The following is a 115,343-nucleotide window of genomic DNA, read 5'->3' as shown; positions in this document are numbered from 1 at the left end:
CCACATCGCCGAGGCGGTATTCGTCAACCAAATATTCGTGAGCGAGAATCGTCGTGTTGTAGCCGATGACGCAGTTGCGGCCGATGCGGATTTTTTCAGGGAAGAGAATATCTGGCATGACCATAAAGGCGAGCGCCGTTTGTTCGCCGATTTTCATGCCGAGAAACGTGCGGTACAGCCAGTTTTTCAGCGGCAAAAACGGCGTGTAGCGCCCGATTTGAATGATGATGACGTTTTTCAGCACTTTCCAAAACGATACGGTGCGGTACAATTGCCAGAGCGAGTTCGCTCCTTGGACAGGGTATTTTGTCGTTCGTCTCACTGGGAGGACGTTTCCTCCTTCCGTTCGTTGATGCCGACAATGGCCAGCAAATCGCTCATTTTTTCCAGCATATAGTCCGGTTCATATTGTTCCAAATAGCCGCGGCCTTTAATCGCCCAAGCGACGCCGGCCGTTTTGACGCCGGCGTTTTTGCCGGCCAAAATGTCGTGGTAGTTGTCGCCGACCATCAGCGCTTCGTCCGATTTCGACTGAAGCGCCTCAAGCGCCTTATGAATCGGTTCGGGATCCGGTTTGGGGCGGCTGACGTCATCAAGGCCGATGACGCACGAGAAAAACGGTTCCAACCGCGTTTTTCTTAACCCCATCAGGGCGGTGTCGTGCATTTTCGTCGTCACGACGCCGAGGCGGAAGCCATGGCGGTGCAGCGTTTCGATCGTCTCATACACGGTGTCAAACTCGCGGATCAGTTCGTCATGGCGGGCATGGTTGAAGGTGCGATACGTCTTCACCATCTCCTCGGCCCGTTCCGGATCGAGCGAGCTGAACGTCTCATACAGCGACGGGCCGATGAACGGCAAGACGTCCTCACGCCCGTAGCGGCCCGGATAATACTTCTCCAGCGTATGCAAAAACGACTGGATGATCAGCTCATTCGTATCAATCAACGTTCCGTCAAGGTCAAATAAAATCGTGCGAATCGTCATGATGCGGCTTCCTTTCTCATCGGGTGTTCAAAACGGCGCCAAAGGAACGCCACCGCCATCGTCAACAGCACAGCCGTAACGAGGCGAATGACCAACAACGGCCAGACCGGGATGCCGAGCGGAACGAAAATGAGCGTGTCTTCGACAACCGCATGGCAAGAAACGAGAAAAATAAACGCCAACGTCAAATCGCGCTTCGAGACGCCGTCTTCTTTCGCCGCCTGAATCATCACCCCCGCCCCATAAGCGAGGCCGAACACAAAACCGGCGGCAAGGGTGAGCGATGTGTTCGCGCTCATGCCGAGCATCTTGGTCGCTGGCGCCATCCAGCGCGAAAACGTCTCAATCCAGTGGCGTTCTTTCAACACTTGAATGATCGTCATCAATGGAATGACAATCGCAACCAGCTGGACGATGCCGGTCGCCGCTTTTTTCAGCGCCGCCAAGATGATCTCTCCCCAGCCGGACGGCGAGGCGGCTTCAGGCGAGACAAACCCATATTGAGCGAGTTCCTGCCCCCCATCCCATAGATGGGCGATCAACAAACCGGAGACAACGGCCAAGCCAATGCGCACGGCGAGCATGAGCCAAACGCTCATACCCGTCCGCGAAGCGACGGAAGACTCGACGATCAAGTTGTGAGAAAAGGAAAGCATGACAGCGAGAATGAGCACTTCTTTCACTGTAAACTCGATCGTCAGCATCGCCCCGATCGCGGCGTACAGCCCGAGCAAATTGCCGAGCACCAGCGGCACGGCCGCGTCGCCGGATAAGCCGAACCACTTCATCAGGGGAGTGACAAGGTCGATCAACCATGAAAATAAAGGGGTCGGCTGCAACAGCGCTAAAATGAGCGTCACTGGAAAAATGATTTTGCCGAGCGCCCATGACGTCTTCAGTCCGGCGATGACGCCGCGCTGCAATGTTCCTACCATATCTCCTCTCTCCTTCGCTTGTCTTCATGCCGCCGTGTGACCTTTTCACCACACGCCGCCTCTCTTTTTCCCTAGTCATCCGTCAACGGATAAGGACGGCTATTCGTCTTGATACCTTGCTTTTGCCCATCCTTTCGCCCGGCGCACGATCCACAGCGCGATCGACAACACGATCAGCGTCACGGATACGACTTGGGCCGCGCGCAGACTGCCGGCCAGCATCAAGCTGTCGGTGCGCATCCCTTCAATCCAGAAACGGCCAACCGAATACCAAATCAAATAGGACAAAAACAGCTCGCCGCGCCGCAAATTGACGCGCCGCAGCCAAAGAAGCAAGAAAAAGCCGACGAGGTTCCAAAGGGACTCATATAAAAAAGTCGGATGCCAATAACGGCCGTCAATGTACATTTGATTGATGATCCAATCCGGCAAATGCAAATTTTCAAGAAACTGGCGCGACACAGGGCCGCCGTGCGCCTCTTGGTTCATAAAATTGCCCCAGCGCCCGATCGCCTGGCCTAAAATGATGCTTGGTGCGGCAATATCGGCGAGCTTCCAAAACGACAGCCCGCGCGCGCGGGCGAACACCGCGCCCGTCGCCACCGCCCCGATCAAACCGCCGTGAATGGCGAGGCCGCCTTGCCAAACTTTTGGAATCTCGGACAAATGCTTTGAATAATAGTGCCATTCAAACAGCACGTAGTACGCCCGCGCGCAGACAATGGCGATCGGCACGGCAAATAACACCAAATCGACAAACGTCTCTTTCGGCAAGCCGCGCCGCACTGCTTCGCGCGTCGCGAGCCATAGCCCAATCAACACACCGGTGCCGATAATGACCCCATACCAATAAATCGTAATGGGGCCAAGGTGCAAAAACACGCGGTCGAGCGGCTGAATCGTCGATTCCATCGTTTCCACCTCCTATGCTCCATGCCCAAACGAGATCCATTCCTTTGACGCAAGAAACATCAGTCGTAATCGTGCGCGCCGTCTTCGATGGCGTCGCTCAATCGCGCCGAAAACTCCTCAGCCGCGTTGACCCCGAGCCGCTTCAGCCGGAAGTTCATCGCCGCCACTTCGACGATGACCGCCAAGTTGCGCCCTGGGCGGACCGGAATCGTTAATTTCGGCAATTCGGTATCCAAAATTTTCACTTTCTCTTCTTCCAACCCGAGCCGATCGTACTGCTTCTCCGGATCCCAAAGCTCCAAGTCGACGACGAGCGAAATGCGCTTATGCGTCCGCACCGCCCCTGCGCCGAACAGCGTCATCATATTAATAATGCCGAGGCCGCGAATTTCAAGCAGATGCTCGATCAGCTCCGGCGCGCTGCCGACGAGCGTATCTTCATCTTCTTGGCGGATTTCCACACAGTCGTCGGCGACCAACCGATGGCCGCGTTTGACGAGCTCCAGCGCCGTTTCGCTTTTGCCGACGCCGCTTTTGCCCGTGATCAACACCCCGACGCCGTACACATCGACAAGCACCCCGTGCACCGCGGTGGTGGGGGCGAGCTTGCTTTCCAAATAGTTTGTCAATCGGCTTGACAGGCGGGTCGTTTTCATCGTCGAGCGCATGACCGGCACCGACTGGCGCTCAGACGCTTCGATCAGCTCCGGCGGCACTTCCAATCCACGCGAGACGATGATCCCTGGCGTAATGTCGGTGCAAAGCCGTTCCATCCGCGACTTTTTTTCTTCCGGCGTCAACGTTTCATAAAACGACAGCTCCGTCCGTCCGAGCAGCTGCAGACGCTCCGCCGGGTAATAGGCGAAATAGCCGGCCATTTCAATCCCCGGCCGCGACAAATCGCTTGTCGTAATCGGGCGGTAAATGCCCTCCGCGCCGCTGACGAGCTCGAGCTGGAACTGTTCAATGATGTCTTTCGTCCGCACTTTTGGCATACGTCGCCTTTCTCCCCTTTCTTCATCTTTTTCCATTGTAACACGTTTCGTTCCGCCATTGAATGGAAAACATCGGGGAAAACAAAACAGGGACGGCTCCCCCCGTCCCGATCAAGCCAAACACATCAAACCGAAACGATCTTCACCGCATCGTTTCTCCCATTGCAACCCCTTGCCGCATTTGCCATCTTTTCACACGATCACGGAAAACCATGGCGCCACCGGCCTTCCAATGGATCACGCCCCCGTTACGACCGGTTGCGCAGCGGCTCGATAATCGCTTTTTGCACGAGCAGGTGGAAAAACGACAAGACGATCGATGCGAGCAGCGCCGTGCCAAAGCCGCCGATTTGAAACGCATCGCCCATCAGCCCTGCAGTCATCATGAGCGTGATGGCGTTAATGACAAACAAAAACAAACCGAGCGTCAACACTGTCACCGGCAGCGTCAACAAGATGAGCACAGGGCGAACGACGGCGTTGAGCACCGCCAAAATCACGCTCGCCAAAAACGCCGCGCCGATGCCGCTGAAGTGAATATCGTCAAAATAGCCGTCAATCGCCATCAGCAGCACCGTATTGATAAACACACCGATCAGCCAATTGAGCATCCCATCACCATCTTTATTCGAGTCTCGCGCCCGCCGGCCACACCTTGTTACAGTCCCAAAGAAACGGGGCCACGGCATTCGCCGGCAAACGGGCGCTTTCTCTTATTTTAACACTTGAATCCCTTTTATGACATTCCAAACGATGACAACGAGATTTACCGCCCCAGCAACGAGGAACCCAAGCCAGACGAGCCCGCCGCCAAAAAGAAGCGATTCCTCGCCCCAATGGCCGAACAGCACCGGCGACGCGGCCAACGCAATGAACAAGAGGATCGTAACGGCCGGAATCAAATGCGACACGAGCGACCGCTTCGCATGGCGTTTGACTTCAAGATCTTCGACAACAAAATAGACGACAATCGGCAAAATGAACGGCGCAAAAAAGACGCTGAAATAACAAAGCGCGGACAACACTTTGTTCGTCGACAATCGGCAATCCCCTTTCCAAGTTTCCTTTACCTGTATATACGACGGCCGCTAGGAAAAGTTTCCTGCCGACGGCAAAAAAAGGCGGCGGACGCCGGTGCCCCAAGCGGCGGACAAAGCCGCAAAGGCCTTTACGCCTTCACCGCTTCATATTGCGCCTGCATGCGCGCCCGGTCGCGCTCGAGAATCGGTTTTAAGTAGCGGCCGGTGTGCGACTCCTCCACCTCGGCCACCTCTTCCGGCGTGCCGACAGCGACGATTTGTCCGCCTCGGTCGCCGCCTTCCGGACCTAAGTCAATGATATAGTCCGCGGTTTTGATGACGTCCAAGTTATGTTCAATGACAAGCACGGTATCGCCGTTGTCGACGAGCCGGTGGAGCACATCAAGCAGCCGGGCGATGTCATCGACATGAAGCCCGGTCGTCGGCTCGTCCAAAATGTAGAGCGTCCGGCCGTTGGAGCGGCGGTGAAGCTCAGCGGCGAGCTTGACGCGCTGCGCCTCGCCGCCCGAGAGCGTCGTCGCCGGCTGGCCGAGCTTCATATAACCGAGCCCGACGTCATAGAGCGTCTCGAGCTTGCGTTTGATTTTCGGGATCGAGGCGAAAAAGTCGAGCGCATCTTCGACCGTCATGTCGAGCACCTCGGCGATGTTTTTTCCTTTATACGTCACCTCGAGCGTCTCGCGGTTGTACCGTTTGCCGTGGCACACTTCGCACGGGACGTACACGTCCGGCAAAAAGTGCATCTCAATTTTGATGATGCCATCGCCATGGCACGCCTCGCAGCGCCCGCCTTTGACATTGAAGCTGAACCGCCCTTTTTTGTAGCCGCGCACTTTCGCTTCGTTCGTCGAGGCAAACACGTCGCGGATGTCGTCAAACACCCCGGTGTACGTCGCCGGGTTCGAGCGTGGCGTGCGGCCGATCGGCGACTGGTCGATGTCAATGACTTTATCGAGATGCTCCAGCCCGCGGATGCCGCGATGTTCGCCCGGTTTCGCCTTCGCCCGGTGCAGCTTTTGCGCCAGCGCCTTATACAACACTTCGTTCACGAGCGTGCTTTTGCCCGAGCCCGACACCCCGGTGACAGCGACAAACGTGCCGAGCGGGATTTTCACCGATACGTTTTTCAAGTTATGCTCGCGCGCGCCGACGACCTCAAGCCAACGTCCGTCCGGACGGCGACGCTCGGCCGGAATCGGGATGAATTTTTTCCCCGATAAATACTGGCCGGTGAGCGAGTTCGGGTCGTTCATCACTTCTTCCGGCGTGCCGGCGGCGACGACCTCGCCGCCGTGGATGCCCGCCCCCGGACCAATGTCAATCAAATAGTCCGCGGCCAGCATGGTATCCTCGTCGTGCTCCACCACAATGAGCGTATTGCCGAGGTCGCGCATGCTTTTCAACGTCGCGATCAGCCGGTCGTTGTCGCGCTGATGAAGCCCGATCGACGGCTCGTCGAGCACGTACAGCACCCCCGTCAGCCGCGAGCCGATCTGCGTCGCCAAGCGGATGCGCTGCGCCTCGCCGCCGGAGAGCGTTCCTGCCGAGCGGCTGAGCGTCAAATAGTCGAGGCCGACGTTTTGCAAAAAGCCGAGCCGGTCGCGAATTTCACGCAAAATAAGGCGGGCGATTTGCGCTTCTTTTTCGGTCAGCTCGAGCCCGTCAAAAAAGGCGAGCGCCTCGGTCACCGACATGGCGGTGACCTCGCCGATATGCTTGCCGCCGACAAGGACGGCCAGGCTTTCTTTTTTCAGCCGGTAGCCTTGGCATGTCGGACATGGTTGTTCCGCCATATACTTTTCCATCTGCTCGCGGATGTAGTCCGAGCTCGTCTCGCGATAGCGGCGTTCGACGTTCGGAATGACGCCTTCAAATGCGATGTATTGTTCGCGCACTTGCCCGAAATCATTCGTATAGCGGAAGTAAATCGGCTCCCCGCCGCTGCCGTACAAAATTTTATCGAGCTGCTCTTTTGGCAAATCTCTGACCGGCACGTCCATCGGGATGCCGTAATGGCGGCACACGGCTTCGAGCAGCTGCGGGTAATATTGCGAGCTTTGCGGCTCCCACGGAGCGATGGCGTGTTCTTTTAACGTCAGCTCATCGTTCGGGATGACCAAATCGAGATCCACTTCGAGCTTCGCCCCGAGCCCGTCGCAGTCCGGGCAGGCGCCGAATGGACTGTTGAACGAAAACAGACGCGGTTCAAGCTCCCCGATCGAAAAGCCGCAGTACGGACAAGCGTGCTTTTCGCTGAACAAGAGCTCCCCCTCGCCGATCACGTCAACGACCACTTTGCCGTCGGCGAGCTTCAGCGCCGTCTCAAGCGAATCGGCAAGCCTGGCGGCGATGCCGTCTTTGATGATGATGCGGTCGACGACGACATCAATCGAATGTTTTTTGTTTTTTTCCAGCTCAATGTCCTCCGTCAACTCGCGCATCTCGCCGTCAATGCGGACGCGCACATACCCTTGTTTGCGAATATCCTCCAATGTCTTGGCGTGCGTCCCTTTTTTTCCCGAGACGATCGGCGCCAAAATTTGCATTTTCGTCCGCTCCGGGTAAGCGAGCAGCCGGTCGACCATTTGCTCGATCGTCTGCGATTGGATTTCAATGCCGTGCGTCGGGCAAATGGGGCGGCCGATGCGGGCGAACAGCAGCCGTAAATAATCGTAAATTTCCGTCACCGTGCCGACGGTTGAGCGCGGGTTGCGGCTCGTCGTTTTTTGATCGATCGAAATGGCCGGCGACAACCCTTCAATCGCATCGACGTCCGGTTTTTCCATCTGCCCTAAAAACTGGCGGGCATACGCCGACAGCGATTCGACGTAGCGGCGCTGGCCTTCCGCGTAAATCGTATCAAACGCCAGCGACGACTTCCCCGACCCGGACAGCCCGGTCAAGACGACGAGCTTGCCGCGCGGGATTTCGACGTCAATGTTTTTCAAGTTGTGGGCGCGCGCCCCTTTGACGACAATTTTATCCATTCCGTTCATCCGGCCATCACCCTTCCGCTTTCAATTCGAAAATGATATCGCGCAGCTGGGCGGCCCGCTCGAAGTCGAGCGCTTTGGCCGCCTCTTTCATTTCCGCTTCGAGCGTTCGAATCAGCTCTTCCCGCTCTTGTTTCGTCATCGCTGCCGCCGGCTTTGCCTCGTACATCTCCGTCTCTTCCGCCGCATACGTCGCGCGGATGACGTCGCGAATCTCCTTTTTCACCGTGCGCGGCACGATGCCGTGCTTTCGGTTGTACTCTTCTTGAATCGCGCGGCGCCGCTTCGTCTCTTGAATGGCGACTTCCATCGATTTCGTGATCGTATCGGCGTACATGATCACATGGCCGTTCGCGTTGCGCGCCGCCCGGCCGATCGTCTGGATGAGCGAGCGCTCCGAGCGCAAAAACCCTTCTTTGTCGGCATCCAAAATGGCGACAAGCGACACTTCCGGAATGTCGAGCCCTTCGCGAAGCAAGTTGATGCCGACCAGTACATCGTATTTGCCGAGCCGCAAATCGCGGATGATTTCAATGCGCTCGAGCGTCTTAATTTCCGAATGCAAATACGCCACCTTGATCCCCGCTTCTTTCAAATAATCGGTCAAATCTTCCGCCATCTTTTTCGTCAGCGTCGTCACCAACGTCCGCTCGTTCCGCTCGACGCGCTCGCGAATTTCGCCGATCAAATCGTCGATTTGCCCTTTCGTCGGGCGGACGTCGATCGTTGGGTCGAGAAGCCCGGTCGGGCGGATGATTTGTTCGACAACGCCCGGGCTGTGTTCAAGCTCATACGGCCCCGGCGTCGCTGAGACGTAAATAATTTGATTGATTTTTTGCTCGAACTCTTCAAACGTGAGCGGCCGGTTGTCAAGCGCCGACGGCAGACGGAAGCCGTGGTCGACAAGCACTTGCTTGCGCGCCCGGTCGCCGTTGTACATGCCGCGCAGCTGCGGCAAGGTGACGTGCGACTCATCAACGATGATCAAAAAATCGTCCGGAAAATAGTCAAGCAATGTATACGGCGTTGAGCCCGGCGGCCGCAGCGCCAAATGGCGCGAGTAGTTTTCGATGCCGGAACAAAAGCCCATCTCGCGCATCATTTCAAGGTCATAGCGCGTCCGCTGCTCAAGCCGCTGCGCCTCTAAGAGCTTCCCTTGCGCGCGCAGTTCGGCAAGCCGCTCCTCAAGCTCTTGTTCGATGTTTTGAATGGCGAGCCGCATTTTCTCCTCGCGCGTCACGAAGTGCGACGCCGGGAAAATGGCGACATGCTCGCGCTCGCCGAGCACCTCGCCGGTTAAGGCGTCCACCTCGCGGATGCGCTCGATTTCATCGCCGAAAAATTCGACGCGGATGCAATGTTCATCGCGCGACGCGGGGAAAATTTCGACAACATCGCCGCGGACGCGGAACGTGCCGCGGCGAAAATCGATGTCATTGCGGTCGTATTGGATGTCGACAAGCCGCCGAAGCAACGCGTTGCGCTCGATCTCCATCCCAACGCGCAGCGATACGACCAGTTCGCGGTACTCTTCCGGCGACCCTAAACCGTAAATGCACGACACGCTCGCAACGATAATCACGTCCCGGCGCTCAAACAAGGCTGATGTCGCCGAGTGCCGCAATTTGTCGATTTCATCGTTGATTTTCGCGTCTTTTTCAATGTACGTATCCGTCTGCGGCACATACGCTTCCGGCTGATAGTAATCGTAATAGCTGACAAAATATTCGACGGCGTTGTGCGGGAAAAACTCTTTCAGCTCGCTGTACAATTGGCCAGCGAGCGTTTTGTTGTGGGCGATGACAAGCGTCGGTTTGTTGACTTGGGCGATCACGTTCGAGATCGTAAACGTTTTGCCCGTCCCCGTCGCCCCAAGCAGCGTTTGATGCTTCACCCCGCGGCGCAGGCCGTCAACGAGCTTGGCGATCGCCTGCGGCTGATCGCCTTGCGGTTCGTATGGCGCCACTAATTGAAAACGGCCCTCCACCGTTTCGCCTCCTCCTTCGTACCATCTTTCCCCATTGTATCACATCGTGATGATCCATGCATCAAAAATGCGAACTCATATTCGTACCAACCCACTCAGCGTTTTCCATCGCTTCGCACCGAAAAACGCGAAAAAGCGGACCCATTTATGCCCAAGGTCCGCGTCTTCGCTCCGTTCCGTTTCGACAATCCGAGGTTCAGCCGACGATGCCTTTTTCCAAAAACAGACGGTTGAACCGACAACGCCGCTTCATTTTTGCTTCAGATAGTCGAGCATGCGGCCGGCCCAAAGAAAGCCGGCGATCGTCGATGCAATGTCAGCGACGATTTCATGCAGCTCGTCCGTATAGCCTTTCAAGTAGGAAGCGACAAGCAGCGCCGTCGTCAACAGCACAGCGATGTACCGATTGTACGTCACCCGCGCAAACAACAGCACCAATAGGCACGGAATGATGAGTGCCGCCAAAAACCACATGATCCATTCTCCTTTACGAAACAGCTTCAGACGCTGATGCGTTCCGATCACGGACGAACAGCAGCCCGAGTTCATGATGCTCATCCTCATAGAGCGCCCCTTGGACGAAACGGACTTCGCCGTTATGTCCGACGACATCCAACTTGCAGAACGCGCGGTTGCGTTGGAGCGCCTCGTAAAACTCGGTTTCACTCCGCACCGGGGCGCCGTTTGTTTTGATGATGACTTCTCCGATCGAAAGCCCCATTTTTTCCGCTTTCGAGCCGGGAAGCACGCCGACAATCACCAAGCCGTGCGGATGGCGGGCAAAGCGGGGCGGGCGGGCGCGGTCGGCGCGATGCCCGGAAAACGCAATCCATTCGCGGCCGATGATGGCCATAGCCCCCGCCGCCACCGCGAGCGGTGGATACCATATACCGGAAGCGGCCAACAGGGCGACAACGAACGCCAGCCGAACAACAAGCCGCCCCTCCGCGCGCGCCGCTTCCGCCGGCAGCATGTGCTGGCGGCGCTGGGAAAAGCCGAGAAGAAACGGCACGAGCCAAAATGAATAGCTGTCTCCCGTCGAAACGAGCGGCCACCAGGAAGCCGGAGGCAGCGCGCCGCCTGATACGGGCAGCACAACCGGCACAAACCAAAGACGCTGCGTCCATTGCAGGCCGACCGTCATCCCTCGCTTGCTTTTCGCAAGCTGCGGCGAGGCCGCCTCGTTTCGCGTGCGAATGATGAGCCATCCTTCCGAAAGCAAAAGCAACGCAAGCCACACCGCCAAAGCGGGCGCGGCCGCCATGCCATCGGGAAGCCATCGGGACAACGCGCTGCTTCGCTCCGCCAAACCGAGCACGAGAAGCGCGCCGCCAACCGTATAAGCAGGCGACAGCAACCGCGCTTCCATCGTCAAACTAAAGAGCACCGTCAGCACCGTCACCGTCCAAACCGCTTCCTGCGGCACCGCGATCCCGATGCCGACGGCCGCCGCCGACAACATCGCTCCAGCCATCCATCCCTTCGTCCAAAGCCCGCGCCACTCTTGCCATAGGCTGTAGACGCGCACATGAAAATCGCGGCGCTCCCGCTTCACCCGCCGCCAACCGACGGCCAAAGCGAGCGCGGCGCCATAATAAAGAAGCGGCTGCCGCCAAACCGACGCGACGCCCTCAAGCCATTCCAGCCACCATGTTGCCATCCGCTTCACCCCTTGCGTCGTTCATCATTCTTTATCTTCTATTCTACCAAATGGCATGGCCAATTCCCATGCCCACAGCCATCTTTTTTCGCCAATGGCGAATCTTCGCTGTTTTCCACTTTCTTTGCCGAATCAACACTAGTTTTGTCGGCTGGGAAGGATTTTCAAAGATGCAGAGGAAAAAGGATAAACAAGACGAAACAAGGAGGAGTGAAACGATGGAATTGAAAACGTCCGACGTCGCTATTCGCCTTGGTGTATCGCCGAAAACGATCCAGCGCTGGGTGCGCAAATACAACATTCCGTTGCGGAGAAACGAGGCCGGCCACTACTTGTTTGATGAAAAAACAGTCGCCTTGCTCGAACGGGTCAAATTTGAACAAGGCGCCGCCATGGAAGCGCCGCCGACCCCGAAACGCCCTCCGACGCCGCTGCGGAACAACATTCCTATTGACGCCTTACATGAATCGATCGAACCCGAAATCGCCCGCGTCTCCTCGCGCTTGGACCAGCTTGAACGGCAACTGGAGCAAAAAGCAGATGACGTCGTCTCCATTCAACTGTTGCATCACCGCCAAGAAATGGAAGAAATCGTCGCCCGCCTCACTGCGTTGGAGCAGCTTGTCGCCCGCCTTGAACAGCAGCTGAACAATCGACCGCCTTCCTCCCATGAAACATCGGACGAACCAAAGCAGAAACGGCGCGGCCTTGGGCGGGTGATGGGGTTGTTTGCCTAATGGTTCCATCCACCCTGCTTGACGCAGGGTGTTTTTTTGGTTGCTTCTTTCCCCTTTTTCTCCCCCTTCACTACTTCTTTACAATTTTTTTATGCTTTTTTAATCGCAGCGGTTTATAATGGATCATGTTGTGCAATCTGCCCGTATGGGAAAGGAGGGCGCGCGAGATGGAACAAAGAGAACGAAAAGCGGTCGCCATCGCGTTCATCGTATTGGCTCTCTACCTTTCTCCGCTGTACATGTTAGGCGAACACGCCCATATTCGCGTGCACGACAATATGGATTCGAACATCGCCTGGTATCGCGTGCTCGTTCGCAGCGGCCAACTATTTGGCCCAATCGATGCCGTCATCCCGCAAGTGATCAACGGGTTGCCGCGCAACGCCTTCGGCACAGAATTCAGCGGCATCGTGTGGCTGCATGCTTTGTTTCCCTCCATGGCGGCGTACGCGCTCAGCCAGACGATCACGAGGGTATTCGCCTTTTTGGGTATGTATTGGCTGCTCAGGCGCCACTTTTTGCCTTCACCGGAATCATGGCTCATTCGCGTCGGGGCGGCGCTTGCTTTTGCGCTGACACCGTTTTGGCCGTCCGGCATGTTAAGCACGCTCGGCATGCCGCTGGCGCTTTGGGCGTTTCTGTCGATCCGCAACGGAGAAGCGACATGGAAAGAATGGCTTGCGATCATCTTGCTTCCGTTTTACGCCAGCTTTGTGCTCGGATTTTTCTTTTTCCTCGCCGCGATGGCGGCGGTGTGGCTGTTTGACGGCGTTGTCCGCAAGCAGTGGAACAAGCGGTTTTTCGCCGCGATCGCCCTGATGACAAGCTTGTTTTTGGCCATCGAGTACCGCCTCGTGTACTCGCTTGTCTTCAGCGGCGAACCGACGAGCCGGAACGAGTTCCTCTCCTCGCGGCTCAGCTTCGTCCACTGCCTTCGTTTAACGTTGAAAAACTATGTGCTCGGCCATACGCATGTGATGACCGTCCATGGGCCGATCATCTTGCCGGTGCTTTGGGCGGCGTTTCTTCTCGTTTTGCGCCGCCGTCAGCGCGGGTCATTGGAGCGGCGCTTCCTTTTGCTGTTTTGGTTGAACATCGCCTTATCGGCTTGGTATGCGTTTTGGTTTTACAAAGGGTGGCAGCCGCTGAAAGAACGGATTTCACTTTTGAATACGTTCAATTTCGCCCGCTTCCATTTTTTGCGGCCGATGGTCATTTACGTCGATTTTGCCTTGGCCTTGCAAATCTTAGCCAAGGAACGGACCGCATGGCGGCGCCTCGTGCCGATCGCCTTGGCGCTGCAGCTGCTTTTGCTTGGCGGGTTTAACGAGGAAATCCGCTATCGCCTCGCTGGCACGCCGTCGTTCGAGCAGTTTTATTCCGAACATTTATTTACCAAAATCAAGCAATACATCGGCAAGCCGGTATCGTCCTACCGCGTTGCCAGCGTTGGGCTTCACCCGGCCATCGCTCAATACAACGGGTTTTATACGCTCGATACGTACAACAATTTTTACCCGTTGTCGTATAAGCGGAAGTTTCGCCGCATCATTGCCAAAGAATTGGACAAAAGCCCAGTGCTGAAAGACTATTTCGACCATTGGGGCAACCGCGTCTATTTGTTTTCGGCAGAGCTCGGGAAACATTACATGTTCACGAAACGCTCGCATAAAGTCATTCGTCATTTCGAGATCGACACAAAGGCGTTCAAACAGCTTGGCGGCAAGTACATTTTTTCCTCCGTCCCGATCATGAACGCCCGCGACATCCATCTCCGCTTCTTGCGGGCGTTCACCGATCGACAGTCAGTCTGGAAAATTTATGTATACGAAGTGGAGTGAAAGGGAGGCAAGAAACATGGTGGACAAACCATTGTTAGCCATCGTCGTCCCATGCTACAACGAAGAAGAAGTGTTGCCGGAAACGGCCCGGCGGCTGACCGCTTTGCTTGAGCAGCTGCTCGAAGAAGGAGCGGTCGCCATCGGCAGCCATATCGTTTTTGTCGACGACGGCAGCCGCGACCGGACATGGGCGCTCATTGAAGAAGAAAGCGAGCGCAACCCGTTTGTCTCCGGTGTGAAACTCGCTCGCAACGTCGGCCATCAGCGGGCGCTGCTCGCTGGGCTCGAAACCGTTCGCGCGTACGCCGATTGTGCCGTGTCCATTGACGCCGATTTGCAAGACGATGTGGAGGCGATCCGCGAATTTGTGCAAAAATACCGCGAAGGGTATGACATCGTGTATGGCGTGCGGCGGAGCCGAAAGACAGACACGTGGTTCAAGCGTACGACCGCCCAGGCCTTTTATCGGTTCATGCAGGCGCTCGGAATCGAGCTGATTTACAACCACGCCGATTTCCGTCTGATGAGCAAGCGAGCGCTCGATGAACTGAGCCGCTATACGGAAGTCAATCTCTTTTTGCGCGGATTGGTGCCGCTTGTTGGGTTCCGCTCGACGTGCGTCTTTTACGACCGACATGAGCGTTGGGCCGGACAATCGAAATACCCGCTCAAAAAGATGCTCGCCTTCGCCTTTGACGGCATCACCTCCTTAAGCGTCGCACCGATTCGCGCCATTACGCTCATCGGGTTTTTGGCCTTTCTCATCAGCGGTGCGGCTGGGCTGTACGCCCTCATCAGCAAACTTCTCGGGCACGCCGAATCAGGCTGGACGTCGCTCATGATTTCCGTTTGGTTCATCGGCGGGCTGATGCTGATGAGCCTCGGCCTCATCGGGGAATATATAGGAAAAATTTATCAAGAAGTGAAACGGCGGCCGCGGTTTGCGATCGAAACGACCGTGCAGCTGCCGCTTCCGTCAGAAAGGGAGAAAACGCCGGCCCGCCTGTAGGAAGGCATAGGTGATCCAAAACCGAAAAGGTCGGACGGATCAATCGGATCCGCTTGAACATCTCCTGCTTTCACTTGCGGCCTGGCAGCAGCCTCCTTCGATTCGATATAGATGCAACGAAAAAGTTTAACATATCCTTGATGGAAAAGTCGCTTGTCCATTTTTCGACTGTCGAAGGCAAGCCTGTGGCTTGCCTTCGTCACGCCAAGGCGTGACGGAAGACCCGAACAACCACCCGCTTCACAGACCCATACATGGGTCTGAAAGCGGCGTTGTTCGGTCGCCCGACAGTCGATCAAATGCTCGGTAAAAGCTACAAATGTTAAAGCTTCAAATTGCATCTATATAGATACAACGAAGAAGTTTAATATATCCTTGACGGAAAAGTGGTTTGTCCATTTTCGACTGTCGAAGGCAAGCCTGTGGCTTGGAAGACCGAACAACGACTCGCTTCACAGACCCATTCATGGGTCTGGAAGCGGCGTTGTTCGGTCACTCGACAGTCGGATGCAATCACTGGTAAAAACGAAAAATGGTAAAGCTTTAAATTGCATCTATAGAGATGATAAAAAGAAAGGGTGTCCCAGAAGGATCGGGACACCCTTTCTGATTACCATATATAGCATCAATCGCCCTCGGCTCGCTTACGACGGAAACAACACGCCAAGCGCTTTTTTCAGCTGCACATCATGGTTCGGATCGCGGACGGCTTCCATGATTTTCGTTTGCAGCGCATCCGCCGTCGCCTCATCGATTCGTCCCGTAACCGGCAGCTGATTCGCTTTTTGGAACGCTTGGACGGCCTGTTCGGTTTCTTTGCTGAAGTAGCCGTCCGTGCGGCCCGGGTTGAAGCCAAGCCCTTTGAGCATTTTTTGCGCATTGGCGATTTGCTCGTCGTTCATGTCATACCGAAGCGGTTTTTCCACATGAAGCGGAGCGACGTGGAAGTAATCCGGCTGTACCACCGCGACATCGGGCTTAATGCCTTTTTTATGGATCCAATGCCCGTCCGGCGTCAGCCATTTGTACAGCGTCAATTTGATGTTGCTGCCGTCGCCCATCGGAATCGCCTGCTGCACCGTCCCCTTGCCAAACGTCGTCTCGCCGACCAGCTTGTAGCCGCCCGCTTCCTTCATCGCACCTGCCAAAATTTCCGACGCCGAGGCGCTTCCTTTGTCGATGAGCACAACGATCGGGTATGGCTTTTTCGCCGTTAAATCGGAATAAAACTTTTGCCGATCGCCATCGCGTTCTTCAATTTGTACATATGGTTTGCCTTTCGGGATGAGCTGCTTCAAAATTTCCTCAACGCTTTGCAAATAGCCGCCCGGATTGCCGCGCACATCGATGATCAAGCCATCAATATGTTCGGCCTCAAGCTTCGCCAACTTCTTTTTAAAGTCGGCGGCCGTGTTTTCCGAAAACGACGTAATTTGCAAATAGCCCGCCTTTTTGCCGTTGTATGTTTTGATCGAGTCATACACCGTCTGAATCGGAATTTCGTCGCGGACGACCTTGACTTTCATCACGTTTTTGACGCCGGGGCGCAAAATGTCAAGCTCCACCGTTGTTCCTTTCTTGCCGCGGATTTTCAATACCGCTTCATATAAATCAAGCCCTTCCAGGCTTTCTCCGTTGACGCGCAAAATTTGGTCATTCGGCTTCAGCCCCGCTTTTTCCGCCGGCGAGTTTTTGATCGGAGCCACGATCGTCACCTTGCCGTCGATCATGCTCACTTCGGCGCCGATCCCCTCAAACGATGAGTCGAGCGACTCGTTGAACTGCTCCGTCGTTTCCGCATCCATGTAGACGGAATACGGGTCATGGAGCGTGTTGATCATCCCTTGAATGGCGCCTTCCGTCAGTTTTTCTTCATCCACTTTCTCCACGTACCGATTCTTAATGAGCTCATAAGCTTGCCGGATTTTTTTCATCTCTTCGCTGTCGTTCGTCGACTTGGACGGCTCATTCGAAACAATCGTCGAAAGCGAGCCTTCCATCGGGCGGTCCGCCAACTGAAGGCCAGCGTACGTCCCTCCCGCCCCAATGAGCATCGATATGGCCATCAATGCGGCCGTCGTCGATTTTTTCACGTTGCTTCCTCCTCACCCTAAACCTGCCCTTTCCATTGCCTGCAACAGAAGGGAAAGGGGGTCTCTTCTCGTTCTCCTTCGGTGAAGCAAGCGGACGCCTCTGCCGCCTAGACGGCGGCGGCTTCCGCCAATGAGAAAAGGAAAAGCACCGCCTCACGCCGTGCCATGCCTTTATCTCCATCATATGTTAGGCTTGTACCGAGTATGCTCATTCGTTGTCTATCCTTTACTAGTTTACACGCTCCTTGTTGATTTCTCAACTCATACAGAACGGAAAAAAGAGGCACCCCTCGCCCTTGGCGGCGAACGATGCCTCTTCTTGATTCGTCTTCTTGGCACGATCTAGGAGGGCGGTGAAAAACGGCTGATTCCCTTACTCAATGGGGGGAATGGGCGAAAAGCAGGATCGATGCAACAAGGTTTTTCTAATTGAGAAATGACATGGTAAAGCCGTATTCACGATTAAATCACCAGCCTCCTAGAATGGAAGCCAAACCAATGAACCGCACAAAAACGAAACGCTTTCACCCCTCTTTTGGCAAGTCGATGAGCATCAACCGCGATCCTTTGTTCGTTGCGAGGCCAAGAACCGGCGTTTCCGTGATGCGGGCCGCATCGCGCCGTTCGAGATGGGCCTCGCCGTTTAACGTCAAATCTCCCTCAATGACAAAGACAAAGATGTTCCGCCCTTCTGGCTGAGTAAACGTCAGCTCATGCCCGGCTTCCAAATCGGAAAGATAAATCGTCAAATCTTGATGAATGTGAGCAATCCCCGGGGAAGACGGGTGTTTCGTGACAATCGGCAACAAGGCGTTTTTCATCTTGTCGACCGGAAACTCGGTTCGCTCGTATGACGGCGGCAATCCGTATTGCTCCGGCAAAAACCAAAGTTGCAAAAAATTCACTTCTTCTGTCGCCGACGGATTCACTTCCGAATGGACGATGCCGGTGCCGGCCGACATCCGCTGCACGCCGCCAAACGTCGTCACCGCTTTATGCCCCGTGCTGTCTTCATGTTGCAAGTACCCCTTTAACACGATTGACACAATTTCCATCTCCCGGTGTGGGTGAGCGCCAAAACCAGCAAGCGGCGCAACGAAATCGTCGTTTAACACCCTTAGCGGGCCAAACTGGATGTTGTTCGGATCATAATACTCGCCAAATGAGAAGCTATGGTATGTTTTCAGCCAGCCGTAATCGGCATGATATCGGGACGACGCCCGGTCGATGCGGATCATTCCTTCTTCACTCCTTAAATAGATGGTCGTTTTTTTAAAAATCTCGAATTCGAGATAATTATACAAAAAGAAGAAGAGACCTGTCAATGACTGGAACAAACAGGCCTCGATCCTTCCCCATCGTCGAATGCTTTTCATCGGTCATCTGTCCCTTTCAGCAACAGGTCAATCATCGAAACGACAGCCCCCGTTCGAAGGCTTTACCCCGCACAGCACGACAGTTTCGAGACATCTTGGTCAAACGTCAGCGCCGCCAGCTTCAGCCCTTCCGCCATCGTTAAATACGGGGCCAACGTTCGGCGAAGGTCGTCGATCGTTAATCCGAATTGAATCGCCAACGCTGCGGCGTAAATGACCTCGCCGGCATGGTCAGCGACGATGTGGGCGCCCAGCAGCTTGCCCGTACGGGCCTCAGCGACAAGTTTAAACACCCCCGTCGTTTCCCGGTTGACGATGGCGCGCGGCACCGCCTCAAGCGGCAGGACGGACGTTTTCACGTCATACCCGTTTTCTTTCGCCCGCTGTTCGGTCAAACCGACAGTGGCGATGGCCGGATGGGTGAACGTCACCGCCGGAACGACGGCCGTATCCCAGCGCTTGTTCAGCCCGCCGACGGCATTGGCCGCGGCAACGGCTCCCTGATAGGCCGCGACATAGACGAACTGCGGGCCGAGCGTGACATCGCCTGCCGCATAAATCGACGGGTTCGTCGTCCGTGTGTATTCGTCGATCAAAATTTCCCCGCGCGCCCCGACTTCCACACCGGCTGCCGGCAAGTTCAACGCCGCCGTATTCGGCGTTCTCCCGGCAGCCACGAGCAATTCGTCCGCTTCGATGACCCGGGTGCGTCCGTCCACGTTCACATACACTTTTTTCGTATTCCCATCTTGTTCGACCCGTTCAAATGAAGCACCGGTGATGACGCGGATGCCTTGTTCTGTGAGCGCCCGCGTCATCGCTTCGGAAATTTCCGGGTCATACTCTTTCAGCAGGCGCGAGCTTCGCTGCATCAACGTCACCTCCGAGCCGAGATGGTGGAACAGCTGTCCCAACTCCATCCCGATGTAGCCGGCGCCGATGACGGCGAGCCGCTTCGGCACTTTTTCCAGTTCAAGCAAGGTCGTGCTGGTCAAGTAGTCGACATCATGAAGTCCCGGAATATCCGGCACGGCCGGGGAAGCGCCTGTCGCGATCAAAAACCGTTTCGCCGACAGCGTTTGGCCGTTGACTTCAATCGTTTGACCATCGACAAATCGTGCTTCCCCTCGGATGAAATCGAACCCGTACTCTCTGATCAAGTCTGCATATTTCGCTTGGCGAAGCTGCTCGACCAGTTCATTTTTTTGCTTCACTAACAGCGCCAAGTCCACCGGACCGGCCGATGTATGGAGTCCAAGAAATGGATGATTCTGTGCCAACGCCTGGATTTCACCGGCCCGAAGCAATGTCTTGGATGGTACGCAGCCGATATTGACGCATGTCCCCCCGACTGTGCCGCGTTCGACCATGGCGACTTTCGCTCCATATTTCACGGCTTCAATCGCTGAAGAAAACGCGGCCGCGCCGGAACCAATGATGATGTAGTCATACTCTCTTTCGCCAGCAGTGGCAGGGCTGGCTGGTGCGGCGACCTCCTCGATATCCCCCGGCTCGTAATGAGCGTTTTTGACCGCTTGTCTCGCCATGTCAACGTCGGCGTCCTCGGGCAGCGCGAATACTGCTTCACCGCGCCGGAAGCTGACATCCATCAGCTTAGCCCCAACCGCGCTCAGCGCTCTGGCGACATGTTGTTCACAACCGGTGCATGTCATGCCTTGGACGGTCATTCGATATGTTTTCATGGTAAAAAACACTCCTTATCAACAAATGTCTAACAGCGGGTCATGCGAATCAATAGGCAATGGTAAGTAGCCGTGATCTCCCCGTGCACCAAAAAGCGCTGTTCGTATTCGCGCATCATGGCTTTGAAGACAGACGGACGTTGGCAATAGCGGCCAACCATGCTATTTGTGGCACCGATATGGCGCAGCGATAGAAAAAAGTCACGGACAGATGGAAATCGCTCCGTTTCCATCCATTCAAACCCATCAATGTGGGCAGCAGGGGCAGCTTGCTGGCAGCGGTCGATCCATTCCGCCAGGGTTGGAAAAGCCGGGCCGATGCGAAACGGTTCATGGATGTTCTCCGCTTTCAGCGCCAACGAAAAGGAAGTATGCAATTCGTGGAACGTACGGGCGCCGAAAGTGGAAAACACAAGACACCCTCCCTCACTTAACGCTCGGTAGAGGCGGGCGATCGTGTTGACGGGGTCATTCAGCCATTGAAACGTTGCATTGGAAATGATTAAATCATACGGCTCATTCCATGTCATATCCTCGATATCCGCGCATATCCATGTCACATCTTCGCCGCAAACCCGTTCCTGCGCAACGGTGATCATGCCTGGCGCAATGTCGACTGCGGTCATGCGCGCGTGCGGGAACATACGGCACAGTTTTTCAGTGAGATAGCCTGTGCCGCAGCCAACTTCTAAAATGTTGTGGGGGCGTATGCCAATGCAGTCAGCCAAGAGATCGGCCATTGTTTTTTGGACATTAGCAAACTGGTCATACGTTTTCGCACGCTCGCTAAACCGCTTTCGCATGAGCTGCTTGTCAATCATCGGTCTCACCAACCCATGTTTGAATAAGATGAACACATGTCTCGGTTTGGGTCCAAAATGGAACGTGCCCTGTATCGGGCAACAACGCCATGGTGGCGTTGGGAGCGCGTTCAACGATATAGCGCGCAGCAGCAGGTGGACAAATCGCATCTTGCTCACCGTGAACGATCAGCATTGGAGCGGAGATGTCCGCCAAAAACGGGCGCGCATCGGCCTCAATCAAATAATCAAGCCCGATCAGCAGTTCCTCAACCCGATCGCGGTAAAAGAACTCAGAAATATCCCCCTTTTCGCTCTTGGACCATAATGAAGCAAGGAAAGCAGCTATCGTGTCAGCCGGCCGTACTTGCAGCTTTGTTTTCATCCGCTTGACGATCCGTGGATGCCATCCAGCTTCATAACCGTCATCGGCAATAAAACGGCTCGTGCCGCCGATCAAAATAAGACGAGAGACCCGCTCGGGATAAGCATGGGCCAACTCTAGCGCCACAAGCGAACCGAGCGACCAGCCGATGACTGCTGCGCGTTCCTGAAGCGCCTGTTCCGCTCGTTTTCGAAAGCAATGGATCGTTTCAATTCCCTTCCATTCGACGGCTGTCACGTTTCCGCTTAGTGATAACGAATCGAGCAGCGGGGCAAAAATCCCCGCTTTCATTCCCCATCCCGGAATGCAGACGATATTCATCGGATCCCCCCTCACTTTGCGCCGTCATGTACAAAATCAGCCCAGAGCGTTGGTTGGTTTTCCCCGAGCTTCGGTCCTTGCGCCTTTATCTCCTCATCCCGTAAATCGGATCTTTCCCCCTTTCACCACCATTTGTAAACCAAAAATAAATAAATGTTTCCATTTATCGTATCACAGGCAACCGATGGCCACAATCTTTTTTCATTCCCAACGAGTTGGAGAGGGTCTCCCGCATCCATCACCGCCAAAAACGGATTGAAACAGAATCAAAGCGGAATGGGCATAGAATTTGCCTGCCGATGATGTCAAATCAATCAAAAAAATACGCAACTTGTCCTGCCAAAAGACAGACAAGTTGCGCAATGCCACCTACCGTTCGAAATTAGAAAGGAATATAGTCAAGCGGATTGACCGCATTCGTTTTCGCCTCGTTCCAGCCGCCGCGGTGCAGTTCAAAATGAAGATGCGGACCGGTCGAATGACCGGTATTGCCCATGTAGCCAATCACTTGCCCTTTGCGGACGTGCTGCCCTTCGCCAACAAGACGCGCTTCCAAATGGGCGTACACGGTCGTATAGGTTTGCCCATTAATCACATGACTGATGAAAATGACGTTGCCATAGCTGCTAGAATAATAGGACCGGAACACGATGCCATCTGCGGCCGCCACAACGGGAACGACAGCAGCCCGCTTGCCGATGTCGACTCCCGGATGGAAGTCCGTGCCGCCAAACCGGTAGCCAAAGCCCGAGGTGATCGGCCCGTTGGCCGGCCGGGTAAACGCTCCGCTCGATACAGGCGGCGTGCTGCCGCCGGATGGCGTTTCCCCTGACGATGCTTCACCACTGTCAGACCAAGTGTACGTACGCGCCCGTTGTTTCGCTGCTTCTTCCGCCCGTTTTTGCCGTTCGAGTTCGGCAAGCTGCTCTTTCACCGCCGCTTCTTGCTTGGCGATCAGCTCTTTTTCCTCTTCGAGCGCCATCTTATGATCATGCTCTTCTTCCTCTCTTTGCTTCAAATCGGCCATCAGGCGATTTTTTTGCTCCAGCTGGCCCGCGAGTTTCGATTGCAGCTGCTTCAATTCTTGCAAATCCGCTTGCAGCTTGTTCCGCTTCTCCGTCAATTCGGCTTCCTTTTTCTCTTTTAACGTTTTATCAGCTTCCTGCTCGCGGATGATTTGTTGGTCCGCTTCCATGATCGTCGTCACGGCGCTCATCCGGTCAATGAAGTCGCTGAAGCTTTGCGCGCCAAGCAATACTTGCAAGTAGCTGATCGCTCCGCCGCTTTCCTGCAAGGAACGAAGCCGCTCCTTCAAAATTTCATTCCGCTTTTCAATCCGTTCTTGAATTTCGGCAATTTCTTGTTTCAATTGGTCAATGGCTTGCTCCGTTTGGTCAATATCTGCGCTGACGTTGCGGATTTTGCCGCTCGTTTCCTCAATGGCAATGTTCAGCTTTTCAATATCGTTGGCGACTTGTTTTTGCTGCGACTGAAGGGCTTCGATGTTTTTTTGCGCCTCGCTGATTTGTTCCTGCACCTCTGACCGCTTCGAACGAAGCGCGTCGATCTCCCCTCGCTTTTGTTCGATATCACGAGTGCTGACGGCATCCGCCGCCGGCGGCAGAACGCCAAGGCCGAGCGCCGCGGCGACGGCGAGCGCCATCATATTTTTCTTCTTCATCGCTTTCCCCTCTCCCTATGTATGATTCTTTTTTACACTTTCAAAAACTTGCGCACGGACATGACGCTTCCCCAAATGCCGATGCCCGCGCCAATCGCCAGCAGCAGTGCGCTCAACTGCCACATAAACGGCGAAAACGGAAGAAGTTCAAAAAACGGCAAGGAAACCCGCTGTTCATACACTTGATACACGTTGTAGTACACGATCGAAAGCGCCGCGATCGGGAAGAGAGCGCCGAGCATTCCAAGCCATAACCCTTCCAAAAAGAACGGCCAGCGGATAAATCCGTTCGTCGCACCCACGAGCCGCATAATTTCGATTTCGCGACGGCGGGCGAAAATCGTAATTTTGATCGTGTTGGAGATGAGAAACATTGCCGTAAACAACAATCCGAGAATGAGCACGAGCCCGACGTTGCGCGCCACTTTCAGTGCGTCAAACAGCTTCTCGACCGTCCCTTGGCCATAATTGACTTTATGGACGAACGGCAATGTTTCGATTTGTTTGGCGATTTTCACTGTATCTTGCGGATGGGCCGCTTTCACGACGTATACATCGCTTAGTGGGTTGTCCTGTTCAAATAAGCGGAACGACGAGCCTTCATCCCCCATGCTTTTGATCAGCCGCTTCAGCTCTTCGTCCTTCGATGAATAGCGCACTTCCTTGACGTTTGGAATGGCTTCAATTTGCCGGCGCAAAGCGTTTTTTTGCTGGTTGTCGGCCGTCAGCTCGATATGGACGCGAATTTCGACATCGTTTTCGACTTTTTGGGCAAAATGGTTGATGTTGAACATGACGACAAAAAAGACGCCGACAAGCAACAGCGTCACCGTGACGGCGCTCGCGGAGGCAAACGTCATCCAACCGTTGCGGCCAAGGCTTTTGATGCTTTCCCGGACGTGGCGCTTAAACGTATGAAGCGTCATAGCCGTATTCCCCCTTCGCCTCGTCGCGGACGATTTTCCCGTTTTCGATGGCGATGACGCGCCGCCGGGTCGCGTTGACGATCTCTTTGTTGTGGGTCGCCATCACAATCGTCGTTCCCCGGTCGTTGATTTTTTCAAACAGCTCCACAATGCCCCATGAGGTTTCCGGGTCCAAGTTTCCTGTTGGTTCGTCGGCAATCACGATCTTCGGGGAGTTGACGATTGAGCGGGCGATGGAGACGCGCTGCTGTTCGCCCCCGGACAGTTCGTTCGGATAAGAGCGGATTTTATGCTTGAGGCCGACTAAGTCGAGTACTTCCATCACTTTTTTGCGGATCACTTTCGGCGATTCTTCAATGACTTCCAAGGCAAAGGCAACGTTTTCGTAAACGTTGAGCTTCGGAAGCAACTTGAAATCTTGGAACACAACACCGATATGGCGGCGCAAAAGAGGGACTTTGCTGTCTTTGAGTTTGGCAAGGTTGACGCCGTTGACCATAATGGTCCCGCTCGTCGGCTTTTCCTCGCGGTACATCATCTTAATAAACGTCGACTTCCCAGCTCCGCTGGGTCCAACGACATAGACGAATTCTCCTTGCTTGATGCGGACGTTGATGCCGTTTAACGCCACAACGCCGTTTGGATACGTTTTGTATACATCTTGCATTTCAATCATCATCATCACCTATTTTCGACTTCCCTGTTGCCATTTCTCGAGCTGTTTCGAATGAATCTTGCAAAATTCCGCAAGGATTATTATAACACGATTTTCTATTGTCGAATTTTACATTTATATTTCAAATGGGGAACAATGGAGAAACTAGGACAAAAGATGCAAAAACAGAAAACACCGCCCCGTTCTTAAGCGAACAAGGCGGTGCACCTTCCTTGAATGAAGCGATCTTTTCCTTTCAAAGAGTCAGAAACATCCGTCCATTATTTTTTCGCAGCCAGCCATTCCGCCACTTTGTCGGCGTCTTCCCCTTTAATGATTCCTGCCGGCATCGCGCCGCGGCCGTTGGCGATAATGTTTTTAATTTCATCTTTGGAATACTTGCTTCCAACCTTTTGCAAGTTCGGGCCGACCCCGCCCGACAGGTCTTGTCCATGACAGGACGCACAGTTTTGTTTAAAAATTTGCTCGGCAGCCGCTGCTGTATCCCCTCCGCCGTTGCTGCCGCCGTTTTTCTCCCCGGCATTGTCCCCGCCACCGCCGCACGCGGCAAGCGCGAGCGAAACGCCAAGGAACATCGCAGCCAATTTCCATTTCATGGCGAACTCCCCCCAGAAAACAAAAATTTCATTCTCCTTTATTATAACCGATTTCTTCCGCTTTACGTACGTTGAAATCCTTCGCCGAGCACCTCAGCGGCGTTCGCAACGATGACAAACGCTGTCGGATCAATGGTTCGGACCAATTGTTTCAATTTCGTGAACTCCGATTGCGCGACGACGCACATCAACACCGGCCGCTCATGTTCCGTGTAACCGCCATACGCGGGCAAGCGTGTCACTCCGCGGTCGATTTCGTGCAAAATGGCGCGGCGCACTTTTTCTTCTTCATTCGTAATAATAAGAGCGATTTTCGAATACCCAAGCCCGACTTGGACGAGGTCGATCGTTTTGCTCGTCACATACAACGCGATCAACGCATAGAGCGCCCGTTCAATATCAAACACAAACGCCGCGGTCAACACGATCAAGCCATCGATCAAAATGACGCACATGCCAAGCGACAGCCCGGTATATTTATGGATGATTTGCGCGGCCAAATCGGTGCCGCCGGTCGACGCCCGTCCGCGGAAGACGACGCCGAGGCCAAGCCCCACGCCGATGCCGCCAAAGATCGCGCCAAGAAGCGGATTCGTCGTCGCCGGCTCCATCTCTTTCGTCAAATAGACGACAAGCGGCAAAAACACCGTCCCGACAAACGTTTTCACGCCAAACTGCCGGCCCAAAAGCACAACGCCAGCGATAAAGAGCGGAATGTTGAGCGCCCATTGGACGTAGGCAGGCTCAATGCCAAACAACGAGTGCATAATCGTGCTGATGCCGCTAACTCCGCCCGAAGCGATCCGGTTCGGCAGCAAAAACACGTTAAACGCCACAGCGACGATCGCCGCGCCGATCAGAACATACGCATACTCCAAAGCCGCCTCCACCGCCGGAGGCATGGTCTTCTCTCTTCGCTTCCGCATGCTTCCCCACCTTCCTCTGTGAGTATAGCATGCCCGTTTTGGCAAGTAAATGACAGCCGATTAACGCGATAATGGTCTGCTATGCTAAAGGAAAAAAGGACGATCCGATGATCGCCCTAGCCAAAAAATACAAGCCTCAATACACATCCCCGCGGTTGCCGATCGCCTCAATATAGATGATTCGTTCTTCATGATCGATGCGAAACAAAACACGATATGTTCCGACCCGCAGCCGATATAATCCATCCTGCCCCTTCAACTTTTTAATATCCCCCTGCGGCGGGATCGCAAGCAGACCTTGCAGCCCGAAAGCGAATCGTTCTTGAACATCTTTGTCTTGACGAGCGATGAATTTGACTGCAGCCTTACGGTAAATCAACTTGTAGCCCGAATTCACGCTTGGCTTCTCCCCCGGTGATATATCCTTCATCGCTTTGCAGCTGCTGGCGCTCTTCTTCCGTCAACGCTTCTTCTTCATCTGTTTCGTCAATCCGCTCCCATACCATTCGTTCCTTTCTGGACCGATCAAGCAAGTACATCAAAAAATCGTACACTGTTTGATGATCCGTTTCATCCAACCGGTCAATCAGTTCGTAAAGCAATTGTTTGCGCACAGCCAAAGCCATCGCCCTCCTTTTGCCTTTCGTTACCTTCAGCATACCACCGGGATGCAGATGCGTCAAAATCAGAAAAATGATTTTTGAAACAAAAAAGGACGATCCGATGATCGCCCTTTACTTCAACTTCGCACGCAAATACGCGTCGATGAACACATCAATTTCCCCATCCATCACCGCTTGCACATTGCCGACCTCGACGTTCGTCCGATGGTCTTTGACAAGCGAATACGGATGGAAGACGTACGAACGAATTTGGTTGCCCCAGCCGATTTCTTTTTGCTCGCCGCGCAGCTCAGCGAGTTCGGCTTGTTGCTCCTCGAGTTTCTTTTGGTACAATTTCGCCTTCAACATATTCATCGCTTTTTCGCGGTTTTTGATTTGCGACCGCTCCGATTGGCACGTGACGACAATCCCGGTCGGCAAGTGGGTGATGCGCACGGCCGAGTCGGTCGTGTTGACGTGCTGCCCGCCCGCGCCGCTTGAGCGGTACGTGTCGATTTTCAGCTCTTCCGGCCGGATCTCAATTTCAATGTTATCATCCATCTCCGGCACAACCTCGCACGACACGAACGACGTATGGCGGCGGCCTGAGGCGTCAAACGGCGAGATGCGAACCAGCCGATGCACCCCTTTTTCCGCTTTTAAGTAGCCGTAGGCGTTGTGCCCTTTAATGAGCAGCGTGACGCTTTTAATCCCGGCTTCCTCGCCCGGGAGGTAATCGAGCGTCTCGACTTTAAACCCTTTTTTCTCCGCCCAGCGCGTGTACATGCGCAACAGCATCGACGCCCAGTCTTGCGACTCCGTGCCGCCCGCACCCGGGTGGAGCTCCAAAATAGCGTTGTTTTGATCGTACGGCTCATTGAGCAGCAGCTGCAACTCAAACTCGCTGAAGTCTTTTGTCAGCTTTTTCGCTTCCTCGACCAGCTCAGCTTGGAGCTCGTCATCCGGCTCCTCCTTGAGCAATTCGTACGTCACTTCCAAGTTGTCAAACCGTTCTTCCAGTGAAGAAAATTCCTCGACGAGATCTTTAAGCGCATTCGCTTCCGAAATAACCGCCTGCGCCGCCTTTTGATCATCCCAAAAGTTGGGCGCGGCCATTTGCTCCTCTAATTCGCGAATGCGCGCCTGCTTCGCTTCGAGGTCAAAGAGACCCCCTAATTTCCGCTAATCGCTTAGCCATTTTCTCAAGCTCTTGCTTAATTTCCACCAAATCGATCATGTTGTCCTCACCTCATCATGAATATAGTATGTCAATGGTTCATATCTGCCATTCAAAAGGGAGGCAGCGCCCCCCTATTATTTATAAACCGTTACACCGTTCTTCCGCAACAATGTTTATATTTCTTCCCGCTCCCGCACGGGCACGGTTCGTTGCGGCCGACGCGCACCGCCTTGCGGACCGGTTTTCGCTTCGGCTCTTCGCCGTCTTCTTTCGGATGCACGGCCTCGCCTTTCGCCACTTCTTGGCGTTCGAGGTTTTGATGGATTTCCGCTTTCATGATATACGTCGCGACTTCCTCTTCGATCGCGGCAATCATGTTTTCAAACATCGCATAGCCTTCCATTTGGTATTCGCGCAGCGGGTCAACTTGTCCGTAGGCGCGCAAATGGATGCCTTGGCGGAGCTGCTCCATCGCGTCGATATGGTTCATCCATTTCATATCGACGGCGCGCAAGACGACGACGCGTTCAAACTCGCGCATTTGTTCCGGCGGGATTTGCGCTTCCTTCTCATCATAGCGCACTTTTACTTTTTCCCAAATCAGCTCGATCATCTCTTCGGGCTCTTTGCCGCGCAAATCGCCCTCCGTCACATCGCCGTCTGGCAACAGATGGGCATTTACATAATCGACGAGCCCTTTCAAATTCCACTCTTCCGGCAAGTCCTCTTTCGGCGTATGAGCATGAACGGCGCGCTCAATGACCGAGCGGATCATGTTTTCAATGATGCCGCGCAGGTTGTCGGAATCGAGCACTTCATAGCGCTGGCGGTAAATGATTTCCCGCTGCTCGCGCAGGACATCGTCATATTGAAGCAGCTGTTTGCGGGCGTCGAAGTTGTTGCCTTCGACCCGCTTTTGCGCCGACTCGACCGCTCTCGTCACCATTTTGCTTTGGATCGGCTGCGAGTCGTCCATTCCAAGGCGGTCCATCATCGCCATTAAGCTTTCCGAGCCGAAACGGCGCATCAATTCGTCTTCAAGCGACAAGTAAAACTGCGACACCCCAGGATCGCCTTGACGCCCGGAACGGCCGCGCAGCTGGTTGTCGATCCGCCGGCTTTCGTGACGCTCCGTGCCGATGACCGCAAGCCCGCCAAGCTCCTTTACCCCTTCGCCAAGCTTAATGTCCGTCCCGCGCCCGGCCATGTTCGTCGCAATCGTCACCGCACCTTTTTGTCCTGCTTGGGCGATGATTTCCGCCTCTTTCGCATGGTTTTTCGCGTTTAAGACGTTGTGCGGGATGCCGCGTTTTTTCAGCATCTCCGACAACATCTCGGACGTTTCGATCGCCACCGTGCCGACAAGCACGGGCTGCCCTTTCGCATGGCGGGCGGCGATGTCCTCAACCACGGCGCGGAACTTCCCTTCCATCGTCCGATAAATCAAATCCGGACGGTCTTCGCGGATGACCGGGCGGTTCGTCGGAATGACGACGACGCGCATGTTGTAAATGTTGCGGAACTCTTCCTCTTCCGTCTTCGCCGTCCCCGTCATCCCCGCCAATTTTTCGTACATGCGGAAATAGTTTTGGAACGTGATCGTGGCTAAGGTCATCGACTCGTTTTGAATCTCGAGCCCCTCTTTCGCCTCAATGGCTTGATGAAGCCCATCGCTGTAGCGGCGGCCGTGCATCAAGCGCCCGGTGAACGGGTCGACGATGATCACTTTTCCGTCTTGCACGACATAGTCGACATCGCGCTGCATCGTCACGTGCGCCCTTAGCGCCAGCTGAATATGGTGGTTGAGCGTGACGTGTTTCAAATCGAACAAGTTGTCGATGCCAAACGCGCGCTCCGCTTTGTTGATTCCTTCTTCCGTCAGCTGGACGCTTTTCGTTTTTTCATCGTATGTGTAATCGACATCTTTGCGCAACGTGCGGACAAACGCATTCGCCTGCACATACAGCTTAGTCGACTTCTGCGCCGTGCCGGAAATGATGAGCGGCGTCCGCGCTTCATCGATCAAAATCGAGTCGACCTCGTCGATGATCGCATAATAGAGCGGCCGCTGCACAATGTGCTCTTTATAGAGCACCATGTTGTCGCGCAAATAGTCAAAGCCAAACTCGTTGTTCGTCCCGTACGTAATGTCGGCGTTGTACGCCGCCTGCTTCTCCTCGCGCGACATGCCGCTTAAGTTCAAGCCGACGGTCATGCCTAAAAACTCATACAGTTTGCCCATTTCCGTCGCATCGCGCGTCGCCAAGTATTCGTTGACCGTCACGACATGCACGCCGCGCCCCGTCAAGGCGTTCAAATAGACGGGCATCGTCGCCGTCAACGTTTTCCCTTCCCCGGTTTTCATCTCGGCGATGTCGCCCTCATGCAAGACGACGCCGCCCATAATTTGCACTTTATATGGGTACAAGCCAAGGACGCGCTTCGCCCCTTCGCGCACAACGGCAAACGCCTCAACAAGCAAATCATCGAGCGATTCGCCTTGTTGGTAGCGGGCTTTGAATTCCTCGGTTTTTTGCCGCAGCTGTTCATCGGACAGTCGGGCCATCTCCGGACCGAGCGCATCCACTTGATCCGCAATTTTCTCGAGCCTTGCCAACTGACGCTTGTTCGGGTCAAATACTTTTTTTAAGACTCCAAGCATAGGAAACGCTCCTTATTTTTCATGGACTCACTTATTCATCATATCATTTACAGGGATAGGTGACAACTGTTGCACAGGCTTAGAGAGGGGCATGTCCAAAAGAGGGAATCACGCCTTGGACTGAAGCTGCTCAATCGCCGCTTCCGCATGGTGAAGCCGCCGGTTCAGCGCATAAATTTCAAAACTTTTCTCCTCAACTTTTTCATGAATTTTGCGAAGCAATATTTGCACATCATCCACAAGCTGCGTTTCGACCCGATGAAGCGTCTCTTTCACTTCCCTCAATTCGTTTTCCACACCATCCAACCGGGTCTCTACGCCATTCAACCGCGTTTCCACGCCGTCCAACCGGGTCTCTACACCATTCAACCGGGCCTCTACGCCGTCCAATCGGGCCTCTACACCTTTCAACCGCGTTTCCACACGGTCTAACCGCTCTTTCACCGCGCCCATTTCCCGTTCGAGGCCGACGAGGCGTCCGTTCATCTCTGTCAAACGGCCATCCATCTGCTCAAACCGTTGGCGAGTTTCTTCTTGGAACACCAAAAACCCTTTTTCCATGTTGTCCAACTTGGACAAAATTTGACGCAACAATTCCTCCATTGCTCTCCCCCATTTTGCTTTTTCTCATGCATATTATAACATCCCCTGCCAAAAAAAGCAGGGGATGCGCATAGGGAGGCTGTTCAATTCGCCTCGATCAATCCGTATTTTCCGTCTTTGCGGCGGTAGACGATGTTCGTCCGGTTTGTTTCCGCGTTGGTGAAAATGAAGAAGTTGTGCCCCAACAAATTCATTTGCAAAATCGCTTCTTCGCTGTCCATCGGCTTCAAGCTGAAATGTTTCGTGCGCACGATTTCAAACTCCTCTTCATTCTCCGCCGCGGAAGCGCCGATCGAGACAGGGGCAGCCAGCTTTGCTTCTTTCTCGCGGTCGCGCAGCTTCCGATTGACTTTCGTTTTATGTTTGCGGATTTGCCGCTCCAGTTTATCCGTCACTAAATCGATCGCCGCATACATATCTTCATGGCGCTCTTCAGCGCGCAACAACAAATGCGGCATCGGAATGGTCACTTCGATTTTCCCTTGTCCATCGTTGTATACTTTTAAATTGACGTGCACATGCACGTCTTCGGTGCCATCAAAGTAGCGTTCCAGTTTCCCGATTTTTTTCTCCACGTACTCGCGCAACGCTGGAGTTACTTCGAGGTTTTCCCCGCGAACGTTATACATCATCGCTGACCACTCCTTATCTTATAAAACTGTAAATCCCTACACTTTTTATTACCCATCCAATCCATGTTTCAATCAAAAATATTTTTGAAGATTTTGTGAAAAACATAGGAAAATATGGTAAGATAGGCATAGGTGTTTTTTCTTATGATGTGGAAGGTACGGAGTGTGTGAACGATGCGAAAGGTCCATATTTCCCATGCGAAAAGCGGTGACGTGCTCGCTGTCGACTTGTTCGCCGCCAACGGCAGCGTCCTTTTGTCGCGCGGCGTGCGGCTGACAAGCGGCTACATCCGTTCTTTAGCACAAAAAGGGGTTCAATACATTTATATTGACGACAAACAAACATATGACATCCGCCCGCGCCCGCTCATCAGCCCGACCGTGCGCCAGCAGGCAGTGAAAAAAGTGTACGAGACGATGACGGCCTTGATTGAGCAAAAAAAACTGCTCAGCCGTGTGTCCTCCCTCGATTTAGGAAAAGAGTACGAAAAAGTGTTCAAAGACATTTTGGATTATTTGCTAAAACAAGAAGATTTGCTCATCAACTTGTCGGATTTGGTCATTTCCAATGGATACTTTTTCCACCATTCAGTCAACGTCGCCACCATTGCGGGTGTCATCGGCATCGCCAAAGGCTACCGCCCCCAGCAGCTGCTCGACCTTGGCATCGGCGCGCTGTTGTTTGACATCGGCATGACGCAGCTTCCTGATGGGCTCTGGCGGAAAAAAGGATTCTTGACGGAAGAGGAAAAGGAAATCGTCCGCCGCCATACGTATCTCGGCTTCGAGCTGTTGCGGCGCCAGCGCAACATTTCGCTCTTTTCCGCCCACTGCGCCTTGCAACACCATGAGCGGTGCGACGGCAGCGGCTACCCGCGCGCCTTATCGGGCGATGAAATTCACGAATACGCCCGCATCGTCGCCATCGCCGACGTTTTTGACGCCTTGACATCGGCGCGCTACCACCGAAGACAATACTCGCCGCACGAGGCAGCCGAATACCTATCCGCCGCCGGCGGCATTTTAGACTATGATCTGATCAAGCTGTTTCTCTCTCACATCGCCATCTACCCGGTCGCCACGACCGTCTTGCTCAACACCGGGCACGTCGGCGTCGTCTCGCAAGTGTTTCCGGGCTTCCCGCTCCGCCCCATCGTCCGCGTCATCAAAAACCCAGCAGGCGAGGAGCTGAAAAGCCCGTATGAGATTGACTTGCGGAAAGAGATGAACATCACGATCGTGAAAGCCGTCTGAAGCGAAAAGGACAGCGCGTGCTGTCCTTTTCTTTATCGCCGTTTGTCGTAAAACATCCCATCAAACGAAAGCGGCTGCTCATACGGGTGAACGTAGCGGACGTTCGCCTGCCGCTTCGCCCCTGTCATCCGCAAGTCGCGGCGAATTTCTTCGCACACCCGAAGCAGCCGTGCCTCAATCTCTTGATTCCAAACGATGATCTCACGGCCAAGCTCTTGTTCTTCCTCGCTGTATGGCGGCCGCAGCTTCCGAAGCAGCTCCTCGCGCTCCCGAAGCAATCGATCAACCGTCCGAAGCCGCTCTTCCCGCTCCTCGGACGGCCACGGCAGCGCCGTCGCCTCCAGCAGCTCCTTCGTCACCCGCCATACATCATGCACCACGCCCATTACGCCTGCCCGCCTTCCGCGTATTGGCGCTGCCGGTTCAGCTGAATCACTTGCTTCCACGTATCGCGAAACTCGACGACATACCCTTCCACCTCGTCCAAAATCGCCGCATCGCTTTTCACATTCGCTTCAACCAGGCGGCGGTAGATGTAGTCGTACATCGTCATCATCGACTTCGCAACCTCATACTCCATCTTCAACGTCTTCATCAGTTCCAAAATGATGTTTTGCGCCTTAATCAAATTCTCATTGCGCGCCGCAATGTCCCCCTTCTCGATCGCCTGGCGTGCGAGCTTGATAAACTTCAAGCAGCCGTTATACAGCATCAATGTCAACTCCCCAGGCGACGCCGTCTGCACGGCGTTCGCTTGGTAGTGTTGATACGGATTGTTTGTCGCCATCTTCCGTCACTCCTTTTCTATGATTCTATGATGTCCACCCCATCGCCAAGCCATCATCTGATTCAGCACAACGGGCCGCGCCGAACGCCCTTCATCTGTTGCCATCCGTGAGCGTGGTCGCTTCTTCCCCCACTGTCACCGCGACAGCGCCTCAGCCTTCAAACCGCTTACCCCTGCATGCCGCCGCCAAAGGCGTTCATCAAGTACATGCTTTGCTGATTGGCGCGCTGAATCGCCTCTTCCATCGCCGTGAATTGGCGATAGTAGCGGTCTTCAATTTGTTTCAAACGGTCTTCGAAGCGGTCAATTTGGTCATTGATTTCGATTAAATCGCGCCCGATCGCAAACTGCTGGTTCGTCCAAATCGTCTTCCCCGCTTTTTGCTCAATCTTCCCGATCGTCGCTTTGATCGTATCGCGCAGGCGGCGGGCGATCCCTTTTTCCGCATCCGTCGCCCCGTCTTGGTTAAACAACTGATAGACGGCATCCGGGTTTTCCTTGATTTTCTCCCGCAGCTTCGTCTCGTCAATGATCAACTTCCCACCGTCAAGGTAATTCGACGACGTCGTAATCCCGATTTGCGCGAGCTGCGAGAACCCGCTTGGAATGTTCGCTCCTTCGACTTTCGTGTACACATTCATCCGCATTTGGCTTAAGGCGCTCGACAAAATCGAATCGCCGCGAAGCATCCCGCTCCGCGCCTTTTCTTCCCACAGCTCGATTTGCTTTTCCGTCATCGCTTCTTTTTGCTCATCGGTGAGCGGCGGATAGTCGCGATAGCGCTCTTCTTTCAGCTTGGCGTTGATTTTGTCGATCGTGTCGTTGTATTTGTCGACAAACCCTTTAATGGCGTTAAACATCGCGTCCACATCCGTCTCCACCGACACCGTCGCCGTGCCCGTCCCTTTCACCGTATACGTCACACCGTTGATCGTAAATGTGTTCGACGAGCGGGTCGTTCGCAAGCCGTTGATGGTGATGTCGGCGTCTTTCCCTGCCGTTTTCCCCGTGAGCTCTTGCCCCGCTGCAGTATTCGTAAACCCTAATTGCGCAAAAAAGTCCACCGTCGCCTGGTCGGCGAGCACTAGACTCGCCCGCCCCCCCGTCTCTTTTTTCATGATCGAAACCCGCCCGGTTTGCTCGTCGTAAAACGCGCTGACGCCAAGATCCGCATTGTTGTTGAGCTGGGCGATCAACCCGTCCAGCGTCGTTCCTTGTTTTACCGTGATCGTCGCCTGCTTCGTGCTCCCATCCCCGTTCGTCACGTTGATCGTCAGCGTGACATCGGCGTCTACCGAGAAACTCGCTTTATCCACCCTTTTCGTAGCATCGGACAGCCAGACGGCCGATGTGGCCACTTGATTGACTTGAATCGCCGCCGCCACGTTCGCCGCACTCGAGCCCGCCGTCGCTGTGACGACCGATTCGTTCGAACTCGAGACGTTTTTTTTGAACATGCTGCTTTGGAGTGTAATGTTGGAAAACAAGTAGTCATCAAGCCCCTGAAGCAGCGTGTTCATCGACCGGTAATCATCGCGCTGCCACTCGAGCAGCTGCTTTTTCTGCTTCAATTTATCAAGCGGCATCCGCTCCGCTTTCATCAAATCGCTCACGATTTTGTCAATGTCCATCCCGCTTGCAAGGCCGCTGATGCGCAATGTATTCGCCATGTCGATTCACCACCGTTAAATTTTTTTATCCACCAAAAGCCCGACAAACTCCATCATCGCCGCGTACATATCCAACAGCTTTTTCGGCGGGATTTCGCGGATCACCTCATGCGTCTTTTCATCGATTACTTGCACGTAATACTCGTTCAACTCTTTGTGCAGCTCAAACCGAACCGACGTATGGCTCGGCTGCACGAGCTCATTCAAGCCGTTGACCACTTTCTCCACAGCTTCTTCCGAAAGCGGTTGAAAAAGGGAAGAAGCAGAACCCCCCGCTTCTTGAGGCTGCACTGCCGCGCGTTCAACGGTTGGATGCACCTGTTCGCTTCGCATCGGCTCATATGAAAGGAAAGAAGAAGACACCCGTTCAATCGTCATCCGGATCCGCTCCTTTGGTTTGGACGCTTTCTATTGTTTATATCGGATGAAACATGGGAAGTGTGAAGAGGGGAAGGAGAGAAATGCGGTGGGCAACGAAGAAAGAGTCCTTCTTGGAAAAATTGATGTATAATACAAGGTATCGAAAAGCAAAGGAGATGAGTACGTTGGGGGTGGAACATTTAGAGCAGTTTTTGAAACAGAAGAAAGAAGAGAGGGAGCGAAAGCAAATCAGCTGAGGCATTCAAGAAGACCAATTCCCTCGAAGACAAAGACGACATCGAATACGCATGGAAAATCGTCACTCCCCCGCCAAACATCCGGTTTATTGATCTAAATGAAGATTCTTTTTCCGACGCTTTATTAGAGGTTCTTGCGCGTCGAGACGGACGGTTTTGTCGGGGGAAGGAAAATTTTGTTTTCACCAGTCTTGTAGATCTATGCGCGATAAACAACTGCACAATGCAATGCCAGCTTTCTCGCTTTAGCGGTTGATAACATCGTTTTACTAGGGGAATCATGAATTTCGGCATGATATGGATTTCGTCGCGACGGACAATAAACAAGATGAGCGCCGATATCCATACAAAAACCGGCTTCAACATAGACGACAGCCTTTACTTTTTCCACACCAAAACGGTCTTGAAACCTAGAAACGACCTCTTCCTCCGTGCGTCCACCGTCTCGGTCAACAGAAACCCCTCTCTTATCTTTGAACAAAGCAGATGATGGACGATTGTGCTCCTCATCCCATACAATGCTCGGAAAAACAGCTCTAAACAGCCTTTCTTCCCGTTCGATCTTTGGGTTCATAAAAGTCAACAATGATTCGATTAATCTCCCGCACATCGTATGGGATCGATGTTTCCATTTCACACCCATCTGCATATGACACAAAAACATCAATTTTGTTTTCAAAAAGTTCAAACTCCAAGTAATCGCCATTTTCTTTTTCAAATTCAAGCTGAATGCTATCTCGTGCTGTGGGGAACAGCTTCGGCTGCTTAATGATCGTGTGAATTACATTGAAGACCTTCTCAATCAATTTACCGGAAAATGAATCGGCGCCATTTCCATTCCAATCGCTTCCCAGTTCTCTGATGGCTTGCAGTTTGGCTATGTTTTCTGCCTTTCGCACTTGGTCATAAATAAAGGGAGTCACCCGTCCAAAAGAATGCTCATTTCGCCATATCACCGTTTTCATTGGTGTTGCTGTTTCCTCAACATGGGGCAACCAAACATGTTCCTCTCCCACTGTTTCCCGAATCAATGGTTCCGAAACGGGGAAACGGGCACGGACAGCTTGGGTTTTCGGCAAACGAAAATACTCGTCGATTCCAGTAGATGAAGACTTCTCTGCGGGTAAAATCATCGCTGTGTCCCCTCGTTCCGAATTTGTTCCAACATCATAATATGCTCACCCAGCCACTCGTGAAAAAGTTTCGCGGTCTCCAAATTCATCACAACCCCAGTTGACACATAGCGGATCACATTTTCCTCATGGTCAGGGGGCTGTACATCCGTCTTTCTTGCTGGCTGTCCCGTTCCTTCAAACACGTATGTTTCCTCGTAAGGCAAGGGACGGCGTTCAAAATAAAAGTTCACAACAATCTCCCCCTGCGGAGAAATTCCGCCGTGCGCCCCATTGACGTAGACAGGATTATAGTCATCAGCAAACAAGTATTTAAAATGAACGACCTTTTCTTTGCCAGACATGATACAACCTCCATGCCACAGTCTTTATTTTCATTATGAACATACGTTTTGAAATAAACAAGATGTAACCTTGCCCTTAATACCTAAGGTCCAAATTGTTAACGATACCTAAATCATGAAACCGTATTTTTCCTTTCTCCATTCCCATCGCCATTTCCTGCCGCGATCACCAATAAAAACTCAGAAAGCTGCTTCCATCACATAAAAACCAGGCGGCAAACCTCGTTATTTTCGATAAAAGGAGAGCACTTTGTTTACCCCTTCTATAACCGTTCGAATATCATATTCGCTCATTTTCGGAAAAATGGGAATCGTTAACGCTCCTTCATACCACTTTTCCGCAATCGGACAAATGCCTTTCTTATATCCTAGTTGTTGATAATAAGGGTGGAAATAAACCGGAATGTAATGAACGTGCACACCGATATTTTCTGCTCGCAGTGCTTCAAAGATCTCTTTGCGCCCAACCCGGAAATGCTCCAATTGCAACTGAAGTACATATAAATGCCAGCTAGAATCAACATATGGAAGTTGATAAGGAATGCATACACCAGGAACGTTAGAAAACGCCTCATTATAGATCGCAGCAATTTCTCGCCGTTTCTGCACAAATGCATCAAGCTTTGTCAACTGGCTGAGCCCAAGCGCTGCTTGCAAATCCGTCATTCGGTAATTGTAGCCGAGATCCACCATCTCATAATACCAAGGCCCTTCATCATTGTTTACATTTTCTGTTATAATCCCATGCGTACGAAAGCGTTTTAATTTATGATAATACTCCTCATCGTCAGTGACAATAATCCCTCCCTCACCAGTCGTAATATGCTTGACAGGATGAAAGCTGAACATCGTCATATCGGCCAACGAGCCTACTTTCTTTCCTTTATAACACGAACCTAGAGAATGAGCAGCATCTTCGATGAAGACGAGACCATATTTTCTGGCGATTTCCCGAATTGGATCTAAATCGGCAGGCTGGCCTGTAAAATCAACGGCAATAATCGCCTTCGTGCGCGAAGTGATGGCCTTCTCAATCCGGCTTGGATCGATATTGTACGTTTTTTCGTCAATATCCACAAACACAGGTGTTCCGCCAACATACAGAACACAGTTGGCGCTGGCTGCGAAGGTAATCGGGGTCGTAATCACCTCATCTCCCCGAGAGATGCCAGCGGCAAAGCAAGCGCCATGTAAAGCGGCTGTTCCATTGGCAAATGCCACCGCATATTTCGCCCCGACATAGCGGGCCACCGCTTCTTCAAACTGCTGAATTCTCGGTCCTTGTGTAATCAACGGGCTTCGCAATGTTTCGACCACCGCTTGAATATCCTCTTCATCAATCCATTGCTGTCCGTAAGACAAAAAGGATTCACGCACAGGGGTTCCACCATGGATCGCTAGCTTCACGCCTCATTCCCTCCTTGGATACACTGAAGAAAAGCCGCCCCGACTACATGAGGCGGCTCGTTTTGATCCATTCTTCCGTCTTTTGAATCCCTTCTTCAAGAGACACTTGCGGCTCCCAACCAAGCAACCGCTTGGCTTTCTCATAATTGCATAACAACTTCTGAATCTCGCTCTGTGGGTGAATATGGGGAACATGCTCAATCCGCTTTTCATCGCCCACGATGAGCTTGGCCAAATCATTGATCGAAATGTCCCGGCCTAATCCAGCGTTCACGATTTCCCCGTTCACCTTGTCTGAATAGCCTGCCTGAACAACAAATCGTGCACAATCGTCCACATACAATAAATCACGTGTTTGCGTGCCATCGCCGTAAATGTGCAACGGCTCCCCCATCAATTTTTTCCGAATAAAGATGGCGACAACCCCGCCTTCGCCGCTCGTTTTTTGATAAGGACCATATGTATTAAACGGACGCACAACGACAACGGGCAGGTGATAAGCATAGAAATAAGACAACACCATATTTTCCGCCGCAATTTTCGCTCCAGCATACGGCGAAGCCGGCTTTGTCGGGTGAGTTTCGGCAATCCCTGTTTCATGATAGCAACGGTCATACACCATGCATGTGCTCATAAAAACCAATTTAGTTCGATGCTTCCGACATTGTTCAAGAAGATAAAACGTTCCAACCGTATCGTTGAAAAACGTCGTTCTAGGATCATCAATGGAATCCTGTACGTTAATCGATGCCGCTAAATGGTAGCAAAGATCATATTCATGTTCACGAAAAAGCTGGGCAAGCAAACGTTCATCTTTGATATCCCCGACGATGAATTGCTTCAAATTCGGATGATGGCGAAACTCGGAAATATTTTCTTCCCGCCCATTCGAAAGGTCATCCACAATCCAGACATCATGTCCATCGTCAAGCAGCCGTTTCGCCACGGCGCGCCCAATAAACCCCGCACCGCCTGTCAACAATATTCTCATACGGATCACTCCTTACCATAATAAATCCCATGTCACCGGCGTTCCTTTTTTTACGTCGCGTTTCACGGTTTTTCCAAGCAGCTGATCGAAATATTTCGGCGGCAATCCATTGCCAGGACGAATCGCGCGCACATTTTCCTTCGTCAACGTCTCGCCTGCCTTCATATCTCGCACAATGTATAACGACCGGCGATGTTTCAATGATGCTTTCTCCGCGTCCGTAGGGCCATATTGAACATGGCCGATGCTTTGCCAAGCCCGTTCCGTTTCCGTCACCAAGGCAGCCATTTCATGCGGTTCCATGGAAAAAGCGGCATCCACTCCTCCTTCTGCGCGGGAAAGGGTAAAATGTTTTTCAATGACAGTGGCGCCGAGCGCAACAGCGGCGACACTGACTCCAATGCCCATCGTATGGTCGGACAGTCCGACTTGACATTGAAACAGCTCTCTCATATGCGGAATCGTCGCCAAATGGGAGTTCTCCGGCGTCGCAGGATAGGTGCTTGTACATTTTAACAAAATCAGATCCTGGCATCCCGCTTCCCTCGCCGCTCTAACCGTTTCGTCCAACTCCGCCGCTGTTGCCATTCCTGTTGAAATAATCAATGGTTTCCCCGTCTCGGCAACCTTGCGGATCAAAGGCAAATCCGTATTTTCAAACGAGGCGATTTTATAGGCAGGCACATTCAGTTCCTCTAAAAACTCAACGGCCGTTTCATCAAAAGGAGTGCTGAACGCGATAAGCCCTAATTCGTTACAGCGTCGAAAAATCGGTTCATGCCATTCCCAAGGCGTGTACGCTTCCTGATAGAGCTTATAAAGCGAATTCCCCCGCCAAAGGTTCTCGGGGTTATCAATAAAAAAATCTCCTTCGTCCATATCGAGCGTCATCGTATCCGCCGTATACGTCTGCAATTTCACCGCATCGACGCCTGCTTGCGCTGCCGCCTCCACGATGGCCAACGCTCTTTCCAACGATTGATTATGGTTACCGGACATTTCCGCAATAATAAACGGTTTATGATTTGGCCCAATAAGACGGTGGCCGATTTGAATGTCTTGGATCAATGAATCATCCCTCCAATAGCGCCTTCACGACCGGATGTACAATATACTCTTTTGTACTCCCCACCAATTCGAGCGCTTTGCGGCTCATGTGCTTCAGCTCTTCCCGTGAAGCCATCGCTCTATCTATGATATCGGCATAATCAGCCGATTTTACATCTGCATGCCAACCTATATTCCAAACGGCTCCGTACGCGGCAGCGTCTTCCGTCGATCGCCTTTGGTTCTCCGCCACGATCGTCACCGCGGAGGGCAGGCCGAGAAAGCATCGTTCCCACATCGACACGCCGCCGGCCCCCAGCGAAAAATCCGCCTTTGCCATCAACTCAGCAAGGTAATCAATTTGGCAATGGTAATGAAAGCCCATTTCACGACAGAATTGTTCCACGCGAAAACGATTCGAATTGGCTTTCCCTACCACAACGTCAACTTCCACATCAAGAACATCCAACTCCTTGAAAGCATGCAGCGCTTTCTCCGTTTCATTCGTCGGATCGCTGCCGCCGAAAAACAGAAGGATCCGCTTCACTTGACCGTTGCGAAGATTGGAGAATTTTTTCGCTTCATAAAATTCCGGCCGCAACAACATATATTGTGGACCTAACAATAGACGGCAGCCTGGCGGCACAAGTCCATGATACCGCTGTTGAGAATGCTGGTAATAGTTTTGATCCAACAAAATATCGCATTCATGAGAACGGTTCGCTAAATCATCGATCACCATCATACGGCCGACATAGGCTTTCACGTTTTCTTCCCAGCAGCGATCAAGCTCATAATGGTCGACAATGCACCAATCGAGCGATGGAAGCTGCTGCCTAATCACCTCAATCGTCCGCTTCGCATCGATTTTTTGTACAACAGGTCCTTCGTACACAAGGCGAAGCACAGGAAACCCTTTATGTTCAACCTCATCGCACAAATCCCCTGGGCCTGCCCTCATCGCAAAATAAACGGCACAACCAGCTTCTTTCAGCATCTCCGCCAACGCCAAACAGCGCATCACATGGCCGGTTCCGATCGCAAACGATGAGTCGACACGGAATAAAATATTCATGATCCTATTCGCCTCTATCCATTCAAGCCATAAAATGTTTGTGATACATCACCGTTTCAACGATTTTTTCCGCTCTTGCCAACCAAGTATGCTTTTCCATCACTTTCTTTCTTCCATTCTCAGCAATCTTCTGCAACGTTACTTTATCATCCAAAAATGACTGTATCCTAGCATGAGGATATGGAGCAAAAGAGTACAAAAGAAGATCTTCTCCGTCCTTAAATTCACTTTCCAAAAATAGATTATTGTCTGTCAAACTAACGGATCCATTTAGCATAGTCGTAAAAATTCTCTCATGACCACCGTGAACGAAATTGGGCAAAACATTCAGAACAAGTTTGGAGTCCCTCATCTTCTCATATACATCTCCAAAACCAATAGCCCGATTCAACTTTATGGAATGATGATTAGTGAATAAAGTTTCCCATCCATTCCCATATACTTCAAATCTAGCATCCAACTTGGCCGTTTCCAAAACCGCTTCCATTCTTCTCCTGTTTCGTATATACAAATCTACATTCACAAGATGACTCCAAAAGTTAACGTGATGCATATATTCCTGATCAATTCCATAGTCGACAAATACACTCTCAGCTATATCAATTAACGTTTGATTATGAGTATATAAATATTTTTCCATAATTGCATCAAACAATTTACCGATATACTTATCACAGTCTGTCCACTGTTTTCGGAAGTGATCTGGATTTGTAAACGTCCCCACAAATAAAATATCGATCTTTCTCTCTTCTATTGTCTTACTTGAAACAGAAACCTCATGATACGAAGAACCATGAGGAATAAAAACTTTGGAATATACTCCATTCAAAAAGGTTCTTAGAAATGAAAGATGGGCTTGATCCACAGTCGAAACAATGAGATTTTTTACTCCTTGGTTTAATCGATTTATATGATACATAGGATGGTCAACTAAAAAGGCGAATAATGGAATATTTAAATGATCATATAACGACTTATCTCCAACCTTTATGTCAATTCCCATGGCATTCATGGATAAGAAGAAAAATACCTCTTTTTCTCTTAAAACTCTTTCTAGTTCTGCTATCCATGAAGATGCTAGAAGATCTATAATTTTCACTTCAAAACCAAGTCGTTGAAAACTTGCAGCGAGATCTTGAATAAAATATCGAAGCACACCATACTGACTTTGCCCATTATAAAGGACAATCGTTTTATTTTGATCACTCATCGCTTTGCCTCCGCGTACACATGTTACACCACCGGTTTTTGCTGAACGTGGGCGTTGAGCTTGGCCACATCGGGATGAGCCAGTAAAAACTGAACGACCTCGCTCGAACGAACAAGCCGATTCCCTTTGAAATGGTTCGCAACGGCCGCGCACAATTGATAGTCTTCTTCGGTATCCAATGTGATGCGCAACTGCGGTTGACAAATGTCTTTCGGCGCTTGAACATAGGTGCGGCGGAATTCACTCGGAAATTCATAGGCATAGTACGTCACATGCTCACGATGACGCGGCTCTTTCCCATGATGATAAATGTATTCGAGCGCGGAAAACGACATCATTTCCACAACTAGACCACGCGGCAGCTCTCCTTCCACTATGACAATATCAGATGGCTCAGCCTTCATGGCCGCAACAATTTGATTGGCTAGTTCAAAATCAACAAACGGACAATCCGCCGTCACACGAATCACATAGTCAGGCTGATAAGGTTTTGCACATTCATAATAGCGCGCAAGCACGTCGCCCTCTGAGCCGCGGAAACAAGATACATAGCGTTTCTGGCACCAATTTTCAATCGCATCATCTTGCATCAGAGTGGACGTCGCCACCACCACTTCATCAATTTCTTCTACTTGTTGGCATCGTGAAACAACATAGTCCAACACAACCGTATCCCCAAGCGGCATGAGCACTTTTCCCGGCAGCCGAGACGACCCCATGCGCGCTTGAATGATGATGATCGTTTTCAAGTCGATCCTCCTTCACCAATCGATCACAAAATCGGCTGGATGTCGAATTTGCCTCTTCTCTTTCGGTGAACGATGAAATGGATAATCGTCCAAATTCCTCCCCTGCGCCTCAAGAAAGAACCAATAAAAACTGTCCAACCCCACTTCGATGCTTAACGTCGAAGCCCCACCAAAGCGGGGGTTGCACTCGATGAGATGAAACTGCCCCTCACGATCAATGATCGCCTGCATCACCGCATGCCCGTATAACCCTAAATAGGAGGCGACAGCGGTACACATGCCCTCTAATTTTTCATTTCTGATCGTGGTGGTGATGTGCGACTCCCCATTGACCACGTAATCTCTTTTTCGCGCTACTGCTCCTTTCGCTCGCCCCATCCGCGTCATGTAGAGATCGATGCTGATCTCTGTCCCAGCGATAAAAGGTTGAAAAACAGGGGCCTCCAGCTCCTTGGCATGCCAATTTGCTTCTTCTTTTGTTAAACAAAGCCCTATGTTTCTCGCCCCCGCTCCGTAACGCTCCTTCACAACATAATCACCATGGTTCAGCTCTTCCAGCGAAAGTGCTGTCGGAATGACAGGAAACCCTTGAGCAGAGAGCCGCTCATAAAACCGCAGCTTGTCGAGACAAGTCTCAATCGCGTTCCGTTCAGACACCATAACAACTATACCATTCTCTTCGAATACTTGACGATAGGAAGAAAAGAATGGAAGCTCGCCATCTCTTGTCGGTATAATAAAGCGGATGCACTTTTGACGGCAAATCGAAATGAATTCTTCAACAGTGAACTGTTCAAGTGAAGGCATGTGCCAAAATTCGTCGACAAAATATTGGCCAATGCAGCTACTGTTTCGATCAGCCCCGATCAAAATCCCTGGCATTCCGATTTTCTGCATGGCGCGTCGAACCGCTTGAAGCAACGGAATCTTTTTGGAAATGCTGGTCACCAATACGTGTATACGAACCACCTCTTTCACCAAACGCGGAAAAAGCCTCCCACCTACAAACGCCTGTCAATCAATTCGGTCAACGAATGAATCGTCATGTCCGCTTCGTATTCGTCCCCCAACATCGTTCGCATATGATCGCCGACATCTCGAATGATCCGCACCGTGCCCATCCCAAGCCTTTTCGCGGCAATAAAGTCTTTATTTGGGTTATCGCCGATGTATACGCAATCGCGAAAATCCACCCCCAACTCCTCCACCATCTTGCGATACGGCGTTTCGCTCGGCTTCCAATGTTCCCTTCCCAAATCGCCGGTGACGATGATGGCATCTACGACATGCTCGAGTTCAAGCGCTTTGATTTTCGACCATTGCATCGTCGAATCCCCATCCGTGATGATGCCAAGCTTTTTTCCTGTCTGTCGCAAATGAGCCAGGACTTCCTTCGCATCATCATATAGCGAAATATCGGGCCGATGACTGCGGTAAAGACGGACGAGGCGGGCAATATCGGCGTCAATCCCTAGCCGCGTGCATACGTCATCAAACACCCGCCCGCGCCCATTTCGCCGCCATTCATCGATCAGCATTTGATGAATGCCGTCTATCCCTATGTCTGGACGCTGCTTCGCCAGCTCATTCGCCACCGTCCAAAATCCCGATCTGACGTAATCGTACTCGCAATATAGTGTGTCGTCGAGGTCGAAAAGATAGACGTAAAAATCATTCATTTTCCTTGTTCACCGTAAAATGTAATTTTTAAATACCGTAAGCGCCCTTGCGATAACCGCATCCATATCATAATAGCGATATTCAGCCAACCGTCCTACAAAGAAAACATGAGGGAACTGCCGCGCCCACTCTTTATATTTGGCATACAACTCTAAGTTTTCTTTTTTTGGAATAGGATAATAAGGAATATCCTTCCCTTTTACATTTCGTTCATAACCTTGAGGATATTCTTTGACAATTGTTGTTGATGAATGCTCTTGGCCAGTTAAATGTTTAAATTCCGTAATTCTCGTAAATTGATATTCATTCGGATAATTGATGGTACCAACAGGCTGCACAAACTCCTTTTGAATGTTTTCAAATTCAAAGCGAAGAGAACGATAAGGAAGCTCACCAAATTCATAGTTAAAAAATTCATCGATTTTCCCTGTATAAACCAATATTCCTTTAAATTCCTGCCCAAACAAACTGATCTTTCCATTCTTAACGTCAATGTCTATTACTTCTTTATAATCCGTATTTAACATAAGCTTAATATTAGAATGGGATAATAACTTTTCGAAAATTTTCGTATAACCTTCTTTTGGCATTCCCTGATAAGCATCTTGAAAATAGCGGTTATCCCTAGAAATATATACCGGCACTCTTCCAGTAACCGTCGGGTCTAGCTCTTCCGGTTTCATTCCCCATTGTTTTGTCGTATAGTTCAGAAACACTTTTTCATAAACAAAATCCGCCAAAAACTTTAAGTCCTTATCATCCGTTTCACGCAACTTCAAAATGGGAACTTTTACGTTATAACCGAATTTGCTCACTAACTTCTCTTCCAAAGGTCTGGCAAACGATTCAGGTAACAGCTCATGTAATGTATTTAAATTAAACGGAATCGGAACCTTTTTCCCATCAATCGAACCGAGAACATGATGATGATATAAATGCCAATCCGTAAATTGCGACAAATAGTCCCATACTTCTCTGGAACGAGTATGGAAAATGTGCGGCCCATACTTATGGACTAAAATTCCGTTTTCATCATAATAGTCATACGCGTTGCCACCAATATGATTTCTCTTCTCAATGACTAATACCTTTTCATTTAATTGAGTAGCGATTCGTTCTGCAATGACTGCTCCAGCAAATCCCGCACCAACAACGACATAGTCAAACATGTTGCTATTCTCCTTTTTTTTCAAGCCTTTTTAACACGAATGGCAAGAACAGAACAACCCATAACCCGGCGATAATTGATCCAGTCATAGATACAATTGACATCATGATATGCTTCATTCTCATCCAGCGAATTTGTCCTGGGGTAATGTCCCATAAATCAGAAATCAGATTGCAAATTACTCGCCTTTTCGACTTTAATGACAATGAAAATTGAAAAACATTAAAAAAGCCAGCTCCGGTCAAATTGGAAACGGGGATGATCACAACATCATAAATTTCGTTTTTTAATTCGGGCACCGGTCTTTTGATCGAAAAGGATTGCTTATAAGGATATACAATGATTTTTTTGATGACATCATATTTTTCTACAAGTTTGACACTGTGTTCATGTGTCAACATATGATACTCGTAATCAGGAAATGTATTGATAATCGCCTTTAGGTTGTTATCTAACTGCTGCATACTTGCAGATCGAACGATTAATAGTTTTTTCATCCGACTATGTACTCCTTAATAACCATGCATAGATGCTTCAATTCCTTTTTCACCCAAAAGAGGCCGGTGGGATGAAGCGGCTGATGCCCATTATGGATCTATCGAAAAAACTTTGTCATATTCATATCCTTTTCCCAATCAAAGCCGCTGAGTTGGATGCAAAACCTGTTTGCCACCGGCCTCCTAAGTGTTACCGATAGAATGTAAACGAAAGATTGAATGGGACACGCAGCTTCTGTGCGATAGCCGGATCCACTGCCTTTCGCTTTCCTTTTAATTTGTATGCTTCACGAAAAGCTGACCACATAGCCCTTAAGTAAACCATGGTTTTCTGTTCCATGGAATAATAAAGGCAATCATATATTAATATAAGAGTCGTTTTTAACGCCATATCCATAGGATAATGCTTCCAAACGAGCCAAAACGCATTTCTTGTGTAGTAGAACGGCGCTCTCCAAGAAGCGCGATTTTTAGGCGAATACTTGTGATAAGAAACAATGTTAGAATAAAATTCAATGCGATACCCTGCATTCCAAATTTTAAAGGCGCAATCCATTTCATTATAATAAAGAAAAAATTCTTCAGGATAATATCCAATTTTTTTGAATAAATCTTTCCGAATCCCTACGCCCGCACCATTAAAAGACATCAAGTAGTCGCTGGCTACGGCCTTCACTTCTTCTGTTTCATCTGTATCCTCTAATTCGTTTTTAATCTCATCGTAATGATCATAATTGCGCACATCAAAAGCCACTGCACCCAGCCGTTCATCTTTTTCAAACACTTGAACCATTCGCCGAATCGCATGTCTGGCGGGGAAAGAATCATCGTCAATGATCACAATATACTTTCCCTTCGCCTGCTCGAATCCAACATTATACGCAGCGATGCCTATATTTTTTTTCATCTTGATCAAATGTACATCAGGAAACTCGGCTTCTACCATTTGTGCTGTCCCGTCGTCGGAAGCATTATCCACAACGATGATTTCCAACGGCTCATAGTCGATCTTCTGAATATGACGCAAACTCTCCCGTACGTCATCTTTTCGATTCCAAGCCAACATGACAATACTAACTAATGGGGATCTTTGCATCATCTTTATTCCCTTCTTCTTGCACGCTTAATACATGTCGCAAATGCAAAAGTCTAGCATAAATCAACGGGGCCATCCCTTCAAACAATTGTTGTCGCAAATTCCTTACTGCTCGAATAGCATCTCTTCCCTTTCTTAAATCCATAACATTAAAAAACTGATCGACCACAATGACATGTGACACGTTATCGGGTATATCCAAAACATGCTTACAAAAATATAGAACAACTGTATCATTCCTGATGTCTTGTGCTCCCATCCATTGTGATCCAACTCCATTGTCACCCACGGATCTTACAACATATTCAATCCCTTTTCGAGCCATATAATTCATCAGAATAGTAGGATTGGCATCAGACTCTGCTATGACTATAACTTTAGAGGTTGATCTCAATACCGGCTCCAAAAGGTCAACCTTTACAGTTTCCATTTCAAAAATTCGATGTTCTTTGGCTCTTCCTGTTACATTATTTAGTGCATCCTCGTAGGCCATATAAATAGTCTGCGCGACTGTACGTTTGCCTTTCAATCCTCCAAAATAGAGCGCTTTAAACCATTCATCAACGATCATTTTAGCTAAATTCATTAAATTATCTTGTTTTGCATATTTAGCAAAAAAACGGATTTTATTTCTGGTTAAATAATAATGAGGAAAGGTGCTTGTGTGCAAGACGGCTCCCGTTTTATGCCAAACTTTGGCCCGTGAACATGCAACAACGCGATACCCTCTCTGTTTAAAACGATAGCACCATTCTATATCATCCCAATGAATAAACCATTTTTCATCCATCAACCCGATCTGACGAACCGCATCTGCACGAATTAAAGCGCAACATGCTGGAACGTAATCACTTTCCACTATGTACGGCAAATGCTTTGGCTGCAAGACATCTTGATAGAAAGGCACCACTTTGAACTCATCCCAATCAATGGCGGCTCCCACTTCCTGCAACTGATCAGGAGCGTCCATCTTATAAATCGCCGAACCAACAATACCAATGGAAGGATCCTCTTCCAATACATCTATTAAATGTTTTATAGTTTCCTTGTCAATGACCACATCGTTGTCAAGCAATAAAATATATCGATGCCCAGCTCGAAGTGCCTCTCTCATTCCCCTATTAAATCCACCTGTCCCGCCTTTATTTTCATCATTCATAATAAGCGTTAGTTTCCCACCAAATAATTCTCGCACAAGTTCGGCTGATCCATCTGTGGAGGCATTATCCACCACATATAATGAAAAATTTTGATACGACGAATCTAAAACTGATTCTATACAACGGATTAAATATTCCTTTTTATTAAAATTGCAAATCACTATTCCCACTAAAGGTGCCATGTTGTCAACTCCTTTCGTTCTTCTTTCCGTCAGCGAATCATAAAAAGCTCCCTATGTTTTTCTAAAAATGCTTTCATACTTTCTTCCTGTAAGAAAAAGGAGAAATGCCCACAGAACACATTATGCACTACACACATGACACGTGAAAGTTCTACACATTTTTGACATAGATCCTCTTCGTCTCCCCCTAGCATGCCTTCCTTCGTTCCAATTTTGAATCCCCCGATTTGTTCCCAATATTCCCTGTTAAATAGAATCGCTCCTATACTGAAGCGATGAGGCACAGTTGAGTAGTCGAAAGGCTTGCTAGCAATTTTTTGAGCTACCTCCTCTAAGGGAAGACTATGTCGCCATATCCAACGAGCAACCTCTGGGTCATAATGACACTTAATTCCATTGGCCGCATATCTCAACTCTCCAAACACCTGCTTATATTCCTGATCCAACTCCAACGCTTTGAGGAATTTCACGTAAGTGTATCCATTCAGATTAATTATCGGCGCAACAAATCCAGGATGGAACAACCCCTCTTCAATAATACGGTCATACCCGGAACGCAATTGTTGAAAATATCGTTCAGTCACAAAAATATCTTCATCCAGCTTAAAAATCCATTCTGCATCTTGATGTTCCGCAATCGCCAAGTTTTGCGCCAGCGAAACGTCATTGATCTTTGTATATAAATATGACCATTGATGACGCTCAGCCCAGCGCGCCAACTCCTCGGAGTAGAGGCCGGAAGATACGATACAAACATCGACATTTGAAGGGACATACTTCGCCAACCTTCCAAGAGTAAAAGGCCAAAGATATGGTTTATACCCCGCTAGTACGACAGCAAGTTGACAGTGTCCTTTTCGTCTATCAATGAAGTCATAGCATTTAGATTCGCGAGCTATCATTTGTATGTGTGTAATAATACTTTTCTTTCCTTTGCTCATGGCCTCTTGTGAGTATAATCGGATGATTTCCACTTCCTGTTGCCTGACAGTCTGAAGCCGCTCATAAATTTCCTCTTCAAAGGTAGAAGAAATGATAATCGCTTTAATTCCAGCCGCCATTGCCTCTTCCACCGTGCAAATAGGCAAACCGAATTTTCCTTCTCCTTCCACGTTTTCATCACGATCAAGTAAGCAGGCAATTTTCGTGACAAGCTGGCCGATTTCGCCCAATAACCACTCTGTATGCTTCCCTGTGCCGTAAATGGCCACTTCCTGCTCATTGTATCGCTCCAATGCTTCCCTAACAATCTCAACACGCCAATCTCTTTGCTGAAGATTATGAAACAGCTTAAGCATCTTCCTATCTCCTTGTCACCGCTTTTAACTTACATTTCTTCTTCACAACATCCACTTCCCTGAAACTCTTCTTTGCTTCTCCTTCATCTATGGTTATAGCAAGGAAAAGGCAGCCGATTTCATGACGTCCTACTTCTTCCCTTGATTTTTACCGCTACTTGTTCATGATAACGACAATAGGCTATGTACTCGAATTCGATTTGATTATTCGTAACAAATTCTTGAAACGCTTTAAACTCTCCGTTCTTCCACCCTGGGTAGTTAAAAAATTCGTCAAATACTATAATGGTTCCCTCTACAATTCTCTCGTCTAATGCATGGAAAATATCCCGTGTCGAGGAATATAAATCGCAATCGATATGAATAAACGAACAATGATCATGGTTTATTTGCAAAAACTTAGGCAAACTTTCGTGAAACAACCCTTGAATTAGTTGGACATTATCGTTTACCCTCGGCAATTGATCGATTCGAAAGGCTCCTCGAGGAAATCCATCTCGCCAATCCTCAGGCAATCCCGCAAACGAATCGAATCCATAAACGGTATGAGGAACTCTCGATGAAATAAAATTAATGCTATCTCCTTGAAAAACACCAAACTCCAAGAAGAGCCCCCCTGTTTCCGCTAAACTCAACGCATATTCCAACAGCGAGTAGCGATCTGGAAAAGAAGGGACCCTCATGAGATGCTGTTCAACAAAATCAACAGTTTCTTGAAGAGCTCTCCTTTGCAACTCCTGTTCAATATTTTTAACTCCCGTATCCACATATTGTTCCAGTCTAACCACACAATGACGAAAACGTTTCCTTTCCTCTACAATTTGAAGACCATTATAAAAATGGATTCCTTCAATCAACTGAAATGACTCCAACTGTTTTTTAATCTCTTCATAAAAAATAGAGGCTACAAAAACTTTCAATCCCTTCAACGGTTGCTCAGCGATCACTTCTGGAGAATACACAGGATATCCAAAAAACATAGTCCCCCATTTTTCCGAATCGTTGTCAACAAAGAAATCGATTTGGAGATCAATGAGTTCCCTAAGAATTTTTTCCCCTCCACTGCTTGCGCCGAAAATAATCACCATTTCCCTTTTCACTCTCCTGTTCCTTGCACAGATGAATCTTTCAAATTACTTTTTTATTTTTTACCAACAGTTACACTTGATGGATCTTCACCGCAACATGTGCTTGACAAGCAATACAGTTTCCTGCGCAAAGATGTGCAAAAAGCGCTGATTTGTTGATTTTCCCTCACAAGCGTAAATAGGGTATGTTCAGAAAAAATCAAGTACAACTTTTGGTGAAGAGCCCACTTGATATTTTTCTGAACATCCATATTCATAAATATTAGAAAAATCGGTAAATTTATAATTTCTGCGTATATAGGAAACTTTACGGCTTGTCAAGTATAAGGTTGTGGTGATGACCTTTTTCTTATTCATTCCTGCCATTCGACCCCTTGAAAAAGAAACCAACCATCACCTTGCAACCCAATTTCCACCACATGTTCTCCAACATTCAAATTATGCTTTTCGAATAATAACTGGTTAAAACTAGGTGGAAAGGGGGGATGTACGCGTTTTTCTCTGCCCGAAAATTTTTCAATATGACCGTCAATTGCGATCCGAATCTCATCCGAACACTCCGCGTGCCTCGCCCCAATCACCCGAAGCGCCGTCCCTTTAAACGTAAACTTAATCGTGGCATTCGGTTCGTTCGTTTCGTAATATGCGCTGATCACCTCCGCTTCCCCGGACGATTGTTTTTCAATTCTGATCTCCTTTTTCCGCCATTGGCCGATGTATTGAAATTCACTAGATGTGCATTCGCGTCTCTTCCAGCCATCGTCCTTCTGTTTCAGGGCGGGGTGCAAGTATGTTTGCACCAACGGCGCCATGTCGTTGTAGACTTGTTGGCATAGATGCAAATAACTGCGGAACGCCCGAACCACCTTGCCCGCTTTCACCACGGGGTCTTGCTCTTTGCGGATGTGGTGCGCTTCCTTTTGCAACATTTCCGTATAGACACGAACGACAGGCCGGACGTATACGTCAAAAAAGTCGTTTTTGGTCAAGCGGCGGAACTGCTCATCGAAGCGGGCGAACAATTTGCGCAATTTGTCTTCTTTTTTTCGAATAGCGGCTTGCTCCAACTCATGAAACATGGCTTCAAGTTCATTGTATCTCTTGATGAAATCGGTCATCGCACGCTTCATGCTCCCGATTTTGTCTTCCACCCCTTGCATCCCGTTGCTTTCTTGGCCGCCATGCCAGTTTTCATTCACGGCTTTCTGCGTCAACCGAGTTTGAATGACGGCCTCCAGCGGAACGAATGGGGCACCAGCAATATCCGCACCACCTTTTGTCGTGTTGATGACCTCGATCTGAGCATACTTCTGGATATAGTGCTCCATCAGCAGCCGCATTTGGTTGAGCGATTCATTCGTCGTGACAAGATGTCCATATACGTCCTTCACTTGCATGAGGCCGCGCCGCTCATGTTCGAGCACTTCAGCGGTCTGCTTTTCTCCCCGTTTGATTTCTTTCGCATAATAGTAATTGTCGCGGAAGGCGAAATTTTGCCCGACAAGAATGACCGGATTCGCCTCCAGCTTCGCCAAGATTTGCAATGTAATGATGGCGATCGAAAACGCATCATCAATGACTTCGCTGCGGTCAAGGCTGTCCAAGTAGTACGGCGTGACCGTATCTTGGGATGTCACGGCATAAAACTTTGGCCCTTTGTATTTTTGAATCGTTTCGTATCCGACGCTTGTCCCGTAAATCATCGGCACGTGGGCGTCAATGCCTTTGTCAATCATGTCCCAAAACACAGCGAAATTATGAGCCTGTGGATCATACGTGCAAACAGCGTCAGGAAGGATGCCGTTCGCCACTAACGCTCGATTCGCCGATCCGACGGCAAAGATATAGGCCAGCCCTTTTTCCTTTATATAGCGAAGGTTGTCATATTCCTCCTGCAGAGACGGCCCAGCGGCCACGAGCAAGACCGGCTTGGAACGAAAATGCTCTTTCCGGCTGAAAATGCTCGGCGATCGCAACGTTGTCGGCAAGTTCATAACGCTGTTTAGGGTCCAACGTTTGCTAAAGGCAAATTCTGTCGCCAAATTGATGCGCTTCGACTGGAGAATATCTCGAAACTGTTGGACAAATTGTCGATATTGGTCGACGAAAATGCGCTCATAGCTTGGCAGCGCCACAAGCCCCACATTCGTCTCGAGCGCGTTGGCAAACTCGGCAAAAAACTGCCTGCGCGATTCCTCGTCCGTTTCGACATACAAATAGCGAAGCCGATGAAGCGGCCATTCGGTCACCCGTTTGCACGACAGAAAGCGGAAAAAGACCCACGGATTCGGTTCATAAATGGTGAACGACTTATCAGGAAACATGGATAACAGTTTTTCAACATGATACCCAAGCCCGATGCCGTAAAAAAATAAATGGTCGCATTGCTCCACTTGGTCTTTGAACTGCTGGGCGAGGCGCTCGGCTTCCTGTTCGGGATTGTATTTGCTGTGCAAATACAGAGGGCGTTCATCTACATGAACTTGAATCGTCGGCGGCCCAGCATGGGACCGGACGATTTCATATTGCGACCAAATCGGAGCATGCTCAATTTTCTTCCATAGCTGCCAAATGGATGGATAGTGGTTTTGCAAAAAGCGCTCATTTTCTGCCAACAACATGATGCTCATCTCTTAATCACTCACCGTTCCTCCTATATTAAGCCCTCTGCCAAAATCCAACGGCGCAATGTTTCTTTCTCAATCATCTCGCCTTGAAACGGGTTTTGGCACGGGCGGATGCTCCATTCCTTTGGATAGGCATGCGGCTTCCAGCCAAAGGGAGGGCCGATCACATACATGTCGTCCGTTTCCCACGCCGTATGCGCTTCATCTTCTGTCATCAGCTCTTCATACATTTTTTCCCCCGGGCGCAAGCCGATCTCTTTGATGCGAATGGGCTCGTTGATGCGATATTTCTTGGTGACTTCTTCAATCATCACCTCAACTAAATCTTTCAGCGCCACCACGGGCATTTTCAGCACGAACACTTCTCCGCCCACGGCCAGTTCGTTCGCTTTTAGAATGAGAGAAATGGCCTGCGACGGCGTCATCATGTAGCGAAGCATGTCCATATGGGTGACGGTCACTTCCCGATCCTCTAAAATCTGCTTTTTAAACAACGGAATGACCGAACCGCGCGACCCCATGACATTGCCGAACCGCACCGCCGAGAAAATCGTTTTCTTCGGTCCTTTTTGATACTCGGTCGCCGCGATCAACCGTTCCGCCGTCAGCTTTGTCGCGCCGTACGTGTTCGTGGGCGAAATGGCCTTATCCGTGCTGGTGAATAACACCTTTTTCACTCCGGCGCTCAAAGCGGCTTGAATGACATTTTGCGTGCCGATGATGTTCGTTTTCACCGCTTCAAACGGATTGTATTCACAAGCGGGCACATGCTTCATGGCGGCGAGATGAAAGACGTAGTCAATATCCTCCATCGCCCGCAGCACCCGCGCTTCGTCGCGGACATCTCCGATTAAATAGCGAAGCACTTTGGCATGTTGTTTGAATTGTTGCGCCAGTTCAAACTGTTTATGCTCATCGCGGCTGAAAATGCGAATGACGCTCGGGTCATGCTGCAAGAGCGCTTTGGTGAGATGCTGCCCGATCGTCCCCGTGCCGCCGATAATTAAGATTTTTTTTCCTGTGTAAATGCTCAATTCGGTTCACTGCCTTTGCTGTCTCTGTTTAGTTGACCACGTTTGTTTGGACATGCTCGGTCATTTTCTTCCATAGCGGCTTGATCTCATACTGGATCAAGTCGGCGATCAAAATCGCGTCGCCTGCTTCTACAGCTTCGAGCAATTGCCGCAATTGTTCCGCCAGCGTTTCCCGGATGCGAGCGAGCGCTTGGCGATCAAGCGAATGTTTCGGGTGTTCGGTGAGCCAATAAAGAGCTTGGTCGATCCATTGGATTCCTTCCAGCATTTGCTCGAATCGCATCCACGCATCTTCCGAAGGCGTTTGGTAAAACTCATCAATGATGCGCTCAATCTCTGGCAAGGCGCGCAGCAAATACGAATGCATCGTCTGGAGTACATCTTGTATGTATTCTTCGATCGTCACCGCTACCACGTCAATCGTGCGGATGAAATCGATTCGTTCCTCCACATAGGTTTCAAAATCGTCATATACTTCGACGCCATCGATGACGAGATGACTCAATTGCCGATCCGCCTCGTCAATCATGGAGAAGATTTTTTGGAACATCGCTTCAAGCTCTGATCGATCATTGCGATATTCAAACGTCTGTCCGAAAATGTTGAGTTGCATGTCCTGCACTCTCCTACACGAGATTTGTCGACTACTCTCTGACACCTTCTATCATTATTATCGGATCATTTTTGTCAGTGTGAAGCGAATGAGATTCGGAAAATTATTCCGAACAAAATAAAAGAGAACGGCCTCTCCCCGAGGTCGAGAAGAGGCCTGATTGTTCTTTTCGATTATCGCAGCAGCTGAAGCACGCTCTGCGGTTGTTGGTTCGCTTGCGCCAACATCGATTGGGCCGCTTGGGTGAGAATGTTTTGTTTCGTAAATTCCATCATTTCCTTCGCCATATCGACGTCGCGGATGCGCGATTCCGCCGCCGTCAAGTTTTCCGCCGACGTATCCAAGTTGTTGATCGTATGCTCTAAGCGGTTTTGATAAGAACCGAGACGGGCGCGCTCTGTCGAAACGGTGTTGATCGCGATGTCGATTTTCGAAATCGCCGCCGTTGCGCCGCTGAAAGACATGATATTTAAAGCATATTCAGGCGTGCTGGCGTTGCTAACGTCTGTCAATTGGTTCGTTGCACCACTTGTAAATGTAGCGCTAGAAATGCCTACCTTAAGTTCATTCGATACGCTCGTACCGTTTGAAGTAGTAGCAGCACCTAAGCCACTAGCTTTGCTACCGGCCGCTGTCCCTGCCAAGCCAAGCGCTTGGGCGCGCATATCGAAAATTTTAATTTCAAACGACTGATTGGTGTTCGCCCCGATTTGCAGTTTAATCGGGCTCGCGCCGCTCACATTGCCGTTCAACAATTTTTGCGTGTTGAATTCCGTCGTATTACCGATCCGGTTGATTTCGGACGTCAATTGGTTGAACTCTTTTTGCAGCTGCTCGCGGTCTGCTTGCGTATTCGTGCTGTTGGCCGCCTGCGTTGCCAGCTCGCGCATCCGCTGCAGGATGGAGTGCACTTCATTCAGCGCACCTTCCGCCGTTTGAATGAGCGAGATACCGTCTTGAGCATTGCGGCTCGCTTGCTCCAACCCGCGAATTTGGCCGCGCATTTTTTCCGAGATCGCAAGACCTGCTGCATCGTCGCCCGCGCGGTTGATGCGGAGGCCAGACGAAAGTTTTTCAATGGATTTCGAAGCGTTGGTCGTATTGGTCGTCAACTGCCGATACGTGTTCAACGCCGCGATGTTGTGGTTGATTCTCATGTTCTCTTCCTCCTTGAAATGATGTTTTCCACGTCCTTGTGGAACGGCGGGGCTAGGGCGAAAGTCGGCCGCCTTTCGCCGCAAGCCGCGCTCACTTTTTATATCGGCGCGTTTTTTGGAAGTTTAATAGGGAAATTTAATTTTTTTGTCGATGGAGCGAAAAAAGCGCCGTTTGGGCGCTTCAGCGTTATGGTTGTTTCCATTGTTTCAGCTTGGCGGTCAGTTCGGCGAGCGAGGCTTCGGACGCTTCGGCGGCGGCGTTGTTTTCCGCCTGAATGGCGAGGTACACTTCTTTGCGGTGAATGTCGATGTGTTTGGGCGCGTTGATGCCGAGTTTCACTTGGTCGCCTTGGATGGCGAGGACGGTGATTTCGATGTCATCGCCGATTTGGATCGCTTCTTTGAGTTTGCGCGTTAGAACAAGCATCAGGCCGCCTCCTTTACGTCGCCGCTTTTTCCGGGAAGAGGCGATGTTTCGTTTTGTACGGGGTGTTCGTTAAGATCACTTGCTTGCCGATTCGTTTTCGGGCGTTGATGACCACGGGCGCCTGCAAGTTCGCCGTCGTGTTGTCGAACGGGTCAGCAACCGTCAAGATGACGTACACCGCGACGTCGCGTTCGCTTTCGATGTCAAGCTGTTCGACCATCGCTTCATCCAGTTCAAATTCGTACGCCGGAAAGTACGAAAACGGCTCAATCAAGATAAACCCGAGCGCAGGGGTCTTGACCGACTGCAAGATGACAAACGGCGTGTCGGCGAGCGGCAAAAGGACGAACCGCTTCTCGTCCGCAAATCCAGGGAGACCGTGGGGGAAGCGGATGATGTCTTCTTCCTTCACCGCCACTGTTCCGTGGTATTTCGTGTCGATGTTCAATGCTTGCTCCTCCTCATGTTCCTCAAATGATGACGTCAATGTGAAGCGACGGGCGCTGGGCGAGATCGATCTTGACCGCCCCTTGCTGGCAGCGGATGATCGGCGCATGCGCCTTCACATTAATGCGCGGCGTGTAGGTGTTCCAGTCGATCGTGAGTCTGCCCGGTTCATAGTCGACCTTGACGCTAAACGGCGGCGGGACGAGGGCGATCTCCAACTCAAGCGGCGGGCCTTCGCTGTTGGCCTCCGCCTGCTCCACGAGAGGATCGCCGCCGTGTTCAATGCGCATCAGTTCATCGCCTTGAATGGCGGCGCGCTCGATGAAGTCGAGCACCGCTTGCCGTCCGTCAGCGGCCGCGTCTTCGATCAGCCGAAACACGTGCTTGTTGTTGACCGCCGCCCACGCCTCGGTCTGGTCGATCGTCAGGCGGGCGGGAATGGAGGCGATGCGCATGTCAGCGGGCGGTTGCTCGATCGTCATCTCCGCGGGCGGCTGGGTGATGTCAAGCCGCGCCCGTTCGCTTGAGATCGCCAGCTTGGCGTACGTCGCTTCCATCTTAAGCTGCGGAATGCGCATGGCCATCGCTCCTTTCGGCGGGCGTTACGCTAGTTTAACGCAAAAAGTCAACGAGCGTCGGCTGAATGACGCGCGCGCCGACGGCCAACGCCGCGCGGTGGACGCTTTCTTGCGTTTTCAAATCGGTGATGACTTTTTCCAGGTCAACGTCTTCGTTGTCCGACAACATTTTTTCCGCGATCACCTGCTGGCTGTCGATGCGGTCTTCCATCAGCTCGATCCGGTTCATGCGCGCGCCGAGTTCGGCGCGGACGCCGAGCAAATTCGTCAAGTGGCTGTCCAGTTTGTCTAAATAGTCGGTTATATCATCGCCGGTCGTGCTCGGATTTTCGAGGGCAGCGGCCAAGTTTTGCAAGTCCGAAAACAATCCGCTGCCCGCCCCGAACGCTGTGCTCGGCGGAATGTTGACCGGAATGTAAATGCCTTTGGCGAGCTCAATGTTCAGCTGTTGGCTGTTCGTCGACACGGAAATCGTGCCGTCCGGGTTCACCGTCACAGGCGGCTCCGTCGTTTTCGCCCCGTTGAAGATGTATTTGTCGCCGACTTTTGTATTGGCGATCGTGACCAAATGTTCGGTCAACTGGCGCACTTCTTTGGCGATCGCTTGGCGCTGCGTTTCTTCGTATGTGTCGTTGCTCGCCTGCACGGTGAGCTCGCGGATGCGCTGCAGCGCCTGCGTCGCCTTGTCAAGCGCCGAATCGGAGTTTTCCACCCAGTTGTACGCTTCCGAAAAGTTGCGTTTGAACTGCTCGACTTCGGCTAAATTCGAACGGTAGGCGATTCCTTTCATCGCCACAACAGGATCGTCCGACGGGCGGGTGATTTTTTTCCCCGTCGAAAGCTGGGTTTGATATTTGTCCAAATTGGCGTAGCTTCGGGCAATCTGCTTAAGCGTATTGTTCGCCAACATGCTTTGCGTAATGCGCATCACCGTTCACCTACCTTCCGACGACGCCCATGCCGTTGATGAGTTTATCGAGCATTTCGTCAATCACCGTGATTTGCCTTGCCGCGGCGTTGTAGGCGTGCTGGAATTTGATCATGTTCATCATCTCTTCATCGAGCGACACGGAGCTCACTGACTGCCGCTTTTCCTCCACCGACTGGCGCAGCGTTTCGCTGTTCGTTTTCATCCGGTTCGCCTGCTCGCCGTCGACGCCAAGCTGGCCGATCCAGCCTTGGTAGTTCGTTTCGACCGTGCCTGAGGAAAGCGGCAAATTCAGGGAGGCCAAGTTGACGGAGATGCCGTCTTGCAGCGAAGCGGTCGCATTGGACAAAAGCAGGCTGCGGACGTTGGCGAGGTTGATGGCGTTGTTGCCGTTCCCTGTTTCCCCGCTTTTGGTGGACGCCGCGATGTTCGCCAAATCGTCGATGTCGGCAGCGAGCTTGATCGTGTTCGCCGCGCCGCTCACGGCACTGATCCCGTCAAAAAACGGGTGATTCGTGCTTCCATTTAACCCGTAGCCCTGTTGATGAACGGCGTTGAACACCGTGCCGAACGTATAGGCGAGCTTGTCCAAGTTGGCGAGCATGTCTGGATACAGCCCTTTGACGATCGGCTGGCCGCTGGCGTCCGTTCCCGCCTGATAGCCGTATCCTTCGATCAACCCGCGCAGCTTGCCGTTGGAAAGAGCCGTGAAGGAAATGGTCGTCCCGCTGATATCAAGCGCATTGACGCCTGAAGCAGGGGGCATTTCCTTCACCCCGTCGCCGTCGACATCGCTGCCGTCGGGAAACGATACGGCAGACGCCGTGCGCCCTTGAACGAGATACACTTTCGCACTCCCGTTCATGACGTAAACGTCGTACGTTCCTTCGGCCATGGGCAAAGCGTTTCCGCCGGTTGGATGCTTTTCCACGCCGATCTCCATATACTGCGACAGCTGGTCGATCAACCGGTCGCGCTCGTCGTACAAGTCGTTCGGCAAATAGCCGTTCGGTTCGATTTCGGCGATCCGTTCGTTTAAGGCTCGGATTTGGTTGAGAAGGGAGTTGATTTCCGTCACCGTCGTGCCGATTTGCGTGCCGATGTCCGTGCGGATTTGCGTCAGTGAATTCGATAAATAGTGGAACGTCTCGACAACCGCCAACCCGCGCTGGCGGACGACGGAGCGCGCCCCTTCGTTCTCCGGCTGGGTGCTCAAATCTTGCAGCGCCTGCCAAAACTGGTCCATCGTTTTCGCCAACCCGCTGTCGGACGGCTCGTTCATGATATCTTCCATCTTCGCCACCGCATCCGCGCGCGCTTCCCAGTACCCGAGCTTGCTGTTTTCGCCGCGGTATTGGATGTCGAGGAAATATTCGCGCACCCGTTCAACCGACGACGCTTCCACTCCTGTCCCCATCTGTCCCGGGATGTTCGGGCGGTTGAGTCCGGGCGTCGGGAACGGCGGCGTCGGCTGCAGTTGAACGCGCTGCCGTGTATACCCTTCCGTATTGGCGTTGGCGATGTTATGGCTTGTCGTGTACAAGGCGGCTTGTTGGGCCATCATGCCGCGTCGGGCGGCTTCAAGGCCATGGAATGTCGAGAGCATCGTTCTTCCTCCTTACGCTTTCGATTCAAACAGCGGTCGCTCGGGCGAAGGGGCATATTGTTGCGTGCGGCTGTAGGTGGACAGCGTCGGGGCGAACGTCTCGATCATCGCGGTGACAAACTGGAGCGACTGTCCAATGAGCTGGCGGTTTAATTCATTCGCCTCGGCCACCGCGTTCACAGCGGTCTGAAGCCGCGCTTGGCATTCCCTCAGCTCCTCGCGCTCCTTGCCTTTTGCCAGATCCATGCATCGGGAGAGGGTCGCCGCCTCATCGCCGAGCGTCTCCTTCAGCCATCGCTGCCGCCGTTCCTCGAGCTGGCGGATGGCCAAAATATGCTTCTGTTCATCCGCAAGCAAAGCCGACAGCGCCTCGATGTCGTTTTTCTTCAACGCTTCCGTCTTCCTCCTCGACAGCGCCAGCAAGCTTTCATAAAGCTCACTGTGCGCCCGCAATAGATGAATGAGTGGGGCAAATGCCATCACGATCCGCTTCCTTTATCGGTGATTTCGGTAATAGTCGATCATCCGTTTGGCGACCGCCCGCGGGTCGACTTGGTAGGCGCCGGTCTCAATTTGTTGGCGCAGCTCCTCCAGCTTCGCCTGCCGCGCCCGTTCCCAGCTTGTCGCTTCTTGCAACTCTTTCGCTTCTTTGGAAATTTCCACTTGATCGCCCTTCGTCTTCCCCGCCGCTAGACGCTCCGTTTTGGCGAACTGACGTTGATATGGGTTGACGTTCATCGAACCGATATGGTGGATTTTCATCGCGTTCACCTCGCTTGAGAGACACAGTTCACATCGCGCTACTGTTTATATCGGAACGTTAAGGGAAAATGTTTAGCGTTCTTGATCGTCCTGAATGTAATAAGTGGCGCGGCGGGAACGAGCTTCTTTTTCCTTCCCCCCCTCCGCCCGCCGCAAGTCAGCCTGCAGTTGGCCGAGGCACTTGGCGCACAACCGCCCTTCACGGATCAGCGCGCCGCACGAGTCGCACGGATAGCCGAGATTCGGGAAATGGACAAGCTGCAGCCGCCCCGCGCGAATCCATTTGATGATCAACTTCTCCTCAACGCCTGTCGCCTCCACCACTTGCGCCATCGTCGCCGTGCGGTTTTCCCGTCTGCGCAAAAACGCGTAAACGCGTTCAAATTGCCGTTCTTCTTCTTGATAGCACGACTCGCATACGTCGCGGACAGAGTGTTTGACAAACAACCGCCCGCACTTCGCGCAATTGGCCAACTCCGCCATCGTCTTCCCCTCCCGATTGTCGACATCAAACGGCTTGGTCTGATCATATAAGCTCTCCTGCTTTTTCATGCAGCCGCACAGTAGCATGTTGGACTCACTATGGCCAATGGAGGCGTTTCAGCCTGCCGATGGGTCATGTATAGATGTTGATGATCAGTCCTTGAATCTCACCAACGAGCCGCAAAATCTCGAGTCCACGCTGTTCTTTTTGCAGCACTTCATTCGTCAGTTCAACGAGCTTTTGATCGACTTCCTTCACGAGCTTATAAATGCGCGCGCGCCCGCCGCGGCTGAATCCGCGTTGTTCCTCGAGCTGCAGGCCGTTTTTCACCGCGTCGTCCAAAAACGACTTGACGAGCTGTTTGTATTTGCGCAAATCCTCAACCGTCCGCGACTCGGCAAGCTTCTTCCCTTGCTCCTCGATTTGGCGGACTTGTTCGTTGATTCGCTCCCATACAACATCGCGGCGTGTTTTCGCCATCACTTCGGTGAAGGACACTGATTCCGTGGGAACGTCATTTTTACGGCCCACATTCGCCAGCCCTGTGCGCGTCACTTTTTGCACTTCCATTGCCATCACCTCTCGCTACCCCCATTATCGCACAACCATAGCAAAAGGGCGAGGCGTTTATGCCCCGCCCGATGCGGTCCGATTAGCTTTTCAAAAGCTGCAAAATCCCTTGCGGCAGCTGGTTCGACTGCGCGAGCATCGCCTGCGCCGCCTGCGTCAAGATGTTGTTTTTCGTAAACTCCGCCATCTCCATCGCCATATCCGTATCGCGGATGCGGGATTCGGCGGAAGTTAAGTTTTCATTCGCGGTTGTCAAGTTGTTAATGGTATGCTCTAGGCGGTTTTGGTAAGCGCCCATCTTAGAACGGGATTTGGATACGGAGATGATGGCATTATCCAATGTTGTGATCGCATTCTGGGCATCAGTAATCGTTTTAATATTTAAATTGCTAATGTCTGTAGCGTCCTCGCCAAGAGAGTTTTTCAATTGCTGTTTCCAAGATAATGTCAACGTTTGCCCATTGTTGGCTCCAAGTTGGATATCGATATTTTGATCAGCAGCAAGAATATTCATTTTGTTAAATTGCGTATCTTGTCCAATACGATCAATTTCTTCAATCAACTGCTGAAACTCGCTGTCAAGCGCTTCTCGATCCGTATCTTGGTTCGTTCCATTCGCCGCCTGCACAGCCAGCTCGCGCATCCGCTGCAGGATGCTGTGGACTTCGTTTAACGCCCCTTCCGCCGTTTGAATGAGCGAAATCGCATCGAGCGCGTTCCGTTCTGCCATTTGCAGGCCGCGAATTTGCGAGCGCATTTTTTCCGAAATGGCAAGCCCCGCCGCGTCATCAGCGGCGCGGTTGATGCGCAAGCCGGAGGAGAGGCGCTCTAAGTTTTTCGAGATGCTTGACTGGTTGGCTGCCAAATTGCGGTAGGCGTTGAGCGCTTGAATGTTATGGTTGATTCGCATCAAAACCGACTCCTTTGCTTAAGATTGCTCATAGGCGATGAACTGCTCATACGCCGCTGTTTTAGGATTTCGCGCCGTTTGCGCAGAAGAGGCGCCGCTTTTGAGCGCCTCGTTCCAAGCGGTGGCGATCGTAGTCGTTAATTGCCACACTTCCTGAACAATCTTCACGTCTTTTTTCATATTCGCCTCGATCAGACGCTCAGCCATATAATTGTAGAGCGCGTCCAACTGATGGGCGATGATGCCTGCGTCATAGCGCAATCCCACGCCGAGGCGGCGAAGGATGTCGTTTCCTTTTTGCAGCTGCTTGTTCGCTTTCCAATAGTCTTTTTGTTCAAGGGCCGCGATGGCCTCTTCCAAACATTCCATCAATCCTTCATATAGCAATGCCGTCAGTTGCTGCGAGTTTTTTTGGTAAATCCATTCCTCGGTTAAAAAGTCCAACGCCGTGCCCCCCATTTGCCCTCTGTTTTTTATATCGGCGATGAGTCGACAATGTTTAAGCATTTTTTTCAATTTCTTCAATCAAAATCAAAATTTCGGCAATGACCCCATACAATTGCGGCGGAATGCGGTCGCCAAGATCAAGCTGAAGCAAGTTTTGCACGAGCAATGGATCCTCTTGAATCGGGATGTGATGCTGTTTCGCCAGTTCAATGATTTTCTGCGCCACATGTCCGCTCCCTTGAGCAACGACAGTCGGCGACTGGCCTGACGATTCGTCATAGCGGATGACAGCCGCCGTTGGGCCGTTCATATATCTCTGCTTTTTTTGGTTGAAATATTTCGTCATCATATCGTGAAATCGTACCCTCTTTCCGTAAACGGTCCGTACAGGCGAACGGATGGAACCCGTTTTTCTTCTTCCTGCCGCTTCGTTTCATTCGTCAGCTTTGTGATGTTGACCATTTTGACGTGGTAGCCGATCTCCTCCAATCGCTTTTTCGCCATATCGATGAACGGCGCGGCTTTTTCGGCAAAATCATCGCGGTCGTTGCGAAGGGTGACGGACAAGCTTCGCTCATTGGCTTGAAGCAAAATGCCGAGGTCTCCTAGCTTTTTCGTTTCCAGCAAGAAATAGAGCTGACAGTTTTCCCAATCGATTCGCTCGCCATCTTGGCGGGCGTTGACATAGACGTTGACGTTCCGCACTTCATTTTGCCATCGCAACGGCAAGGAGAAGAACAGGCTTTGCATGCCCACTCCTGCGTCCCATCGGTTTAGCAGCTGTTGACCCGTCAAATTCGTTAACGCCTGTTCCGCCTGTCGGGCGATGGGCTCATTTCCGCTTTGCGCGAGCTGCAGAAGCATTGCCTTCATGTTCTGTGGCGTCCCTTCCCCGTTGGCATCTTTCTGCACGAGCGACTCAGCCGCCTCATAATCGTGTGTAAAGCCAAAGCGGCGAAGTGCTTCAAACAATTGCCGTGCGGATGGCCCGTCAACGAACGGCTGCGCCGCTTCGTTCATTTGCCGGAAAAATGTTTCTGACAAATCCGTCTGCGGTTCGCCCAAACCGACCACAAAATGCTTCACTTTTGCTTCGGAAAGTTTCAGTTCCATATTCGCAAGGGTCTCTTTTACCCCATTGACCAATTTTCGAGCGCCTTGCTCATCCCCTTGACGAAGCCGCTTTTTCGCTTCGGCCAGCTGGGAGCTCGCCTTCATCAGCTGCTTTTCCGTCGCCATGTCCGTAAACAGCATCAAATCACTTTTTAAAATGACGTTATCCAACTGCTTAATGGCGCTTTCCAAGTACTGTTTTGTCTGCAAGCGGGCGGCTTGTCCTCCTTGTTCCATCCAGTGCAGCACCGTCTCCAAATGGCGCATCACATGGCGCTTCACAATCTGAAAGTCACGGGACGTCTGTGCCATTTTGGCTGTGACCGTTTGCACGAGAAAGTCCTTCGTTTGCATCGGCACACTCGCTTGCATCCATGTTCCATTAAGCGGAACATGGTCCGATGATCCCGAAGAAAGGGCTTGTTCCATGTCACTCAACATATCGAACAACGCTTTCCGGGCAGCAAGCTCTCTTCCGCTTTCCATCGACTGGCGCGCTTCTGTCAATGCTTCGTTGAACGCCTGCCTCCAGGCAGGATGAATCTGAACTCCTTCTCCAATCTCCTTTTGAATCAAGTCAAGCGCTTGTTCAAGATGCGGCTCTTTTTTCAGTTGCTCGATGGCATGAAGAACCTTGTCGCGCAATAAATTGATCGCTTGCATCATCTCTGTGCCATTTGCCTTTTGATGCGGTTCGGACAAAAGAGCTGTTAATCGTTGCAGCAATTGTTGAACGAATTCTTGTGGAGAACCAACACGGGACATAGAAGTTGACGCACTGTCGTCCAATTTTCCTTCCATGGAAACGCGGAACTTCTTTTGTTCATTCACCTTAAGCTCCTCTACCATATCTACGAGCCTCTCTCCGAGCGGCTTCCCATGCAGCGCCTCATGGACGGCCGCAAGATGAACGCCCGTCAGTTCTAAATGCTTATTGATGACCGCGCGGACGGTATCGAGTTTTTGCTCTGCGGTGCCTGGGGCTTCGGTGAAAAAGGTACGCAAGGTGGAAACGATCTCTTTTGTGAGCGATTGTCCATGTTTTTGCAGCCAAGCCCCGACCTGTCTCAGCTCAGGCGATAACGGTTCAGAAGCAGAAAAATGAACCGCTTGTTTGTCCGTCTCTTGGGGGGGACGGGGAACGATTCGCGCCACTGGAACTCCGTCTTGTTCCCCGACGATCTTGATGGCCACACGCCCTTCCTGCGGCCATTCCCCTTCCGTTCGCACCTGCACTTCGATCCCTTTGATCACGACAACGGCGGCGCCGCCTTGGCTTTCTTTGATGACGGCATCGTATGTTTCCCCTTTTTGCACCACCAGCGTTTGATTTGGCGACGTTATCGATTGCCTAGTCAAAACGTTGCGAATTTCCATCCCCGTTCACCTTCCGCTCCATTCGGTTGCTACTGTTTATATCGGCATCCTGCAGGCAAATGTTTAGCCTGCTCACGCCCGCACCAACGTCAACGCCCCCACCTCGGCCGCCCCCGCTTCAAGCAAAACAAGGGCGGCGTGGCGGATGGTGATGCCCGTTGTGTAAATGTCGTCGATCAGCACGATTCGTTTTCCGTCAAGCGGGGGATGATCGGCAAGGAAAAATGGGTTGTCGGTCTCGAGCCGCTCGCGGCGCGATTTTTTCGATTGCTTTTCGGAATGTTTACGGGCCAGCCAAGGGAAATACAGGGATGGAAGCAGGCGGGCAAGCGCTTCCGCTTGGTTGAAGCCGCGCTCATCGAGGCGATCGCGGCTCAGCGGGATCGGAACGATGCACCAATCGCGGCCGAAATGTCGGCGAAACGCTTGGGAAAACGGTCGGCGGAACGCCTCGACGACGATATAGTCGCCGCGGAACTTCCATAAGGCGACGACGTCTTTCATCCAGTCGTTGTATACATAGACGGATCGGTTTTTCACGAGCGCCCTCCCCCATTGTTCATCATCCTGCCACCTTAGACAGTCGGCGCACAGCGATGGCTTGGCTTCCTCAAGCGGACGGCCGCACATCTCGCAAAGGCGGCCGCGAATGACGGCGAACGACCCGCGGCAGCGCGGGCAAAGGACGTCAAGGTCTTCGAGGAAAAGAAGCTGGCGCCAGCTGTTAATCGGGTTATATGGAGAATGGCAAAGAAGGCAGTTCATCGATGCAGCAACCCCCTTTTCTTTGCTGTCTCATTCATGCGGACAATGTGGCGGCGCGCCCGCACCATCTCGTTCGTTTTTCCGTGATGGAAAAAGCGGACGTCGCCATCCGGAAACGCCGCGTGGCGGCCGACGCGGCCGGCGATTTGCACGAGAGCGCTTTCCGTAAAGATGCGGTCTTCGGCGCCAAGGACGGCGACATCGATGTTCGGTACCGTCACGCCGCGCTCAAGAATCGTCGTCGTCACAAGCAGCGGAACGCGCCCGTCGCGAAACGCCTGCACATGATCGGCGCGATCCGGGGCTTCGGCGTGGACGCCGACGATGCGGGGATCGACCCGTTGCAACAGGCCGGCGACCGCCTCAAGCTCATCGATGTGTGGGACGAACAAAAACGCTTGCTTTCCTTGTTCAAGGCGCTGGAGAACCCATGAGAAGACGTTTTCAGGCAAGCGGCCGCGCTCGAGCCGCTTGCGCCAATTGCCGCACCATTCAAGCACGGGGACGGGGAGCGGATGGCCGTGATAGCGGGCGGGGATGACGACGGCGTTCCGTTTGCCACGCGCAATGTCACGCTGCCAAGCACGCGATGGGGTGGCGGTTAAATAAATGAGGCTCGACTGTTCTTTCCGCGCTTGACTGACGGCGTATTCAAGCATCGGTTCAACCGAATACGGGAAGGCGTCGACTTCATCGACGATCATAACGTCAAATGCGCGGTAGGCTCGCAGCAACTGGTGGGTGGTGGAGAGGACCAAGGAAGCGATCCGCCCGCGCTCTTCGCTTCCGCCGTGCCAAACAGCGAGCGGAACGCGCGGGAACGCTTGGCGAAAGCGGGGAGCAAGCTCGCGGACAACATCGGTCCGTGGCGTGGCGAGGCCAACGCGCCAGCCCTTCTCGAGCGCGGCGGCGATGGCGGGAAACAAAATCTCGGTTTTCCCTGCACCGCATACGGCCCAAACGAGCAGTTCGCTTCGGTCCAGCACCGCCTGGCGGACTGCCTGGGCAGCCTCCGCCTGAGCGGCGGACAGTTCCCCGTCCCAGGAAAGCGGCGCCTCGTGCGGCTCGGACGGAAGCGGCATCGTCACGTGCACAAGGCGGGTGCAGGAGCTGATGCGCCCCATCACGAGACACTTGCGGCAATACGCGCAATCTGTCCCGCAGCGGGCGCACGGAAACGAGGCGAACAGACGACGATCGTCGTTTCCGCAACGGACGCAGCGCCAGCCGCGCGCTGTGTTGATGAGCCCGGGCTGTTCGCATAGCGAACCGGTCTGGATGGCGGCAGCGACTTCTCCATCGGGAAACGGCAGCTGCTCTCGGGGTAGGCGCTGGCCATTGAGCCAGACGACAAGCGGCGAAGCAGCGGTTGATGGGGGGATGTACAATGAGCATCACTCCTTTTGTCATTCAGGAAAAGCATGTCTCTGAGATCCTAACAGAGCGGGTGACGCGGCAAAAACGCCTTGGAAAACACCCTCTCCCCAAGTTGAGAGGCTTGAAACGCATAAAGGGACAGAAAGAGCGATCTCACGGCATTCTTTAGAAGGCTGGTAATAAAAAACAGACGCCATGCACAAAACGGCAACATTCGATCAAAAAAGAAAGTGGAGGTGAAAAGGCCTTTCCAAATGGAACAAGGATGTGGTTTGACCGTCTTTTTCACGACATATCGGTCTTCAAAAGAAATGGATGCAGCAAAACTTGACGCCAGCGAAGATTCACAGAAGAGTCACGGAGTCGATCGACAACGTGTTTCGACAACATTCCCGGGGAAATAGCGACAAATTTTTCAGGAAAGGAAAACGGTTCGACAAGTTCGGCCAGTACCGCATCTCCGGTCCGTTTCATAAGGAGGTGAGAAAACGAATGTAAAACAAATTCGCCGCCGCACAGGGCGGAGCACACCGTTCCGCCTTGTGCTCGGCTGCAGCGCCTCGAGGCGGCGCTTTGCGGCCTCGGCTTATGGCTGATACCACGTCAGCCCGAGCGCGCCTTCGCCGACGTGCGTGGCGATGACGGGGCCAAAATAGCTGATCGAAAATTCGACGTGCGGATAGCGGGCGGACAGCTCATCGCGCCAGCGGTGCGCTTCATCGGGCTGGTTGGCGTGGATGATGGCGGCTTTGAGCGGCACACCCTTTTCCGCATCTTCGGCGAACAGCTCTTCGATGCGGTGGATCGCTTTTTTGCGCGTGCGGATTTTTTCAAACGGCACGATCACTTTGTTTTCAAAGCGAAGAAGCGGCTTGATTTGCAAGAGGCCGCCGATGAACGCCTGCGCGCCAGTCAGCCGTCCGCCGCGCTGCAGGTGGGACAAGTCGTCGACCATAAAGTAGGCGCGCAACGTCCGCTTCATCTCATCAAGACGGGCGAGAATCTCCTCCGGCATTTTCCCCGCCTTCGCCATCTCGGCGGCTTCGATGGCGTAAAACCCTTGCGCCATGCAGCTGATTTCCGAATCGTAGGCGTAAACGCGCAGGCCATCCACCATCGTCCCTGCCGTGACCGCGCCTTGATACGTGCCGCTGATGCCGCTTGAAAGGTGGATGCTGATGACAGCGTCGTACCCTTCCTCACGAATGGCAGTGAACAAGTCGACAAATTCGCCGACTGAGGGCTGCGATGTCGTCGGCAGCTTAGGATTCTGCTTGATTTTGACAAAAAATTCATCCGCCGTCATATCGATCTCTTCGCGATATGTTTCGTCCCCAAAAATGACGCTGAGCGGAATCATCCGGATGCCGAGCCGCTCGCGCACGTCTTTCGGCAAATAAGCCGTGCTATCGGTGACAATCGCAATTTTCACAGGCGCCATTCCTTCCTGATTCAGCATTTTCTGCCATTATACCAAAAAGACTCGTTGTCCACCACCGCTCGATGCATGAGGAGGCAAAGAACGCGGGCAGGCCGTGAAGCGGAACATCGTTGATCCTCATGCAACGCTTTGCCCAAGCCGCTCCTTCGCCGCCAAACGGCGCATCGATGCCACAGGAAGCCGCTTCGATCGTCAACGCACCGCTGCAAAGACTGGCGAGAGCCCCCGTTCCGTTCAGCGCACCTCCACCCAGCCGTTTTTGATCGCGACCACAACGGCTTGCGTCCGGTCGTTGACGTTTAATTTTTGCAAGATGCTGCTAACGTGGTTTTTCACCGTTTTTTCGCTAATGTACAGCGCTTCGCCGATGGCGCGGTTGCTTTTGCCGTCAGCCAACAGCTGCAGCACTTCGCACTCGCGCCGCGTCAATAAATGCAGCGGACGGCGCACTTCTTGTTTGACCGCCACGCCGCCTTTTTCCGACGTCAAGCGGCGGTATTCGCGAATCAAGTTGTGCGTCACTTTCGGATGCAAATACGATCCGCCTTCTGCGACGATTCTCACCGCCTCAATGAGCGTATCGGCATCCATCTCCTTCAGCAAATACCCGGTCGCTCCCGTCTGCAAGGCGCGCATGACATAGTGTTCATCGTCATGAATCGACAGCACGACGACTTTCGTATCAGGGTAAGCTTCAATCAGCTGTTTCGTCGCCTCAACGCCGTTGATGTCCGGCATATTGATGTCCATTAGCACCAAATCGGGGCGGTATGTTTCGACGATCGAAAGCACTTCGCTTCCGTCGCTTCCTTCCGCCACGACTTCAAAATCGCCCTCAAATTCCAAAATGCGCTTGATGCCCTCGCGAAACAGCTGGTGATCGTCGATAATCGCGATGCGTGTTTTCATCGTTTCCTCTCCTCCTTGTTCGTTTCGTCAGTCGAACGGTCGAGCGGAACGCGAATGAACACGGTCGTTCCGCTGCCAATCTTTGAGCGGATGTCGAGCGTGCCGCCGAGCAGCTCCACCCGCTCCCGCATGCCAATCAAGCCGAACGCATTTTCTTTTTTGACCGATGGATCAAATCCTTTGCCATCGTCCTTGACGCTAACAAGCAGATGGCGGCACGTCACTTCCATTTTGACGTCGATGTGGCGCGCTTCGGCGTGCTTTAAGGCATTTTGCACCGACTCTTGGACAAGGCGAAACACGGCCGCTTCCATCCGCGACGGCAGCCGAATTTCTTCGCCGATATGTACAAAGGAAATATGGACTCCGTTATTATATTCTTCGGTCGTTTGCAAGTATTTTTTTAGCGTCGGAACCAGTCCTAAATCATCAAGCGCCATCGGCCGCAAGTCGTAAATGATGCGGCGCACTTCGGACAAAGCCGAACGCACCATTTTGCGAAAATCACGAATCTCGGCGATCGCCGCCTCTGTCCCTCGCTCTTTGATCACCTTTTCGACGAGATCCGATCGAAGCAGGACATGCGCAAGCAGCTGCGCCGGGCCGTCATGGATTTCCCGCGACAGCCGCCGCCGCTCTTCTTCCTGGGCTTCGATGATTTTCAGCCCGAATTCTTGCTTTTGCTTCGCTCCTTCAACGAGCTCGCTGACCTGGCGGAAATCGCTGTTTAAGTAGTGGAGCACGACCGTAATTTGCCCGACTAAATGGTCGGCACGTTCGATAATTTGCGCAAGGCTCGCCAATCTCCGCTCGAGTTCATCGCGGCGCAGCCGCAGCTGTTTCTCCCGCTCGCGCACCATCGTCAGCTTTATATGCAGCTCGTGCGCCGCTTCATACGCCTCGCGAATATCTTGCTCCGAGTGGGTCGAAAAGTTTTGGCTCACTTCCGACAGGCGGCGGCGCGCCCGGCGCGCCTTCATTTCCAGCTGATCCGCTTCTTCGATCGCCTGCACGGTCAGCCGCTTCACCTCCTCAAGTTCGCGAAGCAAATGGTCGTGCTCTTGACGCGACTGCTCCCCGATGCGAAAAATTTCATCTTTGCTATGTTGAACGGTGTCGATCATTTTTTCGACAATCCGATCTAACTGCTTTACGTCCCACTGTTTTGCCTTAGCCATTTGCCAACCTCCAACAGCGCTGCCAAGCGGTGCGCATGGGCGCCAGCAAAATTTGTTTGAAGGAAAAAAGTTGTCGATTTATAATAATAAAAGCATGCCCTATCTATTGCTCTTTTATTTTTAGTTTACCATAATGAGAGTAGAGCGCTAGCCGTTCTTGCAAAAAAATGAACAAATAAACCGTTTGCACAATGTTGATCGTTGAGGTGTTTCGTTTTGTTGCAAAAATATTACACGGTTAAAGGATACGGTGAACACGAAATCGTAATTGAAAAATCACGGTTTATCTGCTATGTCAACCGCGCGGAAACGGAAGAAGAGGCTATCGCCTTTATTCAACAGATCAAGAAGAAGCATTGGGACGCCACCCACAACTGCTCCGCCTATTTGATTGGGGAGCATGACCAAATCCAAAAAGCGAACGATGACGGTGAGCCGAGCGGCACCGCAGGGGTGCCGATGCTTGAGGTGCTGAAGAAAAAAGGATTGAAAGACACCGTCGCCGTCGTCACCCGCTACTTCGGCGGCATCAAGCTCGGCGCGGGCGGGTTGGTGCGTGCATACAGCCGCGCCGTCTCAGAAGGCCTGAACGCCGCAGGCATCGTCGAACGCCGGCTCATGCGCGTCATGCAGGTGACGATTGACTATTCGTGGCTTGGGAAGGTGGAAAATGAGCTGCGCTCTTCCGTATATACTATTAAAAATATCCAATATGCCGACCGCGTCACGTTTGATGTTCTCGTTCCCGAGGACGGCCAGTCTTCGTTCGGCGAGTGGATGACCGAACTGACAAACGGAAGGGCGGACATTCAGGCGGGAGCGATGGAGTATGCCGAACGGTTGCTTCCGTCTTCCTAAAACGACACCGTAAAGGAAAGAAGGGTTAAACGATGAATCATACAAGAAAAACGGTGAAAAAGCGAAAGAAAAAAAAGCGGCTCCGCCGATTATTTTTGCTCGTGTTTCTTCTTTTGCTCGGGGGTGTCGGCGCCTTTGGCTACAATATTTACTCCGAGACGAAACAGGCGTCAAGCAAAATGTATCAAGCGCTTGATCCATCAGGCAAGTCGGCAAGAAACATTGAGATGCGCAAAGACCCATTTACCGTTCTGTTAGTCGGAGTGGAAAACCAGTACCACGACGAGGAGGGGCGGTCTGATGTCGTCATGCTGTTGACCGTCAATCCGAAGACGAACAAAGTGTATTTGTTGAGCATTCCCCGCGACACGCGCGTTTACATCCCGAGCGAAGGGCGGAAAGACAAAATCACCCATTCCTACAGCTACGGCGGCATTCAATCAACCATTGAAGCCGTCAATGAGCTGATCGATGTACCGATTGACTATTACGTGACAACCGATTTTGACGGGTTCCAGAAAATTGTCGATTCCTTAGGCGGCGTCACGGTGGATGTTCCGTTCACATTCAAAGCCCAACTGACCGGCTCCCTCAAATGGCATACGTTCCATAAAGGCAAACAAGAGTTGAATGGCAATGAAGCGCTCGCCTATGTGCGCATGAGAAAATCGGACCCTCGCGGCGATCTTGGGCGGAATGAACGGCAGAAACAAGTCATTCGTGCCATTATTGACAAAAGCACATCCATCACCTCGCTGCCGAAGCTGGATGACATCATCGCCGATTTAGGGGATCACGTGCGGACGAACATCCCTCCGGCCGATTTGTTGTCGTTCATCTATGTCTATCAAAAAATGAAAAACGCGGATGTAGAAAATTTGCATTTGAAAGGATACGACGAAACGATCAACGGCGTGTACTACTACATCCCCGACGAGCAATCGGTCAACTCAATCAATGAAACGCTGCGGCAAGCGCTCGAGACGTCCAACGCCTCCCTCACGCGCAGCGATTCACCATCCACACAAAACCAAAATTAACGATCACAAAGAAGGTGCTCCCAAACGCAATGGGGCGCCTTTTTCCATTTACAGCGTATATCATGCCGCAATGATGATGAAAGAACACAACTTTTCATGTCCTCTGTTTTTTTTCTCTTTTTCAACAAAACTTTTCATTTTTTCTCATAATAGGACTGAATTCGGGTTGGATAAAACGGCAAAATTCGCTATGATAGTATAGAAAACACAAACTTGAGAAAAAGGGGGGATCGAATCCTTGAAAAAAACACTTCTTTCCGTCTTGTTGGCGACTTGCCCGCTGTGGCCGTCGGCCGCCTTGGCCGCCGATGGAAGTCCGTCCTCATCCTCACCGACACTCATGGTCGCGGAGCATAACGCTTTGCTGAGGAGAGGAGCGACGGATTCCTATCAAATCGTCGAATCCATTTCCGCTGGCCAACAAGTAAAGGTCATCGACAAGTTCCAAAACGCTGCTGGCGAAACGTGGTATCGCATCGAATATAAGGGCATCACAGGCTGGGCGCGGGCAGACGACTTTTCTGAAGCGCATGTCTCTTCCGCCTTCCCTAACGTGATGTTCGCCAAGCAAGACTCGTTGCTGAAAAGAGGGGCAACCGATTCATATCGGGCCGTTGGTTCGATTCCCGCTGGCCAACAAGTGAACGTCATAGACGAGTTTCAAAACGCCTATGGTGAAACGTGGTACCGCATCGAGTACGGAGGCGTCACCGGCTGGGCGCGTGCGGACAGCTTTTCCAACCAACCACCTTCCATGCTCGTCGGAAAGCGTGCGGTCATCGCCGCCAACGACATCGCGATGCGCAAGGGGGCATCCCCTTACTATCCGGTCGTCAAAACACTGTCTAACGGCGATGTCGTCTCCATCATGGCCGAGTTCACCAATTCGCTCGGGGAACAGTATGTGCGTGTGGAGTGGGCGGGAGTCAAAGGATGGGTGAAAACGGAACAGATCTACATACCCAAACAGCTTCCGACACTTTTGCCGACATTCATGAACCTTGTGCAGTCCTCCCCGGTTCGCCGCGGGGCGAGCGTCCATTACCGCGCCGTCGCCACAGTGTCACGCGGTCAATCTGTCAAAGTGATCGATTTGTTCGTCACAAATGGTCAGGAACTTTGGTACCGCGTTGATCTCGGACATGTCCGGGGATGGGTGTCGGAAAAAGTGTTGACGATGTCATCAACCATTTCGGTTCCAAGCGGTGTCTCGGATACGTCCAGCATCTCAGGCCAGCCGCTGACGGTCAGCGTGTCGGTCGCCAATGTGCGGCAAGCTCCATCTTTAAAAGCAAAAGTCGTCACCCAACTGAAAAAAGGAATCAAACTGAACAGCCTGTCAAGCGCCAAAGATGCGTCGGGAGCGCTTTGGTACAAAGTGTCCCTCAATGGAAAAACGCTCGGCTGGGTGCACGAGACGGTCGTAACCAAATCCTACCTTTCCCCACCAGCCAGCCAGGGGAAGCAAAAGCAGGTGACAACCGCTAATGCGGCGCTGTTTGCCGAACCTTCGTCGAGCGCCGCCGTCATCGAGCGGATTGCGAAAAACCGAACGGTCACGGTTTTGAAGACGACAGAAGCATCTCCGTTCGACTGGGTGCAAGTCACCTCTGCATCGGGGAAAACGGGATGGATGCCGGCGTTTGAAGTCAACGCCCCATCCTACGTATACGTCAAACGGGCGGGCACTCCGCTGCGCCGAGGCGCCTCTTCAAACTATCAATCGTTGAAGACGCTGGCAGCGAATGAGCGGCTTGCTGTCCTTTACGAATATCATGGATGGCTGAATGTCGAAACATCCAATGGCGTCCGCGGATGGGTGGAAGAATCGAGCACCTCTACCGTCGCCTTAAATAGTCTCGTGGAACCGACGTTTTCGACCATCAACGACAATGCCTATTTGACGTGGAAAAAAACGTCTAATTTCCGCGTCTCCTATTCGTTGTTGCCTGGCAATCGCCTGAAAATCACCGGCTCGTTTTCCTACGCTGAAGTCCCGTCGACCGATATTCCAGGCATCCAAACCGTGGAATGGACCGGCAGCAGCCTGCTCATCACCTTTGAACCGGGGTACACGTTCACCCTTCGCCATTACAGCGACCGATTGGCGCTGAAAATTCTCGAGACCGGACTCAAGGGCAAAAAAATCATCATTGACGCAGGGCATGGGGCGCACGACACCGGGGCGATCGGCCCTGGCGGCACGCGGGAAAAAGATATTACTCTCGACACCGCCTTATTGCTAAAAGAAGAATTGGAGCGGGCCGGAGCGATCGTGAAATTGACGCGAAGCACCGACATCTTTTTGGAGCTGTCGGAACGGACATGGATCGCCAACAGTTCCGACTACGACGCCTTTATCAGCATTCACGCCGACTCGTACTCGCGGACATCTCGCGGAACGACAACGTACTACAACGTATCGAGCAACTTCAATGGGCCAAAAAGCGAGCAGTTGGCCGCCATCGTGCAAAAACATCTTGTCCAACAGCTCGGAACATATGACCGCGGCCATAAAACGCAAGACTTTTACGTCAACCGGAAAAACGAGCTGCCGAGCATTCTCGTTGAGCTCGCCTTCATCTCCAATCCAAATGAAGAGGCGCAGCTCAAAACGAAAGCGTTCCGCCAAAAAGCGGCCGTCGGCATTCGCGAAGGATTGGAAGAGTATTTCAGTCAATTCTAGTTTGTTCGTATTCGGAGAATAATAGCATGAGAAGGCCGATGATGCAACGGATATAAAGCTTTGGCAACGGTGTTTCTCAAGCTGGAGAAACATGGCAACATCGCGTTTTCATTCCTTGCGATTCCTCATGAACCGAGCGAATCCGTTGTGTTTCACCGGCCTTTTAGGAAAGCTATTATTCTCCTTTCTTTCCATATCCAAAAACGGGGGAGATGAACATGATGAAACGAAAAGCCAAATGGGCCGTTGCTGCCAGCCTGGCGGTCGGAATGACGGCAGGCGCCCTCTTGTTTACGCCATCGGCGATGAAAGCATCGGAAGAAGTCGTGTTAGCGAGCGTCGACTGGGTGACGTCCCAGCTCAACCCGATGAAAAACGACATTGCCAACCTGAAAGCACAACTGGCCGCCCAGCAACAACAAATTCAACAGCTTCAACAACAACTTGCCAGCAAACCCGCTTCGCCTTCTTTGCCTTCTGCCGTCTATGTAGCGAAAAACAATGCGGCCGTCCGCAGCGGAGCGTCAACGAGCTACCGCGTCATCACTTATAAACAGGCAGGGGCTTCACTGCAAGTCGTCGGGGCGCACCTTACTTCCCAAGGACTTTGGTACAACGTCGTCCTATCTTCATCGCTGAAAGGATGGATCCATTCAGGCGATGTCTCGACATCCGCTGTCAGCAGCGACAGCACCAAGCACGTCATCGCCACGGCCGCGGTCAATATTCGAAAAGGAGCGACGACTTCTTATCCGATTATTGCGACCGTTCCAAAAGGGACAGAGATGGTCTATATTCAGCCGTTTACCAACAGCAAAGGGGAGAAATGGTACAACGTGCAACTGTCTGATGGGCGTCGGGGTTGGATGGCCGCTGAATTTGGTGAGGTGAAGTAGACGGTGAAAAAACTAGCGTGGTTGGCCGTCGGCCTGTTTTTGCTCATCGTCTCTCCTTCCGCGTCGAACGCCGCTGGGGTGAAAACGTACAACAATCCCGTGCAAGTCCTTTTATATAAAGGGGCATCGGTGACAGCCGCCGTCGAAGGAAACTATCAAATCGTCAATAAAGAGACGTTGACGATCACCCCGTTGCCAAGCGGGACAAATCTGACATTTCGGTCTTCCTCTTCGACCGTGTTTGTCACGTACAATGGAAAGACGGATTTTTCAAGCACCGGATTTACTATTCAAGAAACAATCGGCGCGGCGCCGTTGTCCCTTGTCAAGGTGAACCAAACGCGGTATCGGGGAAGCGTCGACATTCGCCTGCAAAACAGCGCCTTGTATGCTGTCAATATTTTAGATATGGAAGATTATTTAAAAGGAGTCGTGCCGAGCGAGATGCCCGCCTCTTGGCCGCTTGAGGCGCTGAAGGCGCAAGCCATTGCAGCCCGAAACTATGCCTATAAACATAAAACAAGTTTGACGACCAATCCAAACACACAGACGTATAAAGGATATGATGGAGAATCTCCCCGATCGAACGAGGCAGTGGATGCGACAAGAGGATGGTATCTTAAATATAATGGCAGTGTCATTGAAACGTATTACCACTCGACAAGCGGCGGCAGAACCGCCAACGTAAGCGACGTCTGGAACTCGTCGCAAACCGCCTACCCATATTTGGCGAGCGTCGATGACCCGTATGAATCATCGCCGTACAGCCGTTGGTCGTTCACCTTCTCCCCGTCTGTGCTGCTGCGTTCGTTCGGGCTCACCGATCCATCGGTTGTTTTATACGACGTCTCGATCACCAAAACCGGCGCGAACGGGGAAGTGGGGGCCGTCACGATTGAAACCTCGGCAGGCGAAAAAACAGTGAAAGGCAATGAAACGACCATCCGCAAACTGTTCCCGCTAGACGGCAATCAATTTTACGGCATCTTGCCGTCCAACTGGTTCGACATTCAAGTGCAAAAAAGCGGTCCATCCGTGTCGATTCAAACGGCCAGCGGCAGCATCGCCGCCTCTTCCTTGTCATCTTATTCTGTCCAAACAGAGAACGGAACGGTTTCGCTCGCCGGCGTCGAAGGAATCAAAGTACAAACAACGGATGGCATCATGCCGCTTTCCGCCTCGCCGTCAGGGGTCAGCTCGATCACCGTCACGGGAAAAGGCTGGGGGCACCGGGTCGGCATGAGCCAATACGGAGCAAAAGCATTCGCCGAGCGCGGATGGACGGCGGAGCAAATTTTAGAACACTACTTCCCCGGTGCTGAAGTCTCGTTCTAGCGACAGAGTCCATGATGTCATACGGGATTTTGCTCTCCACCTCGGCATCACGCGAGAACAAAAAAGGGCGTCCTTCTTTGTGAGCGGAACGCCCTTTCTTCTTTTTCTATTTTTCTGTCCATCTGACGGATTCACGTTTTGTTTCATCGCCAAGGGCGTGAAGCAAATCGTCGACAATGCGAATCCATGAGTATTGCTCCACCGCCAACTTGCGCCCATTTTCCGCCATCTTTTCGTATTCCTCTCTCGGAAGGCAAAGCAGCTCGAGAACCGCGGCAGCGATCTGTTCGGGATTTTCTGGAGGAGCGATTTTTCCGCAATGGTATGTTTCTAAAATCTCTGCGCTCTCCCCTTCGCCGCAATACAGCACCGGGGTTCCGGTGGCGATCGCCGGGAAAATTTTCGACGGCCTTGCTCCTTTAAACAAGTCGATGTTGCGCAGCGAAACGATGCTGTAATCGGTGATGGAGAAAATCTCCGGCATCTTCTCAACCGGAACGGATCCGTAAAACGTCACATTGTCAAGGCCAAGCTCTTCTTTTAACGCCATCAGCTTTTCCCGCTCTTGGCCGTCGCCGACAAACAGGAAATGCGCCCGTTCATCTTTCGCTTTGACGATGGCCGCCGCCCGCAGCACCGAATCGAGCCCTTGGGCGTATCCCATCGTTCCGGCGTACGTAAACACCACTTTTCCTTCGAGCCCTAATTCCGCGAGCAGCTTCTTGTTTTTCGGCAACGGGCGAAACACATCCGTGTTGACGCCGTTCGGCAATAAAAAGACATCTTCGGGCGCTTTCCCTTGCTCAATCATATAATCGCGAATGCCTTCCGTCGCGGCGGCGATTTTCCACGCCTTCCGGTATAAAAACAGCTCGAGCCATCTCGCCATTCGAATGAACAGCCGATTTTTCAAAATGCCGAGCTCAACGGCCGATTCCGGCCAAATGTCGGCGACGTTGAAAACAAACTTCGCCCGTTTCAACTTCGCACCCACGTACCCGGTGATCCCTAAAAACAACGGCGGGGAATTGCAAATGATCACATCCGTCGGCTTCGCTTTCACAAGCAGCGAATAAAACGAGCTGAACGTAAACGAAAAATACGAAGCGAGCCGTTTCCAAAAGCTCCCCTTTGGCGACGGATAAATCCATGTCCGATGAACGGGAATGCCGTCCCATTGTTCGAACAAATAAAACAGGCCGCGGTATGGCTTGGGGATGACGCCGTGCGGATGATGCGGGAACGCCGTGAGCACTTCCACTTGATGCCCCCGTTTGATCAGCTCTTTGCTCACCTCATACACACGAATTTGCGGTGCGCCTGTTTCCGGCGGGAAGTGTTGGCATAGGTACATGATCCTCATGGCCCGCTCCACACCACTTTCCCAAAAAATCGCAAACGAACGTTCCATTTCGAGCGCCAAGAGGCGAGCGCAAACGAGGCGTGGAAAAGGGGAAACGCCCCCCTGGCATCGTCCCGCTGTCCTTGGATGGATAATCGTTGCCGCGAACCGACGGTCATCATGAGCTTGCCAACGGAAAGCCGCCGGCTTCGCGACTTAGCCTCCGCTTTCGGCAACAAACGAGCACCAACCGCGGCGGCTGACATGACGGCTTTGTTCCTCATCAACTCCCTCCACCGCCTTTCAACGTTTGTTCATACAATCGGATCATGCGCATCGCATTTTCCGTCCAATCGTAATGTTCATGGACATGGTTGACGCCGTTTTCCCCCATTCGTTGCCGCAGCCTCTCATCAAGCAGCAGCCGTTCGAACGCCTCCGCCAGCTTTTCCGGACTGTTTTTCGGCACGATCAACCCCGTTGTTCCCTCACGAACGACTTCCGGCAACCCGCCGACGTTGGAGACGACAACGGGAACGCCGCACGCCATCGCCTCGACGGCGGCAACGCCAAAACTTTCGCTGTCTTCCGTCGAAGGCACGGCGAAAATATCCATTTGATTGATATACAGCGGCACTTGTTCGTTCGGAACTTTGCCGGCAAACGTCGTCACGGATTGGATGCCGAGGCGGGCGCACAGCTCCTCGTATTCGCTCCGCTGCGGCCCGTCGCCGACGATCAACAGCTCCGTTTGCGGATGCCGCTCGTGCACAATGGCAAACGCCCGAATCAAATCGGCGATCCCGTACTTGTCGGAAAGAGCTTTCACCGTGCCGATCGTCACGGTCCGTTTCGGCTGTTTCGGCAACGGTTTGAAGCGGGCGACATCAACACCAAACGGCGTCACTTCGATCGGTTTGTCCGTATACTTTCTGGTTTCTTTCGCCATCACATGGCTTGTCGAACAAATGACATCCGCACGCTGGAATGTATATTCAAGCATCCATCGGTTCCAACGATTGGCATTCGGAAACTGATACACGTCGCGCCCCCAGACGGAGACGTAAAACGGATGATACGAAGCAAGCGCCCCGATCAACCCGTAGCTGGAGGCATAATGGGCGTGCAAAATATCTGGTTGAAACGAAGCGAGCAGCCGCTTTAATGAAAAGACAGTGGAAAAATACGACAACTTCCCCGGCAGCCATTTCGGCAGCACGACTGTCTCGACTTCTTTCGCTTGCTCCGGCCCGTAATGGTCTTTAAACGTCACGACTTTCACATCAATGCCTTGCGTTTGGTAAAAGCGGGCCCACTTATGCGTATGGATCGATTTGCTTGGAGCCAATAAGGCGACTTTCATCGGAGGCCCCCCACCAACGTTTCTTTCACCTTTTCCACTCTCGCTTCCCACGAATGTTTCGCCATAAACGTCTGCGCAATGCGCAAGCGGCACTCCTCGAGCATGTCGGCCATCTTGGCGATCGCTTCTGCCATCGACGACGGGTTGTCGTCGCAAATGACGCCGTACCCATCCGCTTCAATCAACCGCTTTTGCGCTGAGCAAGCGGTGGCGACAATCGGCAGGCCGCTCGACAGATAGTCAACCAGCTTGACGGGAACGGAAAAATCATTATACTCGCTCCGCCGCCGCGGGATGAAGGCGAAATCCATCTCCGCATACAAACGGTCGAGCGCTTCGCCGCTGACGTGCTCGACGCGCACTTGCAAGGCGGCAAGCTCTTCTTTCACCGCAAGCGGCTGCCGCTCGTACTCGTCTTTTCGGCAGACGACGGTGAGCGAAACAAGCGGCTTGCGGCGGTTGGCCAAGCGAATCGCCTCAAGCAGGAGCAAAAGCCCATAGTCGGCATTGTTGATGCCGCCAACATAAATGGCATTCAGCGGCTGTTTCGCCGTCCCGAACCGCTGAAACGGCTTTTGCTTCCCACCCGGCGGTAAATCGACCATCGGGCGGCGGATCGCGACGTATGTTCCCATTTCGAGGCTCGGCAAAAAGATGACATCGCAGTACCGCTCGTAAAACCGTTCTTCCCAACGGTACATCATTTGCATGGCCGTTTTTTTCCAACCGCGGAGCGGATACAAATCAGGAAACTTCCAATAGACGTCGCGGTAAAAGACGCCGATCGGAACATTGTGGGCTTTCAAGTAGCGGAGAACGTCTCGGTCGACGAACGGACGTTGCGGCCGGTGTCCTGGGTCCGTGAGCCAAAGCGGAATCGTCTGGTTTTCCATATAGCAAAACCAGACATCATCGAGCTTGCCTTGGCTGCGGAGCTCTTGAAATTGCTTCTCCCGCTCGGCTGACGTGCCGGCGATCAGAAGAACGTCCACTCCCTCTTTCGCTCCCCAGCGCAAAAACGCTTGATGCATTTCATACGGCCGCAGCTTTGACCCGCTGTTTCGTTCCGCGGCGAGTGAAAACGGGTAATAAATCAATACGGTTTTCATCATTCATCCCTCATCGGTCATTCGCCTTTTCGTTGCAAACCATGCCCGTAAATCCCCCTGCACCCGCAGCCACAACGCCATTCCGCCAAACAATGCCACGAGCAACACCCAGGTCGGATTGAACAAAAAATCGGTGAACCCACCGACGAGCGTGCGGGGGATGTTAATGGAAAAATAAACGAACAAACTTAAAAACAAAGGATTTTTTGGCAGCCGTAGAAACCCAATATACAACAGCTGCGTCACGACACCGACATACAGCGTGCCGATGACGATCCCCACATAACCGAAATTGGCATACGCCTCAGCGACAAAAAGGGTGTTCAACACTCCCCCTGTCCCGTCTTCAATCCGCTCTGGGAACACGTGCGCCATCACGAGGCGGGCGGAGCGGACATTCTCGACGTCAAACAACCCTGTTAAAATCGAGGGCAAGCTTTTTCCATAAAGAAATGGCAGCGCTTCGCCGAACAAATTCAAATGAAGAAACGTCGGCGCGATTTGCGCCAAAATCATGCGGCCGATCGGGCCTTTGTTGTAAGACAAAAAGGTCGCAACATCTTGCACCCCTTGAATGACGATGTACATGCCGACGAGCACCGCCACCCCCACTCCCCCATACAACGCCAATTTCGCCGCCGACAGCCTTGTTTTTCCAATGTAGATGCGAATCAGCAAAAACATCATCACGTAAAAGAAAATCGGCGATTTGGCCAAATCATACACATTGACGAACACCGCCCCGACAAACAGACAGATAAACAGCAGCTTCCACCGCCACTCGTGCGTCAGCTCGGCAAACAAATAAGCGATAAACGACAAAAGCGGCGTGAGCGTAATGGCAAAAATATTGCGAACGAGCACGTTTCCGGCAAAATGGCGCGACGCCTCAATGCGCAACGCAGCCAAGCTCTCATCCGTCCCTGTCAAGAGCGCAAACACCGGAATCGTCGGCGTTTTCCAAATCATATACGCAATGGCGGCAAAACTGAGCAGCGACAGCGCCAAAAACGCATAAAACACTTGGCTGCCCGTCGCTCCAGCCAACGGAGAAAGCGGCTTTTGCAAATAGGCGCGAAACTCCTGCCTCGCTTCAAATCCGCACAGCCTTGAAACGACCACCATCGACAGCGGGAACACAATCATGACAAAGCATACGACAGCAAATCCAATCTGCCGGTATTCCTCAGGCCGAAACAGCTTGCGAATCATGTAGTAATCGTCCATCCCCAAGGCGATCAGCAGCGCGCCGATGAAGCTTGACAGAAGGAACGAGTAATAGTACACAATCGACACGAGATTCGGCGCCGTCCATGAAAGCGTCCCCGCTGCATAGCGAAACATCAAGGTGGAGGCGACAAGAACAATCAACCCAATCAACACGTCCAACATGCCGACGCACCCTTATCGCTGTCCGATCGCCGCCACGATTTTCTCCGCCGCATGCCCATCGCCAAAGACGTCCGCATAAACAGGGGCGACTTCCTTGTGGACCGCCGCGACGATCTTCTCGCGGTCCGTACCGGTTAAGATGTTCGCCCCGCCTTCGAGCGTTTCCACCCATTCGGTTTGTTCGCGCACCGTCACGCAAGGCACACGAAGGAAATACGCTTCCTTTTGTACGCCTCCTGAATCGGTGATGATTTTTTTCGCGCCGCTCTCTAACCGAAGCATGTCCAAATAACCGACCGGATCGATCAGCCGAAGCCCTGGAATCGCCGAAGCGTCCAAGCCGTACTCTTCAAGCTTATGCCGCGTCCGGGGATGAATCGGCCACACTTTCGTTCCGTCAATATCCCGAAAAGCAGCCAAAATGGCTTTCAATTTGTCGGGGTCATCGGTATTTTCCGCTCGGTGAATGGTGATCAAGTAGTAGGATTGTTCCGCCAGCGACAAATCAGCCAAAATCGTCGATTGGCGCTGTGCGAGCTCCTTGTTGTACAAAATGGCGTCATACATGACGTCGCCGACATTCCAGACGTTTCGCGTAATATTTTCTTTTCGTAAATTTTCCACGGCCGTCTCCGTTGGACAAAATAAGAGCTCGGAGACATGATCGGTCATGATGCGGTTGATTTCTTCCGGCATCTGCTTGTTGAAGCTGCGCAGTCCGGCTTCGACGTGGATGACGGGAATATGGAGCTTCGCTGCGACAAGAGCGCCCGCGAGCGTCGAGTTCGTATCGCCATAGACGAGCACATAATCCGGTTTTTCCTGCATGACAATTTCTTCAATTTTCATCAGCATTTCGCCCGTTTGCTTTCCATGGCTGCCTGAACCCACCCCAAGATAGTAGTCAGGCGTCGGAATGTTCAACTCCTCAAAAAAAATGGCCGACATATTCGGGTCATAGTGCTGCCCGGTATGGATCAGCACTTCGGTATATTGTTTTCGCAAGACGCGCGAGACGGGGGCAGCCTTGATAAACTGCGGTCTGGCGCCTAACACGGTGGCGATTTTCATCCGAAACACCTCCTAGATCAGATGAGCGGTTATCAAGTATTTTGCGCATTTTCATCCTCGATCGTGCGCACCGGACGGCGCAAATCACGATCAACCCGGCTGGCAAAGAGTGTGGCGGCAAACAGGCCCCAACCAGCGAGCACCCAGCCGTCAGCAAGCGGCGCCTGCTGAACGTAGACGATGACGATGAGGGCGAGCAATGTGCCGACCAAAACCAAAGCCATCTTTTTCCATGATACTGGCACAGGATACACTTGCTGGCTTTTGCGAAAAATGAAAGCCACAGCGACCATATACGTCATGAGGCTGGCCGCGACCGCCCCCCAGCTGAGCCAAAGCGGCACCAAAACGGCGTTCAATGCAAGATGAAGAAGCGCCGCTAGCGTGAACACCCGTGAAATATAGCCGGTTTCCTTTGTCAAAAACAAGCCGGTGGAAACAATCAGATAATAAAAGTTCAAAAACGTGACGGCCGATAAAAACGGGATATAGGACGCTGCATCGCGATATTCCGGTTTGAAAAAGGTTTCCACAAGCCACGGGCTCGCCGTGGCGATCAAAAGCAACCCAAACGCTCCAATGAGCAAAAGCGCCATATACACTTTCGCAAACAGCGCACGGCTTTCCGGCCGGTCTTTCATCGACATCGAATACGGACGCCACGCCATCTGCACGCCGCTCGTGATGAGCGTGATCACGGTCGCGAGACGCAAGGCAACCCCAAACACCCCGACTTCCTCCAACGACGCAAACCGTTGGATGAAAAACGTGCTGACGTTGGCGATCACCCAAAAGGCGAGCGAAGTCGGCACGAGCGGGGCGGCGTAGGCAAGCAACTCCTTTAACACGTCAAAGCGCACGCGCCACACCATATACTTGACGGTCAAATGCAACATCAACAAAAACACGAGCGCGCTGCTCACGAGCCGGCCGATGAGCAGCCCTTCCGGCGTCGCCGCGAACCACCGGAGCGCCGCATACGACAGCACAGCGACAAGCAGCATTTTCACGAGCGTCCAAATCACGACTTTTTTCGTCTGAAATTCAAACCGCAGCACCGTCGTCGCCATGACGAAAATCGTATCGAGCAGCAACGTCGCGATACTGATGTACAGCAAATCGACATAGCGAGGTTCTTGAAACAGCGCGCCTGCGATCCACGGACCGGCCAAAACGACAGCCAAAAATAAGATGGCGACGACAAACAGCCGGAAGTACATGACGTTGCGCACATACAAAAGGCGCTTCTCTTTGTCGTCCGTGTCGTAATAGTAAAAAGAGAGCGCCGAATCCGTACCGAAAATGACGAGAAACGTCAGCATCGACGTCCATTGGTCGATCAAGTAGACCGCCCCGTACTGCGCCTTGGACAAATAGCTTGTATAAATCGGCAGCATCAAAAAGGCAATCAGCTTCGTGCCGACGTTCATAAACGCGTAAAGGAGCGAGTCCGCTCCTAAACGCTTGAATGCCGAGAACAATTTATAACAACTCCCGCTCGTCGACCATTTTGCTGAAGCGCGCCGGGAATCCTTTCACGACCGTCCTCGGTTCCGTATCTTTTGTGACGAGCGCCCCAGCGGCGACAAACGTCTCTTCCGCCACCGTCACGCCCGGCAGCAAAATCGCTCCGCCTCCGACGCGCGCCCCGCGCTTGACGGTCGCCCCTTTGATTTTGGCGAACCGTTCTTCCGTCCGCCCCATGTAGTTGTCATTGGTCGTCGTGACGCACGGGGCGATGAACACATGGTCTTCGAGCGTCGTGTAGGCCGTGATGTAGGAGTTCGACTGGATTTTCGTCCGATCGCCGATTTGGACGTGGTTTTCGACGCACACCCCGCGCCCGACGATCACATATTGGCCGATGTGCACGTTTTCGCGCACGCTCGCCAAATCAGCGATCAATGTGTAGGCGCCGATCGTCGCGCCTCGATAGATGACGGCGTTGGCGCCGATCGTGCAATGGTCGCCGATGACAAGCGGCGGCAGCTCGCCCGACAGCTTGACGGTGCTCGTTTTCGCCGGCTTCGGCGGTTTGCCGAGCACCGCTCCGTCGGCGATCGTCACGCCGTCGCCGATGACGGTTCCTTCGTGAATCGTGACGCGATGTCCGATTTTAACGTCGTTTCCGATTTTGACATTCGCCTCGATGACCGTGAAATGGCCGATTTCGACACGTTCACCGCAAACAACAGAGGGATCGACAACGTTCATGGTTTCGTCTCCTTCGCTTACAATTTGACGTATTTGGCCGGTTTCGACACATCTTTCATAGCATTGCGTGTGTCAAACACGACCCGGCTGTGACGAGCGACCATTTCATAGTCGATGTTGGAATGGTCCGTCGTAATCAAGACAAGATCTGACTGCGCAAGCAGTTCCGGCGTCAGCTCGACCGTCTCAATCACCCGGTTGCACGCCCGGAACGACGGAACATACGGGTCGACGACCGCAAATTCCGCTCCGTATTGCTCGAGCAGCTCGACGATTTTCAACACTGGCGATTCGCGCACATCATCAATGTCTTTTTTGTAGGCGACGCCGAGCACCGTCACTTTCGAACCGCGCAGCGCCTTCCCTTCTTCGTTTAAAATGAGCATCGCGCGGTTGACGACATATTCCGGCATGGCGTTGTTGATTTCTCCGGCCAGCTCGATCAAGCGCGTATGGTAGTTGTATTCGCGCGCCTTCCATGTCAAATAAAACGGGTCGATTGGAATGCAATGGCCGCCAAGCCCCGGCCCCGGATAAAACGCCATAAATCCGTACGGCTTCGTTTTCGCTGCATCGATGACTTCCCAGACATCAATGCCCATCCGTTCGCACAAAATGGCCATTTCGTTCGCCAACGCAATGTTGATATGGCGGAACGTATTTTCAAAAATTTTCTCCATTTCCGCCACCGCCGGACTCGACACTTCATGGACATCGCCTTCAAGCACGGCGCGATACATCGCCGCTGCCACTTTCGTGCACGTCTTTGTCACGCCGCCGACGACTTTCGGTGTATTTTTCGTCTTAAACTGCTTGTTGCCCGGGTCAACCCGCTCCGGCGAATAGGCGACGAACACCGTCTCCCCGACGACGAGCCCCTTTTTCTCCAGCGCCGGTTTCACGATTTCTTCCGTCGTGCCTGGATAGGTGGTCGATTCCAACACGACAAGCATCCCTTCATGGGCGTATTTAGCGATTTCCTTCGCCGAGTTTTCGACGTAGGACGTATCCGGCTGATGATGCTCATCGAGCGGGGTCGGCACCGCGATCGCCACAGCATCGACTTCCGCGATCCGGGCGTAATCGGTCGTCGCCACAAGCCGCCCTTGTTTGACCATCTCATGCAAATCTTCATCGACGACATCGCCGATGTAGTTGATCCCATTGTTCACTTGATCGACGCGGCTTTGTTGGATGTCAAAGCCAATGACATGAAACCCTGCTTTTGCTTTTTCGACTGCCAGCGGCAACCCGACGTAGCCAAGCCCGACCACGCCGATGACCGCGTCGCGTTTCTCAAACTTTTGCAACAGCCGTTCCGCGTAGTTCATTCCTCTCATTCCTTTCTACTCAGATAGTTGCACTCTTGTCCCCGTTTCCGCCGAACGCAAAATCGCTTCGATCAGCCGAACAGGAGCCAATCCGTCCAAACCCGTGACGATCGGCTCGCGGTCTTCGCGAATCGCTTGCACCATATCTTCAATGATCCATTGGTGCCCCGGCTTGCCAAACGGGTCGGCGTTGATCTCATCGATGAGCTTTGCCCGTTCTTCCTCGCTGACGCCTTCCGCTTCCCACGTTTCGATAAAGTTGGCCGTCCGGCCGCCGATTTTCACTGATGCCGTTTCGCCGAAAATGGCGATCGATTCCTCCAAGTTTTGCGGATAAATCGTCGTCGCTGCCTCAATGACGCCAAGCGCCCCGCTTTCAAACTCGACGACCGCCGCCGCGACGTCTTCCGTCTCAATCTTGCGCAGACGGGTCGCCGCCATCGCTTGCACCGCCTTGACCGGCCCCATCAGCCAAAGCAGCAAATCCAAATTGTGAATGGCTTGATTCATCAAGACGCCGCCGTCAAACTCTTTCGTCCCCCGCCACGCCGCCTGGTCATAATAGGCTTGATTTCGATTCCAGCGCACCGTGGCGTTCGCATGGCTCAGTTTTCCGAACATCCCGCGCTCCATCGCCTCTTTCAGCTTCCGAATCGCTGGACGGAAGCGGTTCGGATGAACGACCGCGAGCTTCACGTCGTATTCTTTCGCCGCGCGGATCATCTCTTCAGCGTCGCTCACACGGAGCGCCATCGGCTTTTCCACAATGATATGACGGCGATAGCGGGCCGCCAGCTTGGCCAGCCGCGCGTGCAATCCAGACGGAACGCAAATGTTGACGACATCGATCTGTTCGTTCTCCTTCAACATCGTCTCCATATCAGTGTAAACAGGAACGTCCGACACGTCGCGCAAACGTTCCGGATTCGTGTCGCACACGGCCGCCAGCTCGGCGCCGTCCGCCTTTTCAATGGCATCGATATGTTTTTTGGCGATATGCCCCATGCCGACAATGGCAAAACGGATCATGAAGAATAGTACCTCCTCGCGTCCAATATATACTTCCAAAGCACGAGCCAAACGACCGTCAAAAACAGGCCGAGGACAAGGCCGACGGCCATCAGCTGCCCCGTATACGTTTTCGATTTCGCCACCGTTTCCGACAATACGGCCGGTTTTTCGTAAAAGACAAGATTGCCGCGGATGCGATTGACACGCTCCATCACTTCAGTCAAGTTGTTTTCCGACTCAACCAACAAGTCGCTGATGTCATGGAGCTGTTCCGGATTCAAGCGGCCCGACTGTATTTGTTCGCTATAATAATCGACTTTTTGCTGCAATGCGCGCTCCCGTTCTTCCAGCGCATGCAAGTATTTCGTGGTGACATCAATCCGCTCTTGCGAATGGCGCTTGAGCTCCTGGCTGTATTCCGACACAACAAGCTTCAATTCTCGACTCACGTCTTGTTCATCGTCGCCTTTGACCGTGATTTGCACGTACTGTCCTTCAGGAACGACGACATCCAAGTTTTTCACATCTGGAAACTTCGCTTCTATATTTTTCGGATCCGTCAACTCTTTTACGTCAATCGATCCGGTAAACACGACAGCTTTCCCCGTATACTTCTCCCCCTGCAGCAAAAGCCGCCCTGCGATGACGGTCAACATGATCGTCGCAAGCGGAACGACAAGAAACCACCATTTTCGCTGCCAAAAAAAGCGCAAATATTCGTACAGCACAAACGGTCGTTTTTCCGCCGTCAATCCGGCCACCATCCCTTATCATAAAATAACAAAGTGTTGTGAACAAAACAAATGATCCAACGCCAAAGAAAACGCCATTGCTGTGCGCAAGTGACGTTTCCTTTGGCCGGTTGGACGATCAAGCGAAATGACGGTAAAATTCCGCGATTTTCTCGACGACGTACTGTTGCTGCTCCTCTTTCAGCTCTGGGAACATCGGCAGCGACAGCGCTTCTTTCGCCGCTTTTTCCGCCTCCGGCAACTGCCCTTCCTTATACCCGAGCGAAGCAAACACCGGCTGCAAATGCAGCGGCAGCGGATAGTACACCATCGTCGCGATCCCCTGTTCTTTCAAAAACGCTTGCAGCTCGTCGCGCTTCGGCGCTCGAATCGTGTATTGATGGAACACATGATAGCGCCCGTCGACTTCTTTCGGCGTCACAACAAGGTCGCCGACCGCCTCCTCGAGCAGGCGCGTATACGTCGCCGCATGCTTGCGCCGCTGTTCCGTCCACCGATCCAGATGCGGGAATTTGACGCTTAAAATCGCCGCTTGCATCTCATCGAGGCGGCTGTTGTAGCCAAGTACATGATGGTAATATTTCGGCTTGCTGCCATGAACGCGGATGACCCGGCATTTTTCGGCCAGTTCGTCATCATTCGTAATGATCATGCCGCCATCCCCGTAGGCGCCCAAGTTTTTCGTCGGGAAGAAACTGTACGTCGCCGCCGTCCCAAGCTCGCCAACGCATTTCCCGTTGTATTTCGCGCCGATCGCCTGGGCGGCGTCCTCAATGACAACCAATCCATGCCGCTTGGCAATCGCGGCAATCGCCTCCATATCCGCCATTTGCCCGTACAAATGCACCGGGATGATGGCTTTCGTCTTCTCCGTCACCGCCGCTTCAACTTGCGCTGGATCGATGTTGAACGTCACCGGATCGATATCGACAAACACCGGTTTGGCGCCGGCCCGCGCAATCGATCCTGCCGTCGCGAAAAAGGTGAACGCCGTTGTGATGACTTCATCGCCCGGCCCGACGCCGGCCGCTTGCAAAGCAATATGTATCGCATCGCTTCCGTTGCCGCAGCCGATTCCGTGTTTCGCCCGGCTGTAGGCAGCAATATCTGCTTCTAGCTTTTTGACATAATCTCCTAAAATAAAGCGAGAGGAGCGCATCACTTCATCCAATACGCGCATGATCTCCGGCTTCAATTGTTCATACTGTTCGCTTAAATCCAACATTGGCACGTTCATCGCAAGTTCCTCCAAATCCAAAAAATATGTAGAATAAACATGTTTAGTTTATCACATTTGCGGCGTCAATATATAATGACAGTTTTGTGGCAATCTTGGCCTTGCCGCAAAAAAATCAGCGAAGGAACGGCAGAAGCTGCATAAACAACGAAAAAGAAGGGTATAATTTTCCAAAGACGGGTCATTCCTGAAAAAAGCCGTTTGTCCCTTTCATGACACAAACGGCCCATTTGCTATTTATCGGTCATTTCCGTATACTTTTCGGCTTCCCCGAAGCAGCTTGCGAATAAAGGTCATAAACGGCTTGTACTGATCATTGACCAAGCCGATCAGTTCAGCCAGCAGTTCCCCGAAGACGATCAAGGCAAAGACGATGAGAATGGACTGCCATAACGTCGAGGCGGAGAACAAAATCGCGCTGATGGCAAACATCAAGCCAAACGCATAAATGAGCAAGACCGTGTTGCGATGCGAAAAGCCAAGAGCCAGCAGCCGATGATGAAGATGCGACTTATCCGGCGCCGAGATCGGCTTTTTATTCACAATGCGGCGAATAATGGCAAATGTCGTATCGAAAATCGGCACACCCAAAATGATCACCGGAACGACGAAGCTGAAGAGCGTCACGCTTTTGTAAAGCCCTAGCACCGACAGGACGGAAATCGCATATCCTAAAAACAACGCGCCGGTATCCCCCATGAAAATTTTCGCCGGGTGGAAGTTGTAAAACAAGAACGCGATGACGCTGCCCAAGATGATCAAGCAGAGCGTGAAAATGAGCATTTTGCCCGCCATGCCCGCCATGACGGCAATGGCCGCAATTCCAATGGCGGAAATGCCTGCGGACAATCCGTCCAACCCGTCGATCAAGTTGATGGCGTTCGTAATCGCGATAATCCAAAATATCGTGATCGGGTAGCTCCACAGCCCCAACTCAAACGTGCCGACAAACGGAACGGTCAAAAGATCGACCTTCAGCCCGGAAGCAACAACGACGAACGCCGCCAGCAGCTGGCCGGCCAGCTTCATTTTTGGCGACAGCTCGTACAAATCGTCGAGCATCCCGACGAGCACGATGATGATGGCGCCGACCGTCATCCCCGTCACTTGCTCTTTATACACCCCGCCGACAAAATAGCCGACGGCGACACCGATAAAAATGGCCAATCCGCCAAGCCTTGGCATGACTTTTGTATGCACTTTTCTCCCGTTCGGCCGATCGACCGCGCCAATTTTGACCGCGAGTTTGATCACGAACGGGGTGATGACCAATACTGTGATAAACGAAGCCAAACATGCGGCAAATGCTTCCATATTCATATGCAATCACCTTGGCCTTATAAAATCGCGGAAACACACATCATCTTTATGTTACCATATACGATGAGTAAATCAATCTTTTTTTACACCCCTTTTTTGTCCCAAAGGATGGAAAATTTCTTTTTCCCTTGCCGCGAGAAGCTCGAGCGCCAATCCGGCGAACGATTCCACATTTTACATCCTCCCTCCACAGGAAACATCTTGTGCTATAATTAGGTTTTAGAGCACTTGGTGTGAATCATGCCTGTCTAGGAGAGGAATGGACATATGTTTGCAAAAGTAAAGCAACTATTTGACGAAAGCGCGCGAGACGTGCAGCGTCTTGCCAAGCTGGCGGCGCAAATCAATGAATGGGAACCAACCATTTCTTCGCTGAGCGATGAACAACTGCGCCAAAAAACGGTTGCCTTCAAAGAACGGCTCGAACGCGGCGAGACGCTCGATGACATCAAAACCGAGGCGTTTGCCGTCGTCCGGGAGGCGGCGCGGCGCGTGCTCGGTCTGCGCCATTACGACGTGCAACTGATGGGCGGATTGGCGATGCATGAAGGAAACATCGCCGAAATGCAGACCGGGGAAGGAAAGACGTTGGCGGCCACTTTGCCAAGCTACTTGCACGCCCTCCTTGGAAAAGGCGTCCACATTATTACGGCCAACGAATATTTGGCGCGCCGGGACTGCGAACAAATGGGCCGTGTGTTCCGCTTTCTCGGCTTAACCGTCGGCCTGAATGTGTCGCAAATGACGACCAGCGAGAAAAAAGAAGCGTACGCGGCCGACATCACGTACGGCACCGGCACCGAGTTCGGCTTTGATTATTTGCGCGACAACATGGTGTACCGCCTCGAAGATAAAGTGCAGCGCCCGCTGTATTACGCCATCATCGATGAAATCGACAGCATTTTAATCGACGAAGCGCGCACCCCGCTCATCATCGCCAATAAATCGGGAATCGGAGCCGAATTGTTCCCGATTATGGCGCGCATCGTCCGCACCTTTGAAGAAGGAAAAGAGTATGAACGGTCTTTGGAGACGAAACAAATTTTCCTCACCGAAGAAGGGGCGCAAAAAATCGAGCGGGCGTTTGGCATCGACAATCTATACGACTGGGAGCATCACGTGCTGCTCCATCATGCGATGCAGTCGCTGCGCGCTTGGTTTATCATGCGGCGGGATGTCGATTACATCGTCAAAAACGGCAAAGTGATGATCGTTGACCCGTTCACCGGCCGGGTGATGGAAGGACGCTCGTTCAGCGACGGCCTGCATCAAGCGATTGAAGCGAAAGAAGGTGTGGAAATCACCGAAGAAAACGACATCCAAGCCACGATTACGATCCAAAACTATTTTCGCATGTATGAGAAGCTGGCCGGGATGACCGGCAGCGCTACGCCGTCGAAAGAAGAATTTTGGCAAACGTACCGGCTGCGCGTTATTACGATTCCGACAAACCGGCCATCCCGACGCACCGACTGGAACGACCTCGTCTACCAGACGTACGAGGCGAAAGTACGGAAAATTATTGACGAAGTGAAAAAAATGAATGCCATCGGCCGCCCTGTTCTCATCGGCACGACATCGGTCGCTCAGTCGGAACGGTTGTCAGCAGCGTTTTCGAAAGCAGGCATCCCTCACCACCTGCTCAATGCCAAAACGGAGGAAGAAGAGGCGCGCATCATCGCGACCGCCGGGCAAAAAGGGCAAGTGATGATCGCCACCAATATGGCCGGGCGCGGGACCGATATTTTGCTTGGGGAAGGCGTCAAGGAACTGGGCGGGCTGCACATCATTGGCACAGAGCGCCATGAAAGCCATCGCATTGATATGCAGCTGCGCGGCCGGGCAGGACGCCAAGGGGATCCGGGGTCTTCCCAGTTTATCATTTCGCTCGACGACGATTTATTCCGCTTGTATGATCAAGATGAATTGAAAAAATGGAAAAGCAAAGTCGAGACGGATGAAACCGGGCGCATCGTGTCGCCCGACCCGATCAAGTTCGTCCAAAAAGTGCAAACAACGATCGAAAACGCCCATTATTCGGCGCGATTGCATTTATTGAAATTGGACACCGTGATCGACCAACAAAGCAAAGTCATCTACCATATGCGCGATCGCGTCTTGGCGCTGAAGCAAGCAGAGGTGCTGTCCGAGCTCCTTCGGCACATCCATCGCCATATCACGCAAACAATCGACCGTTATTGTCCGGAAAACGTCTTTTTTGAAGAGTGGAACATCGAAGGACTGCACAACGAGCTGCGCCGTGCCTTTTTCCGGTTTGCCTATCCGATTGATGATCTTCGCCATAAGCAAAAAGAAGAAATCGCCCAGCTTGTTTGGGACGAATACAAATCGCTTGAAGCGGCGCTCGCCGATCTTCCGTGCGACGAAGAACAAACCACGCGGCTTAAGCATTTGATGGTTGAAACAATCGACGCCCACTGGATTCGCCACTTAAATCAACTGAATTTATTAAAAGAGGGGATTCATTTGCGCAGCTACGGCCAAGAGGATCCGTACCGCGCCTTTGAAATGGACGCCTACCGCGAATTCGTCGCGCTGCAGCAAGCGATCGACGCCGGCATTTGCACGACAGCCATGAACTATTTGAAAAGCCAGTTTGTCATCGATGACGAAGCGGCCGCCGCCGCGAACAAACCATAACCGCGGCGCAGCACGCCGCCTCGTAAAGGAGGTTCCCTATGATTTTCCGACGAAAACAACGCACGCAACCGGAAGCCGAGCTGCCGGCGCAACATGTCAAACAGCCGGAGGTCGGAACGAAAACGACGCTGTCGTTTCATCCGGACTGGCAGCTGTCTCCGGAAGAAACGTACGTCTATCGCTTTTACCACGAACAGCTGCCGCCGCTTCAGCCAAACCAAATTTCCATTTCCGGCGTCAAGCTGGTCGAATACAACGATGGGTTTGTCGCTGTCGCCATTTTGCGCAACACGCTGCCGAAGCCGGTTCGCTTTGAACGAATCCGCCTGTTGCTGCTTGACGAGGATGGCACGGCGATCGCCCGCAAAGAGTTTGATATGAGCCCTTTCGGCGAACTGCCGCCGATGACGGCCCGCCCGTGGCGGTTTTTGTTCGCCGCCGAGGACAAGCTCGTCGATCAGTTGCCTGCAGATGGATGGAAGATCGCCTTTGAACTGACACCGCGGCATCGGCTCGACCTAGAGGAAAGCTGGGAGCAGGCGCTGTCGGCCAAGCAGCGCCAACATCTGCAAGCCCTCGTTGACTCGGTTCCGCCTCCCGCTCCCGGAGAGGTGAACTTCATGGGCATTGAAGCGAAACAGCTGCCTTCCGGTGAACTAGGCGTCACGTTGCTCATTCGCAACGGCAGCGACAAACATATCCATTTTGAACAAATCCCGCTTGAAGTGCGGGATCATGCTGGCGACATCGTCGCCCGCGGATTATTTCCCTGCCATCTGGAAGTGAAAGCCCACACCAGCAAACCATGGACGTTCCTCTTCCCACCGGAATTGCTGCACAAAGCAGAACCGGATTGGACGTCCTGGAAGGTGACAATCCCATCCTCCCCGGCACAGAGCGAAAAGCAAGAAACGCCGTCAAGCGACGAGTAACCTGCAAAAAGCTGGCCCCCATGGTCGCCAAACGACCGATGGAGGCCAGCTTTCTTTGCATCGTTCCGTTCAAAACGACCGCGCTCCCGCTGTCGGCCGCGCCTTAGTCGAAGCAGCCGAACTTTGCACCATCAAGAGCAGACGGCTATCCAACGCATCTCGATGGGAGAGCCTTATTTCGTAGAAGCAGCGGTTTGAATCTCCATGTAAGCGCCTTTTTTCATCGCTACGCCGTCTTTGCTTTTTAACACCGGCGGAATGACCAACAAATAGCTCTGCCCTTTGGCCAGCTTCGCTGCCGGTTTGATCAAAAGCTCCGTCCCCCGGCGGATTTGCGCCGTCACCGCTACTTCCTGTCCACCTAATTGATACAATTTTACTCCGCTTACCGCGGTATTGGCGAGCGGACGAGAGAAGCGGACGACAAACGTCTTATCGACCGGCGCATTGCGCAGCTTGCCGAGCGACTGATACCCTTTCAGCTGCCCAATCAGCAAATCGCGGTGAGCGGCATACAGCTCTTTCCCAACGACCGTCGGCACATCCGGCTTCACCCCAACGTGATGAATCGGCGTCCCTTTTGGCGAGAAAAAGTGGGCGACGGTCAACTTCAACATGCTGCCGTCCGACAGCTCAAACATTTCCTGCATCGATCCTTTGCCAAACGTCCGTTGCCCATACAAAACGGCCGCCTTTTGCTCCTTCACCGCCGCCGCCAACATTTCCGACGCACTCGCGCTCGACGCGTTGACAAGCAGCCGGATCGGTCCCGTCATTTGCACCGGCTGTTTGACAGCGGCATACACTTCTGGGTGATTCGAACGGTCGCGCAACTGAAACGCCTGTTTCACATTCGGGAAAAAGCCAGCGATTTTCTGCGCCGTTTCCACATATCCCCCCGGATTGTCGCGGAGGTCAAAAATCCACCCTTTCACCCCGCTTAACGAGCGGATGGCGCGTTCGATCTCACCGGGCGCTGTCTCATCAAAACTATATAGCTGAATATAGCCGATATTCCCTGCCAGCCGTTTGAACTCAACGTTCGGCCAGTCGATTTTTTCCCGCTTGATGGTGACGCTGACGGTTTCCTCGGTCGACGGCCGCCAAACGGTTACGGCCACCGTCGTTCCTTCTTCCCCTGCAATCAAGCTCAATACTTTTTCCATTGTCTCATTCGTTACCGGCTGCCCGTCAACAGCCTGAATCACATCGCCCGGCTGCAGTCCGGCGCGGGCGGCTGGCCCATTGTCCAAGACAGACATGATGTGGACGCCGTCCTCATCTTCCTCAATCATCACGCCGATGCCGACAGACTCCATATCGATCCACTTCAAAAATTCCTCGTATTCTTCCTTTGTCATATAGGCAGAATACGGGTCAAGCTGTTTGACAATATCTTGCGGGGTGCTGGCTTTCAACACTCGATCGCTTACGGGTTCAACATAATACTGACGAACCAACTCCCGCACTTCTTCGAGCACCTTCGTTGACGCCGGAGCCGCCGCCGCCTCCGCCGGCGGACTCCAAACCGAAAATGAAGCCGCAAGCAACATAAGAGCCGCCGCCCATCGCTGAATCACATTCATATCCGTCTCTCCTCTCCCGACATGCGCCGGTTTATTCGATATCGACATCTAAGACAACCGGCGCTTTAAAATCATCGATATACACCGCCAGCTGCTTGCGCGTCGCCGCATCCACCACGTTTGGCAGCCACCGGTCGCAAAGCGACAGCAACCGCTCCGCCCGCGCGATATCCCCTTCATCATACGCATCAAGCAGCTTGTCCATGGCTTTCATAATATTGATGGGATAATAGGCACGCAGCTTGACAGACAAAGCCGGGCGTTGAAACCATCCTTCCATCTTTTCGCGCAGCGACGCTCCCGGAACGCGGCCGATGAGAATCGCTGTTTTGCGCATTTGATATTCCAGCGGACCATAGGAATCGTACACAACATCCACATCCCCCGTCCGCAGCGCCCGGTCGACGTTGGCCGTCAAGGTGCGCAATCGCTCCCCGCTTTCGACCGCGCTGATATAGGCGGAAGCCTTTTTCATCGTCTGTTCTCCGGCCGCGATCCGTTTTTCCAACTGCGCCCTTGCCGTTTGTGGACGCACGCGCGCCACTTCTTTTTTTGCCGCCTCATAATCGCGTTTGACTTGGTTGAAGAGACGGTACGGCTTGGACCATTGATCCGCTTTCATCGCCCGCTCAAGCTGGGCGGCATGCTGTTCAAGCCTCTCCACACTTGGGAACGGGGCCGCTTCCGCCTGAACAGCCAACAGCGAAAACGACAACCAAAACACCGCCAGCCATCCGATGATGGAAAATGCTTTTCTCCGTTTTCTCCTCACACTTTCACCTGCTATCTATGAAAATAGTAAACATGTATTTCAATTTTACTGGAAAAGACACAAAATGAAAATATGTTCTGAAAAAAATCGAACTTAAGCCCTTCAAAGCATAAAATAAGGCCGACTCTTCAGCCACCTTTTTGACTGTCAGAGCCAGCCTTGATCAACGAAAGTCCGGCCAATGAGTTTGCTGCTTGTCGCCGTCGATTTTGCTCAGCGTCCGGTAGCGAAACGGAACGATTTCCTGCTCTGGCTTGCCAAGAAACTCTTTCGCCCATTCGAACGGAATCAAATCGAACTGCTCCTTGTTTTCAGCGATAAAATAGACGCCGACGACTCTTCCTTGTTGATTGAGGTCAATTGTCAAAAAAGCCGGGTAATACGTGCCGTCTTGCGCCCACAGCACCGCTTTGGCCGTCACCCGGCCGTCCCCTTCGTCTTCCACATCCGGATTGGCGATTCGCTCCAACACTTTGATCGCCCATCCTTGTTTTTTATATCCTCCGACCAGCTTCGGCGGATTTTTCCGCAACTGCTCCAACAATGTTTGCTCGTCCATCGTCAAACTTTTGCCTCCCTTGTGGTTTGCCTATCCGCCCATTTTCTAATATATACAATACTTTTCAGAGAAATGCAAATGCCTAGAAGAACAGCATGCAAGGACTTTCTCGATTAGTGAGCAACATCCCTTGTTCATTCCCTCTTCTAGGCAAGCAGGGGAGGCGCGCCCATCAGCGGAAGATGGCGCGAAGGCCGTCGATGTAAATCGCTCCGGCGTTTTTCCGTCCGATATCCGTTTCCATATAACGCACCGGCATCTCCAGCATGAGCGGAAGCGCGACATCGCTGGGCACAGCGGCTTCGACATATTTCCAACCGATCCAATCGACATGGCGGGCAAAATCGATCCAAATGCGGCGCCCGCTTCCATCCTGCAGCTGGGCGCGCAGCCAATGGCCGCTTCCGTCTCCATACACCCACATGCCAATCGCTTGCGGCCGTTTCGAAATCCAAATCGCTTTCTCCCGACTAGCATAGACGCCGGATGTCCCTGGCATCCCGCGGAAATCGTATGAAATTTTCAGCGCCTGCTTTCCTTCTCTCACCTTTTCTGTCGTCCGCTCGACCGCAGCCCCCACATAGTTGACGCCCGATGCATTCCACTTCGACTCGGCCTCAAAATCATCAAGCACTTCTTCGCTTTCCCCGTTCTCTTGCGTCTCTTTGTACACAACAAGAAGCGCATTCGCTACCGGACGCGCAAATCCATCAGACGGTTTGTTTTCGACTTTGAGCTGCCCGTTTGGCTGGCGGACGACAAATGTCGAAGAACCGCCGCCATCGAGCGTCATCGCATCGACGGCGCCAAGCTCATACATCAGCTTGGCCAGCTCATTCAATGTCATTCCTTGGCTATGGGCAGGCTGGCGGCCATCGACAACGACGAGCATGACATTTCCGTTCTTGTCAATGCCGACGGCTGTACGCGGATGGACTCCTTCAATCGAAAACGGCTGCACTTTTCCATCCGCCACCAACCGGTATCGGCCGCCGAGCGCTTCTTTCACCCCACTCCATTCGGGCTGGTCATACTGAAGGGAAATTTCCACCGCATCCCCTTCTTTCGCCTGCCGCAAATAGTCGCTCGCCCGGCCATGGCCCGACAACACGAGCTCTCCAGGCTGGAGCGGTTCATCGCCTTGACCGACTACAACTTTCTTCACCGTTCCGGTGACCGTTCCATTCCCGTTCAACACCCCTTGTACATTTGTCAGCACGACTTCCGTCCCAAGAGCGTTCGTTTTCGTGGAAGCAGCGAAATACGGGGTGTACAAAATCAACTGATGAGCGCGCCGCGGCTTGTTGATGCCATCGACGGGATATGAGCTTCCTTGTCCAATTCGAACGCCAATTTGAACATCTGGGTTTCCAATCATCGGCTTCCCATCAGCGCTGATGCCAAAAATCGTCCGTTCCGCCGCCGGCGTCGTATTTGTTATCACAATTTCCCCACGGTGCACCATCAAATCGGTCGGCGAACCATCCTGTTTGAAATAATCGCCGTTCACCGCCGCCAGCACGGTTCCGTCGCGGCCATCGTACCGTTTTGCCTGCTCAAGCACCGGTTCAATGCCAAGCACTTGATCATTGGACAGCGCCGTCTCAATGACCAGCCTCTCATTCGACGTATCGATGTCAAGCTTGTACACATGCTGCTTGCCGCGCGTTCCGACGATTTCCATTTCCTCTTTTTCCACCCCGGAGGCGATGCGCGTCGACACCTCCTTTACCACCGTGCCGACCGCCAGTTGTTTCGCTCCGTACCGCCCAGGATTGACAAGCTTCAGCTTCTCCTTTGACGGCGTTTTATACACGACATGCCCTTTGATATTGGTGACGTAATATCCACCGCCAACCCCGTATTGGCCGCCAAACGCCTCGTCATACGAATACACCCGGTACTGTTCTCCAGGCTGCAACACGCGGACAAACGTCAGCGCCCCGTTTTCCCGTTTCCATAGGTTAATCGGTTTCACGATCTCCAATTTTCCAATCTGCCCCTGCACGAGGCGCATGCCTTCCCAGTAGACGACATTCGCTCCGGCATCCGCTTCTGCCGCCTGCAGCGCCGTCCATGCGGCCAACACCGCCCCGATCCCAATGCGGATGATGTTCTTCGCTTTTCCCACTGGTCCTATTTTCCTCTCTTTCTATCATTTTGTTGACACTGATTCTATTATACGACAAACTTCTACAAAAAGGGGAACCCTTTTCCATTTATTTAGTCAAAAAAAAAAAAGAACGTCCCAGCAAGGTTGGGACGCTCTGTAGAAGCGAAAACATCATCCGCGGTCACGGAGTATAAAACTCTTGAGAGTAGTAGGGTTGATGAAATGAATTGAACGCCACCCCAACGCCGAGGCGGGTAAAGTCCGGATATAAAAGGTTTTGCCGATGACCGAGCGAGTGCATCCACGCTTCATGGACAAAAATCGCATCGTATTGTCCGTAGGCGATGTTCTCTCCCGCCACGCGATAAGCGATGCCATGGCGCTTCAGGCGGTCAAACGGCGACAGGCCTTGCAAGTTCGTATGAGAGAAGTAGTGATGGACCGCCATATCTTCGCTATGTTCACGGGCGGCCGCCGCCGCCTTCGCATCCCACGCGAGCGCCGGAAGCCCGTGCAAGCGGCGCGCCGCGTTTGCTAAATCAAAAATTTGATATTCATAGGCCGTGCGCAGCTCCTCCGTCGCCGTTCCGTAAAACCCGGGCTTTTCATACTCGAGCGCCCGATTGACGACAAGTACGCCATCCACCCGGTTGTTGTTGTACCGGTCATAAAAGAAGGTGACGTAGCGGCCGTTGACAAGATACGTATCATATTCATCATTTTGGATGCTGTAAAGGCCATCTTTTTTTTGAATCACCGCAAGCGGCCGGCCGTAGCGCGCTTCCACCACCGTTTTCGCCGTTCCGATGCCCGTTCCTTTTTTCGTTTGGACAATCGGCTGATTCGTGTACATCGCCGCCACCCGATCACGGTCATAGCTCACCATCAAAAAGTTTTTGTAACCGCCTTGATCATACGCCTCCCAATATAGGCCGTAGGCGTTTTTCGTCTTCCGCTTCGCCTTGCCGTACATCGCTTCGACCTTCGCGCGCGAGTCGCCGATCGCCACCCCGTTCATCGTGACATCCGCCATGTTTGCCTTCGCCTGCTGCACGCATAAAGCAGCGGCCAATTTCTCTTTTGACGGCGTTTCATAGCGGACGCGGGCATCGTTCTTAATCGCATATCCTCGGCCGACCTCGAAATACCCGCCGCCTAGCGCGTACACGCGATACACCGCGCCGCTTGGCAGCGTCTTCACTGCTTTGTTCGACAACCATAGCTCTGTCGGCGCTGTGACCGTCAACCGGCCGATTTGCCCGGGCTTCAGTTCAACGCCGTCCCACCACACTTTTTCCGTTCCGACAAGCTCCTCGCAATCCTCCGCCTTGACCATTGATGAACTCGGCATCCAAAGCCATCCGGCCGCAGCCAACAGCATTCCGATTGCCACCGCCTGCACCCATTTCCTCACTTCCGCCCGCTCCTTCCTTTCTCTTTTTCTTTCATCATAGAGGTCTTTCCATCAAAAGAAAAGAGAAAAAAGAATGATTTCAACGAAAAAGAGGCCGCTTTGGCTGTGCAAATGTCGAAATTTCGTCAAACAAGCTTCGCACCCACTTGGCTAAGGGGCGAAATATAGGTTAAAATGGATCATATTATTCTTCCATTTTCGTGAGAGAGGAGCATACTTTATGAAGATCATGAAAAAATTTCTAGCAGTCTCAGCGCTAAGCGCCGGAATCCTTCTGTCGCCATTTCACGCCCACGATGCGCAAGCAAAAGTTTGGTGGAATGGCATGGAATTGGTGCAGGGACAGATCGGCAAATTAACTGTTTTGAAAGATACCGAGCTTTATAAGTTACAAGGAGAGAAGAAAGTTTACATAAAAACGTTAAAAGCCGGCGGAGTCTATCGCATTTACACGTTTAAACCTGGCATGTTAGGTTTAGGCGGCGGATATTATGTCGATCGCGATGCCCGGGTAAAATACGAAACTCCTTCCAAAGCAAAACTCAATCAAGTTAAAATGGAACAGCTGTTCCGTGGAGTAAAACTCGGCATGTCCACTTCTCAAGTCAAGAAGTTGGAAACCGCAAAATTTATCCTACAAGAAAATATAGACGGCGGCCAAGCCTGGGTCTATTCGACTTCTCTTTTCGGATATCATACGCTGCTCGTCTATGGATTTGAGAACGGAAAGCTTGCCTTCTACGGCTACTCGTTCGATGCCGGCCAGGAGTATACAAAAGATCAGCTCACAGCGATTTATAACAATTTGAAACAACAGCTCATCACGCTATTTGGAAACCAGTATGAACAGTCCAATTCTGGCCAAGGCTACCCGCCTGCACTCGCATTTCACAAAGACGGCCTTGTGATTGCCCTTTCCTATGATGCGGACGGGTTGGCGGTTACGGTCACGAGTGAACAATAACGTGCAAAAAGCGAGGCTGCCCCATTCATTCGGACAGCCTCGCTTTCTTGCTTACTCCCCATTCACCAACTTCAACTTCTCCTTTGACGGCGTTTCGTAGCGGATGTGCGTGTCGATGTCGGTCACGTAATACCCGCCGCCGACCGCGTACTGCCCGCCGAAGCGCGCGTCATACCCGTAGACGCGGTACACTTCCCCAGGCTGTAAGATGCGGACGAACACAAGGCGCCCATCCTTCGTCCGTTTCCATAGATTGATCGGCTTTTGCACCGTCAAGCGGCCGATTTGCCCTTTTTTCAACTCCACGCCATCCCAGTACACTTTTTTCACTTGGCCTGGAGGAGTGGTTGGCTTTCTCGGTTTCTCTTTTGGTTTCGATGGAGACGGTTTTTGCGGCGGTCTGGATGGAGGCGCTTCGTTTCCCGGTGGAGCTGTGCCGCCCGGCGGAACGCTCCCCCCAGGGGATGCGCCATCCGATGGACCACCGCTGCCCGGAGAGGTGCCGTTGCCTGGTGTTGCCCCTCCGTCATGGGACGGCGTTTCGCTTCCCGGAGAATCGCCGTTGCTTGGCGGCGTTGTCAACTTCCCTTCGCTCAATTGCTTCGTTTCTAAATTCAGCACATAATCTTTCGTGTTTTTCGCAATCGCTCCGCCGTCGTTGTTGAAAATGGCTGTTTTGCTTTCAGCCGATGGTTCAATATGAATCGACACTTCTTTTTGATGGCTGGCCGGCGCAAACGTGTACGAGAATGCCATCCGGCCATCAATCGGCACCCGCTCACCGTTGATCGTCAAAACGCCATTTTTAATGGCATTGCCCTTGATCGTCACTTGACTCCCTTGTTTTTGCACCTCTTCGATGACGACTGGCATATCGATCCAACGCAAAATGCGGTCTTGCACAATCATCGTATTGTTTCCTTCATTGTGGACCGTCACTTTCAAGTCGGTGCCAGTCGTCCCATAGCCGTAGTAGCTCACGTCATCATCGTTGTCGTCCTCACGCGTATGGTCGGCCAACCCCTCTTGATCCCACGATCCGCCTTTCACATACTTATAGGTGATCGTTTCCCCTTCCTGCACCTCGACGGTAAATTGCCAATCGGGCGTCACCGCACCGTTGCGCGACATCTCCCACGCTCCTGTGTTCCAGCCGTTCAGACTGTTCGGAATCGTAATGCGGGCATCGAGCGGCGTATAATCCGGCGCTTTCACTTTAAAAATCACCTTCACCATCACAATGTCCGGCGTCACCTTGACCGTGTTCGACTCCACAACATTGCCGGCGCGGTCATACAACTTGACAACATACGTGTACTCGGTGCCGTTTTCGACATCGTAGTCTGTAAATGAATCGCCGATCGAAGTGGTTGTATGCACGATATCACCGTTGCGCTCGATGGCTAACAAATAAGCATCTCCATCTTTTTTCCCAACAAACGTCCATGATAAATTCACTTGTCCGGATTCAACCGCAGGCTGCCGCAGCTCGATGGCGTCTGCTGGCGCTATTTGGTCGCTGCTGTCTGCCGCAAACGTCACTTGCTTCTCTGCTGTATACACCCATTCCTCGCCGAGATTGGTCGTCAGCGCATAACGATACGTATACGTCCCTGCGGCGAGCGGAGTGAAGGAAGCCCGGAACACGTTGGCGTCGCCGTCTTGTCCTTGGTAGGACGCTCTGTATTCTTTCCATGTTTCGTCATGCGGGCCTTTCACTTGCAACACCGCTTGCAACCCATCAGCTGCTCCTTTGCTTGTCACATTGTCGATGTTGACATGGACATCCACTTGCTGCGGCTTTGACAAATCCAGTGTGGCATCGCTTAACGTTGTCACGAACTGGACATTGTCGCTCGTCAGCGGGTAATGAGGAACGACGCGATTCGTTTCGACCTTCGGTGATTCATTCCCGTTTTCATCGACCGCCGCAACGGCAAAGTAATAGGCTGTTCCGTTCGTCAACGAACCGATCGTAGCCGAAGTTGTTTCCGTCTCTTGCACCATCGTATAACCGGCCCCTCTTAACGTGGACTCGTAAATTCGGTATCTCGACGCATTTCCTTCCCACGTTAACATGACACGGCCATCCGAAGGGCTCGCCTGCAAATTTCTGACTGCTGCCGGCATTTCCACCGTCACCGTCCCAAACATCATCCGTCCATCCAGGGCCGGAATCGTGACCGTCAACGTTCCGCCAGCGACCGTGGCTTTCCCGCCATCATGCAACTCATCCGTCAGCACGGTGCCGTTTGGAAGCAACGAAGCGACGTCAAGCGTCACCGTTTTGTCCTCACTGCCGCGGTTAACAGCAATGAGCGCCGCTTCACGCCCGTATTGACGGGCAAATACGTATACATCCCCTTTGGCATACACCGTCTTGATGTCGCCATGGGCCAACAACGATTGATGGAGCTGGCGAATGTGCCCCACTTTCTGATAATGGGCCAACAGATTTTGATCTTCTTTGCCCCACGGATACGTGCGGCGGTTGTCCGGATCTTTTGAGCCTGTTACTCCCGCTTCATCGCCGTAATAAATCGTCGGCGCTCCCGGGTATCCCATCTGCAAAATCACCGCCAGCTTGAGCCGCTTTTTCCCTAGCTCCTCACGATAATTCGGATCCAGCTCCGCCCGCTCGGATGAATCCGTTCCGTTCCCAAGCAGAAAGACCGCCCGCGCCGTGTCATGCGAACCAATTAAGTTCATCAGCGCATAAAACGCTTCACTTGGGTAGTCTTCCCTTATGGCTGTCAGCCGCTTGTCCGCCTCTTCCGCATTTCCGTTTTTCAAAAAGTCAAGCACCGCCCCGCGGAACCGGTAGTTCATCACGGAATCGTACTGGTCGCCTAGAAAATATTTCGATGCGTCATCCCAAATTTCCCCTAAAATGAGCGGCTGTTCCCCGTCTTTCAGCGTCGGACCGCGGTCGTACGACCCTTGAAGCAATTCTTGGCGAAACTCGCGCCAAAACGCCGGATCCACCTCATTGGCCACATCCAACCGCCAGCCGGAGGCGCCGCGGGCAATCCAGCTTTTCGCCACCGAGTCCGCTTCACGGAAAATGTAATTCGCGAGCGCATCGTTGTTCAACTCGCTCGCATAGGGCACTTTTTCCCCCGTCACCGACTTAAACTCTGGCAGACTGTCATAGCCCCACCATGATTGGTATTGATAATGGCCATCGACTTTTTTGTTTTCAATATTGAACCAAAGGTGAAATCCATACGGGCTGAACGTCTGTCCCTCTTGTTTGAACTTCTCCTCCGCTTGTTTCCGCGCTTCTTCCTCGCTCAATCCTTTTTCATTCATCAAATCGTAAACCGCTTCCCAATATTCATACGCGCCGACGGTCGGATAGCGGTGGTAGCGGTCAAAGTAAATTGAATCGTCGGATACGTGGTTGAACACCCCGTCTAAGATGAGATGCATTCTCCGGTTCGCAAGCGCCTGCACAAACGATTGGAATTCTTCCGGGGAACCGAACATCGGATCCAACTCTTTGTAATTGCTCGCATCATATTTATGGTTCGATGGCGCATTGGCGATCGGATTTAAGTAAATCGTGTTCACCCCAAGCGACTGCAAATAATCCAACTTTTGCTCAATTCCGGCGATATCGCCGCCGAAAAAGTCATTCGACCATTCGCCGTCGCCATCGTAGCCGCTCGTCCCGACAAGGCGCGGATTATCGGGCAAATCGAACCAATCGCGATGCTCAATCGGCTGCGCCCCGCGCGCATTTTGTTTCGCGCGATCATTCGCTTGGTTCCCATTAAAAAATCGATCCGGGAAAATTTGATACACAACCGCTTCTTTCATCCAATCAGGTGTTTTGTAATTCGGATCATAAACGGTCAGCTGGAACAGCTCGGCACTTTTGTCGACCGCTTTTCCCCATTGCCCTTCCTGCGTGTCCTCCCCGTACTCCGCTTTCGTTCCTGCATCTACCGCGATAAATTTATAGCCATACACTCCCCGGACATCAGGGGTAAACGAAGCTTCCCAATATTCATCATCGCCGATCACCCCAGCTTTTTCCATCGTGTACACTTTGGCGGTTCCGGTCGTCGCATTTTTCACATACACATCCGCCTTCGTCAAATCCCCTTTTTTCGCCGCCAGACGAAGCGTCACCTTCGTTCCCGCTTTCACCGCACCAAACGGCTGGCGGTACAGCGTATCCCATGTATTGTGTTTTAATCGGTCTTTCTGAACAACACCGTCAGAGCCATTGGGGTTGTAGTCGGTGTACACCTCTTTTGTTTTCGCATTGAAGAAGAATGTAATGATCGTCGTTTCCAAAACATTTAAGCGTGCATTCTCTTGTGGGTAGCTCTCATTCCAATTGTTTCCGAGGACAATTTTATATTCATACGATCCTTTCGGCACCTGCGCCGTAAACGTGTACACCGAGTCAAAATCATCATCGGTCAACAGCGCCGTCGATGTCCCCGGAGTCCATCCGTTGCTCTCCCCCTCATAGCCGATGGCCGGCAGCACCGTCCCGACAAGACGCGGCTGTTTCTCCTTCGCAATCGCCGTATACCATGTCGAATCCGCGATCGCATGCGTCCGGTCATGGTAATAAAACGTCACCTCGGTTTGCCGATCCAGCTTCAACACCAGATTTGCGCCATTGCGGCCGCCGGCGCCGTAATTTTCATCCCAGCTGCCGTTGACCGCAATTTTGTACTCATAGGTCCCGGCTGGCAGCGTCCCGGTGAATGTATAAAGCCCATTCCCTTCATCATGCATCCTCGTCGCCAATGCCCCCGGATCCCATTCCGCCGTATGGCCCAACTCATCTTGCAAATTGCCGACTAGCGTGATCGTCCGTGGTTGCGAGGCCGTGGATTCGGCCGTCCACCGATGCGCTCCATTCCCTAGAGCGCTAGAACTTCCTGCCTCGTTCGCAGCGGCAACCGCTTGGAAAGGAGTCAATGCCAGCAACAACACCGATGCCAAAACCAATGATAGCATTCTCCTTGCCCTCTTGATCATCCCCCGCTCCCTTCTCCTTTGTTTGGCCAACTTCCTTCTCTCCTTTCCTTTTTATATTCTTTGTGCAATCGTTTGCACAAAATGGTTGATGCAAACGATTTCATCAATCTTTATCTTATACGAATAAACAGAATATTTCAACTATATTTTCCCCATGTTGAAAAACGAATCGTTCCGTTGTTCTATTTTCGATTCATGTCAAACTCAAAATTGTTTAAATTCGATATTGAAAACGATTACAAATAAAAATTATAATAGACGTAAACGTTCGAGGGTTTGCTCCCTTTTTACTCTTTTTATGCAATCGTTTCCCTTAATTTTTTGGAAGCCAAACCGTCGAATGTAACATTTGATTAAGGGGGGAAGGGCATTGTGCTAACGTTTCACCGCATCATTCGAAAAGGATGGATGTTCCTGCTCGCGTTTTTGCTCACTGCCTCGCTGTTCTGCCCAACAGGACAGCCCGCCAAGGCTGCCGCACCGTTTAACGGCACCATGATGCAGTATTTTGAATGGTACTTGCCGGATGATGGCACGTTATGGACCAAAGTGGCCAATGAAGCCAACAACTTATCCAGCCTTGGCATCACCGCTCTTTGGCTGCCGCCCGCTTACAAAGGAACAAGCCGCAGCGACGTAGGGTACGGAGTATACGACTTGTATGACCTCGGCGAATTCAATCAAAAAGGGACCGTCCGCACAAAATACGGAACAAAAGCTCAATATCTTCAAGCCATTCAAGCCGCCCACGCCGCTGGAATGCAAGTGTACGCCGATGTCGTGTTCGACCATAAAGGCGGCGCTGACGGCACGGAATGGGTGGACGCCGTCGAAGTCAATCCGTCCGACCGCAACCAAGAAATCTCGGGCACCTATCAAATCCAAGCATGGACGAAATTTGATTTTCCCGGGCGGGGCAACACCTACTCCAGCTTTAAGTGGCGCTGGTACCATTTTGACGGCGTTGATTGGGACGAAAGCCGAAAATTGAGCCGCATTTACAAATTCCGCGGCATCGGCAAAGCGTGGGATTGGGAAGTAGACACGGAAAACGGAAACTATGACTACTTAATGTATGCCGACCTTGATATGGATCATCCCGAAGTCGTGACCGAGCTGAAAAACTGGGGGAAATGGTATGTCAACACAACGAACATTGATGGGTTCCGGCTTGATGCCGTCAAGCATATTAAGTTCAGTTTTTTTCCTGATTGGTTGTCGTATGTGCGTTCTCAGACTGGCAAGCCGCTATTTACCGTCGGGGAATATTGGAGCTATGACATCAACAAGTTGCACAATTACATTACGAAAACAGACGGAACGATGTCTTTGTTTGATGCCCCGTTACACAACAAATTTTATACCGCTTCCAAATCAGGGGGCGCATTTGATATGCGCACGTTAATGACCAATACTCTCATGAAAGATCAACCGACATTGGCCGTCACCTTCGTTGATAATCATGACACCGAACCCGGCCAAGCGCTGCAGTCATGGGTCGACCCATGGTTCAAACCGTTGGCTTACGCCTTTATTCTAACTCGGCAGGAAGGATACCCGTGCGTCTTTTATGGTGACTATTATGGCATTCCACAATATAACATTCCTTCGCTGAAAAGCAAAATCGATCCGCTCCTCATCGCGCGCAGGGATTATGCTTACGGAACGCAACATGATTATCTTGATCACTCCGACATCATCGGGTGGACAAGGGAAGGGGTCACTGAAAAACCAGGATCCGGACTGGCCGCACTGATCACCGATGGGCCGGGAGGAAGCAAATGGATGTACGTTGGCAAACAACACGCTGGAAAAGTGTTCTATGACCTTACCGGCAACCGGAGTGACACCGTCACCATCAACAGTGATGGATGGGGGGAATTCAAAGTCAATGGCGGTTCGGTTTCGGTTTGGGTTCCTAGAAAAACGACCGTTTCTACCATCGCTCGGCCGATCACAACCCGACCGTGGACTGGTGAATTCGTCCGTTGGACCGAACCACGGTTGGTGGCATGGCCTTGATGCCTGCGATCGCGTTGTAAAGATATTCCGCTCTATCATTGAGACAAAAAACACGGCCTTGCCCGCCATGAATGGCGGCACAAGGCCGTGTTTGATGTTATCATCCATTTGCTTGCTTCAACTTCTCCTTTGACGGCGTTTCATAGCGGATGTGCGTGTCGATGTCGGTCACGTAATACCCGCCGCCGACCGCGTACTGCCCGCCGAAGCGCGCGTCATACCCGTAGACGCGGTACACTTCCCCAGGCTTTAAGATGCGGACGAACACAAGGCGCCCATCCTTCGTCCGTTTCCATAGATTGATCGGCTTTTGCACCGTCAAGCGGCCGATTTGCCCTTTTTTCAACTCCACGCCATCCCAGTACACTTTTTTCACTTGGCCTGGAGGAGTGGTTGGCTTCTCGGGCTGCTTGGGCGGGTTGGGCTTTTCTTCCTTCCAAAGCGGCAAGGCAAATTCATATTGGGCAAATCCACTCGGCAAGGTGGCGACATAGCGGATGCTGCCGTCTTGCGGCAAGTATTTTTGCGCTTCCGGCGACGATTCAAACGTGACGGTCACCGGCGCTTTCCCTTTCACTGGCGCAAACCGCCAGTTGCCATCCGCCGACGGGTTGATCGTTCCGTTTTCCCGAATGTAATCGATGATCACTTGCCGGTTTTCATCCGGCGCAGCCAAAATCGTGTTTTTCCCGCCCGGATTGATGATCCGGTTTGTCGTCGCCCGATAGTTGTTCGTTGCGACGATAAATTCCATGTTCGGCGTCACTGGCTTGCCTTCGAATTTCAAGTTTTTAATCCGACTCGCGTTCGGATTGATCACATTTTGGTTTTTGTCGTATTTCGCCGGCTCGGTGACATCGATCTCGTACGTCACTCCATCAATAATGTCGAAGTTGTACGTCGGGAAGTCGTTGTTCACAAGCGGCTGAACGTCTGTCTTGTTCGGGTCGATTTGGTTGAATTGCCCCGCCGACCACTCAAGCCATTCTTTCAACTCGGCTCCCGTAATTTTCAGCGCATACACCGTGTTCGGATACAAGTACAAATCAGCAACGTTTTTAATGGCGATTTCCCCTGCCGGGATGTCGGTATAGTAGCTCGCCCCGCCGCGTCCGCCGGCTTTGAACGGAGCGCCGGCCGACAGCACCGGAAGGCCTTCATATTTCGTCCCTTTCAACATCTTTTCGACATACCATTTTTGCGCATTCGTGACGATTTGCACGGACGGATCGTCTTTGATAAGCGCAAAATAGCTGTTGATCGGGCTCGTAGTTTTTCCAACCGGGCTGCGGACATACTGGATCGTCGCTTCGTGCTCCGCCTGAATGGCCTGCTCGACGGCCGAATCGCTGTTAACCAACGGCGTTTTCGTCGCCTTGTCATACACTGGACGGAGTTGGGCTTTCGCTTGCGTCACTTTCCATTTTCCATCGACTTGCTCAACCGTCAAGTCGATCACACCGAGCGTATCGCCCCATGAACCCGGCATCGTCACCGGAACACCGTTAATCGTGCCGGTTTCATTGTTGATTCCGTTTCCGTCCGGAAAATCTGGTGTTGTGCCTGGAAGGGCCGGGAATTTTTTATGCTGGTGGCCGGTCAACACGGCGTCGACCCCCGGAATTTGCGTTAAATAATACGATGCGTTTTCCATATTCGGGCTGTTTCCGCCGGTCTCAATGCCCGAGTGCGATAGCACAACGATCAAATCGGCCCCTTCCGCTTTCATTTTTGGAATATACTTTTGCGCCGACTGCACAATGTCTTTCGCAATCACTTTCCCTTGCAAATTCGCTTTGTCCCAATCCATAATTTGCGGCGGCACAAAGCCGATGACGCCGATCTTCAGCGTATGCTTCTCCCCGTCTTCATCAACGACTTCTTTCTCTAAAATTTGATACGGCGTGAAATAGTTGACATCGTTATCCGGATTTTGGTCATGATCGTCACGGTACACGTTCGCATTCACGATCGGCAGCTTGGCATCGTCATACACTTCATTGAGGAAATCCAAGCCATAGTTGAACTCATGGTTCCCAACCGTCGCCGCATCATACTTCAACAAATGCAACAGTTTCACCGCTGGATGCACTTCTCCGTCTTGCAGCGGCTTCACTTTGGCCACATAGTCGCCAAGCGGCGTTCCTTGAATCAAATCCCCGTTGTCAAACAGAAGCGTATTCGGCTGCTCAGCGCGCGCCTGCTCGATCAAACGCGCCGTCTTCGACAACCCAAACTCATTCGTCGGACTATCTTTGAAATAATCGTAGTTGACGAGATTCATATGTACGTCCGTCGTCTCTAAAATGCGCAGCTTGACGACATCCCGATCCTCCGCGCCCACCGCCGTCGGCCCAAACGAAGGAGCCAGCAGCCCCAACGCCAACGCCACGCTCGCTGCCGCGTATTTCTTCCGTTTTTTCAATGCCCATCCCCCTCGCTCAGATTCAATCACTTTCACTTCTATATTACTATAAAAGCAACAAATTTTGATAGGAAAAACAAAAGAAATATGAGGAAATAAACAGACAATATCGAAAGAGATAGAGGAAAGCACAATGTCCTATTCTTGGGGATGGTTGATCTTTTCAATCTTCTTTTCTACATTCATGCTGTATATTATCATTGAAACCGCCGTCCGACGAGCGATTGACAGCTCAACATTAGCAGAACACATCAAAAAACCGTTGGAAGATAGAAAAAGAAGGAATGACAGCCGACATTAAAGGAGTGACACGCATCGTTCATCAATGTTATGATTAAATAAAAACGGGTCTTCACCATTTTCTGTGATTTCCACTCAACCCCAGAAATATGTTAGCTGGATGAAATCGGTTCATCAGTCAGGATCCTTCTTCCGCATACAGACCACGAAGTTGGTAGAATGGAAACAGTCAA

General features: G+C 52.1%; 103 protein-coding genes (1 of these 103 running past the window's edge). 14 read left to right on the top strand and 89 right to left on the bottom strand.

Annotation, left to right across the window (positions count from 1 at the left end; all coding sequences use genetic code 11):
* The 11 genes from ACVBDQ_RS02720 to ACVBDQ_RS02670 all read right to left on the bottom strand — a co-directional run.
* Positions 1 to 322, bottom strand: partial view of an acyltransferase gene (locus ACVBDQ_RS02720; protein WP_011232548.1) — the 5' portion only. 176 nt of this gene lie to the left of the window's left edge; only the first 322 of its 498 coding nucleotides appear in the window; its start codon is at positions 320 to 322; its stop codon lies beyond the left edge, outside the window.
* Positions 319 to 987 (bottom strand): pyrophosphatase PpaX, encoded by a 669-nt coding sequence (ppaX, locus tag ACVBDQ_RS02715; RefSeq protein WP_011232549.1) that lies wholly within the window; start codon positions 985 to 987, stop codon positions 319 to 321. The genes ACVBDQ_RS02720 and ppaX overlap by 4 nt, the downstream gene beginning before the upstream one ends.
* Complete coding sequence (locus ACVBDQ_RS02710; RefSeq protein WP_011232550.1) at positions 984 to 1,922, bottom strand: nucleoside recognition domain-containing protein; 939 nt, start codon at positions 1,920 to 1,922, stop codon at positions 984 to 986. Before ACVBDQ_RS02710 ends, ppaX begins: the two co-directional genes overlap by 4 nt.
* 99 nt (positions 1,923 to 2,021) lie before the next feature.
* Entirely contained in the window at positions 2,022 to 2,834 is an 813-nt protein-coding gene (gene lgt / locus ACVBDQ_RS02705; RefSeq protein WP_011232551.1) for a prolipoprotein diacylglyceryl transferase, read from the bottom strand.
* Positions 2,835 to 2,893: 59 nt separating this feature from the next.
* Complete coding sequence (gene hprK / locus ACVBDQ_RS02700; protein WP_011232552.1) at positions 2,894 to 3,829, bottom strand: HPr(Ser) kinase/phosphatase; 936 nt, start codon at positions 3,827 to 3,829, stop codon at positions 2,894 to 2,896.
* Between the two features lie 248 nt (positions 3,830 to 4,077).
* On the bottom strand, positions 4,078 to 4,440 hold the full coding sequence (locus ACVBDQ_RS02695; RefSeq protein WP_011232553.1) for a phage holin family protein: 363 nt from the start codon (positions 4,438 to 4,440) through the stop codon (positions 4,078 to 4,080).
* A gap of 102 nt (positions 4,441 to 4,542) precedes the next feature.
* Positions 4,543 to 4,869, bottom strand: a complete 327-nt coding sequence (locus tag ACVBDQ_RS02690; protein ID WP_011232554.1) for a DUF4870 domain-containing protein — start codon at positions 4,867 to 4,869, stop codon at positions 4,543 to 4,545.
* Between the two features lie 128 nt (positions 4,870 to 4,997).
* A complete protein-coding gene (gene uvrA / locus ACVBDQ_RS02685) occupies positions 4,998 to 7,865 on the bottom strand; it encodes an excinuclease ABC subunit UvrA (RefSeq protein WP_011232555.1) in 2,868 nt (955 codons plus the stop codon).
* Positions 7,866 to 7,872: 7 nt separating this feature from the next.
* On the bottom strand, positions 7,873 to 9,849 hold the full coding sequence (uvrB, locus tag ACVBDQ_RS02680; protein WP_011232556.1) for an excinuclease ABC subunit UvrB: 1,977 nt from the start codon (positions 9,847 to 9,849) through the stop codon (positions 7,873 to 7,875).
* A 249-nt stretch (positions 9,850 to 10,098) separates the two neighbouring features.
* Entirely contained in the window at positions 10,099 to 10,323 is a 225-nt protein-coding gene (locus ACVBDQ_RS02675; protein WP_011232557.1) for a CsbA family protein, read from the bottom strand.
* Positions 10,324 to 10,336: 13 nt separating this feature from the next.
* Positions 10,337 to 11,509: a PDZ domain-containing protein gene (locus ACVBDQ_RS02670; RefSeq protein ID WP_023633679.1), complete on the bottom strand. Its 1,173-nt coding sequence runs from the start codon at positions 11,507 to 11,509 to the stop codon at positions 10,337 to 10,339.
* Between the two features lie 218 nt (positions 11,510 to 11,727).
* On the opposite strand from ACVBDQ_RS02670, the gene ACVBDQ_RS02665 reads away from it, so the two are divergent.
* The 3 genes from ACVBDQ_RS02665 to ACVBDQ_RS02655 all read left to right on the top strand — a co-directional run bounded on the left by ACVBDQ_RS02665 (position 11,728) and on the right by ACVBDQ_RS02655 (position 15,096).
* Entirely contained in the window at positions 11,728 to 12,246 is a 519-nt protein-coding gene (locus ACVBDQ_RS02665; protein WP_011232559.1) for a MerR family transcriptional regulator, read from the top strand.
* 167 nt (positions 12,247 to 12,413) lie between these two features.
* Positions 12,414 to 14,087, top strand: a complete 1,674-nt coding sequence (locus ACVBDQ_RS02660) for a DUF6044 family protein (protein WP_011232560.1) — start codon at positions 12,414 to 12,416, stop codon at positions 14,085 to 14,087.
* A 16-nt stretch (positions 14,088 to 14,103) separates the two neighbouring features.
* The gene (locus ACVBDQ_RS02655) at positions 14,104 to 15,096 is read left to right on the top strand and encodes a glycosyltransferase family 2 protein (RefSeq protein ID WP_011232561.1); all 993 of its coding nucleotides are present in this window, start codon (positions 14,104 to 14,106) and stop codon (positions 15,094 to 15,096) included.
* Positions 15,097 to 15,740: 644 nt separating this feature from the next.
* On the opposite strand, the gene ACVBDQ_RS02650 is transcribed toward ACVBDQ_RS02655, so the two are convergent.
* The 16 genes from ACVBDQ_RS02650 to hpf all read right to left on the bottom strand — a co-directional run bounded on the left by ACVBDQ_RS02650 (position 15,741) and on the right by hpf (position 32,258).
* Positions 15,741 to 17,189, bottom strand: coding sequence for a S41 family peptidase (locus tag ACVBDQ_RS02650; RefSeq protein WP_011232562.1), 1,449 nt, complete (start codon positions 17,187 to 17,189; stop codon positions 15,741 to 15,743).
* 524 nt (positions 17,190 to 17,713) lie between these two features.
* Positions 17,714 to 18,427: a pirin family protein gene (locus ACVBDQ_RS02645; protein ID WP_021321652.1), complete on the bottom strand. Its 714-nt coding sequence runs from the start codon at positions 18,425 to 18,427 to the stop codon at positions 17,714 to 17,716.
* A 200-nt stretch (positions 18,428 to 18,627) separates the two neighbouring features.
* The gene (gene merA / locus ACVBDQ_RS02640) at positions 18,628 to 20,268 is read right to left on the bottom strand and encodes a mercury(II) reductase (protein WP_014196743.1); all 1,641 of its coding nucleotides are present in this window, start codon (positions 20,266 to 20,268) and stop codon (positions 18,628 to 18,630) included.
* A gap of 29 nt (positions 20,269 to 20,297) precedes the next feature.
* Entirely contained in the window at positions 20,298 to 21,089 is a 792-nt protein-coding gene (bioC, locus tag ACVBDQ_RS02635; protein ID WP_021321653.1) for a malonyl-ACP O-methyltransferase BioC, read from the bottom strand.
* The gene (locus ACVBDQ_RS02630; RefSeq protein ID WP_446663035.1) at positions 21,082 to 21,774 is read right to left on the bottom strand and encodes an alpha/beta fold hydrolase; all 693 of its coding nucleotides are present in this window, start codon (positions 21,772 to 21,774) and stop codon (positions 21,082 to 21,084) included. The genes bioC and ACVBDQ_RS02630 overlap by 8 nt, the downstream gene beginning before the upstream one ends.
* Before the next feature lie 382 nt (positions 21,775 to 22,156).
* The gene (locus ACVBDQ_RS02625; protein WP_446663034.1) at positions 22,157 to 23,455 is read right to left on the bottom strand and encodes a murein hydrolase activator EnvC family protein; all 1,299 of its coding nucleotides are present in this window, start codon (positions 23,453 to 23,455) and stop codon (positions 22,157 to 22,159) included.
* Between the two features lie 32 nt (positions 23,456 to 23,487).
* A complete protein-coding gene (gene ftsX / locus ACVBDQ_RS02620; RefSeq protein ID WP_446663033.1) occupies positions 23,488 to 24,381 on the bottom strand; it encodes a permease-like cell division protein FtsX in 894 nt (297 codons plus the stop codon).
* Entirely contained in the window at positions 24,362 to 25,057 is a 696-nt protein-coding gene (ftsE, locus tag ACVBDQ_RS02615) for a cell division ATP-binding protein FtsE (RefSeq protein ID WP_011232571.1), read from the bottom strand. The genes ftsX and ftsE overlap by 20 nt, the downstream gene beginning before the upstream one ends.
* A 260-nt stretch (positions 25,058 to 25,317) precedes the next feature.
* Positions 25,318 to 25,653 carry a cytochrome c551 gene (gene cccB, locus ACVBDQ_RS02610; protein WP_013146412.1) on the bottom strand — a complete coding sequence of 112 codons (336 nt, stop codon included), beginning with the start codon at positions 25,651 to 25,653 and terminating at the stop codon, positions 25,318 to 25,320.
* 62 nt (positions 25,654 to 25,715) lie between these two features.
* Positions 25,716 to 26,579 carry a YitT family protein gene (locus ACVBDQ_RS02605; protein ID WP_014196751.1) on the bottom strand — a complete coding sequence of 288 codons (864 nt, stop codon included), beginning with the start codon at positions 26,577 to 26,579 and terminating at the stop codon, positions 25,716 to 25,718.
* A 136-nt stretch (positions 26,580 to 26,715) separates the two neighbouring features.
* A complete protein-coding gene (locus ACVBDQ_RS02600; protein ID WP_014196752.1) occupies positions 26,716 to 26,976 on the bottom strand; it encodes a type II toxin-antitoxin system RelE family toxin in 261 nt (86 codons plus the stop codon).
* On the bottom strand, positions 26,945 to 27,205 hold the full coding sequence (locus tag ACVBDQ_RS02595) for a hypothetical protein (protein WP_014196753.1): 261 nt from the start codon (positions 27,203 to 27,205) through the stop codon (positions 26,945 to 26,947). The genes ACVBDQ_RS02600 and ACVBDQ_RS02595 overlap by 32 nt, the downstream gene beginning before the upstream one ends.
* A gap of 108 nt (positions 27,206 to 27,313) precedes the next feature.
* A protein-coding gene (prfB, locus tag ACVBDQ_RS02590; RefSeq protein ID WP_145956593.1) for a peptide chain release factor 2 occupies positions 27,314 to 28,418 on the bottom strand; the annotation gives its coding sequence in 2 pieces (ribosomal slippage) (positions 27,314 to 28,342 and positions 28,344 to 28,418; 1,104 coding nt in all).
* 91 nt (positions 28,419 to 28,509) lie between these two features.
* Positions 28,510 to 31,023, bottom strand: a complete 2,514-nt coding sequence (gene secA / locus ACVBDQ_RS02585) for a preprotein translocase subunit SecA (protein WP_446663032.1) — start codon at positions 31,021 to 31,023, stop codon at positions 28,510 to 28,512.
* 108 nt (positions 31,024 to 31,131) lie between these two features.
* Entirely contained in the window at positions 31,132 to 31,626 is a 495-nt protein-coding gene (locus ACVBDQ_RS02580; RefSeq protein WP_446663031.1) for a hypothetical protein, read from the bottom strand.
* An 83-nt stretch (positions 31,627 to 31,709) separates the two neighbouring features.
* A complete protein-coding gene (hpf, locus tag ACVBDQ_RS02575; RefSeq protein WP_014196756.1) occupies positions 31,710 to 32,258 on the bottom strand; it encodes a ribosome hibernation-promoting factor, HPF/YfiA family in 549 nt (182 codons plus the stop codon).
* A gap of 174 nt (positions 32,259 to 32,432) precedes the next feature.
* Between hpf and ACVBDQ_RS02570 the strand changes: the two genes are divergently transcribed.
* Complete coding sequence (locus tag ACVBDQ_RS02570) at positions 32,433 to 33,512, top strand: HD-GYP domain-containing protein (protein WP_023633668.1); 1,080 nt, start codon at positions 32,433 to 32,435, stop codon at positions 33,510 to 33,512.
* Positions 33,513 to 33,544: 32 nt separating this feature from the next.
* Here the strand turns inward: ACVBDQ_RS02570 and ACVBDQ_RS02565 are convergent, their stop codons facing one another.
* From ACVBDQ_RS02565 to flaG, 4 genes are all read right to left on the bottom strand, one after another.
* Complete coding sequence (locus ACVBDQ_RS02565) at positions 33,545 to 33,898, bottom strand: flagellar protein FliT (protein WP_014196758.1); 354 nt, start codon at positions 33,896 to 33,898, stop codon at positions 33,545 to 33,547.
* Positions 33,898 to 34,299: a flagellar export chaperone FliS gene (fliS, locus tag ACVBDQ_RS02560; RefSeq protein ID WP_014196759.1), complete on the bottom strand. Its 402-nt coding sequence runs from the start codon at positions 34,297 to 34,299 to the stop codon at positions 33,898 to 33,900. The genes ACVBDQ_RS02565 and fliS (ACVBDQ_RS02560) overlap by 1 nt, the downstream gene beginning before the upstream one ends.
* Before the next feature lie 167 nt (positions 34,300 to 34,466).
* Positions 34,467 to 35,969, bottom strand: a complete 1,503-nt coding sequence (locus ACVBDQ_RS02555; RefSeq protein ID WP_110107567.1) for a flagellar hook-associated protein 2 — start codon at positions 35,967 to 35,969, stop codon at positions 34,467 to 34,469.
* Between the two features lie 15 nt (positions 35,970 to 35,984).
* Positions 35,985 to 36,347 carry a flagellar protein FlaG gene (gene flaG / locus ACVBDQ_RS02550; RefSeq protein ID WP_110107565.1) on the bottom strand — a complete coding sequence of 121 codons (363 nt, stop codon included), beginning with the start codon at positions 36,345 to 36,347 and terminating at the stop codon, positions 35,985 to 35,987.
* Between the two features lie 83 nt (positions 36,348 to 36,430).
* Between flaG and ACVBDQ_RS02545 the strand changes: the two genes are divergently transcribed.
* The gene (locus ACVBDQ_RS02545; protein ID WP_171011192.1) at positions 36,431 to 36,586 is read left to right on the top strand and encodes a hypothetical protein; all 156 of its coding nucleotides are present in this window, start codon (positions 36,431 to 36,433) and stop codon (positions 36,584 to 36,586) included.
* A gap of 536 nt (positions 36,587 to 37,122) precedes the next feature.
* Here ACVBDQ_RS02545 and ACVBDQ_RS02540 read toward each other — a convergent pair.
* From ACVBDQ_RS02540 to ACVBDQ_RS02355, 38 genes are all read right to left on the bottom strand, one after another.
* The gene (locus ACVBDQ_RS02540) at positions 37,123 to 37,719 is read right to left on the bottom strand and encodes a hypothetical protein (protein ID WP_110107563.1); all 597 of its coding nucleotides are present in this window, start codon (positions 37,717 to 37,719) and stop codon (positions 37,123 to 37,125) included.
* A complete protein-coding gene (locus ACVBDQ_RS02535) occupies positions 37,716 to 38,063 on the bottom strand; it encodes a hypothetical protein (RefSeq protein WP_023633660.1) in 348 nt (115 codons plus the stop codon). Before ACVBDQ_RS02535 ends, ACVBDQ_RS02540 begins: the two co-directional genes overlap by 4 nt.
* A 225-nt stretch (positions 38,064 to 38,288) precedes the next feature.
* Positions 38,289 to 39,470, bottom strand: a complete 1,182-nt coding sequence (pseC, locus tag ACVBDQ_RS02530) for a UDP-4-amino-4,6-dideoxy-N-acetyl-beta-L-altrosamine transaminase (RefSeq protein WP_110107561.1) — start codon at positions 39,468 to 39,470, stop codon at positions 38,289 to 38,291.
* Between the two features lie 43 nt (positions 39,471 to 39,513).
* A complete protein-coding gene (locus ACVBDQ_RS02525) occupies positions 39,514 to 40,461 on the bottom strand; it encodes a dTDP-glucose 4,6-dehydratase (protein WP_110107559.1) in 948 nt (315 codons plus the stop codon).
* 12 nt (positions 40,462 to 40,473) lie between these two features.
* The gene (pseI, locus tag ACVBDQ_RS02520; RefSeq protein WP_110107557.1) at positions 40,474 to 41,529 is read right to left on the bottom strand and encodes a pseudaminic acid synthase; all 1,056 of its coding nucleotides are present in this window, start codon (positions 41,527 to 41,529) and stop codon (positions 40,474 to 40,476) included.
* A 4-nt stretch (positions 41,530 to 41,533) separates the two neighbouring features.
* Entirely contained in the window at positions 41,534 to 42,583 is a 1,050-nt protein-coding gene (gene pseG / locus ACVBDQ_RS02515; protein WP_110107555.1) for a UDP-2,4-diacetamido-2,4,6-trideoxy-beta-L-altropyranose hydrolase, read from the bottom strand.
* A 22-nt stretch (positions 42,584 to 42,605) separates the two neighbouring features.
* Entirely contained in the window at positions 42,606 to 43,793 is a 1,188-nt protein-coding gene (locus ACVBDQ_RS02510) for a glycosyltransferase (protein WP_318549511.1), read from the bottom strand.
* A gap of 23 nt (positions 43,794 to 43,816) precedes the next feature.
* Positions 43,817 to 44,542 (bottom strand): cytidylyltransferase domain-containing protein, encoded by a 726-nt coding sequence (locus ACVBDQ_RS02505; RefSeq protein ID WP_110107550.1) that lies wholly within the window; start codon positions 44,540 to 44,542, stop codon positions 43,817 to 43,819.
* A gap of 12 nt (positions 44,543 to 44,554) precedes the next feature.
* Entirely contained in the window at positions 44,555 to 45,523 is a 969-nt protein-coding gene (locus tag ACVBDQ_RS02500) for an ATP-grasp domain-containing protein (RefSeq protein ID WP_110107548.1), read from the bottom strand.
* A gap of 20 nt (positions 45,524 to 45,543) precedes the next feature.
* The gene (locus tag ACVBDQ_RS02495; RefSeq protein ID WP_110107546.1) at positions 45,544 to 46,221 is read right to left on the bottom strand and encodes an HAD family hydrolase; all 678 of its coding nucleotides are present in this window, start codon (positions 46,219 to 46,221) and stop codon (positions 45,544 to 45,546) included.
* A gap of 9 nt (positions 46,222 to 46,230) precedes the next feature.
* Positions 46,231 to 47,391, bottom strand: coding sequence for a UDP-galactopyranose mutase (gene glf / locus ACVBDQ_RS02490; protein WP_047819021.1), 1,161 nt, complete (start codon positions 47,389 to 47,391; stop codon positions 46,231 to 46,233).
* A gap of 4 nt (positions 47,392 to 47,395) precedes the next feature.
* Complete coding sequence (locus ACVBDQ_RS02485) at positions 47,396 to 47,887, bottom strand: hypothetical protein (RefSeq protein ID WP_110107544.1); 492 nt, start codon at positions 47,885 to 47,887, stop codon at positions 47,396 to 47,398.
* Between the two features lie 190 nt (positions 47,888 to 48,077).
* Positions 48,078 to 48,986 carry a glycosyltransferase family 2 protein gene (locus ACVBDQ_RS02480; protein ID WP_110107542.1) on the bottom strand — a complete coding sequence of 303 codons (909 nt, stop codon included), beginning with the start codon at positions 48,984 to 48,986 and terminating at the stop codon, positions 48,078 to 48,080.
* The gene (locus ACVBDQ_RS02475; protein WP_025949815.1) at positions 48,961 to 50,325 is read right to left on the bottom strand and encodes a glycosyltransferase family 2 protein; all 1,365 of its coding nucleotides are present in this window, start codon (positions 50,323 to 50,325) and stop codon (positions 48,961 to 48,963) included. The genes ACVBDQ_RS02480 and ACVBDQ_RS02475 overlap by 26 nt, the downstream gene beginning before the upstream one ends.
* A 29-nt stretch (positions 50,326 to 50,354) precedes the next feature.
* A complete protein-coding gene (locus ACVBDQ_RS02470) occupies positions 50,355 to 51,623 on the bottom strand; it encodes a hypothetical protein (protein ID WP_025949814.1) in 1,269 nt (422 codons plus the stop codon).
* Between the two features lie 119 nt (positions 51,624 to 51,742).
* Positions 51,743 to 52,723, bottom strand: a complete 981-nt coding sequence (locus ACVBDQ_RS02465) for a class I SAM-dependent methyltransferase (RefSeq protein ID WP_252181490.1) — start codon at positions 52,721 to 52,723, stop codon at positions 51,743 to 51,745.
* A gap of 341 nt (positions 52,724 to 53,064) precedes the next feature.
* On the bottom strand, positions 53,065 to 55,332 hold the full coding sequence (locus ACVBDQ_RS02460; protein ID WP_110107813.1) for a motility associated factor glycosyltransferase family protein: 2,268 nt from the start codon (positions 55,330 to 55,332) through the stop codon (positions 53,065 to 53,067).
* Between the two features lie 32 nt (positions 55,333 to 55,364).
* Positions 55,365 to 56,372, bottom strand: a complete 1,008-nt coding sequence (locus tag ACVBDQ_RS02455) for a UDP-N-acetylglucosamine 4,6-dehydratase family protein (RefSeq protein WP_110107538.1) — start codon at positions 56,370 to 56,372, stop codon at positions 55,365 to 55,367.
* Between the two features lie 28 nt (positions 56,373 to 56,400).
* Positions 56,401 to 56,985, bottom strand: coding sequence for a hypothetical protein (locus tag ACVBDQ_RS02450; protein ID WP_110107536.1), 585 nt, complete (start codon positions 56,983 to 56,985; stop codon positions 56,401 to 56,403).
* Between the two features lie 173 nt (positions 56,986 to 57,158).
* A complete protein-coding gene (locus ACVBDQ_RS02445) occupies positions 57,159 to 58,142 on the bottom strand; it encodes a flagellin N-terminal helical domain-containing protein (RefSeq protein WP_015375846.1) in 984 nt (327 codons plus the stop codon).
* Between the two features lie 187 nt (positions 58,143 to 58,329).
* Positions 58,330 to 58,569 (bottom strand): carbon storage regulator CsrA, encoded by a 240-nt coding sequence (gene csrA, locus ACVBDQ_RS02440; protein ID WP_110107534.1) that lies wholly within the window; start codon positions 58,567 to 58,569, stop codon positions 58,330 to 58,332.
* A gap of 13 nt (positions 58,570 to 58,582) precedes the next feature.
* Positions 58,583 to 59,017, bottom strand: a complete 435-nt coding sequence (gene fliW / locus ACVBDQ_RS02435; protein ID WP_110107532.1) for a flagellar assembly protein FliW — start codon at positions 59,015 to 59,017, stop codon at positions 58,583 to 58,585.
* 22 nt (positions 59,018 to 59,039) lie between these two features.
* Positions 59,040 to 59,594: a DUF6470 family protein gene (locus ACVBDQ_RS02430; protein ID WP_110107530.1), complete on the bottom strand. Its 555-nt coding sequence runs from the start codon at positions 59,592 to 59,594 to the stop codon at positions 59,040 to 59,042.
* Positions 59,595 to 59,628: 34 nt separating this feature from the next.
* Complete coding sequence (gene flgL, locus ACVBDQ_RS02425) at positions 59,629 to 60,522, bottom strand: flagellar hook-associated protein FlgL (RefSeq protein WP_110107528.1); 894 nt, start codon at positions 60,520 to 60,522, stop codon at positions 59,629 to 59,631.
* Between the two features lie 10 nt (positions 60,523 to 60,532).
* Entirely contained in the window at positions 60,533 to 62,128 is a 1,596-nt protein-coding gene (flgK, locus tag ACVBDQ_RS02420; RefSeq protein WP_446663030.1) for a flagellar hook-associated protein FlgK, read from the bottom strand.
* Positions 62,129 to 62,140: 12 nt separating this feature from the next.
* Complete coding sequence (locus tag ACVBDQ_RS02415) at positions 62,141 to 62,608, bottom strand: flagellar protein FlgN (RefSeq protein ID WP_110107524.1); 468 nt, start codon at positions 62,606 to 62,608, stop codon at positions 62,141 to 62,143.
* Positions 62,609 to 62,623: 15 nt separating this feature from the next.
* Positions 62,624 to 62,890: a flagellar biosynthesis anti-sigma factor FlgM gene (gene flgM / locus ACVBDQ_RS02410; protein WP_446663029.1), complete on the bottom strand. Its 267-nt coding sequence runs from the start codon at positions 62,888 to 62,890 to the stop codon at positions 62,624 to 62,626.
* A 72-nt stretch (positions 62,891 to 62,962) separates the two neighbouring features.
* Entirely contained in the window at positions 62,963 to 63,373 is a 411-nt protein-coding gene (locus tag ACVBDQ_RS02405; RefSeq protein WP_446663028.1) for a TIGR03826 family flagellar region protein, read from the bottom strand.
* A gap of 133 nt (positions 63,374 to 63,506) precedes the next feature.
* The gene (locus ACVBDQ_RS02400) at positions 63,507 to 63,944 is read right to left on the bottom strand and encodes a YaaR family protein (protein ID WP_025949800.1); all 438 of its coding nucleotides are present in this window, start codon (positions 63,942 to 63,944) and stop codon (positions 63,507 to 63,509) included.
* Between the two features lie 82 nt (positions 63,945 to 64,026).
* Positions 64,027 to 64,854, bottom strand: a complete 828-nt coding sequence (locus ACVBDQ_RS02395; protein ID WP_025949799.1) for a flagellin N-terminal helical domain-containing protein — start codon at positions 64,852 to 64,854, stop codon at positions 64,027 to 64,029.
* A gap of 18 nt (positions 64,855 to 64,872) precedes the next feature.
* Positions 64,873 to 65,298 carry a flagellar export chaperone FliS gene (fliS, locus tag ACVBDQ_RS02390; protein ID WP_150825995.1) on the bottom strand — a complete coding sequence of 142 codons (426 nt, stop codon included), beginning with the start codon at positions 65,296 to 65,298 and terminating at the stop codon, positions 64,873 to 64,875.
* 55 nt (positions 65,299 to 65,353) lie between these two features.
* Complete coding sequence (locus tag ACVBDQ_RS02385; RefSeq protein WP_150825996.1) at positions 65,354 to 65,650, bottom strand: EscU/YscU/HrcU family type III secretion system export apparatus switch protein; 297 nt, start codon at positions 65,648 to 65,650, stop codon at positions 65,354 to 65,356.
* Entirely contained in the window at positions 65,647 to 67,791 is a 2,145-nt protein-coding gene (locus tag ACVBDQ_RS02380; RefSeq protein WP_150825997.1) for a hypothetical protein, read from the bottom strand. The genes ACVBDQ_RS02385 and ACVBDQ_RS02380 overlap by 4 nt, the downstream gene beginning before the upstream one ends.
* Positions 67,792 to 67,863: 72 nt before the next feature.
* A complete protein-coding gene (locus tag ACVBDQ_RS02375; protein ID WP_446663027.1) occupies positions 67,864 to 68,556 on the bottom strand; it encodes a ComF family protein in 693 nt (230 codons plus the stop codon).
* Positions 68,553 to 69,944, bottom strand: coding sequence for a DEAD/DEAH box helicase (locus tag ACVBDQ_RS02370; RefSeq protein ID WP_446663026.1), 1,392 nt, complete (start codon positions 69,942 to 69,944; stop codon positions 68,553 to 68,555). The genes ACVBDQ_RS02375 and ACVBDQ_RS02370 overlap by 4 nt, the downstream gene beginning before the upstream one ends.
* A 575-nt stretch (positions 69,945 to 70,519) precedes the next feature.
* Entirely contained in the window at positions 70,520 to 71,365 is an 846-nt protein-coding gene (locus tag ACVBDQ_RS02365; protein WP_061580564.1) for a DegV family protein, read from the bottom strand.
* Between the two features lie 243 nt (positions 71,366 to 71,608).
* Positions 71,609 to 72,283: a response regulator transcription factor gene (locus tag ACVBDQ_RS02360; protein ID WP_328092668.1), complete on the bottom strand. Its 675-nt coding sequence runs from the start codon at positions 72,281 to 72,283 to the stop codon at positions 71,609 to 71,611.
* Positions 72,280 to 73,461 carry a sensor histidine kinase gene (locus tag ACVBDQ_RS02355; RefSeq protein WP_446663025.1) on the bottom strand — a complete coding sequence of 394 codons (1,182 nt, stop codon included), beginning with the start codon at positions 73,459 to 73,461 and terminating at the stop codon, positions 72,280 to 72,282. Before ACVBDQ_RS02355 ends, ACVBDQ_RS02360 begins: the two co-directional genes overlap by 4 nt.
* Before the next feature lie 216 nt (positions 73,462 to 73,677).
* Between ACVBDQ_RS02355 and ACVBDQ_RS02350 the strand changes: the two genes are divergently transcribed.
* The 5 genes from ACVBDQ_RS02350 to ACVBDQ_RS02330 all read left to right on the top strand — a co-directional run bounded on the left by ACVBDQ_RS02350 (position 73,678) and on the right by ACVBDQ_RS02330 (position 80,276).
* Positions 73,678 to 74,319: a YigZ family protein gene (locus ACVBDQ_RS02350; RefSeq protein ID WP_033014932.1), complete on the top strand. Its 642-nt coding sequence runs from the start codon at positions 73,678 to 73,680 to the stop codon at positions 74,317 to 74,319.
* A gap of 32 nt (positions 74,320 to 74,351) precedes the next feature.
* Entirely contained in the window at positions 74,352 to 75,359 is a 1,008-nt protein-coding gene (locus ACVBDQ_RS02345; RefSeq protein WP_446663024.1) for an LCP family protein, read from the top strand.
* A gap of 238 nt (positions 75,360 to 75,597) precedes the next feature.
* Positions 75,598 to 78,045 (top strand): SH3 domain-containing protein, encoded by a 2,448-nt coding sequence (locus ACVBDQ_RS02340; RefSeq protein ID WP_446663023.1) that lies wholly within the window; start codon positions 75,598 to 75,600, stop codon positions 78,043 to 78,045.
* Positions 78,046 to 78,263: 218 nt separating this feature from the next.
* Positions 78,264 to 78,941 (top strand): SH3 domain-containing protein, encoded by a 678-nt coding sequence (locus tag ACVBDQ_RS02335; protein ID WP_446663022.1) that lies wholly within the window; start codon positions 78,264 to 78,266, stop codon positions 78,939 to 78,941.
* A 3-nt stretch (positions 78,942 to 78,944) separates the two neighbouring features.
* The gene (locus tag ACVBDQ_RS02330; protein WP_446663021.1) at positions 78,945 to 80,276 is read left to right on the top strand and encodes a SpoIID/LytB domain-containing protein; all 1,332 of its coding nucleotides are present in this window, start codon (positions 78,945 to 78,947) and stop codon (positions 80,274 to 80,276) included.
* Positions 80,277 to 80,382: 106 nt separating this feature from the next.
* On the opposite strand, the gene ACVBDQ_RS02325 is transcribed toward ACVBDQ_RS02330, so the two are convergent.
* The 13 genes from ACVBDQ_RS02325 to ACVBDQ_RS02265 all read right to left on the bottom strand — a co-directional run bounded on the left by ACVBDQ_RS02325 (position 80,383) and on the right by ACVBDQ_RS02265 (position 94,418).
* Positions 80,383 to 81,639: a glycosyltransferase family 4 protein gene (locus ACVBDQ_RS02325; protein ID WP_015375867.1), complete on the bottom strand. Its 1,257-nt coding sequence runs from the start codon at positions 81,637 to 81,639 to the stop codon at positions 80,383 to 80,385.
* Positions 81,636 to 81,902: a hypothetical protein gene (locus tag ACVBDQ_RS02320; protein WP_015375868.1), complete on the bottom strand. Its 267-nt coding sequence runs from the start codon at positions 81,900 to 81,902 to the stop codon at positions 81,636 to 81,638. Before ACVBDQ_RS02320 ends, ACVBDQ_RS02325 begins: the two co-directional genes overlap by 4 nt.
* A complete protein-coding gene (locus ACVBDQ_RS02315) occupies positions 81,902 to 82,981 on the bottom strand; it encodes a glycosyltransferase (RefSeq protein ID WP_446663020.1) in 1,080 nt (359 codons plus the stop codon). The genes ACVBDQ_RS02320 and ACVBDQ_RS02315 overlap by 1 nt, the downstream gene beginning before the upstream one ends.
* Positions 82,978 to 84,093: a glycosyltransferase gene (locus tag ACVBDQ_RS02310; RefSeq protein WP_318549492.1), complete on the bottom strand. Its 1,116-nt coding sequence runs from the start codon at positions 84,091 to 84,093 to the stop codon at positions 82,978 to 82,980. Before ACVBDQ_RS02310 ends, ACVBDQ_RS02315 begins: the two co-directional genes overlap by 4 nt.
* Entirely contained in the window at positions 84,094 to 85,482 is a 1,389-nt protein-coding gene (locus ACVBDQ_RS02305; protein WP_318549491.1) for an O-antigen polymerase, read from the bottom strand.
* Positions 85,483 to 85,494: 12 nt separating this feature from the next.
* The gene (gene wecB / locus ACVBDQ_RS02300) at positions 85,495 to 86,553 is read right to left on the bottom strand and encodes a non-hydrolyzing UDP-N-acetylglucosamine 2-epimerase (protein WP_025950142.1); all 1,059 of its coding nucleotides are present in this window, start codon (positions 86,551 to 86,553) and stop codon (positions 85,495 to 85,497) included.
* A 32-nt stretch (positions 86,554 to 86,585) separates the two neighbouring features.
* On the bottom strand, positions 86,586 to 88,034 hold the full coding sequence (locus ACVBDQ_RS02295) for a lipopolysaccharide biosynthesis protein (protein WP_129447288.1): 1,449 nt from the start codon (positions 88,032 to 88,034) through the stop codon (positions 86,586 to 86,588).
* A gap of 1 nt (position 88,035) precedes the next feature.
* A complete protein-coding gene (locus ACVBDQ_RS02290) occupies positions 88,036 to 88,767 on the bottom strand; it encodes an acyltransferase (protein WP_318549487.1) in 732 nt (243 codons plus the stop codon).
* A gap of 17 nt (positions 88,768 to 88,784) precedes the next feature.
* Complete coding sequence (locus ACVBDQ_RS02285; RefSeq protein ID WP_015375873.1) at positions 88,785 to 90,098, bottom strand: nucleotide sugar dehydrogenase; 1,314 nt, start codon at positions 90,096 to 90,098, stop codon at positions 88,785 to 88,787.
* Between the two features lie 15 nt (positions 90,099 to 90,113).
* On the bottom strand, positions 90,114 to 91,127 hold the full coding sequence (locus tag ACVBDQ_RS02280; protein ID WP_013524681.1) for a Gfo/Idh/MocA family protein: 1,014 nt from the start codon (positions 91,125 to 91,127) through the stop codon (positions 90,114 to 90,116).
* On the bottom strand, positions 91,124 to 91,861 hold the full coding sequence (locus ACVBDQ_RS02275) for a lipopolysaccharide biosynthesis protein (RefSeq protein WP_318549484.1): 738 nt from the start codon (positions 91,859 to 91,861) through the stop codon (positions 91,124 to 91,126). Before ACVBDQ_RS02275 ends, ACVBDQ_RS02280 begins: the two co-directional genes overlap by 4 nt.
* Positions 91,862 to 91,979: 118 nt before the next feature.
* On the bottom strand, positions 91,980 to 93,098 hold the full coding sequence (locus ACVBDQ_RS02270; RefSeq protein WP_033014895.1) for a DegT/DnrJ/EryC1/StrS family aminotransferase: 1,119 nt from the start codon (positions 93,096 to 93,098) through the stop codon (positions 91,980 to 91,982).
* Positions 93,099 to 93,335: 237 nt separating this feature from the next.
* Positions 93,336 to 94,418, bottom strand: coding sequence for a glycosyltransferase family 4 protein (locus tag ACVBDQ_RS02265; RefSeq protein WP_318549482.1), 1,083 nt, complete (start codon positions 94,416 to 94,418; stop codon positions 93,336 to 93,338).
* Between the two features lie 267 nt (positions 94,419 to 94,685).
* Here ACVBDQ_RS02265 and secA2 point away from each other — a divergent pair, with 267 nt between their 5' ends.
* Entirely contained in the window at positions 94,686 to 97,079 is a 2,394-nt protein-coding gene (gene secA2, locus ACVBDQ_RS02260; RefSeq protein ID WP_446663019.1) for an accessory Sec system translocase SecA2, read from the top strand.
* A 38-nt stretch (positions 97,080 to 97,117) separates the two neighbouring features.
* Positions 97,118 to 98,011: an accessory Sec system S-layer assembly protein gene (locus ACVBDQ_RS02255; RefSeq protein ID WP_062898970.1), complete on the top strand. Its 894-nt coding sequence runs from the start codon at positions 97,118 to 97,120 to the stop codon at positions 98,009 to 98,011.
* 173 nt (positions 98,012 to 98,184) lie between these two features.
* Here the strand turns inward: ACVBDQ_RS02255 and ACVBDQ_RS02250 are convergent, their stop codons facing one another.
* The 5 genes from ACVBDQ_RS02250 to ACVBDQ_RS02230 form a co-directional block, all read right to left on the bottom strand.
* Positions 98,185 to 99,597 carry a S41 family peptidase gene (locus ACVBDQ_RS02250; RefSeq protein ID WP_446663018.1) on the bottom strand — a complete coding sequence of 471 codons (1,413 nt, stop codon included), beginning with the start codon at positions 99,595 to 99,597 and terminating at the stop codon, positions 98,185 to 98,187.
* Between the two features lie 31 nt (positions 99,598 to 99,628).
* A complete protein-coding gene (locus ACVBDQ_RS02245; protein ID WP_023633621.1) occupies positions 99,629 to 100,369 on the bottom strand; it encodes a hypothetical protein in 741 nt (246 codons plus the stop codon).
* 163 nt (positions 100,370 to 100,532) lie between these two features.
* The gene (locus tag ACVBDQ_RS02240; protein ID WP_015375879.1) at positions 100,533 to 100,934 is read right to left on the bottom strand and encodes a hypothetical protein; all 402 of its coding nucleotides are present in this window, start codon (positions 100,932 to 100,934) and stop codon (positions 100,533 to 100,535) included.
* A gap of 166 nt (positions 100,935 to 101,100) precedes the next feature.
* Positions 101,101 to 103,059 carry a phosphodiester glycosidase family protein gene (locus ACVBDQ_RS02235; RefSeq protein ID WP_446663017.1) on the bottom strand — a complete coding sequence of 653 codons (1,959 nt, stop codon included), beginning with the start codon at positions 103,057 to 103,059 and terminating at the stop codon, positions 101,101 to 101,103.
* 163 nt (positions 103,060 to 103,222) lie between these two features.
* Positions 103,223 to 104,455, bottom strand: a complete 1,233-nt coding sequence (locus tag ACVBDQ_RS02230; RefSeq protein ID WP_446663016.1) for a CAP domain-containing protein — start codon at positions 104,453 to 104,455, stop codon at positions 103,223 to 103,225.
* A gap of 220 nt (positions 104,456 to 104,675) precedes the next feature.
* Here ACVBDQ_RS02230 and ACVBDQ_RS02225 point away from each other — a divergent pair, with 220 nt between their 5' ends.
* Entirely contained in the window at positions 104,676 to 105,419 is a 744-nt protein-coding gene (locus ACVBDQ_RS02225; protein WP_446663015.1) for a hypothetical protein, read from the top strand.
* A 51-nt stretch (positions 105,420 to 105,470) separates the two neighbouring features.
* Here ACVBDQ_RS02225 and ACVBDQ_RS02220 read toward each other — a convergent pair whose 3' ends face one another.
* Positions 105,471 to 110,453 (bottom strand): pullulanase X25 domain-containing protein, encoded by a 4,983-nt coding sequence (locus ACVBDQ_RS02220; RefSeq protein ID WP_446663014.1) that lies wholly within the window; start codon positions 110,451 to 110,453, stop codon positions 105,471 to 105,473.
* Between the two features lie 342 nt (positions 110,454 to 110,795).
* Between ACVBDQ_RS02220 and amyS the strand changes: the two genes are divergently transcribed.
* Positions 110,796 to 112,445: an alpha-amylase gene (amyS, locus tag ACVBDQ_RS02215; protein ID WP_023633617.1), complete on the top strand. Its 1,650-nt coding sequence runs from the start codon at positions 110,796 to 110,798 to the stop codon at positions 112,443 to 112,445.
* Positions 112,446 to 112,545: 100 nt separating this feature from the next.
* Here the strand turns inward: amyS and ACVBDQ_RS02210 are convergent, their stop codons facing one another.
* On the bottom strand, positions 112,546 to 114,870 hold the full coding sequence (locus ACVBDQ_RS02210; protein ID WP_446663013.1) for a bifunctional 2',3'-cyclic-nucleotide 2'-phosphodiesterase/3'-nucleotidase: 2,325 nt from the start codon (positions 114,868 to 114,870) through the stop codon (positions 112,546 to 112,548).
* Between the last annotated feature and the right edge of the window lie 473 nt (positions 114,871 to 115,343).

This window comes from Geobacillus sp. CCR, assembly GCF_052906625.1.
The sequence above is the reverse complement of the archived record's forward strand: the minus strand, read 5'-3'. Positions and strand labels throughout refer to the sequence as shown.

Bases quoted from the DNA above. Each gene is read 5' to 3' on its own strand.
- ppaX (WP_011232549.1), bottom strand. From the start codon at position 987: ATGACGATTCGCACGATTTTATTTGACCTTGACGGAACGTTGATTGAT.
- ACVBDQ_RS02710 (WP_011232550.1), bottom strand. From the start codon at position 1,922: ATGGTAGGAACATTGCAGCGCGGCGTCATCGCCGGACTGAAGACGTCA.
- lgt (WP_011232551.1), bottom strand. From the start codon at position 2,834: ATGGAATCGACGATTCAGCCGCTCGACCGCGTGTTTTTGCACCTTGGC.
- hprK (WP_011232552.1), bottom strand. From the start codon at position 3,829: ATGCCAAAAGTGCGGACGAAAGACATCATTGAACAGTTCCAGCTCGAG.
- ACVBDQ_RS02695 (WP_011232553.1), bottom strand. From the start codon at position 4,440: ATGCTCAATTGGCTGATCGGTGTGTTTATCAATACGGTGCTGCTGATG.
- uvrA (WP_011232555.1), bottom strand. From the start codon at position 7,865: ATGAACGGAATGGATAAAATTGTCGTCAAAGGGGCGCGCGCCCACAAC.
- ACVBDQ_RS02675 (WP_011232557.1), bottom strand. From the start codon at position 10,323: ATGTGGTTTTTGGCGGCACTCATCATTCCGTGCCTATTGGTGCTGTTG.
- ACVBDQ_RS02670 (WP_023633679.1), bottom strand. From the start codon at position 11,509: ATGGCAACATGGTGGCTGGAATGGCTTGAGGGCGTCGCGTCGGTTTGG.
- ACVBDQ_RS02665 (WP_011232559.1), top strand. From the start codon at position 11,728: ATGGAATTGAAAACGTCCGACGTCGCTATTCGCCTTGGTGTATCGCCG.
- ACVBDQ_RS02660 (WP_011232560.1), top strand. From the start codon at position 12,414: ATGGAACAAAGAGAACGAAAAGCGGTCGCCATCGCGTTCATCGTATTG.
- ACVBDQ_RS02655 (WP_011232561.1), top strand. From the start codon at position 14,104: ATGGTGGACAAACCATTGTTAGCCATCGTCGTCCCATGCTACAACGAA.
- ACVBDQ_RS02645 (WP_021321652.1), bottom strand. From the start codon at position 18,427: ATGATCCGCATCGACCGGGCGTCGTCCCGATATCATGCCGATTACGGC.
- merA (WP_014196743.1), bottom strand. From the start codon at position 20,268: ATGAAAACATATCGAATGACCGTCCAAGGCATGACATGCACCGGTTGT.
- bioC (WP_021321653.1), bottom strand. From the start codon at position 21,089: ATGATTGACAAGCAGCTCATGCGAAAGCGGTTTAGCGAGCGTGCGAAA.
- ACVBDQ_RS02630 (WP_446663035.1), bottom strand. From the start codon at position 21,774: ATGAATATCGTCTGCATTCCGGGATGGGGAATGAAAGCGGGGATTTTT.
- ACVBDQ_RS02625 (WP_446663034.1), bottom strand. From the start codon at position 23,455: ATGAAGAAGAAAAATATGATGGCGCTCGCCGTCGCCGCGGCGCTCGGC.
- ftsX (WP_446663033.1), bottom strand. From the start codon at position 24,381: ATGACGCTTCATACGTTTAAGCGCCACGTCCGGGAAAGCATCAAAAGC.
- ftsE (WP_011232571.1), bottom strand. From the start codon at position 25,057: ATGATTGAAATGCAAGATGTATACAAAACGTATCCAAACGGCGTTGTG.
- cccB (WP_013146412.1), bottom strand. From the start codon at position 25,653: ATGAAATGGAAATTGGCTGCGATGTTCCTTGGCGTTTCGCTCGCGCTT.
- ACVBDQ_RS02605 (WP_014196751.1), bottom strand. From the start codon at position 26,579: ATGCGGAAGCGAAGAGAGAAGACCATGCCTCCGGCGGTGGAGGCGGCT.
- ACVBDQ_RS02595 (WP_014196753.1), bottom strand. From the start codon at position 27,205: ATGGCTTTGGCTGTGCGCAAACAATTGCTTTACGAACTGATTGACCGG.
- secA (WP_446663032.1), bottom strand. From the start codon at position 31,023: ATGCTTGGAGTCTTAAAAAAAGTATTTGACCCGAACAAGCGTCAGTTG.
- ACVBDQ_RS02580 (WP_446663031.1), bottom strand. From the start codon at position 31,626: ATGGAGGAATTGTTGCGTCAAATTTTGTCCAAGTTGGACAACATGGAA.
- hpf (WP_014196756.1), bottom strand. From the start codon at position 32,258: ATGATGTATAACGTTCGCGGGGAAAACCTCGAAGTAACTCCAGCGTTG.
- ACVBDQ_RS02570 (WP_023633668.1), top strand. From the start codon at position 32,433: ATGCGAAAGGTCCATATTTCCCATGCGAAAAGCGGTGACGTGCTCGCT.
- ACVBDQ_RS02565 (WP_014196758.1), bottom strand. From the start codon at position 33,898: ATGGGCGTGGTGCATGATGTATGGCGGGTGACGAAGGAGCTGCTGGAG.
- fliS (WP_014196759.1), bottom strand. From the start codon at position 34,299: ATGGCGACAAACAATCCGTATCAACACTACCAAGCGAACGCCGTGCAG.
- ACVBDQ_RS02555 (WP_110107567.1), bottom strand. From the start codon at position 35,969: ATGGCGAATACATTGCGCATCAGCGGCCTTGCAAGCGGGATGGACATT.
- flaG (WP_110107565.1), bottom strand. From the start codon at position 36,347: ATGACGATTGAACGGGTGTCTTCTTCTTTCCTTTCATATGAGCCGATG.
- ACVBDQ_RS02545 (WP_171011192.1), top strand. From the start codon at position 36,431: ATGCGGTGGGCAACGAAGAAAGAGTCCTTCTTGGAAAAATTGATGTAT.
- ACVBDQ_RS02540 (WP_110107563.1), bottom strand. From the start codon at position 37,719: ATGATTTTACCCGCAGAGAAGTCTTCATCTACTGGAATCGACGAGTAT.
- ACVBDQ_RS02535 (WP_023633660.1), bottom strand. From the start codon at position 38,063: ATGTCTGGCAAAGAAAAGGTCGTTCATTTTAAATACTTGTTTGCTGAT.
- ACVBDQ_RS02525 (WP_110107559.1), bottom strand. From the start codon at position 40,461: ATGAGAATATTGTTGACAGGCGGTGCGGGGTTTATTGGGCGCGCCGTG.
- pseG (WP_110107555.1), bottom strand. From the start codon at position 42,583: ATGAATATTTTATTCCGTGTCGACTCATCGTTTGCGATCGGAACCGGC.
- ACVBDQ_RS02510 (WP_318549511.1), bottom strand. From the start codon at position 43,793: ATGAGTGATCAAAATAAAACGATTGTCCTTTATAATGGGCAAAGTCAG.
- ACVBDQ_RS02495 (WP_110107546.1), bottom strand. From the start codon at position 46,221: ATGAATGATTTTTACGTCTATCTTTTCGACCTCGACGACACACTATAT.
- glf (WP_047819021.1), bottom strand. From the start codon at position 47,391: ATGTTTGACTATGTCGTTGTTGGTGCGGGATTTGCTGGAGCAGTCATT.
- ACVBDQ_RS02485 (WP_110107544.1), bottom strand. From the start codon at position 47,887: ATGAAAAAACTATTAATCGTTCGATCTGCAAGTATGCAGCAGTTAGAT.
- ACVBDQ_RS02480 (WP_110107542.1), bottom strand. From the start codon at position 48,986: ATGATGCAAAGATCCCCATTAGTTAGTATTGTCATGTTGGCTTGGAAT.
- ACVBDQ_RS02475 (WP_025949815.1), bottom strand. From the start codon at position 50,325: ATGGCACCTTTAGTGGGAATAGTGATTTGCAATTTTAATAAAAAGGAA.
- ACVBDQ_RS02470 (WP_025949814.1), bottom strand. From the start codon at position 51,623: ATGCTTAAGCTGTTTCATAATCTTCAGCAAAGAGATTGGCGTGTTGAG.
- ACVBDQ_RS02460 (WP_110107813.1), bottom strand. From the start codon at position 55,332: ATGTTGTTGGCAGAAAATGAGCGCTTTTTGCAAAACCACTATCCATCC.
- ACVBDQ_RS02450 (WP_110107536.1), bottom strand. From the start codon at position 56,985: ATGCAACTCAACATTTTCGGACAGACGTTTGAATATCGCAATGATCGA.
- ACVBDQ_RS02445 (WP_015375846.1), bottom strand. From the start codon at position 58,142: ATGAGAATCAACCACAACATCGCGGCGTTGAACACGTATCGGCAGTTG.
- csrA (WP_110107534.1), bottom strand. From the start codon at position 58,569: ATGCTTGTTCTAACGCGCAAACTCAAAGAAGCGATCCAAATCGGCGAT.
- ACVBDQ_RS02430 (WP_110107530.1), bottom strand. From the start codon at position 59,594: ATGCGCATTCCGCAGCTTAAGATGGAAGCGACGTACGCCAAGCTGGCG.
- flgL (WP_110107528.1), bottom strand. From the start codon at position 60,522: ATGCGCATTACGCAAAGCATGTTGGCGAACAATACGCTTAAGCAGATT.
- flgK (WP_446663030.1), bottom strand. From the start codon at position 62,128: ATGCTCTCGACATTCCATGGCCTTGAAGCCGCCCGACGCGGCATGATG.
- ACVBDQ_RS02415 (WP_110107524.1), bottom strand. From the start codon at position 62,608: ATGGCATTTGCCCCACTCATTCATCTATTGCGGGCGCACAGTGAGCTT.
- flgM (WP_446663029.1), bottom strand. From the start codon at position 62,890: ATGAAAATCCACCATATCGGTTCGATGAACGTCAACCCATATCAACGT.
- ACVBDQ_RS02405 (WP_446663028.1), bottom strand. From the start codon at position 63,373: ATGGCGGAGTTGGCCAATTGCGCGAAGTGCGGGCGGTTGTTTGTCAAA.
- ACVBDQ_RS02400 (WP_025949800.1), bottom strand. From the start codon at position 63,944: ATGGAAGTGCAAAAAGTGACGCGCACAGGGCTGGCGAATGTGGGCCGT.
- ACVBDQ_RS02395 (WP_025949799.1), bottom strand. From the start codon at position 64,854: ATGCGAATCAACCATAACATTCAAGCGCTCAACGCCTACCGCAATTTG.
- ACVBDQ_RS02385 (WP_150825996.1), bottom strand. From the start codon at position 65,650: ATGATGACGAAATATTTCAACCAAAAAAAGCAGAGATATATGAACGGC.
- ACVBDQ_RS02380 (WP_150825997.1), bottom strand. From the start codon at position 67,791: ATGGAAATTCGCAACGTTTTGACTAGGCAATCGATAACGTCGCCAAAT.
- ACVBDQ_RS02375 (WP_446663027.1), bottom strand. From the start codon at position 68,556: ATGAACTGCCTTCTTTGCCATTCTCCATATAACCCGATTAACAGCTGG.
- ACVBDQ_RS02360 (WP_328092668.1), bottom strand. From the start codon at position 72,283: ATGAAAACACGCATCGCGATTATCGACGATCACCAGCTGTTTCGCGAG.
- ACVBDQ_RS02355 (WP_446663025.1), bottom strand. From the start codon at position 73,461: ATGGCTAAGGCAAAACAGTGGGACGTAAAGCAGTTAGATCGGATTGTC.
- ACVBDQ_RS02345 (WP_446663024.1), top strand. From the start codon at position 74,352: ATGAATCATACAAGAAAAACGGTGAAAAAGCGAAAGAAAAAAAAGCGG.
- ACVBDQ_RS02335 (WP_446663022.1), top strand. From the start codon at position 78,264: ATGATGAAACGAAAAGCCAAATGGGCCGTTGCTGCCAGCCTGGCGGTC.
- ACVBDQ_RS02325 (WP_015375867.1), bottom strand. From the start codon at position 81,639: ATGAGGATCATGTACCTATGCCAACACTTCCCGCCGGAAACAGGCGCA.
- ACVBDQ_RS02320 (WP_015375868.1), bottom strand. From the start codon at position 81,902: ATGAGGAACAAAGCCGTCATGTCAGCCGCCGCGGTTGGTGCTCGTTTG.
- ACVBDQ_RS02315 (WP_446663020.1), bottom strand. From the start codon at position 82,981: ATGAAAGTCGCCTTATTGGCTCCAAGCAAATCGATCCATACGCATAAG.
- ACVBDQ_RS02310 (WP_318549492.1), bottom strand. From the start codon at position 84,093: ATGATGAAAACCGTATTGATTTATTACCCGTTTTCACTCGCCGCGGAA.
- ACVBDQ_RS02305 (WP_318549491.1), bottom strand. From the start codon at position 85,482: ATGTTGGACGTGTTGATTGGGTTGATTGTTCTTGTCGCCTCCACCTTG.
- wecB (WP_025950142.1), bottom strand. From the start codon at position 86,553: ATGAAAATCGCCACCGTGTTAGGCGCCAGACCGCAGTTTATCAAGGCT.
- ACVBDQ_RS02290 (WP_318549487.1), bottom strand. From the start codon at position 88,767: ATGAACGTTGTCGATCCCTCTGTTGTTTGCGGTGAACGTGTCGAAATC.
- ACVBDQ_RS02285 (WP_015375873.1), bottom strand. From the start codon at position 90,098: ATGAACTACGCGGAACGGCTGTTGCAAAAGTTTGAGAAACGCGACGCG.
- ACVBDQ_RS02280 (WP_013524681.1), bottom strand. From the start codon at position 91,127: ATGATCCGTTTTGCCATTGTCGGCATGGGGCATATCGCCAAAAAACAT.
- ACVBDQ_RS02270 (WP_033014895.1), bottom strand. From the start codon at position 93,098: ATGAACGTGCCAATGTTGGATTTAAGCGAACAGTATGAACAATTGAAG.
- ACVBDQ_RS02265 (WP_318549482.1), bottom strand. From the start codon at position 94,418: ATGAATATGGAAGCATTTGCCGCATGTTTGGCTTCGTTTATCACAGTA.
- secA2 (WP_446663019.1), top strand. From the start codon at position 94,686: ATGTTTGCAAAAGTAAAGCAACTATTTGACGAAAGCGCGCGAGACGTG.
- ACVBDQ_RS02255 (WP_062898970.1), top strand. From the start codon at position 97,118: ATGATTTTCCGACGAAAACAACGCACGCAACCGGAAGCCGAGCTGCCG.
- ACVBDQ_RS02250 (WP_446663018.1), bottom strand. From the start codon at position 99,597: ATGAATGTGATTCAGCGATGGGCGGCGGCTCTTATGTTGCTTGCGGCT.
- ACVBDQ_RS02225 (WP_446663015.1), top strand. From the start codon at position 104,676: ATGAAGATCATGAAAAAATTTCTAGCAGTCTCAGCGCTAAGCGCCGGA.